The sequence below is a fragment of the Variovorax sp. Root318D1 genome (genome assembly GCF_001424835.1).
Classification (GTDB): Bacteria; Pseudomonadota; Gammaproteobacteria; order Burkholderiales; family Burkholderiaceae_C; genus Variovorax.
Genome location: NZ_LMCQ01000023.1, coordinates 284,727 through 396,820, shown reverse-complemented (window position 1 = coordinate 396,820; position 112,094 = coordinate 284,727). Strand labels below are relative to the sequence as shown.

The following is a 112,094-nucleotide window of genomic DNA, read 5'->3' as shown; positions in this document are numbered from 1 at the left end:
CGCCCCGCAGCGTCTGCCGCGGCCATCCGCGGCGGCGCTTCACCCTCGAAAAGACGGAGACACAACCCATGAAGCCCATCCTCGCCCGCGGCCTGACCGCACTGTTGCTTGCCGGCATCTTCGGCAGCACGCATGCGCAAGAGCCGCCCGCGGCCGGCGCGAGCCCGCGCATCGATGCCATCCGCAAGGCCGGCGAGCTGCGCGTCGGCGTGCTGCAGAACGCGCCTTGGCTGATCGAGAACACCACCGGCAACGGCGAGCCCTGGAGTGGCCCGGCATGGCTACTGGCCAAGGAGTACGCCCGCCTGCTCGGCGTCAAGCTCAGCACGGTGCCGGTGTCGCACGAGACCAAAGTGCCGGTGCTGGCGTCGAACCAGGTCGACATGACCATCAGCCCGCTGGGCGAAACGCCGGAGCGGCTGAAGGTGGTCGACTTCGTCACCTACTCCACCACCAGCGTGTGCATGTTCGGCCGTGCCGACAACGCCAAGCTGGCCAAGGCCACTTCGGTCGACGACCTCAACCGGCCCGAGGTGACCATCGCCTATTTCACGGGCGGCGCCGAGGAAGGCTGGGTCAAGGAGCGCTTCCCCAAGGCCAAGCTGCGCGCCGTCGCCAGCTCCGGCGCCACCGCTCCGGTGGAAGAGATCATGGCGCGCCGCGCCGACGCGGCACCGATCAACCGCGTGCCTTGGGTTGGGCTGCAGCAGAAGGTCAAGGGCCTGGCGGTGCTGCCGAAGGACAACAACTGCCAGGGCAGCACCGAGAAAGCCTCGCCGGTCGGCCTGGCCATCGACAAGAACCAGCCCGCCTACCTTGATTGGCTGCGTCAGGTGGCAAAGGCCCGGAAGGCGCAGCTCGACGCCGACGAGGCCCGCGTCATCGGCGCACTGAAATAAACAAGCCGCACATCAGCCCAAAAAAGCAGGAGACCTTCATGTCACACATCCCCAGCACCTTCTTTGGCCGCAAGCTGGCCAGCGCAGCACTCACCGCTGCTTTGGCCGTCGCTTGCGTGGGCGCGTCGGCCCAGACCCCGCCGGCGCCCGGTGCGAGCCCGCGCGTGGACGCCATTCGCAAGGCCGGCGTGCTGCGCGTGGGCGTGGTCAACAACCCGCCGTGGCTGGCGCAGAACACGGCCGGCGACGGCGAGCCGTGGTCCGGCCCGTCGTGGACGCTGGGCAAGGAATTCGCCAAGCTCTTGGGTGTGAAGGTGGAGCCCGTGGCGGTGAGCCACGAAACCAAGGTGCCCGCGCTCACGGCCAACCAGATGGACATCATGATCGGGCCGCTGAACGAGACCGCCGAGCGCGCCAAGATCATCGACTTCGTCACCTTCTCCAGCACCGGCGTGTGCATGTTCGGCCGCGCCGACAACCCGAAATTCACCGGCGCACGCACGCTGGAAGACTTCAACAAGCCGGAGATCACCATGGCGTATTTCTCGGGCGCGGGCGAGGAGCCGCTGGTGCGCCAGCAGTTCGCCAAGGCCAAGCTGCGCGGCGTCGCCAACTCCGGCTCGGTCGCGCCGATCGAAGAGGTGCTGGCCGGCCGCTCCGACGTGGCGCCACTCAACCGCATGCTGTGGCCCAACATCAGCAAGAAGGTGAAGGGCTTGGCCGTGTTCCCCAAGGAAAACGACTGCCAGGACAGCAAGATCTTCCAGATCCAGACCGGCATGGGTGTGGCAAAGGACCAGCAGGTGTACCTCGACTGGCTGCGCGCCGTGGCCCAGCGCATGCAGCCCGCGCTCAGCGAAGAAGAGCGCCGCATGACACAGAACCTGAAGTAACGCCATGCTGAACTGCGAAATCCACGGCGCACTCGACCTGCGCCTTGCCGAACGCCCGTCGGAAGCGCTGTCGCCCACCCAGGTGCGCGTGGCCGTCAAGGCGGTGGGCATCTGCGGCTCCGACCTGCACTACTACCGCCACGGCCGCGTCGGCGACTTCGTCATCCGCGCGCCGCTGACGCCGGGACACGAGGCCTCCGGGCAAGTCATCGAAGTGGGCGCGCAAGTCAGCTCGGTGAAGCCCGGCGACCGCGTCGCCCTCAACCCGTCGCGCACCTGCGGTGTCTGCCGCTTCTGCCGCGCGGGCGCTTCCAATCACTGCGAGAACGTGCACTTCTTCGGCAGCGCCAGCCGCTGGCCGCACATGCAGGGCGCGATGCGCGAGCAGGTGGTGGTGGAGGCCACGCAGTGCCTCGCCGTGCCCGACACGCTGTCGTTCGAGCTGGCCGCCTTCGGCGAGCCGCTGGCCGTGGCGCTGCATGCGGTGCAGGAGGCCGGCTCGCTGCTCGGCAAGACGGTGATGGTGGTGGGCGCCGGCCCCATCGGCGCGCTGATCCTCATGGCCGCCAAGCTTGCGGGCGCGAGCCAGCTGATCGCGGTGGACATCGTCGACGAGACGCTCGCGGCCTGCACCCGCGTGGGCGCGACGCGCACCATCAATGCGGCCAAGGAGCCTGATGCGCTGCAGGCGCTGGCGGCGGACAAGGGCCAGGTCGATGCGTGCTTCGAGGTCTCGGGGCACTACGACGGCCTGGCCAATTGCATCCGGTCGACGCGCCCGCGCGGCACCATCGTGCAAGTGGGCACGCTCGGCGGCAACAGCGAGAGCTGCCCCTTCAACCAGATCATGGTCAAGAGCCTGCACCTGGTCGGCAGCTTCCGCTTCGTCGACGAATACGCCTGGGCCGTGGACTACCTGAGCCGCGGCGTGCTGGACGTGTCGCCCCTGCTGACCGAGGCGGTCCCGGTGGCGCGCGTGCACGACGCCTTCGCACTGGCGGCGGACCGGCACCGTGCGATGAAGGTGCTCGTCACGTTCTGACGGGATTGCCTGCCGCTGCCCCTCCCGCCCTACTTTCGCGGAGCTTCAATGGAATTCGATTTCTCGCCGATTGCGGACAACTGGCGCTTCTTTGCCAGCGGCCTGGGCGTCACGGTGGCGCTCAGCCTCATCAGTGCCGTCACCAGCATCCTGGCGGGCCTGGTGATCGCGCTGCTGCGGCTGTACGGCCCTGGCTGGCTGCGCCCGGTGCTCGTCTTCTACATCGACTCCATGCGCGCCATTCCCGTGCTGGTGGTGCTGGTGTGGATGTACTTTGCGTTTCCGCTGCTCGTGGGTTTCACGTTCTCGCCGTTCTGGGCGGCCGTGATCGCACTGACGCTGCACATCGCGGCCTATGCCGCCGAGGTGATCCGCGCCGGCATCGAGTCCATCCGGCCGGGCCAAACGCGTGCCGCCCTGGCGCTGGGCATGTCGCGCGCGCAGCTGCTGCGCAAGGTGCTGCTGCCGCAGGCCACCATCCGCATGCTGCCGGCCTTCGGCTCGATCCTCACCATCGCCATCAAGGACACGGCCATTGCCACGGTGATTGCCGTGCCCGAGCTGATGCATCGCGCCGAGACCGTGGCGGGGCAGAGCTACCGGCCGGTGGAAGTTTTCACCGCGGTGATGGTGGCGTATTTCGTGATCCTGTTCCCGGTCACGCGCGGCATCGACAGGCTGTACCACCGCGTCGCTCATCTGGGGCGTTCATGATGAAAAGGACCACCCAATGACTTTCGACTGGTCCGTGATCTGGACGCACCGCCAGGCCTTGCTCGAAGGCGCGGCGCTCACCGTCGGGCTGACGGTGCTGACCATGCTGTTGGCCGTGCCGGGCGGCATCATGCTGGCGCTCATGCGCCTGTCGTCCAACAAGCTGCTGCAGTCCGCCTCGCTCGGCTTCGTGGAGTTCTTCCGCAACCTGCCGTTGATCCTGGTCATCTACTGGGTCTTCTACGTGATGCCGATGGCGGTCGAGTTCCAGCTCTCGCCGCTCGTCACCGCACTGGTGGCCTTGGTGCTCAACATCTCCGCCTACAACGCCGAGACCTTTCGCGCCGGCATCAACTCCATCCGCAAGGGGCAGCTGGAGGCGGCGCTCGCCATGGGCATGTCGCGCCGCCAGGCCATGTTCAAGGTGGTTATCCCGCAGGCGGGGCGCCGCATCCTGCCGGTGATCGCGAGCACCTGGGTCTCGCTCTTCAAGGACACCTCGCTGGTGTCGGTCATTGCCGTGAGCGAGCTGGCCTATTCGGCAATGCAGATCCGCGCGCAGACCTTCCGCGTGCTGGAGATGCTCACCGCCATGGCCGTTCTCTACTGGCTGATGGGCTACCCGCAAGCCAAGCTGGTGGACTGGATCCACCGCAAATATGGAGTCAAGGAATGATGAACGACATCGCCCGCGCCCCCGCGCGCAAGAACGCCGACCAGCCGCCGGTGCTGGTCTATGAGGACGTGCGAAAGCTCTATGGCGACTTCGTGGCGCTCAACGGCGTCTCGCTGCAGGTCCACAAGGGCGAGGTGATGTGCCTGATCGGCCCTTCCGGCTCGGGCAAGTCGACTCTTCTGCGCTGTACCAACGCACTGGAGACGATCAACGGCGGGCGTGTGCTGATCGACGGCGTGCCGCTGCCCGTGCAGGAGTCGGCCGTGCGCAAGGTGCGCCAGCGCATGGGCATGGTGTTCCAGAGCTTCGAGCTGTTCCCGCACAAATCGGCGCTCGACAACGTGGCCATGGGCCCCATCACCGTGCTGGGCATGCGCGAGGCCGAAGCCAAGGCGCGCGCCATGGCACTGCTGGAAAAGGTCGGCCTCTCGGCCAAGGCCGGCAGCTTCCCGGCCAACCTCTCCGGCGGCCAGCAGCAGCGCGTGGCGATTGCCCGCGCGCTGGCCATGGAGCCGGAGGTGATGCTTTTCGACGAGCCCACCTCCGCGCTCGACCCCGAGACCGTGGGCGAAGTGCTCAGCGTGATGCAAAAGCTCGCCCAGGAGGGCATGACCATGATCGTGGTCACGCATGAAATGGGCTTTGCGCGGCGCGTGGCCGACTGGGTGGTGGTGTTCGAGTCCGGCGCCATCATCGAACAGGGCCCGCCGGCGCAGATCTTCGAGCACCCCACCGTGGAGCGCACGCGCGACTTCCTCGGCCATCTCGGCTGGAACGGCTGACGAACGAACGCCGCCGCCATCTTTTCTCGCTTCAACCATGAAAATCACCAACGCCCGCGTCATCGTTTGCAGCCCTGGCCGCAACTTCGTCACCCTCAAGATCGAAACCGACGAAGGCCTGACCGGCATCGGCGATGCCACGCTCAACGGGCGCGAACTCTCCGTGGCCGCCTACCTCACCGAGCATGTCATCCCCTGCCTGATCGGTCGCGATGCGCACCAGATCGAGGACATCTGGCAGTACCTCTACAAGGGCGCCTACTGGCGCCGCGGCCCGGTGACCATGACCTCCATTGCCGCAGTGGACACCGCGCTGTGGGACATCAAGGCCAAGGCCGCGGGCCTGCCGCTGTATCAGCTTCTGGGTGGCAAGAGCCGCACCGGCGTGATGGTCTATGGCCATGCCAACGGCAGCGACATCGAGCACACGGTGGACGAGGTGCTGCGCTATGCGGACGCCGGCTACAAGGCCATCCGCGCGCAGAGCGGCGTGCCGGGGCTGGAAAAAGTCTATGGCGTCGGCAAGGGCACGCTGTTCTACGAACCCGCCGATGCCGACCTGCCCTCCGAGCACGACTGGTCCACCGAAAAGTACCTGCGCCACACGCCCAAGCTGTTCGAGCGCATCCGCGAAAAGCTCGGCTTCGAGCACCACCTGCTGCACGACGTGCACCACCGCCTCACGCCCATCGAGGCGGGACGCCTGGGCAAGTCGCTGGAGCCCTTCAACCTTTTCTGGATGGAGGACGCAACGCCGGCCGAGAACCAGGACGCCTTCCGCCTTATCCGCCAGCACACCACCACGCCGCTGGCGGTGGGCGAGATCTTCAACTCCATCTGGGACTGCAAGGAGCTGATCGAGAACCAGCTGATCGACTACGTCCGCGCCACTGTGGTCCATGCCGGCGGCATCACGCACCTGCGCCGCATCGCCGACCTGGCCTCGCTCTACCAGGTGCGCACGGGCTGCCACGGCGCCACCGATCTGTCGCCGGTGTGCATGGGCGCGGCGCTGCATTTCGACCTGTGGGTGCCCAACTTCGGCATCCAGGAATACATGCGCCACACCGAGGAAACCGATGCGGTGTTCCCGCACGCTTACACCTTCGATCAAGGCATGCTCTACCCCGGCGACGTGCCCGGCCACGGCGTGGAGATCGACGAGGCGCTGGCCGCAAAGTACCCCTACAAGCGCGCCTACCTGCCGGTGAACCGCCAGCAGCACGACGGCACGCTTTGGAACTGGTGAGCGCCATGCAGAGGCTGCACCCCGACACGCTGGCCGCGCTGCCGCCCACGGTGTCACGCCCCGCCTATGACCGAGCCGCGCTCGAGACCGGCATCGTCCATCTTGGCGTCGGCGCGTTCCAGCGCGGGCACCTGGCTGCCGTCAACGAGGCGGCGCTGCATGCGAGCGGCGACCTCAGCTGGGGCATTGCCGGCGTGTCGCTGCGCAGCGCCGAAACGCGTGATGCGCTTGCGCCGCAGGACGGCCTCTACACGCTCTCGCTGCGCGACGTGGACGGGGCCGGCACGCCGCGCGCGTCGTTGCAGGTCATCGGCTGCCTGCTCGGCGTGCAGGTCGCGCCCGAAGACCCGGCCGCGGTACTTGCGCGCATCGCCCACCCCTCGACTCGCATCGTCAGCCTCACCGTCACGGAAAAAGGCTACTGCCACGATCCGGCCACGGGTGCGCTGCGCACCGATCATCCCGACGTGCGGCACGATCTGGCGCGCCCCGATGCGCCGCGCGGCACGCTCGGCTTCCTGGTCTCGGGCCTGCGCCTGCGTCAGCTGCGCGGGCTGGCGCCGGTGACCTTGCTGTCGCTCGACAACCTGCCCTCCAACGGCCACCTGCTGCGCGGCCTGGTGCTGGACTTCGCGCAGCTCGTCGATCCTCAGCTTGCACGCTGGATTGCCGAACATTGCAGTTTTCCGTGTTCGATGGTGGACCGCATCGTGCCGCGCACCACCGCGGCCGATCGCGCTCAGGTGAACGCCGCGCTCGGGCTGGAAGATGCTTGGCCGGTGGTCGGCGAACGCTTTCTCGAATGGGTGGTGGAGGACGATTTCGCAGCCGGCCGTCCGGCCTGGGATGCGGGCGGCGCTCGCTTCGTGTCCGATGCTCGCCCCTTCGAAACGCTGAAGCTGCGCATGGTCAACGGGGCGCATTCCGCCCTCGCGTACCTGGGCGCGATGGCCGGTCTCGATACGGTCGACCGCGCCGTCGGCACACCGGCCCTGCACCGCTACCTCGATCGGCTCATGCGCGAGGAAATCGCGCCCACGCTCCCGGTGCTGCCGGGGCTGGATATCGATGCCTATCGCCAGCGCCTGCTCGAGCGCTTCGCCAACCCGGCGCTGGCCCACCGCACGGCGCAGATCGCGATGGATGGCTCGCAGAAGCTGCCGCAGCGCCTGCTGGGCACCGTGCGCGATCGGCTCGCCGCCGGCGCCCCCATCGACTGCCTTGCGCTCGCCGTCGCGGCCTGGCTGCACTACCTGCGCGGCGTGGACGAACTGGGCCACCGCCACGAGATCCAGGACCCCTTGGCCGATGCGCTGGCCGAACGCTGCGCGGCGGCCGAACGCGCCGCGGGAACGGCCGAACCGGCGCAAGCCGACGAAGCGCGCGTGGCCGCGCTCGCGGCTTTCGCGCCGGTGTTCGGCAACGACCTGGGACGCGATGCGCGTTTCGTCTCCGCCGTGGCCGCGCAACTGCGTGCACTGCGCGAAGTGGGCGTGCTCCAGACGCTGGCGACCCTCGCCTGAGCGGCGGCCTGAGTGGGCGGGCGCGGCCCGCAGTCACAATGCCTTGGCCATGCGCATCTTCACCCGACTCCTGCGCGCCCTTGCCGCGGCGCTGCTCGTGCCCATTCTTCTGTTCGAGGAATGGGGTTGGGAGCCGCTTGCCGCGCTGGTCCGCAGCCTGGCGCGCCTGCCATTGTGGGCACGCGCCGAAGACTGGCTTCGCAAGCTGCCGCCCTGGGGCGCCTTGCTGGCTTTCCTGCTGCCCGTTCTCCTGCTGCTGCCAGTCAAGGTGCTGGCCCTCTTCCTGTTCGGCCGCGGCCATGCGGCCAGCGGCGTGACGGTATTGATCGTTGCCAAGCTGATCGGCACCGCTTTCGTGGCGCGCATCTTTCAGCTGGTCGAAGGCGCGCTCATGCGCATTCCCCTCTTTGCACGCTGGTACCCGCGCTGGAAAGCCTGGAAGGACCGCGTGTTGACGCTGGTTCGCGAAAGCCGCCCCTGGCGCTTGGTGCGCGCGTTCAACCGGCGGATCTACCGCGTTTGGCGCCAGCTGCGCGGCCAAGCACTGCAGTAGTTAATTTTATCCGGGTAGATTGCATTCTTCGTTTTACCCGGATAAAATCAGCCGCATGAACACCTCTACGCTGGCATCAACAACACCAACAGCCTCGGCCTCCTCCACCCTCACCGCTTTTTCCGGCTTCCAGCGCGTCGCCGGCGGCACGCGGGCTGACGTGCTCGCGCAGTTGCGCCAACGCGTCGATGCCGCTTCCGTGCTGCTGTTCGACGATTCGACCGGCGCGCAGGTCGACCTCGACTTGCGCGAAGAGGCTGCGCCCGCGGAACCCGAGGCCCACGACGAAGCGCCGCGTGGCGTCGGGCGTCCCAAGCTCGGCGTGGTGGCGCGCGAGGTCACCCTGCTGCCGCGCCACTGGGACTGGCTCGGACGCCAGCCTGGCGGTGCCTCGGTCGCATTGCGGCGCCTCGTCGACGAAGCGCGCCGCGTCAACGCGGACCGCGACACGGAGCGTGCCGCGCGCGAAGCTGCCTACCGGTTCATGACGGCCATCGCAGGCGACCTGCCCGGCTTCGAGGAAGCCACGCGCGCGCTGTTCGCGGGCGAACGCGAGCGCTTCAATGAGCTGGTCGCATCCTGGCCTGAAGACATCCAGGCGCATCTGCAAAAGCTGTCCGCAGCCGGCTGGAGCGCCGCATGAGCGCGACGCCAGGCTCCGTGACCCAAGCCTCCACCGATGACACCGGCCTGCGCAGCACGCCGGTCGCATCGGCGGGGGTGCCGCGCGCGCTGTGGAAGACCTTCCTGTTCTTTCTCGCGCCGATGCTGCTCAGCAACATCCTGCAGTCGCTCTCCGGCACCATCAACAACATCTACATCGGTCAGATGATCGGCGTTAGTGCGCTGGCGGCCGTGTCGAGCTTCTTCCCGGTGATGTTCTTCTTCATCGCCTTCGTCATCGGGCTGGGTGCCGGCGCTTCAGTGCTCATCGGCCAGGCCTGGGGCGCGCGCGATATCGCCAAGGTCAAGGCCATCGCCGGTACCACGCTGTCGGTCGGCATGCTGCTGGGGCTGGCGGTGGCCGTGTTCGGCGGCGCCTTCACCACGCCGCTGCTCGCCTTCCTGGGCACGCCGCCCGACGTGTTGGCCGACTCCACGCGCTATGCCCGCATCATGCTGATCGCGATGCCGGGGCTGTTCGTGTTCCTGCTGTCCACCGCCATGCTGCGCGGGGTCGGCGACACGGTCACGCCGCTGCTCACGCTGATCTTTTCGACCGCGGCCGGCCTCATCGTCACGCCGGCGCTCATCCGCGGCTGGGGCGGCCTGCCGCAACTGGGCGTTGCGAGCGCCGCCTGGGCCACGGTGGTGGGCTTCGTGGCCTCGACGCTGTGGCTGGGCTGGCGCCTGCGCCGGCGCGGCAGCCCGCTTGCGCCCGACGCGGAATTCATTCGCCACCTGCGCATCGATCCCAAGCTTTTGAAGGCGGTGCTCAAGGTCGGCGTGCCCACCGGCTTGCAGATGATCGTGGTCGCCCTGGCCGAGGTGGTGCTGCTCTCGCTGGTCAACAGCTACGGCTCCAGCGCCACCGCGGCCTATGGTGCGGTGAACCAGGTGGTGGCCTATGTGCAGTTTCCGGCCATCTCGATTGCCATCACGGCGTCGATCCTTGGCGCGCAGGCCATCGGCGCGGGTCGTGCGGACCGGCTGGGCGCCATCGCCAAGACGGCGCTGTTGATGAACCTCGTGCTGACCGGCGGACTGGTGCTGCTGGGCTACCTGTTCTCGCGCCACCTGATGGGGTTTTTCATCACCAGCGCGCCAGTGATCGAGATCGCGCAGACGCTGCTGCACATCATGCTGTGGAGCCTCGTCATCTTCGGCATGGCCTCGGCCATCTCGGGGATCATGCGGGCCAGCGGTTCGGTGCTGGTGCCCACGGCCATCTCGATCCTCTGCCTGATCGGCATCGAGGTGCCCGTGGCCTGGTTCATGAGCCACCGCATCGGGCTCAACGGCATCTGGTATGCGTACCCCGTGACCTTCGGGGCGATGCTGCTGCTGCAGACCGCCTACTACCGCCTGGTGTGGCGCAAGAAGGCGATCCGGCGCATGGTGTAGCGGCCGCGGCGGCGGGTCACTCGCCGTCGAAAGCTTTCTTCACCCCGGCGATGTCGAGCTTGATCATCTTCATCATCGCCTGCATGGCGCGGGCGGCCTTGGCCCGGTCCTTGTCCTGGAACATCCGGATCACGGGCATAGGCACGACCTGCCACGACACGCCGAAGCGATCGGTGAGCCAGCCGCATTGCACCGGCTGGCCGCCGCCTTCGAGCAGCTTGTCCCAGTAGTTGTCGACCTCGGCCTGGGTCTCGCATTTCACGCACATCGAAATGGCCGGCGTGAACTTGTACTGCGGCCCGCCATTGAGCACCATGAACTCCTGCCCTTGAAGCTCGAAGGTCGCGGTGAGCAGCGAGCCCTTCAGGCTGGGGTTCTCATCGCCCCAGAACTGCTTGGCGGTCACGCGCGAGTCAGGGAAGATGGCGGTGTAGAACTTCACCGCGTCTTCACCGTTGCCGTCGAACCAGAGGCAAGAGTAGATCTTCTGCATGGGAATCTCCTGTGTCTTCGATGATGAACCTCAGGGTTCAATATCCAGGCCGTGGGAGGTGCTTGTCAACCCTCGGACACCACCGGCAGCACGACGCGAAAAGCCACACCCTTGTTCGACAGGCCTTCGGTCACTTCGACCCTGCCCTCCATCCGGGCGACGGCCTGCCTGACGATGGAAAGGCCGAGGCCTGAGCCGCTCGCCTCATGGCCCGCCCCGCGATAGAAGCGCTCGAACACCTGCTCGCGCTCGGTGGCCGGTATTCCGGGGCCATCGTCAGCCACGGTGAGCACCATTCCCTCGTCTTCCGCGCGCAGCGTCACGGCCACCTGGCCGCCGTCATGTACATAGCGGATGGCGTTGTTCAGCAGGTTCTCCAGGATCGACTGGAACGCCGGTACGTCGATGGAGGCACCGAGGTTGTCGGCCGCATCGAAGGTCAGCTCGATGCGGCGCGCCAACGCGCGCGGCGCTGCCTGGGCCAGAATTTCCCGCGCGAACTGCGCAACGTCGATGCGCCTTGGCGCGGCCGGCTGGGCCTCGTCGAGCAGCGCCAGGTCGAGCAGTTGCTGTGTCAGGTGCGAGGCCCGCGCGATCGCCTGTTCCAGATGGGCCTGCGCGCGCGCCCGGTCTTCGTCCGTGCCCGCACCCGCCAGCGCGTGCGCCTGGGCTGCGATGACGGCCATCGGCGTTCGCAGCTCATGGGCCGCGTCGTGCACGAAGGCGCGCTCGCGCTGCACCTTGTCGCGCAGCTGCTGCAGCATGCGCTCGAGCGCCGAGGTCAACGGCCTGAGCTCGGCATAGGGCGGGTCCACGCCCAGGGGTGAAAGGTCGGTGGCCTTGCGATGGCCGATACCGTCGGCCAACCGACGCAATGGCCGCAGCCCATGCTTCACCGCGAGCCAGACCGGCAGCAGCACGATCGGAAATGCGAGCAGCAGATAGGGCAGCATGTTGCGCGTGTTGTTGTGCAGCACCTTGGCAAAGGTGCGCTCGGGCTCCGCGAGGCGCAGCGACCAGTGCGGCGTTTCATCCTGGTAGACCCAGTACGGTTCGCCGCCGATGTCTTGGGTGGTCACCTGCCGCAGAGGCCCCGCAAGAAGCTCGCCCTGTATCCCGGGTGACGAATAGACCAGCCTGCCGCCGCGGTCCCAGAGCTGGAACCGCAGCGTTCCCGGCGGATTGCCGCTGATGCGAAGGGTCTTGTAGATCGTCTCCGTCGACACGATGACCGCGCGAACGCTGGCCTCGTCGTCGAGCTGCGAAATTGCTTGCGTGAGCGACCGGCCGAGCTTGCTCAAGCCCTGGTCGACGGCTAGCGACTGCCGGAAGTTGACGTACATGTACGCCTGCAGTGCCAGCAGCACGAAGACGAAGGCCAGCAGCACGGCCAGAAAGACACGCTGCACGAGCGTGGGGCGCCACAGCCTGCCGCTCATCATGAGGCGAGCATGTAGCCCACTCCGCGCACCGTGTGCACCAGCGCGCTGCCGATCTTGCGCCGCAGGTTCGACACATGCACTTCCACCGCGGCAAAGTCCAAGGGCTCGCCCAGCGGCTCCAGCTTTTGCGCAAGCGCACCCTTGGCCACCACGGCGCCCGGCTCGCGCGCGAGTTCGAGCAGAAGCCGGAATTCGCGCGGCGACAGCTCCAGCGGCTCACCGTTCAGCGAGGCCATGTGGCGGCGCGGCTCGATGGCCAGCGCACCCAGGGTCCACACCTCGCTGGCCTGCCGCGCCGAGCGGCGCAGCACAGCGCGGATGCGGGAAATGAGCTCGGCGGTGGCAAAGGGTTTGATGACGAAATCGTCCGCACCGCCATCGAGCCCGGCCAACCGGTCTTCCACCGCCGAACGCGCGGTGATCACGATGACCGGAAGGCTGCTGCCCTCGCGCCGCCAGCGCGCGAGCAGATCCAGGCCGCTGCCGTCGGGCAGCGAGAGATCGAGCAGCACGCAATCGAAAACGGTGGCGTCCAGCGCGCGTGGCGCGTCGGCCGCACGCCGGCGCCATTCGCTGCTGAGACCCTCGACCTTGAGCGCGGCCTGCAAGGCGCGGCCAAGGTCGAGGTCGTCTTCGATCAGCAGGATGTGCACCCGGCCATTGTGCGCGAGCCAACCTTTGGCAAAGCCAAAGGTTGCCACCGGCAGAATCGATGCGCGGACAAGACCGCGCATCAAGACATCCAAGAGGGACGAGGAACATGAGATACAGCAGAAACCCCAGCCGCTGGCGCATCGCTCTTGCGGCCGCCTGCGGCACGCTTGCGCTTCTTTCCGGCTGCGCCACCGGGCCCACGCACCCGTCGCTGATTGCCGCGCGGCAGGACAACACGCTGCCGCCGCTCGTTCCCATGCGTCGCTTCGTCGCCAACATCGACGCGGTCAACGGCCATGTGCTCTCGCCCGACGGACAGCAGCTGGTGTGGGTGCAGACGGTCGGCACCGACGTGGGCCTGGGCGTGCGCAAGACGGCCGACGCCGCCACGGTCAATAGCGCCAGCACCCGCACCTTCGCGACCGGCACGCTGGCGCGGCCCTTCGTGTCCGGGCCTACCTACTCGTGGCTGCCCGACAGCCGCCACCTAGCCTACCTCAAGGACTTCACCGGCGACGAGAACACGCAGATCTTCGTGCTCGACACCGAGGCGCCGGGTGCCAAGCCCTGGGCCGTGACGCCCTGGCCCGGCGTGCGCTCGGCCATGCTGGGCCAGGGCGCGCCCGGCAGCGCCACCTTCTACTTCGCAAACAACCAGCGCGACCGCTCCAGCATGGATCTTTTCGAAGGCGATGCCCGCACGCGCACCGTGCGCGAGATTGCGCGCAGCGAACCCGACAGCCGCGTGATCTCGTGGTTCATCGACACCCGGCGCGAACTCGCGGGCCGCATGCGGCAGCTTGGTAGCGCCGACGGCTCCGACCGGCTGCTGGAACTGCGCCAGCCCGACGGCGGCTGGCGCGCCTTCAGAACGGTGAAGGCCTTCGATTCCTTCTGGCCCCAGCGCATCGACCTTGCCGCTGGGCGGCTCTGGACGTTGACGAATGTCGGCCGCGACAAGCTCGCCATGGTCGAAGTCGACCTGGCCACCGGCGCGGAGCGGCTGCTGGCGGAAGATGCGGCGGTCGATCTCGACTACGGCGTGTTCCCGCCGCAGCAGGGAGCGCCGCTCGCGTACGTCTCGGAACCCGGCCGCCCGCGCATCGCCTATCTCGATGCCGCGCTGGGCAACGAAGTGGCCGGTGCCGTGAAGACGGCCCGGGAGCGCGGCTGGCTGAACGCCGAACCCGTCATCACGCGCCCCGCGGGAATGGCCAACGACCAGCGCCGCATGGTGCTGCGTTCGACCACAGAGAACGAAACCGTGGAACTGCTGCTCGACCGTGCGAACGGGCAACTCACGCGGCTCACGCCGCCGCGCGAGCCAACCGCAGAGCTCTTCTCGCCCTCGGAGCCCTTCTCGTTCAAGGCGTCGGATGGTCTCGTGGTGCACGGCTACCTGGTGCGGCCGCGCGGCGTCAAGGGGCCCGCGCCGCTCGTGGTGAACATTCACGGAGGCCCGTGGGCCCGAGACTCGTGGCAATCCGGTAGTTTTACTCCCACGCAGATGCTGGCGAACCGGGGCTATGCGGTCCTCAAGGTGAACTACCGCGGCTCCGCCGGCTACGGGCGCGCCTTCATGATGGCCGGCGCCCTCGAAACCAGCGGCCGGCTCCAGCGCGACATTGCCGAAGCCGTGCAATGGGCCATCGACCAGGGCGTGGCCGACCCGAAACGCATGGCCGTGCTCGGCGGGAGCTTTGGCGGTTTCTCCGTGCTTGCCCAGCTCATCCAGAAGCCGCACGACTACCGCTGCGGCATCGACGTGGTGGGCGTCGCCAACTGGCCCCGCGTGATCGAGAACTGGCCGCCGTTCTGGCGCAACCGCCACTACTTCGCGGCCTTTTTCGGCGACGTCAACAAGCCGGAGGAGCGCGAACGCATGCTGCGGGATTCGCCCATCTCGCAGATCGACCGCATCACGGCGCCGCTGCTCGTGATTCACGGCGCCAACGACGTGCGCGTGCTGCGGCAGGATTCGGACGACGTGGTGGCCGCGCTCCAGAAGCTTGGCCGGCCGGTCGAGTACATGAGCTTTCCCGACGAAGGCCACAGCGTGCGCAAATGGCGCAACCGGCTCGCGCAATGGCGCAAGATCGAAGACACCCTGGCGGTGTGCCTCGGCGGCCGCAGCAACGGGTTCGACTTCTACGAGCTGATGCCGCGGCAGTAGCTACCGCGCTTTCGCAGGCTTGCCGCCGATCATCAACCACGCGCTCAGCGCACTGAGCACGGCCAGCCCCGCGCTCAGCAGCATTACCCAGCGAAAACCCGCCACGAAGGATTCGGCGACGGCGCGCTTCAAGGCCGCTGCCGTGGCCGCGTCCACGCCCGGCGGCAGCGCGGCGCCGGCCAGCTTGCTGCGTTCGCCTTCCAGAAACGACGACACCTGCGCCGAGGCGCCCATGCCGCGCAGGCTCTCCGTCAAGGCGCCGTCGAAGGCCCAGGCCATGACCGCGCCGAACACAGCGATGGCCAGCACCGCGGCCGCGCGCGACACCGCGTTGTTGACGCCCGAGGCCACGCCCGCCTCCTCGGGCCCCACCGCATTCATCACGGTGGTGGTAAGCGGTGCCACGGTCACGGTCATGCCGAAGCCCAGCACCACCACCGCGGGAAAGAAGCCGCTCCAGTAGCTCGCGCCGACACCGGGCACCGCGAACAGTGCAAAGCCCACGGCGGCAATCGCGGGTCCGATCACCAGCGGCAGCCGCGGGCCGAAGCGGTCGACCAGCTGGCCGGCCCAGCCCGAGAGCGCGAACATGATGAGAATGAACGGCAGCAGCGCGGCGCCGGCCACGGTGGCCGAGTAGCCCTGCACCTGGATCAGGTTGAGCGGGAAGAAATACAAGCCGCCGCCCAGCGCCGCATACAGCAGCAAGGTCAGCAGGTTGGCACCGCTGAAGTTGCCGATGCGCAGCAGCGCCAGCGGCAGCATCGGCGTGCGTGCCTTGCGCTCCGCGGCAATGAACCCCGCGCTGCCTACGATGCCGATGGCCAGTGCCGCCAGCACCGCGGGTGAGTTCCAGTGCTGCGTGGGCGCTTCGATGAACGCGTAGACGATGCCGCCCAGGCCGGCGGTGGCCAGCAGCGCGCCGAGAAAGTCGAGCCCGCCGTTGGCTGACGAGCCATGGCTTTCGGGCACGTGGCGCCACACGATCCACATCACGAGCAGTGCCATCGGCACGTTGATGAGAAAGGCCCATGCCCACGAGAAATGATCGACCAGGAAGCCGCCGAGCACCGGCCCCGCGGCCGCCGTGATGCCGCTGAAGCCCGACCATGTGCCGATGGCCTTGCCGCGTTCCTTCTCGGGAAATGCGGCGCTGATGAGCGCGAGGCTGCCGGGCACCAGCAAGGCGCCGCCGATGCCCTGCGCCGCGCGTGCGGCAATCAGCTGCTGCACATTGGCCGAGAGCCCGCAGGCCACCGAGGCGATGGCGAAGATCCCCACGCCGATCGCGAAGATGCGGCGCCGCCCGAAATGGTCGCCGAGCGCGCCGCCCACCAGCAGCAGCGCCGCCAGCAGCAAGGCATAACTCTCGACCACCCATTGAGCCTGGAACGCCGTAGCGCGCAGGTCGGCCTGGATGGCCGGCAGCGCCACGTTGACGACCGTGCCGTCGATGAAGGCCATGCTCGACCCCACGATGGCTGCGGCCAGCACCCACGGCTTGGAGGCATCGGGACAGGCGCCCTCCTGTGCCTTCGCGCCATGCAGGATCAGCGTTTCGTCGCAGGGCGCCTTTCCGATCTGTGCCATGGTGATCTCCGATCTGTTCGATTCCTGGCTTGCTCCTTCCCCCGCCGTCGTGCCCCCACCCCTGCCCTCCCCCAAAGGGGGAGGGAGAAAGAAATCAGGGCGCGCATGCGGTCGCTGCCGCGTTCGTTCGCGCCGCGCTCACGCTGCGCGCGATGGCCGCCGCCGCGGCCGCGGTCACGTGCTGCGCCCCCTGCGCCACCGCGTCGATGCCGCTCGCAACCGGCTCACCCACGTTCAGCTGGCACACCATCGTGCGGGTCTCGTCGGAGCGACGCAGCGTCCAATTGAAGCCCGCATCCACGCGGCCGCCATCGATCGCATCGAACTGGCGCACCTGCACTGCGATGCGCCACACAGGCTGCGACGTTTGCCGGCCACCCTTGGTGACGTCGAGCGCACCAAGCCGCGCCGCAATGCCGCTGGCGAGCGCGTCCTGCAGTTCGTTCTCGAACGACGCGGCCCAGCGGTGCTGCTCGAGCACGTCGACCTGCACGCCGCCATTCGGTCGGCCCACCACCATCTGCGGCCGTGCGAGCCGTTCGGGCACGGCCACGGGTGCCAGCTCGATGTAGAGGGGCGCGGCGCTGCCGATGGTCGAAGGCGCCACCTCCGCAGCCGGCACCGTGCTTGCCAGCGTGTAGTAGTTGTCGGGCTTGCTCGCGCAGCCTGCCAGAACGATCAGCACTGCTGCTGCAGCAGCAAGCAGGAACGGTTTTTTCTTCTTCATTTCTTGTCGTCCGGTTTGCCGCGCAGAAGCGACTCGGGATGGCGTTCGAGATAGTCCGTCAGAACGCGCACCGAACCCGCGGCACGGGTCAGCTCGCGCAGCGTCTGGCGCATGTCCTGCTGTAGTGGCGAATCGTCGGCCAGCGTGCGCTCGGCGTTGTTGACGGTCTTGCGCACGTCCTTCATGGCGGCGGTGAGCTCGGGCGTCACGTCGGTGTTGATGCGGGTCACGGCCTGCTCGGTGCTGGCCAGCGTCTTGTTGAGCGCGGCGAGCGTCGTGCGCAGGTCGCCCGCGATCTGCTCGTAAGGCACCTTGTTGAGCTTGCTCGCGATCTCCTGCACCTGCGACTGGATCTCGTCGAGGCTGTTGGCCACGGTGGGCAGCTCGATCGGGTTCTTCTCGAGGTTGATCTTCGCCGGCGGCGCCTTCGGGAAGAAGTCGAGCGCGACGTAGACCGAGCCGGTCAGCAGGTTGCCGTTGCGCAGCTGGGCGCGCAGCCCCTTCTCGGTCAGGAACCGCAGGCGCTCCTGTTGCGTGGCGCGCGACTCTTCCCCGGTTTCGCCCGCGCGGCGGCGCAGCCGGTCGGGGTACACCTGCACCAGCACCGGCATGCGGAACTCGCGCTCGGCCCGGTCGAACTCCACGCCGATCGACTTGACCTCGCCGATCACCACGCCGCGGAAGTCGACCGGCGCACCCGGCGAGAGGCCGCGCAGCGACTGGTTGAAGTACATCAGCAGCGTCTGCGGCGGACCATCGGGCTCCTTCATGGCGGTGGTCTCGTCTTCCGCCAGCGTGAAGGCCGTGTTCTCCTTGGCAAGCGGCCCCATCGCATCGTCCGGCGCCTTGAAGGCGATGCCGCCGAGCAGGATGGTGGCAAGCGATTGCGTGCGCAGCGTGAACCCGCTCGCGCTCAGCTGCGCATCGATGCCGCTGGCCTGCCAGAAGCGCGTGTTGACGCCCACGAACTTGTCGTACGGCGCGTTGACGAAAACGCGCAGCGTCACGCCGCGGCCGTCGCCGTCGAGCTGGTAGGCCGCCACCTGGCCGACCTTGATGCGCCGGAAATACACCGGCGATCCCACGTCGAGCGAGCCGATGTCGGTCGCGCGCAGCAAGAACTGCTGGCCCGAGGCATCGCGCGTGACGATGGGCGGCACCTCCAAACCCTTGAACTCGCTCGCGGTCTCCTTCGACACGCCCGCATCGGCGCCAATGTAGGCACCCGACAGCAAGGTGCCCAGGCCGGAAATGCCGGAGGTGTCGAGCCGAGGCCGCACCACCCAGAAGCGCGAGTCTTCGGCGGTGAAGCCCTCGGCTTCCTTGTTGAGCTGCACCTGCACGCGGACGTGCGAGCGATCGCGTGCAAGCCGCAGGCTCTGCACCGTGCCGATCTGCACGTCCTTGTACTTGACGGCCGTCTTGTTGGCCTCCAGCCCCTCCGCGGTCTCGAAGGTCAGCACGATCTCGGGCCCGCGCTCCATCAGGATCTTGGCGATCAGCATCACGCCGACCAGCGCGGCGACGATAGGAATGAGCCAGATCAGCGAGGGCAGCCATTCGCGCCGCCGTACCACGCGCGGCGGAGGGAGGCCCGTCGGGGCCGGTTTGTGATCGGGTCTGGCTTCTTCGTCACTCATGCTGGCTTTTCTTCCCTGTTGTCGAGCAGCGGCTGCTCGCGTTCACGTTCATGTTCGGCTTGCTGCTGCCTGCTGTCCCACGAGAGCCGGGGATCGAAGCTCAGCGAGGCCAGCATGGTCAGCACCACCACCGATCCGAATGCCGCAATGCCCACGCCCGCGTTGATGACCGCAAAACCTTGGATCTGCACCAACCCGGTGAGGAGCGACACCACGAACACGTCGAGCATCGACCAGCGGCCGATGATCTCGATGATGTGATAGAGCTTGGCCCGCTCGGGCCGCCGCCAGCTGCTTGCGCGCTGCGCCAGCAAGGCAAGCAGGATCAATACCGTGAGCTTGAACAGCGGCACCAAAAAGCTTGCGATGAAGATGATGGCCGCGAGCCCGTAGGCGCCCGACACCCAGAAATAGATCACGCCGCTCAGGATGGTGTCGTACTGCGCGCCGAACAGCGTGCGCGTGATCATCACCGGCAGCAGGTTGGCCGGTATGTACATGATGCAGGCCGCGATCAGGAAGGCCCAGGTGCGGTTCAGGCTGTAGGGCTTGCGCGTGTGCAGGCGCGTGCCGCAGCGGCCGCAGGGTTCGCCCTCCTGGGCATCGCGCCAGACGGCATCGCAATGCGGGCAGGCCAGGAGGCCGAGGGAAGCGGCCGTTGCCACGGGCGCTTCGTCTTCATCGTCCTCCACCGGGCGGAAGGGACCGATCACGCCGCCTCCTCCTCGGGCTCGCCGGGCGGGCGAAAGGTCATTTCCCAGAATGCGTTGGGATTGAACGAGAGCACGGCAGTCAGCATGACCGTCAATGCCATGAAGGCCCAGAGCGCCGGCCCGGCCACCACGGTGGCCATGCTCGACAGCTTGACGATGGCCACCAGCACGCCGAGCAGGAACACCTCGATCATTCCCCAGGGCCGCAGCATCTGCATGGCACGCACCAGGATGGCAAAGCCGGCCGGCCGATGCTCGCGCTGGAGCGGAATCAGAAGGTAGGCCAGGATGCACAGCTGCAGCAGCGGAAAAAGGAGCGTCGTCGCCAGCACCAGCAACGCCACGATCGACATGCCCTCCGTGCTCAGCACCACCACCGCACCGGCCAGCGTGGTCTGGCTGCGCAGGCCCTGGAGCTCGATCTCGACGATCGGAAACAGGTTGGCAATGGCGAACATGATCAGGCACGCCACCGTGAGCGGCAGGATGCGGCGGTGCTGGTCGCCCGGATGGCGGTAGAGCTCGGTGCCGCAGCGGGCGCAGCGCGACACCTCGCGCGGCTGCAGCGGCGCACGGCTGAAGACCGCATCGCAGCCCGGGCAAACCACGGTTTCAGGTACTTCCGTCATGGGGCCGTACCCTAACCTATTCAGCCGTGCGGCTCCGTCGTTTTCAGCCGCAGGCTGCTGAAAACCGCCGCCACGCCGGCGCAACAGGCCGCCAGCACCAGGGCCACCACCGGCCCATGGCCGCCGTGCGGGCTCCAGACGCTGAACACGCCGGCCAGCACCACCGCGCCCAGCGTCTGCCCCGTGAGCCGTGCGGTGCCGAGCATGCCGCTGGCCGCGCCGCTGCGGTGCGCCGGCGGCGAGGTCACGATGGTGTGGTTGTTGGGCGACTGGAACAGCCCGAAACCCAGGCCGCACAGCGCCATGCGCCAGGCGATGTCGGCATTGCCCGGTTGCGCCGGCAGCGCGGCCAGCAACCCCAGGCCGACAGCCAGCAGGCCGAGCCCGATGCCGCCCAGCAGCCCGTCCGGGTAGCGTCCGATCAATCGACCCGCAATCGGCGCCATGGCCACGATGGCCAGGGGCCACGCGGTAATGAGCAGCCCGGCCTCGATGTGGCTGCGCCCATACACCTCGAGCAGCAGGAAAGGCAGCGCGATATAGGCCAGCATCTGCGCGCAGAACGCGGCCACCGAGGTGCCCATCGACAGTGCGAACACCGGAATGCGCAGCAGGTCGATCGGAAAGAGCGGAAACGCCAGGCTGCGTTGCCGCCGGATATAGATAAAGCCCACGGCCACGCCGGCCAGCAGGATCGCCCACGCGGACGACGATGGCGCCCCGCCCTCGCGAACGCCGAGCCGGTCGACGCCCAGGAACACCAGCGAGAACATCAGCACGTTCAGCGCCACGTCGAGCGGCGAGAAGCGCAGCCCTGCTGCCGGCGGCACGCGGTTGAACGGCAGCGCCTTCATGCCCAGCGTGAAGACGAGCAACCCGAGCGGCACGTTGATCGCGAAAAGCCACGGCCACGAAGCCACCGAGAGGATGGCTGCAGCCACCGACGGCCCCGCTACCGACGACGTGGCCACCACCATCGAGTTGATCGCCATGCCGCGCCCCAGCAGCGCCGAGGGGAAGGTCAGCCGCACCAGCGCCGCATTCACGCTCATGATGCCCGCCGCACCCAGGCCCTGGAAGGTGCGCGCGACGATCAGGGTGCCGAGCGAATCGGCAAAAGTGGCGCCGACCGACGACACAGTGAACACCGCCATGCCCACCAGGTAGACGCGCCGGTAGCCGACGAGGTCGCCCAGAGACGCCAGCGGCAGCAGCATCACCAGGGTGGCGATCTGGTAGGCGTTGACCACCCAGATCGCATGCGACGGACTGGCCTGCAGTTCGCGCGCAATGCCCGGCAGCGCCAGGTTCACGATGGTGCCATCGAGCACGGCCACCATGATGCCCAGGATGATGACCAGCATCGCACGGTGGCGCGCAGCCGGCTCGAGCCCGTCGACGGGCTGCATCGCAGTGGTGCCTTCGGACGCCGGAGCCTCGGCGCCCGGCAACAGGGCCCCCTTGAAGAACGGAAAAGAACGCATTGAACCGATTGTCGCGAAGGGTGGCACCCGGTGCAGGCGTGGGGTCGCCAGGCGGCGGTTGCTAATTCTGGACAAAGAGTACGACCTTGGTATTCACGCCTTTCGCAGGGACGCCGCCGGAGATCGCAAGCATGCATACGCCCGCTACGCTATCGCCTGTCGCAGACAGTCCGACACAACGAATCACAACTACCGCTTCCACGAGCAGCGCCCCCATGGCCCTCGCCCGAAACCATTCCCAAGCACCATGAAATTCGGAACCAAGACCTTGCGGCCTGTCCACCAACTCGGCGGCCTTCCAAGGCTGTTCATCGCCCTGGCCGTGGCCTACTTCATGACCAGCCTTGGACACTTCAGCCACAACGCGGAGTTCATTTGCGAGTATCCGAACCTGCCGGCCTCACTCACCACTGCAGGGATCTACCTGGCCTGGGCGGCGATCACGTCGGTGGGTGTGCTTGGCTTCCTGCTCATCCGGAAGCAATGGGTCGCCACGGGGCTCTTCGTTGTCGCCGCGTACGCCTTGCTCGGCTTCGATGGGCTAGGCCACTATGCGCTTGCGCCCTTCGAGTGGCATACCCGCACCGCCAACTTCACGATCCTTGCCGAGGTGGTTGCCGCCGCGCTCCTTTTGTCGGCGACGGTGTGGCAGTTGGCGCTGCAAATCAAGCCCGCCGCCTTCAATACAAGGTAGCGCGCTGCCGCGCCGGCAACTCGCGGTCGTAGGCTGCGCCGTCGAAGGCGGCATCGGTCAGCGCCGACAGGATGGCGCCGGCCGTGGGCACTTCGCGCCGCGCATCCACGGGCAGCGGCGCCCAGAGCTGCGAGCGCTGGATCGCGCGGGCGCACTGGAAGTAAACGGTCTCGACGCGGATTTCGATCACGCACTGCGGCGGCTTGCCGTCGACCGCGAAGCGCGCCAGCAGTTCGGGCGCGACCGTGATGCGCGCGGTTCCGTTCACGCGCAAGGTCTCGCCCACGCCGGGAATCAGGAACAGCAGCGCCACGCGCGGATCGGCCACGATGTTGCGCAAGCTGTCGATGCGGTTGTTGCCGCGGCGCTCTGGCAGCAGCAGTGTCTTCTCGTCCTGCACCGCCACGAACCCGGGCGGATCGCCGCGCGGCGACGCGTCGAGCCCGCCAGGGCCGGTGGTGGCAAGCACTGCAAACGGCGAGGCGGCAATCAACGCCTGGTAGCTCGGGTGCAGGTAAGGCACCTCTTTCTTGAGCGAGGCTTCGCCGGCCTGGCCGAACAGCGCTTCGAGTTGATCGATGGTTTCGATGGCATGGGTCATGGGACAGCTCATGGTTCCTTTAGAAAAGCGAAGCCATCCCGTTCGGCCGGGCGCCTTCGATGTCGAGCATGCGCAGTTTCGTCAGCGCGCCGCCGCCGGCCGAAAAGCCGCCGGGCTTGTTGCCCGCGGCCAGCACGCGGTGGCATGGCACCACAGGCGCGAAGGGGTTGTGGCCCATGGCCTGGCCCACCGCGCGCGACAAGCCTTTGTCGCCGAGCTCGGCCGCGATGTCGCCATAGGTGCGCGTCTGGCCGGGCGGAATGCGTCGTGCAATCGCATAGATGCGCTGGTTGAATTCCGACACGCGGCTCATGTCGAGCACGATGTGATTCAGGTTGTCGGACGCGCCGTTCAGCAGGCCCTGGATGGCCGCGATCGCCTGCCGTGCGCTCTCGGGCGGCGCCGACTCGGGCAGGTCTGCGAAGCGGCGCCGCATGCGGGCGCGCGTGGCGGCCTCGCCGTTGTCCTCGGGCAGTTGCACGCCGATGAGCCCGCGCGGACCCCAGGCCAAGGCGCAGGTGCCTATTGCGGTGTCGAACAACGCGAAGCCGGATTTCTCCGTGGTTGCTGCATTCATCGCGCCATTGTGTGCCAGCCGCTAAATCTTTTCGGCCGGCAGGGTTGGCGACACCAGGTGGCGTTCGAGCAGCACGGCCACGTGCACCGCCTCGCGCTGCGCGCCGTCGCCGATCTGGTGGCGGCAGCTGGTGCCGTCGGCCACCACGACGGCATCGGGCCTGGCGCGGATCGCCGGCAGCAGGCTCGCCTCGGCCATCTGCATCGAGACGTCGATGTGGCGCGCCTCGTAGCCAAAGCTGCCCGCCATGCCGCAGCAAGAGCTTTCGATCAGCTCGGGCTCGGCACCCGGAATGAGCCGCAGCACGTCCAGCACCGGGCTGACGGCGCCGAAGGCTTTCTGGTGGCAATGGCCGTGCAGCAGGATCGGCGCGGTGGCGGGCGTGAGCGCGAGCTTGAAGCGGCCGGCTTTCATCTCGCGTGCAATGAACTCCTCGAACAGCAGGGCCTGTTTGGCTACCGTCTCGGCCTTCTTGCCGAAGCCCATCACCAGGGTCTCGTCGCGCAGCGTGAGCAGGCACGAGGGCTCGAGGCCGACGATGGGAACGCCGGCCTCGGCGAGGGGCCTGAGCGCATCGATCAGTGCTTCGGCGCGGCGCTTGGCTTCGCTCACCATGCCGCTGGCCAGGAAGGTGCGGCCGCAGCAGTGGTGGCCTCCGCTCTTCTCGACCGTGTGCAGCGTGTAGCCCGCGGCCTTGAGCACGCGGGCCGCCGCCAGCGCGTTCTCGCTTTCGAAGGTGCCGTTGAAGGTGTCGACGAAAAGCACCGCGGCCTTGCCGCCGCTGGCCTGCACCGACAGCACCCCCTCGCGACTTGCGAACATGCCATGCATGTCGGCCTTGGTACGCCAGAAGGTGTCCGAGCGCCATTCGGGCAGCGACCTGCGCGCCGAAAAACCAAGCAGCTTTTCGCCCAGCCAGGCTGCGCCCGGCACGGTGTTGCGCAGGTTCATGAGCCACGACACGCGGCTCGCACGGTGTGCATAGTCGGGCATGTAGGCCACCAGCTTGTCCTTGAGCGTATGGCCGTGGCGCTTCTTGTAGTGGTCGAGAAACTCGATCTTCATCTTCGCCATGTCGACGCCGGTCGGGCAGTCGCGCTTGCAGCCCTTGCAGCCGACGCACAGGTCCATGGTTTCGTGCATCGCTTCGCTGGTAAAGGCATCGGCGCCGAGCTGGCCCGAGAGCGCGAGCCGCAGCGTGTTGGCGCGCCCGCGCGTCAGGTGCTGCTCGTCCCGCGTCACGCGGTAGCTCGGGCACATGGTGCCGGCGTCGAACTTGCGGCAGTGGCCATTGTTGTTGCACATCTCCACGGCCTTGGCCAGGCCGCCGGTGCTGTCGCCACCTGTGCCCGGGGCGGTGGTCTGCTCCGTGACGGGGTCGGCATTGACGTTCCAGGTCGACCAATCGAGTACGGGCTTGAGCTCGATGCGACGGTAGGGCTTGGGGGCCGTGGGCGGTGCAAAGCGGAACAGCGAAGCGTCGTCCATGCGCGGCGTGTCGACGATCTTGCCGGGGTTGAACAGGTTGGCCGGATCGAGCTTCTGCTTGATGGCGCGAAAGGCCTGGTTGATGGCCGGGCCGAACTGCCACTCGATCCATTCGCCGCGGCACAGGCCGTCGCCATGCTCGCCGCTGAAGGCGCCCTTGTACTTGCGCACCAGCGCGGCGGCCTCTTCCGCAATGGCGCGCATCTTGGTGCCGCCGTCCGCGCGCATGTCGAGAATCGGCCGCACATGCAGCGTGCCGACCGAGGCATGCGCATACCAGGTGCCGCGGCTGCCGTACTTCGCAAACACTTCGGTCAGCGCATCGGTGTACTCGGCCAGGTGCTCGAGCGGCACGGCGCAGTCCTCGATGAAGCTCACCGGCTTGCCGTCGCCCTTCAGGCTCATCATGATGTTGAGGCCGGCCTTGCGGACCTCCCAAAGGTTCTTCTGGCGCGCGTCGTCGGGCATTTCGACCACGCTGCCGGGCAGGCCGAGATCGCCCATCAGCTCGACCAGCTGCTTGAGGCGCGGCAGCAGCGCGGCCTTGTCGGCGCCGGCAAACTCGACCAGCAGTATGGCCGCCGGCTTGTCGATCAACGCCGTTTCCACCGTCGGCTTGAAGGCCGGATTGGCAAGGCTCAGCTCGATCATCGTGCGGTCGACCAGTTCCACCGCCGTGGGGCCGAGCTTCACGATGTGCTGCGCCGCGTCCATGGCCGAATGGAAGGTTGGAAAGTTCACGATGCCCAGCACCTTGGCGCGCGGCAGCGGAGCGAGCTTGAGCGTGAGGCTCCGGGTGTAGGCCAGCGTGCCTTCGGCCCCGACCAGCAGGTGCGCAAGGTTCACGCTGCCGTCGGCGGTATAGGGGCGCTCATTCTGGTTGTCGAAGATGTCGAGGTTGTAGCCGGCCACGCGGCGCAGCACCTTGGGCCAGGTGGCGTGGATCTGCTCGCGGTGCTCCAGCGCGAGCCCGTGCACGAACTTCGCGATGCCGGCCGCGCGAGCATTAAGCGTGGCCTCGGGACCAAAGTTCACCAGTTCGCCACTCGAGAGCCATGCGCTCGCGCCCAGCACGTTGTGCACCATGTTGCCGTAGGCGATGGAGCGCGAGCCGCAGGAGTTGTTGCCCGCCATGCCGCCCAGCGTGGCCTGCGCGCTGGTCGACACGTCGACCGGAAACCAGAGGCCGTGTGGCCTGAGTTGCGCGTTGAGGTGGTCGAGCACCAGGCCGGGCTCGACGGTGGCGGTGCCCTCTTCCACATTCACGTCGAGCACGCGGCGGAAATGCTTGCTGTTGTCGATCACCAGGGCGGCGCCCGTGGTCTGGCCGCACTGGCTGGTGCCGCCGCCGCGCGCGAGCACCGGCACCTTCAGGTCGCGCGCAATGTCGATGGCGGTGGCAATGTCGCTGTCGTTGGTCGGCACGAAGGCGCCCACCGGCGTGATCTGGTAGATCGACGCATCGGTGGCATAGCGGCCGCGCGAGCCGTCGTCGAACAGCACCTCGCCTTGCGTTTCCGCGCGCAGCCGCCGCGCCAGCGCCTCGCAGGTGTCGTTGGGCGGAAGAACGGTTCCGGCGGGCTGGATGTGGCTGGCGGGATCGACGCGCATGGTGTGTGGGGGCTCAGCTCGCCTCGTGGGCTTGGGGATAGATTTCGCCGGCGCGCAGCAGCGCCAGCACGGTGTCCCGCTTGCGGATCAGGTGCGCAACCAGCACCCTGCGCATGGCCGGCGCGTCGCGTGCGGCCAGCGCCTGAATCATCTGTTCGTGCTCCTCGACCGCATGCTTCCACTTGGCCTCGTCCTGGTTGGTGCGAAAACGCAGCGACTGCACGCGCGCGTTGATCGAGCGGTAGGTGTTGGCCAGCACCGGGTTGCCGGCGGCCTCGTTGATGGCGGTGTGGATGCGCGCGTTGAGGCGGTAGTAGCCCGAGAGATCGCGCCGCGTGAAGCAGGCCATCATTTCGTAGTGCATCGCGCGCACCTCGGCCAGCTGTTCGTCGGTGATGCGCTTGGCCGCCAGTTCGCCTGACATGCCTTCGAGCATGGCCAGCACCTCGAAAGTGTCGACCACGTCGTTCTCGGTGAGCTTGACGGCCACCGCTCCGCGGTTGGGCAGCAGGTCGACCAGCCCTTCGGCCGCCAACAGCTTGATGGCCTCGCGCAGCGGCGTGCGCGACACGCGCAACTGAAGGCACAGCTCGCGCTCGTTGAGCTTGGCGCCCGGGGCAATGTGCCCCTCGACCAGCATCGTGCGCAGGCGCGCAGCCACTTGGTCGTGCAGCGCGAGGCGCGAGATTTCGATGATTTCTGCAGTCATGCTGTTTTCCTTGAATGCATTTTGAATGCAAAAAACGGCACCAACAATCCCTATGAATGAGGGTAAACCAGCATGCTTAATTAAGTTTTGAATGCAAAACTGAAAGCGAAAGGACAGTCCATGCTTCAACTCGACATCCATCCCACCGGCCGCCACTTCCTGCAGATTCCCGGCCCGAGCCCGGTGCCCGACCGCATCCTGCGCGCCATGAGCCTGCCGACCATCGACCACCGCGGGCCTGAATTCGGCACGCTGGGCCTCAAGGTGCTCGGCGGCATCAAGCAGATCTTCAAGACCAAGCATCCGGTCGTTATCTACCCCGCCTCCGGCACCGGCGCATGGGAAGCCGCGCTCGCCAACACGCTGAGCCCGGGTGACCACGTGCTGATGTACGAGACCGGCCATTTCGCATCGCTGTGGCAGAAGATGGCCACGCGCCTCGGCCTTTCGACCGAGTTCCTCGCGTGGTCGGGCAAGGATGACCAACTGCCGGCCGCGCCAAGCTGGCGCCGCGGCGTGCAAGCCGACCTCATCGAGGCGCGCCTCCGCAAAGACACCGAAAAGAAGATCAAGGCCGTGTGCGTGGTGCACAACGAAACCTCCACCGGTGTCACCTCCGACATCGCCTCGGTGCGCAAGGCCATCGATGCGGCGGGCCACCCTGCGCTGCTGATGGTCGACAGCATCTCGGGTTTGGCGAGCGCCGATTTCAGGCACGACGAATGGGGTGTGGACGTCACCATCAGCGGTTCGCAGAAGGGCCTGATGCTGCCGCCCGGCATCAGCTTCAACGCGCTCTCGCCGCGCGCAGTCGAAGCCTCGAAGAGCGCGAAGCTGCCGCGCGCGTTCTGGGCCTGGGACGAGATCGTGGAGATGAACAAGGACGGCTACTGGCCGTACACGCCCAACACCAATCTGCTCTACGGCCTGTCGGAGTCGCTCGACATGCTGCTCGGCGAGGGCCTGGATAACGTCTTTGCGCGCCACCAGCGCTGGGCGGCCGGCGTGCGCGCGGCGGTCAATGCCTGGGGCCTGCCGATCCAGTGCGCCGACCCGGCCGTGTATTCCCCCGTGCTTACCGGCGTGATCACGCCGGAAGGCGTCGATGCCGATGCGTTGCGCCGGCTCATCCACCAGCGCTTCGACCTGTCCCTGGGCACGGGCCTTGGCAAGCTCAAGGGCCGCATGTTCCGCATGGGCCACCTGGGCGACAGCAACGACCTGACGCTGGTGGCCATGGTCGCGGGCGTCGAAATGGGCATGAAGCTCACGGGCATCAAGCTGGCGGGCAGCGGCGTGCAGGCCGCAATGGACCATTTCGCGAACCACGCGGCGGCGCCTGCCGGCCTGCAGAAAAAAGCCGCGTAGTCGCCAACACCGGCACGCATCGGACCCACCACCCCATGGAGACAAAGATGATGCAGAGACGTTCGCTGATCCAGGCCGCGGGTGCCGCAGCCGCCACGCTGGGTGTGCCCCGGCTCTTCGCGCAGGAGTGGCCTTCGGGGCCGGTGCGCATCGTGGTGGGCTTTCCGCCGGGCGGTGGCACCGATGCGTTGGCGCGTGTGGTGGCCCAAAAGCTCACGACGATGTGGAACCAGCAGGTCATCGTCGAGAACAAGGGCGGCGTGGCGGGCGTGCTGGCGGCCGAGTATGTGTCGCAGCAGCCCAGCGACGGCAGCACGCTGCTCATGGCGCACATCAACAGCCATGCGCTCGCGCCCAGCCTGCAGCCCAAGCTGCGCTACAGCGTGGAGCGCGACTTCGTGCCGATCGTGCTCGTGGGCGTGACGCCCAACCTGCTGATTGCCAGCCCGGCGCAAAAGGCGGTTACGGTGAACGACATCGTGGCTGCCTGCAAGGCCTCGCCCGGCACGGTGAGCTTCGGCTCCGCGGGTGCGGGCTCGGCGCAGCACCTGGCGCTTGAAATGTTCAAGCTGCAGGCCAAGGTGGATGCGCTGCATGTGCCATACAAGGGCAGCGGCCCGCTCTTGGCCGATCTGATGGGCGGCCAGATTCAATACAGCTTCGAGACCATGACCGCGGCCACGCCGCACGTAAAAAGCGGCCGGGTGCTGGCCGTTGCGCAGACCCGTGGAAAACGGGTCAAGGGCCATCCCGGCGTACCGACGATGCAGGAGCAGGGCTTCGCCGGTTTCGAGGCCACCACCTGGTATGGCCTGGCAGGTCCGGGCAAGCTACCGGCGAGCGTGGCCGAAAAGGTGAATCGCGATGTCAATACCGTGCTCGCGATGCCCGACGTGCAGGAAAAACTCGACACCTACGGCGCAGAAGACGGCGGCGGTACGCAGGACAAGTTCAAGCAGTTCATCGCCACCGAGATCGCCAAGTGGGCCAAGGTGGTGAAGGATGGCAAGGTGCATGTGGATACTTGACCTGCTGCCTGTTCAGGGCGCGCTCCCGCCGACGGGGTACCTTGCTCCGCGAATGTCCCCCGGCCTGCGGCCTCCTCCTTTATTTCGCTGCGCAAGGCACCCCATCGACGTGAGCGTGGTCGATCGCACGGAACAAGCGCAGCGCCCAATGTGCACAGGGCACCGGGTACTCCCCGCAGCGAAATAAAGGAGGAGGCGAAGCCGGGGGACATTCGCGGAGGGGAGTACCCGGTGGCCTTTGCACGCGCCCCGAAAAGCGGCAACTGACAAAATCACAGCAATGAACCCATCCATGAAAGCCCTCGCCGACGCGCTGATCGCCGCGCGCCAATCCAATCGCACACTCGACGCTGCACCCTTGGCCGACACGCTTCAAGATGCAGTGCAAGCCTACGAAGTGCAGGACGCCGTCGCTTCCGCACTCGGTTGGTTCAAAGCCGGCGCCGTGCCGGGCTGCTGGAAGTCCGGCGGCGGCTCGCGCAGCGCAACGCTCACGCATGCGCCGCTGCCTCCGCACGGCGTGCGCACAAGTCCGGCAGACTTCAGTGATCTCGTCTTTCACGCACCCGGCATCGAGGCTGAAATCGCCCTGCGGCTCGGGAAGGACGTCACACCCGCCATGGCCGCGACGCTCGGCCACGAAGACGCGGCTTCACTGATCGATGCAATGGCGGTTTCGGTGGAGATCGTCGATTCGCGTTGGCAAGACCTGCCCGCCACACCTGCATTGCTGCGCCTCGCCGATTCGCAAGTGCACGGCGCGCTCGTGCTCGGCGAATGGCACCCCTATGCGGCTGTCGACTGGGCTTCGCAGCGCTGCGAAACGAAAGTCGGCGATTCGGAAACGGTGGTGCGCGAAGGCACCCATCCGCTGGCCGACCCGACATGGCTGCTGCCCAACTGGCTGCGCCATGTCACGCGCCACGGCCAGACCGCGCCGGCCGGCACCGTCGTGACCACCGGCTCGTGGGTCGGCGTGCTGCCCTGCCGCCGCGGCGATCAGGTGACCGCGGAATTCGCCGGCATCGGCGCCGTGCGCTTGCTCGTGTAGCGCCCTCCTCCCACGCCCGAGCACGCCAGCAGGAAGTCGAGCACCGCGCGCACGCGCGCCGGCAAGGTGCCGGCCTTGCCGATGTACACGGCGTGAATCGGCTCCACCTCGCCGGGGTTGAATTCTTCGAGCAGCGGCACGAGGCGCCCCGCGTCGATGTCGTGCTGGATGTGATACAGCGACAGCCGCGCCACGCCCGCACCCGCAATGGCCAGCTGCCGCAGGGTTTCGCCGTCGCCCGCGCGCACCGGCCCGGCGACGGGCAGCGCGATCATTCGCCCGTCCACGCGCAGCGGCCAGTCGGGCGTATTACGCCGGTAGCTCCAACCCAGGCGGTTGTGGGCTTCCAGTTCCTGCGGCGTATGCGGCGTGCCGTACTTGGCAAGGTAGTCGGGCGAGGCCACGATGGTCTGGCTGGTTTCGCCCAGGCGCCGTGCCACCAGGTCGGACGATGGCAGTTGGCCCCACCGAATGGCGATGTCGGCGCGCTCGTCCATCAAATCGACGACGCGGTCGGTCAGCGCAATGTCGAGCGTGATCTGCGGGTGCAGTTCCAAGAGGCGCGGCACCAGCGGTACCAGCTTGTGATGCCCGAAGGACACGCTCGCATTGATGCTCACGCGCCCGCGCGGCGCTGCGCCCGCGGCAGCGCAACGCTCGGCCTCGTCCATGTCGGCCAGCACGCGCGTGCTGCGCTCGTAGAAATGCAGGCCCTCGGGCGTGAGCTGCAGCTTGCGCGTGGAACGGTGGACCAGCTGGATGCCCAGCCGCAGCTCGAGGCGCGCGACCAGCTTGCTGACCGCCGAAGGCGTCATGTCCAGCAGGCGCGCCGCGGCGGAAAAGCCGCCGGACTCGACCACCTGCACGAAGGCTTCCATCTCGCCGGAGCGGTTGACGTCGATGCGCGGCATGTCGGTTCCTTGTGCCTTTTATTGTGAATTCAACTCACAAGTCCATATCCATGCGGCATTCTAGTCATCATCGGAAAGAACCCGCACAGTAGAGCCATCATGCCAATCGCTCTACTTGCCCTCACCGCCGGTGCCTTCGGAATAGGCACCACCGAATTCGTCATCATGGGCCTGCTGATGCAGGTCTCGATGGATCTCAAGGTCTCCATCACGGCGGCCGGCCTGCTGATCTCGGGCTATGCGCTCGGGGTCGCGGTCGGGGCGCCGCTGCTCACCATCGCCACCCGCAAGCTGCCGCGCAAGACCGTGCTGCTCGCGCTGATGGCGATCTTCACGCTCGGCAACCTGGCCTGTGCACTCGCGCCCAACTATGAGCTGCTGATGGCCGCGCGCGTGATCACCTCGCTCGCGCACGGCACCTTCTTCGGCGTGGGTTCGGTCGTGGCCACGGGCCTCGTGGCACAGGAACGGCGCGCCTCGGCCATCGCGATCATGTTCACCGGGCTCACCGCCGCCACGCTGCTGGGCGTGCCAGCCGGCGCGTGGCTCGGGCTGCAGTACGGCTGGCGTGCCACCTTCTGGGCGGTGACGCTGATCGGCGTGCTGGCTTTTGCGGTGCTCGCGCTGTTCGTGCCGCGCGTCCGGGCCGAGGCCAAGGCCGCACCGCTGCGTGACGAGCTCGCGGTGCTTGCGCGCCCGCAAGTGCTGCTTGGCCTTGCAATGACAGTGCTCGGCTTTGCGGGCGTGTTCGTGGTGTTCACCTACATCCAGCCCCTGCTGACGCAGGTCACCGGCTTGCCGGAGTCAGCCGTGTCGCCGATCCTGCTGGTGTTCGGCGGCGGCCTGGCCGTAGGCAACATTCTTGGCGGCAGGCTGGCCGACAAGTCGACCATGCCCGCGGTGCTCGGCACGCTGGTGGCGCTCGCCGCCGTGCTCGGCGCGATGCAGTTCACCATCGGAACGCCGTTCACCGCCGTGGTGTTCGTCGGCCTGCTCGGCATCGCGTCTTTCGCGACCGTGGCACCCATGCAGCTGCGCGTGCTCGAGAAGGCCTCGGGCGCGGGCCAGAACCTGGCATCGAGCCTCAACATCGCGGCCTTCAACCTCGGCAATGCGCTCGGCGCGTGGGCGGGCGGCGTGGTCATCGACCATGGCCCGGGCCTGCGCGCACTCGGCTGGGTGGCTGCGCTGCTCACGCTCGCGGGGCTGGCCATTGCGCTCTGGAGCCGATCGCTCGATCGGCGCGAAGGCAGCGCCTCGCCGGCCGATTGCGCCTCGGTGCAAGCCTGACGCGCATCACTTTTTTCTACGACAAGGACAACATCATGGAACAACGCTTTCTCGGCCGCTCCGGCTTCAAGGTCCCCGCGCTCGGCTTCGGCGCCGGCACCTTCGGCGGACAGGGGCCGCTCTTCAGCGCCTGGGGCAACACCGACGTCGAAGGCGCGCGCGGCATTGTCGACCTGGCGCTGGATGCCGGCGTGACCCTGTTCGACACGGCCGACGTGTATTCGAACGGCGCTTCGGAATCGATCCTTGGCGCGGCGCTCAAGGGCCGGCGCGACAAGGTCATCATTTCGACCAAGCTGGCGCTGCGCGCCGGCGACGGACCGAATGACGTCGGCGCCTCGCGCCACCACCTGATCGCCGCGACCGACGCCGCGCTGAAGCGCCTGGGCACCGACTACATCGACATCCTGCAGCTGCATGCCTTCGATGCGATGACCCCCGTCGAGATGGTGCTCGACACGCTTGACGACCTGGTGCGCGCCGGCAAGGTGCGGCTCATCGGCGCGTCCAACTTCTCGGGCTGGCAACTGATGAAGTCGCTCGCGGCCTCCGACAGGCTCGGCCTCCAGCGCTTCGTCGCCAACCAGACCTACTACTCGCTGATCGGCCGCGACTATGAATTCGAGCTGATGCCGCTGGGCATGGACCAGGGCGTGGGCGCCATCGTATGGAGCCCGCTGGGCTGGGGCCGCCTGACCGGCAAGGTGCGCCGCGGCCAGCCGCTCCCCGCCGGAAGCCGCCTGCATGAAACCGCCGGCTTCGCACCGCCCGTGGACGACGAGCGCCTGTATCGCGTGGTCGATGCCATGGACGAGGTGGCCGAGGAAACCGGCAAGACGCAGCCGCAGATCGCGCTCAACTGGCTGCTGCAGCGTCCCACCGTGTCGAGCGTGCTGATCGGCGCGCGCAACGAAGAGCAGCTGAAGCAGAACCTGGGCGCGCTCGGCTGGCAGCTCAGCGCGGATCAGATCAAGCGGCTCGATGCAGCCAGCGCCGTGACGCCGCCCTACCCTTACTACCCTTACTGGAACGGGCAGTTTGCGGAGCGCAGCCCGGTGGCGGTGTGAGCGACTGAAGCAGATGAACGCCTAGGCCAGTGCGGCGTCTGGAGAGCGCTCATTCGTCAGCTTCCCGCTGAGCTGATCCACCAGTCGGTCGACTTCCTGCTCGGCCTTTCGAAGCGATTGCGCGAGCTCCTCGCCGCCGAATTCGTCCGACTCCACCGCCGCCTCGTGCACGTCGGTAATGCCGATGTAGCCGAACACGGAGCGCACCGAGCTTTCGGTATGGTTCAGGTGCGCCACGCGTCCGCCTGGCCCGTAGCCGTGATCGCCACGCGCGCCGAGCAGCACCATTCGCTTGCCCGAGTCGGCAAGCATCGGCCAGTAAGGCACCGCGCCGCGTGCGCGATCGAAGCCGAAGGTGCGGCCCACGCGCACGATGTTGTCGATATACGCCTTGAACTGCGCGGGGACGCTGAAGTTGTACATCGGCAAGCCCACCACGATCAGGTCGGCGGCAACAAGCTGGTCGACGAGCCGATCGCTCTCGGCCAATACCTCGGCCATCCAGGGTTCACGCTCGGCGGGAGCGGTGAACGCGGCGTGGATCCATCGGCCGTTGACGTGCGCAGGCGGATGCTGGCCCACGTCGAGATAGTCGACGTGGTCGTTTGGGCGGGCCTTGCGCCAACGCTCGACAAAGCGCGCGGAGAGCCGGCGCGTGTGCGAGCCGTGAGCCTCGATGCCGGAAAGCCCGGGACGGGCACTGGTGTCGATATGGATAAGGTTCATGGTCATCAATGAGTGAGTTGATCTGTTCTGTCTGCTGCATTCAAAATGACTGCACAGGCCTCTAATCTAGAGACGCACGTAGACTGCGACAAACGATAATTTCTCCATCAATGAATGAAATTGGCTCATCTGTTCGGCGACCACGCAGCTTGCCGCCTCTGCTCTCGCTGCGCGCATTCGAAGCGGCTGCCGCGCATCTGAGCTTTCAGCGCGCTGCGCACGAGCTTTCCGTCACGCCGTCGGCCATCAGCCATCAGGTGCGCTCGCTCGAAGACACGCTCGGCCGGCCGCTGTTTCGCCGGCTCACGCGGCAGCTGGCGTTGACACCCGCGGGTCAGCGGCTCTTCGACGACTTGCGCGCGGGCTTCGATGCGCTCGAGGCGGGAATCGAGAGGCTGCGCCAACCTTTCGCATCGCAGGCCGTCACGCTCACCGCCAACACTGCCTTTGCCGCACGATGGTTGCTGCCGCGCATGGCAGGCTTTCGCAAGGCCTGCCCCGGCATCGAACTGCGGCTGCATGCCAGCGACACGCTGGTCGACCTGGCGCGCGGCGATGCCGACATTGCGGTGCGCTCCGGCAGCGGCAACTGGCCCGGGCTGACAGTGAGCGAGCTGATGCCCGAACGCTACGCGCCGCTGTGCAGCCCAATGCTGGGCCTGAAACGGGTGAGCGATTTGCCGAAGCACCAGCTGATCCATTCCGATTGGCAGCCCGCCGCGGTAGCTCCGGCACCGTGGTCGCGGTGGTTCCGCGAAGCGGGCGTTGCGCCGCCCAGGGGCCGGTCGATGAAGGCCGCCGGCCTGTCGTTCTCGGACGAAACCCACGCCATCCTGGCCGCGCTCGCGGGCCACGGCGTGGCACTGCTGAGCCTCACGCTCGCAGCCGAAGAACTGCGCAGCGGCGCGCTGGTGCAGCCTTTCGGGCCTGCTCTCGATACCGGGAGCTACTTTCTCGCGGTGGCGAGCGGTCGGGAAGACGAACCGGCGATCCGGGCCGTTTGGAAGTGGATCGCTACGCAGGCTGGAGCCAAGTGATCAGCGCACAAGAAGCTCAAGCCCCTCGCAACTGCTCCCGCAGCTTTTGCCCGATCTCGGGCCGCTCGAGGAATGGGTCTGCCGGATTCTTGACCGCGACGATGTTCTCCATGCGGCTGCGCACATTGCCCAGCGCCTTGGGGTGGCTGAACACGTAGAACTGGTTCTCGCTGATGGCGTCGAACACCTTGGCGGCGACTTCGGCCGCGGTGATCTTGCCGCTGCTCACGGCCTTGTTGCTCATGGCCTGGCCGATGAGCTGGCTCTTGGTGAGTTCGGCTTCCTTGGGGGCGTTGGGGCGGTTGCGCTCGCTGCTGGTGATACCGGTGGGCACGAAGTACGGGCACAAGAGGCTCGCGCCGATCTGGTCGGTGACGAGGTTCAGGTCCTGGTACAGGGTTTCGGTCAGGCTCACCACCGCGGCCTTGGCGGCGTTGTAGATGCCCATGTTGGGCGGCGTGAGCAGCCCGGCCATGCTGGCGGTGTTGGTGATGTGGCCGCGGTAGCCCGGGTCCTTGGCGGCGGCTTCGAGCATCATGGGCGTGAACAGGCGCACGCCGTGAACCACGCCCCACAGGTCGACGCCGAGCACCCACTCCCAGTCGGCCACGGTGTTCTCCCACACCAGGCCGCCGGCACCCACGCCAGCGTTGTTGAAAACGAAGTGCGGTGCGCCGAAGCGCTCCTTCACCGCAAGGGCCAGGTCCTCCATTTGCGCGGCGTTCGACACGTCGACCTTGCGCGCGAGCACCTGCGCGCCGGCGGCTTCCATCTCGGTCCGGGCCTTGTCGAGCGCGTCCTGCTGCACGTCGACGAGCACGAGGTTCATGCCGCGCGCCGCTCCGATGCGCGCGCACTCGAGGCCGAAGCCCGAACCCGCGCCGGTGAGTACGGCCGTCTTGCCCTTGAAGTCCTGAATCATTTGCCGGTGTCCTTCTGCGTTGAATGTCTGTCTCTGACGTTGGAACCTCTATTGAAATACCAAACGCGCGCCAGCGCAGTCACGAAGGTTCCCGCGTTCCGCACCGCCAAAGACCATCAAGCCTCCGCTTTCTTGAGCACGTAGCCAATGCGCGGAAAGTGCACGTGCACCGTGCCGATGCGCTCGTTGCTGCGCTCCAGCGTGTAGTGCGTGCGCGTGGCGGCCACCAGCGTGCCAGGGGTTTCCTCGAGGCCGAAGCTCTCGGCGCGCACCGTCACGGCGGTGCCGAGCGGAATGCCGTGGTCGTCCTGGAAGGTGCTGTCTGTCAGCAGCGTGTGCGGGGTGGCGGCCTTGGCGATCGCAATGGCTTCTTCCGCGCTGGCTTTTTCGATCGTGCCGTGACCGATGGCGGCCATGCGGTCCATCCAGTCGATGACCGCGGGCGTGAGGTCGAGGATGCCGCGCACCGAGTCGATGCGGCGCGTGTACCAGAGCGGGTGGTAGGCCGAGAAATCGGCGATGCACGGCACTTCGCCCAGCAGGTAGGGCTTGTCGTCGAGCATGTCCGACAGCCGGCGCAGGTATGACTTGTAGGCGCTGGTGGCGTCCGCCGGGCGCAGCCGCGTCATGTTGGCCGCGCTCATCCTGCCGCGGTCTTCGCCGAAGGCCTTGGCCATTTCGGGCGGCGCCTTGGCGAACACCTCGGCTGCACCCCGGGGCTGCAGGCTCCAGGCCATCGCGGCCCAGAAGAGCGTGGTGTCGGCCCACTGCGCGAGGATGCGCGACATGCCCTTTTCGGGCTCGGGGTAGAGCGTGGACTCGGGCTGCAGGTGCTCGAGCACGTCGGCGATGAGCGCGCTGTCGCAATACATGTCGGCGCCGATCTGCAGGAATGGCGTCTTGCGGTAGCCACCGGTGAGCACCTCCACCTCGGGCTTGGGCATGATGGGTGGAATGAGGACCGACTTCCAGGGCAGCTTCTTGGCGCCGAGGATGAGGCGCACCTTTTCCGAGAACGGCGAGGTGTTGTAGTGGTGCAGGATGAGATCGGCCATGTTGTTGTTCCCGTGGAGTGCTTGGATATTGTTGCGTTCAGAGCGGCTGCGCGCGCTCGATGATCGAATCGAAATGGGTGCCCGCACCCAGTGTGCCAAAGGCGTTGCCCCAGTCGCCGCCCAGGCGCGATGCGCAGAAGGCATCGGCCACGGCCGGCGGCGCGGTTTGCGCGAGCAGCGAAGCCTGCACCGCCAGCGCCACGTCCTGCGCCAGGCGGCGCGCCTCGGCTTCGGAGGCCATGGCCTCGATGCGCGCCGGCAGCGCATCGGCCAGCCGGTCGAGCGACGCATGGTGTCCCCGCGCCGGCGCCAGTTCCGCGGCGAGCGCGGCCACCGCATCGCCCTTACGCAGGCCGCGCAGCAGGTCGAGCGCCATGATGTTGCCGGCCCCCTCCCAGATCGAGTTGAGCGGCATCTCGCGGTAGATGCGCGCCATGATGCCTTCGCCGCCCTCCTCGACGTAGCCGTTGCCGCCGAGGCATTCCATGGCCTCCTGGGCAAAGTGACTGCCGCGCTTGCAGATCCAGAACTTGGCGACCGGCGTGAGCAACCGGGCCATGAGCCGCTCGTGCGCGTCGTCGGGGTGGTCGAAGGCGCGCGCGAGGCGGATGGCCAGCGCCGTGGCGGCTTCGCTTTCTAACGCGAGGTCAGTCAGCACGTTCTTCATGAGCGGCTGGTCGATCAACGGCTTTCCGAAGGCGCTGCGCTGACTGGCGTGGTTGAGCGCAATGCTCAATGCCTGCCGCATCAGGCCGCTGGTGCCCAGCGCGCAGTCGAGCCGGGTCATGGTGCCCATCTCGAGGATCTGCGGAATGCCGCGCCCCTCTTCGCCCACGAGCCATGCGCTGGCGCCGTGGAACTCGACCTCGGAGCTGGCGTTGGCCTTGTTGCCGAGCTTGTCCTTCAGGCGCTGGATGTGGATGGCATTGCGGGTGCCGTCGGGCAGCACGCGGGGCAGGAAGAAGCAGCTCAGTCCGGCCGGCGCCTGCGCCAGCACCAGGAAGGCATCGCACATGGGCGCCGAGAAGAACCACTTGTGGCCGGTGATGGCATAGCGCTCGCCCCAGTCGTCGCTGCCGTCGCGCGCGGCCCGCGTGGTGTTGGCCCGCACGTCGGAGCCGCCCTGCTTCTCGGTCATGCCCATGCCGATGGTCACGCCGGGCTTCTCCTTGACGAAGGCAAGCGACGGGTCGTACCAAAGGCTCCCGAGCTTGGGGCCCCAGTCGGCGTATACCGCGGTATTGCCGCGCAGCGCCGGCGTGGCCGCGTAGGTCATCGAGACGGGGCAAAGAATCGACGGCTCCAGCTCGGTGAAGAGCATGAAGCCGGCGGCGCGCTCGACGTGCGGCGAGGCAGAGATGGCGGTCCAGGGCGTGCCGTGCAAGCCAGCACCGACAGCGGCGGCCATCAAGAGGTGATAGCTCGGATGAAACTCGACTTCGTCGATGCGCCGCCCGAAGCGGTCGTGCGTGTGCAACTCCGGCGTGTGGGTGTTGGCGAGCCGCGCATGCGCCTGCATCTCGGCCGAGCCGAGGGTGACACCGAGCTCCTGCAGCTGCGCCACGTGCAACTGAGGTGCGTTGAATTTCAATGCATCGCGAAGGGGCCGGTTGGTTTCGAAGAGGTTGTAGTCCACCAGCGGCTCGGGCTGGTTGAAGACCTCGTGCGTCGAATTCATTCGAATACCTCCGTGCTTCGCACTGCGGTGCACACCTGCTTGGGACGGCTCGGCGCGGGGCGCCTTCTTGCCTACGTTCAGTTCATCAGATCAGCTTGACCAGTTGCTTGCCGAAATTCTTGCCCTTGAGCAAACCCAGGAAGGCCTCAGGGGCGGATTCGATGCCTTGCGCCACCGACTCGCGCGGCTTGAGCTTGCCCGTGCCCACCAGCGTGCCGAGTTCGGTCAGCGCCTCGGGCCACACTTCCATGTGCTCGCTGACGATGAAGCCTTCGATCTTCATGCGGTTGATGAGGATCAGCGCCGGGTTCGCAAGCGGCAGCGGCTGGCCGTCGTATCCCGCAATCATTCCACACAAGGCCACGCGCGAGAAGGCGTTGGCGCGCAGCAGCACGGCGTCGAAAATGTAGCCGCCCACGTTCTCGAAGTAGCCGTCGATGCCGTTCGGGCAGGCTTCCTTGAGCGCGGCGCTCATGCTCTTCACGTCGGGATGCTGGCGGTAGTCGATACAGGCGTCGAAGCCGAGTTCGTCGGTCACGTACTTGCACTTGTCCGGGCCGCCCGCAATGCCCACCACACGGCAGCCGCGCGCCTTGGCCAGCGCGCCAAAGGCGCTGCCGACGGCACCGCTGGCGGCCGTGACCACCAGCGTCTCGCCGGCCTTGGGCGCAATGATCTTCACCAGGCCGTACCAGGCGGTGACGCCCGGCATGCCGACCGCGCCCAGGTAGTGCGACAGCGGCACGTGCGTGGTGTCGACCTTCTTCAACGCGCCGGGCTGCGAGGCATCGACCACGCTGTATTGCTGCCAGCCACCAAAGCCCACCACCTTGTCGCCGGGGGTGAACTTGGGGTGCCTGCTTTCGACCACTTCGCCGGCCGTGCCGCCCTGCATCACCTGGCCGAGCGGCTGCGGCTGCGCGTAGCTCTTCGAATCGTTCATACGGCCGCGCATGTACGGGTCGAGGCTCATGAAGTGGTGGCGCACCAGCACCTGGTTGTCGGCCAGCGCGGGCGTCTCGGCGGCTACGAGCTTGAAGTTGCTCGCAACGGCTTCGCCATCGGGTCGGTTGTCGAGGTGGATCTGTTTGTTGGTAGGCATGAGAGTCTCCGGGGGATTGCAATTAATCGGTGGAAGGCGGACGCATCGCGTTTGCGCTCGCGGGGCCTGTGGGCAGGCGGCGCTTCACGTACTTGAAGGTGCCGGTGGCATGCGCGCACACGCGCTCCAGCTCGTCGTAGATTTTGGCTTCCGTGAAGGCCAGCGTTGCGGTGCGGTGGATGAGCGTGCCGCGTGCGTGCAGCGGGCCGACCGAGGGCTGCATGAAGCTGGTCTTCATCTCGATGGTGACCACGCCCATTTCGGGTGCCACGCTGCGTGCGGCAGCCGCCATGGTGATGTCGAGCAGCGTCATGCAGGCGCCGCCGTGCGTCACGTCGAAAGTGTTCAGGTGCTCGGGCTTGGCCGTGTAGATGATCTCGGACTCGCCGCCTTCGAACTTCGTGAGCTCGAAGCCCAGATGGCGCGCGAACGGGATCTGGCTCGTGTACGAGCGGATGTTGATGTCGGTGGAATCTTCTGCCATTTTTTCAGGCACCGAGGACCACGCTCACGCCGCCGTCTACGGCCAGCCATTGGCCGGTGATGTGCTTGCCGGCATCGCTGGCGTACAGCAGCGTGATGCCCTTCAGGTCTTCCTCGTCGCCCAGGCGGCCGAGCGGCGCATGCGAGGCCATTTTTTCCTCGCCAAGCGACTTGATCAGGCCGGCGGCCATCTTCGTCATGAAGAAGCCCGGGCAGATGGCATTCACATTGATGTTGTAGCGGCCCCATTCGGCGGCGAGCGTGCGCGTGAAGCCGATCACCGCCGTCTTAGAGGTGTTGTAGGCCAGCGTCTGCATCTCGGGCGGATTGCCGTTGAGGCCTGCGATCGAGGCGATGTTGATGATGCGGCCGGTCTTCTTCGGAATCATGTAGCCGTTGGCGACGTGCTGCGACAGGATGAAGTAGCCGCGCACGTTGAGGTTCATCACCTTGTCCCAAGCCTCGACGGGATGGCTCTCGGCCGGCGCGCCCCAGCTGGCGCCCGCGTTGTTGACGAGGATGTCGATCGCGCCCATGCGCTGCAGCGTCTCGTCGGCCAGGCGGCGCGTGTCTTCTTCCTTGGAGCAGTCGGCCGCAATCCAGCGCGCGTCGATGCCGGCGGATTGCAGCTCGGCCGCGGCCTGCTCCAGGTCCTCGGCCTTGCGCGAGCTCAGCATGATCTTCGCGCCGGCTTCTCCCAGCGAATGCGCCATCTGGAGGCCCAGGCCGCGCGAGCCGCCGGTGATGAGGGCGGTCTTGCCGGTGAGGTCGAAAAGTTGCTTGGTGGTGCGGGGTGTCATGTCTGTTGTCTCCGGAACATGTGAAAGAAGGATTCGGGGCCTGCGTGCCGCTGCTACGAGGCGTCGCCCACGGCTTTGACGGCTGCGAGCTTGCCCGACGCCACTGCTTTTTTCAGCTGGCGCCAGTCGGCCTGATTGACGTCGGCATAGGCCTCGGCAAAGTCCGCGAGCGCGGTGTTGAATGTCTTGGAGCGCCCGAGGTAACCGGCAATGGCCCAGGCGTCGCCGCCCTTGGCATGCGCGCGCGCCAGGCTGTAGCCGCAGGCCTCGGCAAACTCGACGAGATCGACCGGCTTGAAGTCTTCGAGCTTGTAGGAAGCTTTCATGTCGCGCAGCTGACGCACATAGAAACCGCGTCCGCCGGATGCTTCGGCCCAGCCGAGGAAAACGTCGCTGGCAGCCTGCGCCAACCGCTGCCCCTGCACCACGCGCTGGCCGGGAGAGTTCGATTCCGGCGCCGGGCCCAGATGGACTTCCAACACCGATTCGCCGGCTTCCTTGCATTGCAGGAACAGGGGGTGGGCCTGGTCGGCCACCAGCAGCAACAGGAAACAGCGCCGGCCCACCGAGCCGACGCCAGGCGTCAGCACCGCGACGTCGTGCAGCTCATAGCGATCGAACAGCCGCTGGCGTTCGGGCGGAAGGCTGGCGCGGTACTGCGCCAGGAACGCCGGCAATCCGGAGCGAAAGCGGTCGATCTCCCGCGCGGTGGCCTTGGCGTCGTGATAGACGAACGGCGGACGGTCGCGCACCATGAGGCGGCCCTTCACCATCTCGGTCGCCTCTTCGGCAAACATGCGCGAAGTGCTGCGCCGGGCCTTCTTGATCACCGCGAGCTCGGTCTCATCCTCGGCACCGAGCTTCAGCAGCGTCTGGGACGTGAGGCGTGCGTACCAAGCATCCAGCGTGTCCATCCGCGCAAAGCGGCGCATGCGGTCGCGGTACGCCTCGGCCATTTGCCGGACCGCGTCGCGCCCGGTGCGCGGCTTGAAGCCCAGATCGCGCGCGGCCACGACAAACGAGGTGGCGAGCCGGCGCACATCCCAGTCGAAGGGACCCTGCAAGGTTTCGTCGAAGTCGTTGATGTCGAAGACCAGCGAGCGCTCGGGGCTGGCGAAGAAGCCGAAGTTCGCGAGGTGCGCATCGCCGCACAGCTGCGTCGCGATGCCGCTGTGCGGCAACCTGGCCAGGTCGTTCGCCATCAGGCTGGCGGCACCACGGTAGAAGGTGAACGGAGTGGCCAGCATGCGGCCATGGCGGACCGGGACCAGTTCGGGCACCCGGCCGCGGTTGGACGCCTTCAGCCAGCCGAGCGGGCTGCGGTCTGCCGCATCTGGCTTGGGCGCCTGTGCCCACTGGTCGAGCGGAAAGTGCGCACGCTGTGCGCGCCCGAACGCCCGCCGATCCGCCGGAGTGGCCTTGGCGTCGGGCGCACGGGGTTCAGACTTCATAGTCCGAACGTTGGTGCGATTTGCGCACTGCGCCGATGTTCCGAACTCAGCATGGTCCCGCCTTCCCTATTTGTCATTGAGGCGCGAACGCACGTAGATGAGCACGAAGCCCACGAGGGCGATCACTCCGCCCGGCACGGCCATCGACCAGCCGATCGCCGGCGCGGTGCGGCCCGTGGCAATGCCGAGGATCACGAGAAACAGGCCGCCGTAGATCAGGATCCAGATCCACTTCTCGAGCCGGGCGTGCGGCTTCGGCGGTTTGACGGGGTTCGGTGTGGTGTTGTCGGCAGGGGCGTTGGCCATTATCAGAAAGCGTCCTCGGGCAATGCTGTACAGGTGGGGTCGCGGCTCTCGACCACATTGAGCCAGGCGCCGATTTTCGGCAGCTCGTAGTGGAAGAAATAGTCCGTGGCGCCAATCTTGCCAGCTGTTACCGCCCTCGCCTTTTCTGCGTCGATTTCCAGCGCACGCCGCGCCACGTCCAGCCAGATCCAGGCCAGCACGGTATGGCCGAATGCCTGCATGTAGGGCACTGCGTTGGCCAGCGCGTCGGCCGGGTCGCCAGTGGACCAGGCGGCCTCGGTGGCAGTGCCGATGCGCCGCAGCGCGGCGCCCAGCGCCTGGGCATGCCCCGCGAGCACGGGCACCTTGGCCGCGCGGCCGATGGTGTCGGTGATGCGGCCGGCCAGCAATTGCAGGCCCCGGCCTTTTTCCATCAGCACCTTGCGGCCCAGCAGGTCGGCGGCCTGAATGCCGTGGGTGCCCTCGTGGATCATGTTCAGGCGGTTGTCGCGCCAATACTGCTCCACCGGAAAGTCGCGCGTATAGCCATAGCCGCCATGCACCTGGATGGCCAGCGAATTGGCTTCCAGGCACCACTCGCTGGGCCAGCTCTTGGCGATGGGCGTGAGCACCTCGAGCAACAGGCGCGCGTCGTCCGCGGTCTCTGCACCGCCGGTCTTCTGCTCGTCGACCAGCCGGGCACAGTACAGCTCCAGCGCCAGTGCGCCTTCGCAGTACGCCTTTTGCGCAAGCAGCATGCGCCGCACGTCGGCGTGCTCGATGATGCGCACCTGCGGGCTGGCCGAGTCCTTCACGACCTGGCTGCCGGCGCCCGCCTCGGGCTTCTTCACGAGCCGGCCCTGCGGGCGGGTCTTTGCATAGTCGAGCGAGGCGTAGTAGCCGGCCATGCCCAGCATGGTGGCGGCCGTGCCGACGCCGATGCGCGCCTCGTTCATCATGTGGAACATGCAGTGCAGGCCCTTGCCAGGCTCGCCGACGAGGTAGCCCACCGCGCCCGCCTTGCCGCCAACCGGGTACTTGCCCTCTCCGAAGTTCAGCAGCGTGTTGGTGGTGCCCCGCCAGCCCAGCTTGTGGTTGAGGCCTGCCAGCGCCACGTCGTTCCTGCTGCCCAGCGTGACCTTCACGCTGCCGACCTCCCCCTCTCCCGCTTGCGGGAGAGGGCCGGGGTGAGGGTTCTCCACGTTCACCAGCCACTTCGGCACGATGAACAGCGAGATGCCGCGCGTGCCGGGCACCAGCTTGCCGCTGGCGTCCGGAATCTTGGCGAGCACGATGTGCACGATGTTCTCGGTCAGCTCATGGTCGCCGGCCGAGATCCACATCTTGTTGCCCGTGAGCCGGTAGCGCGGCCCGAGCGGATCGTTCTGATGGTCGTCGCCATCGGGCACGGCGCGCGTGGCCACATCGCTCAGCGACGAACCGGCCTGCGGCTCGGAGAGGCACATGGTGCCCGCCCAGCGGCCCGAAAACTCGTTCTTGGCGAACACTTCTTTCTGCATCTCGGTGCCGTGCACCATCAGCAGGTTGGCGTTGCCGCTGGTGAGCATGTTCGAGCCGATGCTCACCGAGGCCATCGCGAAGAAGCCGTTGGCCGCGGCTTGCAACGTGTAGGGCAGCTGCATGCCGCCGATGTCGTAGTCCTGAGCCGCGCTCATCATTCCCGATTCGACAAAAGCCTTGTGCGCGTCGTGCGTGGCCTGCGGCAGGACGACCTTCTCGCCATCGAAGTGCGGCTCCTGCGTATCGACGATGCGATTCGCCGGTGCGTACTTTTCGCGTGCGATGCGTTCACAGGTGTCGAGCACCGCATCGAAGGTTTCGCGCGAGTGATCGGCGAATCGCTCGCGCTGGTTGAGCGACTCGGCGTCGAGCCAGTCGTAGAGCAGGAAGTCGAGGGTGGGACGCAAGCTCATGATCGATCTCGGTGTGAATGGATGCGCGGGTTCTGTGCCACGAACACCGCGGAACCGGCTCAGCCGGCCCGCCGGTGTCGCCCCCTGAACGGGGTTGGCGAAGGCGGCGACGCGCTATGCGCCGCCGGGTGGGCGAGAGTTAAAGAACTTCAAACACGCCCGCCGCACCCATGCCGCCGCCGATGCACATCGTGACCAGCACCTTCTTCGCGCCGCGGCGCTTGCCCTCGATGAGCGCATGGCCCGTGAGGCGCTGGCCGCTCACGCCGTAGGGGTGGCCCACGGCAATGGCGCCGCCGTCCACGTTCAGGCGATCGCCCGGGATGCCGAGCTTGTCGCGGCAGTAGATCACCTGCACCGCGAAGGCTTCGTTCAGTTCCCACAGGTCGATGTCGTTGACCGTGAGACCCAGGCGCTTGAGCACCTTCGGGATCGCGAACACGGGGCCGATGCCCATTTCGTCAGGCTCGCAGCCGGCCACGGCAAAACCGAGGAAGCGGCCGAGCGGCTTCAGGCCCTTTTGCTGGGCGTACTTTTCGTCGACGACCACGCAGGCGCCGCCGCCGTCGGAAAACTGGCTGGCATTGCCGGCCGAGATCAGGCCGCCGGGCAGCGCCGGGCGAATGCCGCTGATGCCTTCCTTGGTGGTGCCGGCGCGAATGCCTTCATCATTCTCGACGGTGACTTCCTTGGTGCGCAGGCCCATCACGGGGTCGGCCACGCCGGCCAGCACGGTGATCGGTGCGATCTCGTCCTTGAAGCGGCCGGCTTCGAGCGCGGCGGTGGCCTTCTGCTGGCTGGCGGCGCCGTATTCGTCCATCGCGTCGCGGCCGATGTTGTAGCGCTTGGCGACCTGCTCGGCCGTCTGCAGCATGTTCCAGTAGATCTCGGGCTTGTGCTTCACGAGCCAGGGGTCGGCCAGCATGTGCTTGTTGGCTTCGTTCTGCACGCACGAGATGCTCTCGACGCCGCCGGCCACGTACACGTCGCCTTCGCCGGCGATGATGCGTTGCGCGGCGGTGGCGATGGTCTGCAGGCCCGACGAGCAGAAGCGGTTGATCGTCATGCCCGAGGTGGTGACGGGGCAGCCGGCGCGCAGTGCGACCTGGCGTGCGATGTTGGAGCCGGTGGCACCCTCGGGCGTGGCGCAGCCCATGATCACGTCATCGACTTCGGCGGCTTCGATGCCGGCGCGCGCAATGGCATGCTGAACCGCGTGGCCGCCAAGCGTGGCGCCGTGCGTCATGTTGAAGGCACCCTTCCAGCTCTTCGCGAGCGGCGTGCGGGCGGTGGAAACAATGACGGCGCTGGTCATGGTGAGGTCCTTTGAAGATGGAAGGGAAAGAGGGTTGTCGTCATTGCGCCGGCGCGACGTTGGTGTTGCGCAGGAGCTGGTGATAGAAGCCGATCATCTCGCCGTAGTTGGAGATGGCCAGGCGTTCGTTGTTGCCATGGAAGCGCGCGAGGTCTTCGCTCTTCATTCGGAACGGCGAAAAGCGATAGACCGCGTCGCTCACCAGGCTGAAATGGCGCGAATCGGTGGCGGCGGTCATGAGGCCGGGGGCCACGACGACATCCGGAAACGACTGGCGCACCGCCTGCTGGATGGCACGGTAGCCGGTGCTGTCGGTCGGCGACACGGGCGATGGCTCGGAGTTGCCCGGGTAGCGCTTGATCTTGATCTCGTCGTTGCCCAGCGCCTTGCGCAGGTGCGCCTCCACGCTGTCGATGGTGTCGCCCGGCAGGATGCGGAAGTTGACTGCCGCCTCGGCCCGGCCTGGCAGAACGTTGTCCTTGTTGCCGGCACGTACGATGGTGAGCGCCGTGGTCGTACGCAGCATGGCGTTGCTGCTCGGGCTCTTTTCGAGCTGACCGCGCACCAGCGGCTCGGTGAGCCACAGGTTGGACAGCATCACACGGTTGACGCCGCCCATCTCAGGCGCGAGCGCGCCGAACATCTGGGCGGCCACACCCTGGATGGCGCCGGGCATGGGCGTGGCTTCGAGCCGCGCCAGTGCGGCGCTCATGCTGCCGATGGCACTGCGCTGCGGCGGCATCGACGAATGGCCGGGGGCGGTGTCGAGCGATAGAAAGAAGGTGCCGTAGCCCTTCTCCGCAAGGCCGATGAGCGCCGCGGGCTTCGACAATCCCGGCAGCACGCCGTCCAGGATCAGCAGGCCTTCGTCGAGCACCCAGTCGAGCCGCACGTTGCGCGACTTGAGCAGTTCGGCAATCGGCAGCGCGCCGCGCAGGCCACTCACCTCTTCGTCGTCGCCCATCACGAGGTAGACGGTCTGCCTCGGCTTGAAGCCGCTCGCGATCAGCAGCTCGATGGCTTCCATCTGCGCGAACAGGTTGCCCTTATTGTCGAGCGTACCGCGGCCCCAGACGAAGCCGTCCTTGATCTCGCCCGCGAAGGGGTCGACAGTCCAGGCTTTCTCGGTGCCCGGTGCGATCGGCACCATGTCCTGGTGCGCCATGAGCGCGATGGGCTTGGCCGCAGGATCGGTGCCGGCCCATGTATAGAGCAGCGCCCGCTGGCCGACCACTTCTTTCTTGAGGGTGGCGTGAAGCTTGGGAAACTGCTGCGCGAGATAGGCATGCAGCTTGTCGAATTCGGCCAGGTTCCCGGCTGGATCGTCGAGGCTTGAAACGGTCCGGATCGGAATCGCGCCGGCCAACCGCTTTGCGGCAGCCTGCACGTCGATCTCGATCTTGGGCACTGGCACCACCGCCAGTTGCTGCGACGGCGTGCGCCAGGTCTTGACCGCCACGGCCGCCGCCAGTGCCAAGAGCACCAGCAGCAGCCCGAGGAAGATGCGTTTCAACATAGGCGGCCAGGTCCCGGATCTGCTGTCAGCTGAACTGCTTGCCTTCGGCAGCCAGCTTCTGGATCAGCGGCGCGGGCTGCCAGAACTCGGCGTCGTCGCGCGGGTTCTTGGCAAAGCGCTTCATGGTTTCGGCGACGTTGTACAGGCCGACCTGCGATGCGTAGTGCATCGGGCCGCCGCGCCAGATCGGGAAGCCGTAGCCGGTGAGGTACACCATGTCGATGTCGCCCGACTTCGACGCAATGCCGTCCTCGAGGATGTGCGCGCCTTCGTTCACCAGCGCATACACCAGGCGCTGCACGATTTCCTCGTCGGAAATCTTGCGCGGCGTGATGCCGAGTTCCTTGCGGTGGTCCTCGATCATCTTATTGACGAGCTCCGACGGAATCGCGTCGCGCTTGCCGGCCTGATAGTCGTACCACCCTGCTCCGGTCTTCTGGCCGAAGCGGCCCAGCTCGCACAGCTTGTCGGCCGTGCGGCTGTACTTCATGTCCGGATACTCCACGGCGCGGCGCTTGCGAATCGCCCAGCCGATGTCGTTGCCGGCCAGGTCGCCCATGCGGAAGGGGCCCATGGCAAAGCCGAACTTCTCGACGGCCTTGTCGACCTGCTGCGGCGTGGCGCCTTCGTCCAGCAGGAAGCCTGCCTGGCGCGAGTACTGCTCGATCATGCGATTGCCGATGAAGCCGTCGCACACGCCCGAGACCACGGCCGTCTTCTTGATCTTCTTGCCAATGTCCATGACGGTGGCGAGAACGTCCTTGGCCGTTTCCTTGCCGCGCACCACTTCGAGCAGCTTCATCACGTTGGCGGGGCTGAAGAAGTGCATGCCGACCACGTCCTGCGGACGGTCGGTGAACGAGGCGATCTTGTCGACGTCGAGCGTCGAGGTGTTGGAAGCCAGGATGGCGCCCTTCTTGGCCACGCGGTCGAGTTCCTTGAACACCTTCTCTTTCACGCCGAGTTCCTCGAACACGGCTTCGATGATCAGGTCGGCATCCTTCAGGTCGTCATAGCTCAGCGTGGTGCTCAAGAGAGCCATGCGCTGCTCGTACTTGTCCTGCTTGAGCTTGCCTTTCTTGACCTGCGATTCGTAGTTCTTCTTGATGGTGGCAATGCCGCGGTCGAGGGCTTCCTGCTTCATCTCGAGAATCTTGACGGGGATGCCCGCGTTCAGGAAGTTCATCGAGATGCCGCCGCCCATGGTGCCGGCGCCGATCACGCCGACCGACTTGACTTCGCGCTTGGGCGTGTCGTCGGCCACGTCGGGGATCTTGGAGGCCGCGCGCTCGGCCATGAACAGGTGGCGCAGCGCCAGAGATTCGGGCGTGAACATCAGCGAGGTGAAGATCCGGCGCTCTTCGGCCATGCCGGCGTCGAACTTCATCTTGGTGGCGGCTTGCACGGCCTCCACGCACTGCAGCGGCGCAGGGTAGTTCTTCGACATGCCGCCGACCATGTTCTTGGCGAACTGGAAGTAGGCGTCGCCTTGCGGATGCTTGCACGGCAGGTTGCGCACCAGCGGCAATGCGTCGCCGGTCTTGCCGGCCACGCTCTTGGCGAATGCAATAGCTTCTTCGAACACCGACTCGGGCGAGGCCGCGAGCTTGTCGAACAGCTTCTGCCCCGGCAGGCTGGCCAGCAGTTCGCTCTTGACGGACTCGCCGCTCACGATCATGTTGAGCGCGGTTTCCACGCCCAGCACGCGCGGCAGGCGCTGCGTGCCGCCGGCGCCGGGAATGAGGCCGAGCTTGACTTCAGGCAGCGCGACGCTGGTACCGGGAGCCGCGACGCGGTAATGGCAGCCCAGGGCCAGCTCGAGGCCGCCGCCCATGCACACCGAGTGAATGGCCGCAACGATGGGCTTGGGCGAAGCTTCGAGCGCGAGGATCACGCTCAGCAGGTTGGGCTCCTGCAGCGCCTTGGGCGTGCCGAATTCCTTGATGTCCGCACCGCCCGAGAAGGCCTTGCCTGCGCCCGTGATGACGATGGCCTTGACGGCGTCGTCGGCATTGGCTTTCGACAGCCCATCGGTGATGCCGATGCGGGTCGAAAAACCGAGACCGTTGACCGGCGGGTTGGTCAGTGTGATCACGGCGACATCGCCGAGCACTTTGTATTCAGCCGTCATGCTGCGTTCCTTGGTGTGTGAAGAAAAAGAGGAAAAAGCACGAGTGTTCTTTTTCGAGGATTCTAGGCGTTTCGCGTGGCCTCACAATGGCACGCAGTCGCTGCCGAGACAAGACTCATTAAAGGTTACAGCCCGTTCCAGGAACACCGCGGAACCGGCTCTGCCGGGCCGCTGGTGTTGCCCCCGAGCGGGGGTGGAAAAAGCGCGTGCGCGAAGCCTGGGGGCAAGCCCTAGACTTCGAGCCACTCTTTGCGAGTGGTCGCGTCGGCACGCAGGCTGTCGGGGGTGCCGTCGAACACGATGCTGCCGTGCCCCATGACCAGCGCACGGTCGGAGATCTGCATTGCAATGGTCAGCTTCTGCTCGATCAGCAGCACCGAAATACCCTTGTTCTTGAGCGTCTTCAGGTACTGCCCTACCAGCTCGACGATCTTCGGCGCAAGCCCTTCGGTCGGCTCGTCGATGATGATCAGGTCGGGGTCGCCCATGAGGGTGCGGCACAGCGTGAGCATTTGCTGCTCGCCGCCCGAGAGCACGCCGGCCTCGGTGTGCTGGCGCTCCTTCAGGCGCGGGAACATGCCGTACATGTCGTCGAACGACCAGCGGCTGCCCTTGCCCGAGCCCTTTTGCCCCAGGAGCAGGTTCTGGTGCACCGTGAGCTTGGGAAAGATGTCGCGGTTCTCGGGCACGTAGCCGATGCCCAGGTGGGCGATTTCGTACGCCTTCCTGCGCAGGATGTCCTGGTCTTTCCAGCGCAGCGTGCCCTCGGCATGCACCAGGCCCATGATGGCCTTGGCGGTAGTCGAGCGGCCGGAGCCGTTGCGGCCCAGCAGCGCGACGATCTCGCCCGCCCCGACGTTGAAGGAAACGCCATGCAGCACATGGCTCTTGCCGTAATAGGCGTGGATGTCGTGAAGCTTCAGCATGTCAGTGTCCCTGGCTTTGTGCGTCGGCCACCGAAGAGCCGAGGTAAGCCTCCTGCACCCGCGCATTGGCGCGAACAGCCGCCGGCGTGTCGAAGGCAATCACCTCGCCATACACCACCACCGCGATCTTGTCGGCCAGGCCGAAGACCACGCCCATGTCGTGCTCGACCGTGAGCAGCGTCTTGCCGACCGTGACGTGCTTGATGAGCGAGATGAAGTGCGAGGTCTCGGTCTTGCTCATGCCGGCCGTGGGCTCGTCCAGGAGAATGACGCCGGCGCCGCCGGCGATCGTCACGCCAATTTCGAGTGCACGCTGCTCGGCATAGGTGAGGTTCACCGCGTGCACGTCGCGCTTGCGTTCCAGTCCGATCTGCTTGATGAGCTCTTCGGTGCGCGCATTGGCGTCGTCCAGGTTCGAGAGAAAGCGCAGGAAGGTGTAGCGGTAGCCCAGGCTCCACAGCACCCCGCAGCGCAGGTTCTCGAACACGCTGAGCTTCGGAAAGATGTTGGTGATCTGGAAGCTGCGCGACAGGCCCAGCCGGTTGATCTCGAAGGGCTTCTTGCCGTCGATGCGATCGCCGTTCAGCAGCACTTCGCCGCTGGTGGGGGCCAGCCGTCCGCTGATGAGGTTGAACAGCGTCGACTTGCCCGCTCCGTTCGGGCCGATGATGGCCACGCGTTCCCCGGCGTTCACCGCCAGGTCCACGCCGCGGATGATTTCGGTCTTGCCGAAATTCTTGCGCAGCGCCTTCAGTTCCAGTGCGTGTTGCGCGCTCATTACGCCGCCTCCCGACGTTTGATTTCTACTTCGATTTCTTCCTGTGCCCGGCCCCAGACACGCACGAAGCGGCGGCGCGCCACCTCGAGTGCCCCGAGGCCAACCGCCAGGATGGCCGCCGCGATCAGCCAGCTTGGCATGCCCGACGTATCGAGCGTCAGCCCGAAGAAGTTCAGGTTGGGGCCCATCGCCGCGTTGAGCTGGATGTGATAGATCATCTCGATGAGCGCAGCGGCGCCGACGACGACCGGCACCAGTGCCACCGCGAGCGCGACGTACAGCAGCCAGAAGCGGTCGAACTTGCCGAACTTGGCGACCCGCAGGTTCATCATCACCAGGCTGGCGATGCCGCCGGGCGCGAACATCACCATGAACACGAACACCAGGCCGAAGTAGAGCTGCCAAGCCTTGGAAAGCTCCGACAGCAGGATCGACGCGAACACCAGCAGCACCGCGCCGATGATCGGACCGAAGAAGAACACCGCGCCGCCCAGGAAGGTGAACAGCAGGTAGCCGCCCGAGCGGATGGCGCTCAGGCTGTCGGCCGCGTTCACGATCTCGAAGTTGATCGACGCCAGCCCGCCACCGATGCCGGCGAAGAAGCCCGCGATGATGAATGCGAAGTAGCGCACGCGCTGCGTGTTGTAGCCGATGAACTCCACGCGCTCTGGGTTGTCGCGCACCGCGTTCAGCATGCGGCCGAGCGGCGTGCCGGTGAAGGCATACATGAGCGCGGTGCAGACGAAGCAATAGGCGGCGATCAGGTAGTACACCTGGATCTGCGAACCGAAGTTGAAGCCGAAGAAGGTCGGGCCGTAGACGCGGTCGGTGGTGATGCCGCCCTCGCCGCCGAAGAAGCTCGGGAACATCAGCGCCATGGAAGCCACCAGCTCGCCGATGCCCATGGTGATCATCGCGAAGGTGGTGCCCGACTTCTTGGTGGTGACGAAGCCCAGCAGGATGGCAAAGAACATGCCGGCCAGGCCGCCTACCAGGGGAATGGCCACCAGCGGAATCTGCAGCCCGCCCTTGCCGCCCATGTTCATCGCATGGATGGCAAGGAAGGAGCCAAGACCAACGTACACCGCATGGCCGAAACTCAGCATGCCGCCCTGCCCCAGCAGGATGTTGTAGCTCAGGCAGATGATGATGAGATAGCCCATCTGCGAAAGCATGGTGAGCGCGAGGCTGCTCTTGAACACCAGCGGCGAGATGATCAGCACGACGGCAAACAGCGACCAGATCAGGAAGCGCCCGATGTTCCAGGGCTTGAAGCGGTAGTACTGCGTGGTCGGGGCTGCGGTCGTCGATGTCATTTCGGTTCCACCCTTTCTTGTGCCCTCTGCTGTCGCAAGAGGGTTGGTGCGAGGGTCGGCGGCGATGGTGGGAGACTGTGCTTGTGTCATTCAATCCTCCCGCGTGCCCAACAAGCCCTTGGGCCTGAAGATGAGGATCAGCACAAGAAACAGGTACGGCAGGATCGGCGCGACCTGCGAGATCGTGAGCTTGAGCAGTTCGTAGCCGAATGTCTGGTCTGTCACGGCAACGCCCAGCATCTGCAGGCCACCGGCAAACGACTGGTCCATGGCCACCGCGAAGGTCTGGATGATGCCGATCAGCAGCGACGCGAGGAACGCGCCGGCCAGCGATCCCATGCCGCCGACCACCACCACCACGAAGATGATCGAGCCCACGGACGCGGCCATGGCCGGTTCGGTGACGTAGGTGTTGCCACCCACCACGCCTGCGAGACCCGCGAGCGCGGCACCGCCGCCGAACACCAGCATGAAGACCCGCGGCACGTTGTGCCCCAGCGCCTCGACCATGTCGGGGTGCTTGAGCGCCGCCTGGATGACCAGGCCGATGCGCGTGCGCGTGAGCAGCAGCCACACCGAGATGAGCATCAGCACCGCCACCAGCATGATGAACGAGCGCGACTTGGGAAACTGCGTGCCGTAAAGCGAGAACAGCGGTCCCTGCAACTGCGGCGGCAGGCCGTAGGGCACCGTCGAGCGCCCCCAGGCAAGCTGAACCAGCTCGAGAATCAAGTACGAAAGGCCGAAGGTCACCAGGAGCTCGGGCACGTGGCCGAACTTGTGGACCCGGCGCAGGCTGTAGCGCTCGAAGGCGGCGCCCAGCAGGCCCACCAAGAGCGGCGCGATGAAGAGCGCCGGCCAGAAGCCGATGATGCCCGACAGCGTGTACGCAATGTACGCACCGAGCATGTAGAAGCTGGCGTGCGCGAAATTGAGCACACCCATCATGCTGAAGATCAGCGTAAGGCCAGAGCTCAGCATGAACAGCAACAGCCCGTAGCTGACGCCGTTGAGCAGTGAGATGACGAAGAATTCGACGTTCATCGGTCTTTCGTGTCGGTTGGAAAAGAAAAAGGCCCGAGTGGTGAAGTCGGGCCTCGACCGGTCAGCGCGCGATCAGGCAATCAGGAATTGTTAGGTCGCTTCATCTGGCACGAGGTGGGCGTGCTCGCGACGTACGGCTCGTAGTACTTCACGGGCACGAAGGTGTGACCCGTTCCTTCCGCGTCGATCGGGAATTTGCCCCCTGCCTTCTCCCACTTGGCGACGTACAGGCCCTGCTGCAACTGGTGATCGGCCTTGCGCATTTCGACTTCGCCATTGAAGCTCTTGAACTTCATGCCTTCCAGCGCGGCAGCCACCTTGACGGGATCGGTTGACTTCACCTTGGCGAAGGCCTCGCTCAGCATCAGCAGTGCCGTATAGGCTGACGAGGTGTACAGGTCTTCCTTGAACTTCTTGTTGAACTCGACCGCCAGGCGCTGGATATCGCCACCCATGTTGTAGTGGCCGTAGCTCACTTGGTACACCTTGCCGGCTGACGCTGTGCCCATAGCGGTCGGCGTGCCACTCACGCTGCCGTAGTAGGTGTAGAAGTTGACGTTGTTCAGGCCAGCATCGTTGGCCGACTTGATCAGCAAGGCGAGGTCGGAACCCCAGTTGCCGGTAATGACGGTATCAGCACCCGAAGCCTTGATCTTGGCGATGTAGGGAGCGAAGTCGCGCACCTGGGCCAGCGGGTGGAGATCCTCGCCGACGATCTGCACGTCGGGCCGCTTGCGTGCGAGGTTTTCCTTGGCGAACTTGGCGACCTGAACGCCATGCGCATAGTTCTGGTTGAGCAGGTAGACCTTCTTGACGTCCGGCTGGTCCTTCATGAAGGTGGTCAGCGCTTCCATCTTCATGGAGGTATCGGCATCGAGCCGGAAGTGCCAGTAGCTGCACTTGCTGTTGGTCAGGTCTGGGTCGACTGCGGCGTAGTTGATGTACAGCAGTTCCTTGCCGGGGTTGCGGGCATTGTTCTTCTCGACCGCATCGATGATGGCCAGCGCCGCGCCTGAACCATTCCCCTGGAGCACGTAGCGGGCGCCCTGGTCCTGGGCCGAGCGCAGTGCGCTGGTGGTCTCTTGCGGACTCAGCTTGTTGTCGATGCCGATGATCTCGAACTTGACCCCGGCGGCGTTCTTCTTGTTGAACTCCTCGGCCAGGAACTGGTAAGTCTTGAGCTGGTTGGTACCGACCGCGGCCATCAGGCCGGACAGCGGGTCGAGCCAGGCAATCTTCACGGTTTCACCTTTTTGCGCCAGCGCGCCGGTGGCGGCTGCGGAAAGGATGGCTGCTGTAGCGATTTTCAGAGCGAACTTCACGATCTATATCTCCTGGTCAAACCGTTCAAAAGGCCGCACGAGAGTACAAGTGTTTGCAGCCCCTCCCCTCAGGGAATGCCCGTAAGAGGGCGGCTGCAAGGGCCGTTTCTATCGCGCAGGCGACACTGCATTTCTACGAGGTGCTACCGGTGGTTAGAACGGTGCTACCCATGGGTAGGAAATGCGTTTGCAAAACGCCTTACGGGCGCTTCATCTGGCAGGTGGTGGGCGTGCTGGCCACATACGATTCGTAATACTTCACCGGTGCCATCGTGTAGCCCGTGTTCTCGGCGTCATAAGGGAACTTGCCGCCCGCCTTCTGCCACTTGGTGATCCACAGGCCCTGCTGCAGCTGGTGGTCGGCCTTGCGCATCTCGATCTCGCCGTTGAAGCTCTTGAACTTCATGCCTTCCATGGTGGCCGCCACTTTCACGGGATCGGTGGAGCGGGCCCTGACGAAGGCGGTGTCGAGCATCGCGAAGGCGTGATAGATCGACGTCTGCACCATGTCGTCATTCATCTTCTTCTTGTATTCGCCCATGATCCGCTGGATGTCGCCGCCCATGTTGTAGTGGCCGTAGCCCACCACGAACACACGCCCGTCGGCGCCGGAACCCATGGCGGTCGGCGCCCCGGTGCCGTAGGCGTAGTAGGTGTAGAACTTGACGTTGTTCAGGCCGGCATCGTTGGCCGACTTGATGAGCAGCGCCAGGTCGGAGCCCCAGTTGCCGGTGATGACCGAATCGGCACCCGAAGCCTTGATCTTGGCGATGTAGGGTGCGAAGTCGCGCACCTGAGCCAGGGGATGAAGGTCGTCGCCAACAATCTCGATGTCGGGGCGCTTGTCTTTCAGATTCTGCTTGGCGAACTTGGAGACCTGCTGGCCGTGGGCGTAGTTCTGGTTGAGCAGGTAGACCTTCTTGATTTCAGGCAGGTCCTTCATGAAGGTGGTCAGCGCCTCCATCTTCATGGAGGTGTCGGCATCGAGGCGAAAGTGCCAGTAGCTGCACTTGCTGTTGGTGAGGTCGGGGTCGACCGCCGCATAGTTGATGTAGACCAGCTCCTTGCCCGGGTTGCGCGCGTTGTGCTTTTCGAGCGCATCGATGATGGCCAATGCGGGGCCGGAGCCGTTGCCCTGCATCACGTAGCGCGCACCCTGGTCCATGGCCGAGCGCAGCGCGCTGGTGGTTTCCTGCGGGCTCAACTTGTTGTCGATGGCGATGAGTTCGAACTTCACGCCGGAGGTGTTCTTCTTGTTGAACTCTTCGACCATGAACTGCGTGGTCTTGAGCTGGTTGGTCCCCACCGCCGCCATCAGCCCCGACAGCGGATCGAGCCAGGCGACCTTGACGGTCTCGCCCTTCTGGGCGAAAGAGGCTGTGGCGCTGAGCAGCATTGCACAGAAAGCTACTGACTTGATAGCACGGGGCATGAAGAGTCTCCAGGGTAAGGGGCCGAGATGGCAGCGTACAAGCGCCGGTTTTTTCGCCGCACAGGGAATGCCCGCAAGCAGGGCCGCCAAAGCGGCCTGGCTATCGCCTGCGCGACAGCGCGCGCCTATGCAGCCGGCAACTTGTAGTCTTTCAACAGTTCGCGCAACTTTGTCTTGAGAATCTTTCCGGTGGCGCCGAGCGGAATTGCCTCGACGAAGACCACGTCGTCGGGGATCTGCCACTTGGCTGTCTTGCCTTCGTAGAACTTGAGCAGCTCTTCGCGCGTGACTTCGGCATTGGGCTTCTTCGTCACCACGACGATCGGTCGCTCATCCCACTTGGGGTGCGCCACGCCGATGCATGCGGCCATGGCGATGGCCGGATGCGCGACGGCGATGTTTTCGACCTCGATGGAACTGATCCATTCGCCGCCGGACTTGATCACGTCCTTGCTGCGGTCGGTGATCTGAAGATAGCCGTCGGGATCGATGGTGGCGACGTCGCCTGTGGGGAACCAGCCGCGGCCCTGCTCGTCGGGAACGAGCGGATCGCCGCCCTCGCCCTTGAAGTATTCCTTCACGACCCACGGCCCCTTGACCAGCAGGTCGCCAAAGGCCTTGCCGTCCCAGGGCAGTTCCTTGCCGTTGCCGTCGACGATCTTCATGTCGACGCCGTAAATCGCGCGGCCCTGTTTCAGGCGGATTGCAAGCTGCGCATCGGCCGGCATCGCGAGATGCTTGTTCTTGAGCGTGCACAGCGTGCCCAGGGGGCTCATCTCGGTCATGCCCCAGGCATGCAGCACCTCGACCTTGTAGACATCCTGGAACGCGCGGATCATGGCCGGCGGGCAGGCCGAACCGCCAATGACGGTGCGGTCGAGGGTGGAGAACTTCAGCTCGTTGGCCTGCATGTGGCCGAGCATCATTTGCCACACGGTGGGCACGCCGGCCGCGAAGGTCACGCCTTCGGACTCGATGAGTTCGAACACCGACTTGCCGTCGAGCGCCGGACCGGGGAACACGATCTTCGCACCGACCAGCGCGGCCGAATACGGGATGCCCCAGGCGTTGACGTGGAACATCGGGACCACGGGCAGCACCGAGTCGCGCGCCGAGATGCGCATCACGTCGGGCAGTGCCGCCGCGTAGGCGTGCAGCAGCGTCGAACGGTGGCTGTAGAGGGCGGCCTTGGGGTTGCCCGTGGTGCCGCTCGTGTAGCACATGCTCGACGCCGAGTTCTCGTCGAAGGTCGGCCAGTCGTAATCGGTCGATTGCCCGCTCATCCAGGCCTCGTAGCTCACGAGGTTGGGAATGCCGCTGTCGGCCGGCAGCTTGTCGGCGTCGCAAAGCGCAATCCATTTCCTCACGGTGCTGCACTTGGCATGCACCGCCTGCACCAGCGGCAGGAAGCTCAGGTCGAAGCACAGGATCTGGTCTTCGGCATGGTTGGCGATCCATGCGATCTGGTCGGGGTGCAAGCGCGGATTGATGGTGTGGAGCACGCGGCCGGTGCCACTCACGCCGTAATACAGCTCCAGATGCCGGTAGCCGTTCCAGGCCAGGGTGGCGACGCGGTCGCTGAACAGCAGTTGCTCGCCGTCAAGCGCATTGGCGACCTGCCTTGCGCGCGACGCGATCTTGCTCCAGGTGCTCCGGTGGATATCGCCCTCGACGCGGCGCGAGACGATTTCGGCGTCGCCATGGTGACGCTCGGCGAACTCGATCAGCGACGAGATCAAAAGCGGTTGGTCTTGCATCAAACCCAGCATCTAAAGGCTCCTGTTCTTTTGTGAAATGGCTGCTAAAACTTTGCGGTCAACGGATTCACTCAATCTTCGGTCGTTCGCACAATGACAGAAACCCGCACGCGGAACTCGATGCTGAACGGTCTGCCGGGAGGTACACGAACCCGTGATGTCGACAAAGCGTCCACACCGGGTTAACCGGAATTCCTGCATCGTTGCCCGGTGGCCATACTCCGGCCGGCCGAACCCGCCAGAAAATTCTAGGAACAGACTGCGTTTCTCCCGCTATCGCAAGCGAGCCAATTCAATGACTTCAGGAACCTCCATGCCACATGCCCAGCGCCGACTGCAACGCCGGCCCGGCTGCGCGCAGCAACCAGAGGGCCGGACCAGTTCGGCCGTCTGGCTTGAGGGCGTGCTCTCGATGTTCGAGGCCGAAGGACTGAACGTGCCGTCGCTGCTGCAGGCCGCTGGCTTCGATCCCGATTCGCTGCGCCGCCAGAACGCCCGCATCCCCGTCGACGAAGTCACCCTGCTCTGGCAACTTGCCGTGGCGCGCGCCGGCAGACCGTCGCTCGGCCTGCACCGCGACCTGGCCGCCACGCACAGCAAGCTGGGCACGGTCGGCCATGCCATGGCCTGCAGCCCCGACCTCGGCTCGGCGCTCGCGCGGCTGGCGCGCTACATGGCTGTGATCTCGGACGCGACTGCCTTCTCGCTGCACCCCGATCCGCGCGGTTGCTGGCTGGTGATGGAGCACAGCGGCGGCAGCTTGCCGATTCCGCGCCAGCGCGTCGAATACGCCCTCCTGACCACGCTCGTGCAATGTCAATGGCTCACGCGGCGCGGGCTGCAGCCGCTGGCCATGGAGTTCGTCTACCCTGGGCCGACCAGCGACAGGCTGCATCGCGAGGCTTTCGGCTGCGACGTGCGATTCAACGCCGCAGCCAACCGCATGCTGCTGTCGAGCACCGACCTGGCCATGCCGCTGCCCACCCATCATCCCGTGCTGGGTGAGATGCAGGAGCACCTGCTGGACGACCAGTTGAACCTGCTGGGCCAGACCACGACCAGCACCCTGGTGTGCGCCGAGATCGCGCGCCGGCTGCCGCAGGGCGAACCGCGCCGGCAGGACGTGGCCGCCGGCCTCGGGCTGGCGGAGCGCACGCTCCAGCGTCGGCTGCAGGAAGAGTCGGTGTCGTTCCAGTCGCTGCTCGACCGCACCCGCCGCGAGCTCGCGCGGCAGTACCTGGCGGAAGACCGGCACACGCTCACCGCGGTGGCGGACATGCTGGGCTTTGTCGACAGCAGCAACTTCTTCCGGGCCTGCAAACGCTGGTTCGGCCTGCCGCCCGCCCAATACCGGGCACGGATCTGGGACATGCCGGCACTCGCCCACTGACCCTCATTGACCCTTTGCAAGAGCGCGATGGCCCGCGCCGCAAGGGGTTACGCGCTCTGCCGGACAATGCCGTCATGAGCTTGCTTGCTGAAGACACGGTCGCCGCCGACCTGGGATTGCAATGGAAACCCGGATTCCTGGCGCTGGGACCCGCGTTTCTCACCGAATTGCGGCCGACGCCGCTGCCCGATCCCTACTGGGTGGGGCACAGCGAGGCGATGGCGCGCGAGCTCGGCCTTCCGGCCGGCTGGCGGCAATCGGACAGCACACTGGCCGCCCTGACCGGCAACGTGCCCGTCGCGGGAACGCGGCCCTTTGCTACCGTGTACAGCGGCCACCAGTTCGGCGTCTGGGCCGGCCAGCTCGGCGATGGCCGCGCGATCATGCTGGGCGAGACGGCGGGTGGGCTCGAAGTGCAGCTCAAGGGCGCGGGCCGTACCCCCTACTCGCGCGGCGGCGACGGCCGTGCCGTGCTGCGTTCGAGCATCCGCGAATTTCTCTGCAGCGAGGCCATGCACGGCCTCGGCATCCCGACCACCCGGGCACTGTGCGTGACAGGCTCCGACGCGCCCGTGTACCGCGAAGTACCGGAAACCTCGGCTGTGGTGACCCGCGTGGCGCCCAGCTTCGTGCGATTCGGACATTTCGAGCACTTTGCGGCCAACCAGAGGGATGCCGAACTGCGTGCCCTGGCCAACTACGTGATCGACCGCTACTACCCGGCTTGCCGCACCACGGAGCGCTTCAATGGCAACGCCTACGCCGCCTTTCTCGAAGCGGTGAGTGAGCGTACCGCCGCCCTGCTCGCCCAGTGGCAGGCCGTGGGCTTTTGCCATGGCGTGATGAATACCGACAACATGAGCATCCTCGGGCTCACCATCGACTACGGACCGTTCCAGTTCCTGGACGGGTTCGACCCGCGCCACGTCTGCAACCACAGCGACACCAGCGGGCGCTATGCCTTCAACCAGCAGCCCAACGTGGCCTACTGGAACCTGTTCTGCCTGGCGCAGGCGCTGCTGCCGCTGATCGGCGACCAGGAAATCGCGGTGGCCGCGCTGGAGTCGTACAAGACGGTGTTTCCGAGCGAGTTCGAGAGCCGAATGCGCGCCAAGCTCGGGCTCGCCGGGCCGGCCGAAGGCGATCGCGCGCTGATCGAAGGCGTATTGAAGCTCTTGGCCGCGGAAAAGGTCGACTACACGATCTTCTGGCGCCGCCTTTCGCAGCACATGGCTGGAGGCAGCGCCGAGCCGGTGCGTGATCTGTTCCTGGACCGCGCCGGCTTCGACGCCTGGTTGCTATCGTTTTCAGAGCGCCATGGGCAGGCATCACGTTCGGAAGCCGGCGATCTGATGCTCAAATCGAACCCTAAATACGTGTTGAGGAACCACCTGGGCCAGCAAGCCATCGAAGCGGCTGGCCAAAAGGACTTCTCGGGTGTGGCAACCTTGCTGACACTGCTCGAAACCCCATTTGAAGAACATCCCGGCTCCGACGCCTATGCCGGGTTTCCGCCCGACTGGGCCTCCACGATCGAAATCAGCTGCTCATCATGACCACTCCCGTAGAGAAAACCGACGCCGAATGGAAAGCCCTGCTCGCTGAAAAAGGCGCTGAGCCCGCGGCCTTCGAGGTCACGCGCCATGCGGCCACCGAGCGCCCCTTCACCGGCAAGTACGAGGCGCACTGGGAAGACGGCACGTACCACTGCATCTGCTGCGGCGCCAAGTTGTTCGAGGCGTCGACCAAGTTCGACGCGGGTTGCGGCTGGCCCAGCTTCTCGCAAGAGGCTGTGCCGGGTGCCATCAAGAACATCGTCGACCGCTCGCATGGCATGGTGCGCACCGAGAACGTCTGCGCAAACTGCGGCGCCCACCTGGGCCACGTGTTCCCCGACGGCCCCACCGAAACCGGCCTCCGCTACTGCATGAATTCCGCCTCGCTGGACTTCCAGAAGAAATAACCAACCAGCCCTCTCCAGCGCATGAAACTGATCCTCGACTTCTTTCCGATCCTGCTGTTCTTCGGCGCCTACAAGCTGGGCGACATCTACACCGCCACCGGCGTGCTCATGGCCGCCACCGTGGTGCAGATGGGCATCATCTACGCCATGGAGCGCAAGCTGCAGGCCATGCAGAAGGCCACGCTGGTGCTGATCCTCTTGTTCGGCACGCTCACGCTGGTGCTGCATGACGACCGCTTCATCAAGTGGAAGCCCACGGTGCTCTATGGCGCCATGGCCATCGCCCTGGCCGTCGCGCTCTGGGCGCTGAAAAAGAACTTCCTCAAGATGCTGCTGGGCTCGCAGCTGCAGCTGCCCGACCGCGTGTGGGGCCGCCTCAACGTGGCCTGGATCGGCTACTGCCTCTTCATGGCGATCATCAACGGCTACGTGGCGGCGTACTTCACCACCGAGGCCTGGGTCAACTTCAAGCTCTGGGGCTATGTGTTTCCGGTCGTCTTCCTGGTGGCACAGGGGCTCTACATCTCGCCGCACCTCAAGGGCGACGACAAGCCCGCCGCATGAACGCAGCAGTGAACCACCCCTTGCCGACGGCGCGCGACCTCGAAGCAGCGCTGCGCGAAGCGCTCCAGCCCACCGTGCTGGAAGTGATCGACGAGAGCAGCGCCCATGCAGGCCATGCCGGCGCCAACGCGGAGGGTCGCGGTACGCATTTCCGGGTTCGCGTGGCTTCCCCACTGTTCGAAGGGAAGCCCCGGGTGGCGCGACATCGCCTTGTGTATGATGCCCTCCAAGTTTTTATCGCGCAGGGTCTGCACGCCATTGCCATCGAGGTGCTCTGAGTCGTTCGATCAGTTGCATGCCGCCATCCGCCCACATGGCCGCGGCGGCCCGCCCTCCCTTCTTCTTCGATCCGTCGTCTCATCCGCTTTTTTCCACGCGCTTTTTCCCATACGCGCATTTCCCCCAGCCTGATATTCATTCCATGAAAAAACAAATCTTGCAGGCCGTTGCGGCCGCAGCGCTGCTCGGTGCGATTCCTGTGGCGGCCATGGCGCAGAACGCCGCCATCGTCAACGGCAAGCCCGTGCCCAAGGCGCGCATGGAGGTGCTGGCCCAGCAGTTGGCGGCCGCCGGCCGTCCGGTCACTCCGGAAATGCAGGGCCAACTGCGCGAGGAAGTCGTCGCGCGCGAAGTGTTCATGCAAGAAGCGCAGAAACAGGGACTCGATGCCACTGAAGACTTCAAGAACCAGCTCGAGCTCGCCCGCCAGGCCATCCTGATCCGCGCGCTGTTCGAGAACTACCGCAAGACCAGCCCGGTCTCGGACGCCGACGTGAAGGCCGAGTACGACAAGTTCGTGGCGGCCAACGGCGGCAAGGAATACAAGGCCCGCCACATCCTGGTCGAAACCGAAGACCAGGCCAAGAAGATCATGGCCGACCTGAAGAAGGGCGCCAAGTTCGAGGACATCGCCAAGAAGCAGAGCAAGGACCCGGGATCGGGCGCCAACGGCGGCGACCTCGATTGGGCCAACCCCGCGAGCTTCGTGCCCGAGTTCTCGGAAGCGATGATCAAGCTCAAGAAGGGCGAAACCACCCCTGCGCCAATCAAGACGCAGTTCGGTTATCACATCATTCGCGTCGACGACATCCGCCAGGCGCAGCTTCCCAAGCTGGAAGAAGTGAAGCCGCAGATCACGCAGCAGTTGCAGCAGCAGCGCCTGCAGAAGTACCAGGAAGAACTGCGCGCCAAGGCAAAGGTCGAGTAAGACCGGGAGCCTTGCAGCCCCATGAAAAAAGCGGCCCGCGGGCCGCTTTTTTGTTGCCCGCCGCGTGGCGGGCTTGCGTCGATCAGCCCACCCAGCGGCGCGCATTGCGCCAGATCTGCATCCAGGGGCTCAGTGCACTGCGGTCGCCCGAAGTCCAGCTCATCTGGATGTTGCGGAACACGCGCTCGGGGTGCGGCATGACGGCGGTGAAGCGGCCGTCCGGCGTGGTGACCGACGTCAGGCCGCCCGTGCTGCCGTTCGGATTGAACGGGTATTGCTCGGTGGGCTGGCCGTGGTTGTCCACAAAGCGCATCGCACCAATGGCCTTGGCTGCATCGCCGCGGTGCTTGAAGTTGGCATAGCCCTCGCCATGCGCCACCGCGATGGGCAGGCGGCTGCCGGCCATGCCCGCGAAGAAGATGCTGGGCGATTCGAGTACCTCGACCATCGACAGGCGTGCCTCGAAGCGCTCGCTCTGGTTGGTGGTGAAGCGCGGCCAGGCTTCGGCGCCCGGAATGATGTCGGCCAATTCGGCGAACATCTGGCAGCCGTTGCACACGCCCAGGCCGAAGGTGTCTTCACGGCCGAAGAAGGCCTTGAACTGTTCGGCGAGCTTCGGGTTGAAGGTGATGCTGCGCGCCCAGCCGATGCCGGCGCCCAGCGTATCGCCATAGCTGAAACCACCGCAGGCCACCACGCCCTTGAAGTTGGCGAGGTCCGCCCTGCCTGCCTGCAGGTCAGTCATGTGCACGTCGTAGGCTTCGAAGCCGGCTTCGGTGAAGGCGTAGGCCATCTCGACGTGCGAGTTGACGCCTTGTTCGCGCAGGATGGCGACCTTGGGGCGATGCTGAAGGATTGCGGGGGCGTTGATGCTGCTCTCACCCCTGCCCTCTCCCAGAGGGAGAGGGAGAAAGACGTGCATGCCGGGGTCGCTCGGCTCACCGGCTGCGGCGTGCTCGGCGTCGGCGCATGCGGGGTTGTCGCGCTCGCGGGCGATCTTCCAGCTGACCGAATCCCACACCTGGTGCAGGTCGTGCAGCGTGGCGCTGAACACCGACTTCGCATCGCGCCAGACTTCGAGCTTGCCTTTGCCCGCATCCATGGTCGAGCTGGCGGGCCGGGTCTTGCCGACGAAGTGGCTGTGGGCGCTGAGGCCGTGGGCGCGCAGCACCTGCATCACGTCGTTGCGCTCGGCGGTGCGCACCTGCAGCACCATGCCGAGTTCTTCGTTGAACAGCGCCTTGAGCGTGAGCTCTTCGCGCCGCGCGCTGACCTGTTGCGCCCAGTTCTTGGCGTCGCCGGTTTCCATGCGGCTGTCGGAGATGCCGTCGCCTTCGGTGACCAGCATGTCGACATTGAGTGCCACGCCGACATGGCCGGCAAAGGCCATTTCGCAGGCGGTGGCGAACAGGCCGCCGTCGCTGCGGTCGTGCATGGCGAGGATCTTGCCGTCGGCACGCAGCGCATTTACTGCGTTGACCAGCGCCACGAGCTGCGTGGGGTCGTCGAGATCGGGCACGGTGTCACCGCTCTGTCCGAGCGTCTGCGACAGGATGCTGCCGGCCATGCGGTGCTGGCCGCGGCCCAGATCGATGAGCACCAGAGTCGTGTCGGCCTCTTCGGCATCGAGCTGCGGCGTGAGCGTGCCGCGCACGTCGGCGAGCGTCGCGAATGCGGTGACGATCAGGCTGACGGGCGAAGTAACCTTCTTCGCCTCGCCGCCGTCTTTCCACTGCGTGCGCATCGACAGCGAATCCTTGCCGACCGGAATCGACACGCCCAGCGCCGGGCACAGTTCCAGGCCCACGGCCTTGACGGTTTCGTACAGCGCGGCGTCTTCACCGGGCTCGCCGCAAGCCGCCATCCAGTTGGCCGAGAGCTTGACGCGCGAGAGTTCGATCGGCGCGGCCAGCAGGTTGGTGATGGCCTCGGCCACGGCCATGCGGCCCGAAGCCGGCGCGTCGAGCGCGGCCAGCGGCGTGCGTTCGCCCATGCTCATCGCCTCGCCCGCAAAGCCCTTGTAGTCGGCCAGCGTGACGGCGCAATCGGCCACGGGCACCTGCCACGGGCCGACCATCTGGTCGCGATGGCTCAGGCCGCCCACAGTGCGGTCGCCGATGGTGATCAGGAAGCGCTTGGAGGCCACGGTCGGGTGCGAGAGCACGTCGATGGCAGCCTTCTGCAGATCAACGCCGGTGAGGTCCAGTGGCTTGAAGCTGCGCGCCACGGTCTTGACGTCGCGATGCATCTTGGGCGGCTTGCCCAGGAGCACGTCCATCGGCATGTCGACAGGCTGCACCGCGGCGCCTTCATCGGCTACCAGCAGCTGGCGCTCCTCGGTCGCCACGCCCACCACCGAGAACGGGCAGCGCTCGCGCTCGCAGAAGGCCTTGAACTGATCGAGCGATTCCGGTGCGATGGCCAGCACGTAGCGCTCCTGGCTCTCGTTGCACCAGATTTCCTTCGGCGCCATGCCCGACTCTTCGAGCGGCACGGCGCGCAGGTCGAAGCGCGCGCCGCGGCCGGCGTCGTTGGTCAGCTCGGGGAAGGCATTGCTCAGGCCGCCCGCGCCCACGTCGTGGATCGCGAGGATCGGGTTCGCGGCGCCCTGCTGCCAGCAATGGTTGATGACCTCTTGCGCGCGGCGTTCGATTTCCGGGTTGCCACGCTGCACCGAATCGAAGTCGAGCTCGGCCGCGTTGGCGCCGGTCGCCATCGAGCTGGCGGCGCTGCCGCCCATGCCGATGCGCATGCCGGGGCCGCCGAGCTGGATCAGCAGCGAGCCGGCCGGGAACTGGATCTTCTTGGTCTGCGTGGCGTCGATGCTGCCGAGGCCGCCCGCGATCATGATGGGCTTGTGATAGCCGCGCTGCACGGTGTCAAGGTCGCTGGCCACCGTCTGCTCGTATTCGCGGAAGTAGCCGAGCAGGTTGGGCCGGCCGAATTCATTGTTGAACGCGGCGCCGCCCAGGGGGCCTTCGGTCATGATCTGCAGCGGGCTCGCGATGTGTTCGGGCTTGCCGTAGTGGCCCTCTTCCGGCCAGAGCCTGGACACCGTGAAGCCGGTCAGGCCGGCCTTGGGCTTGGAGCCACGGCCGGTGGCGCCTTCGTCGCGGATCTCGCCGCCTGCGCCCGTCGAGGCGCCGGGGAATGGGGAGATGGCAGTCGGGTGGTTGTGCGTTTCCACCTTCATGAGCACATGGCTCAGAGCGCTATCTTTTTGATAGCTTTGCGAATCCGATCGAGCGACAAAGCGCTCGATGGTCGTGCCTTCCATCACCGACGCGTTGTCCGCATACGCAATGACTGTGTGCTGCGGGTTCTGCTTCTCGGTATGGCGGATCATCGAGAACAGGCTCTGCGGCTGCGCCTTGCCATCGATGGTGAACTGGGCATTGAAAATCTTGTGGCGGCAGTGCTCGCTGTTGGCCTGCGCGAACATCATCAGTTCGACGTCGCTCGGATTGCGGCCGAGCCGGGTGAAGGCTTCGACCAGGTAGTCGATCTCGTCCTCGGCCAACGCAAGACCGAAGCCGGTGTTGGCCGCTACCAGCGCGCTGCGGCCGCCGGCTTGCACGTCGACCAGCGCCATGGGCTGTGCTGGCAACTCGCTGAAGAGGCTCGCGGCCTGTTCCACCGTGGCGAGCACCGATTCGGTCATGCGGTCATGCAGCGGACCGGCCACGGCGGCCAGCAGATCGCCTTCGAGCACGGGCGCCTTGCCGATCAGCGGCGACTTGAGCTTGAGGTGGTATTGCGTGACGCGCTCGACACGGCGGAGCGCCAGCCCGCAGTTGTGGGCAATGTCGGTGGCCTTGGAAGCCCAGGGCGACACGGTGCCCAGGCGCGGGGTGACGACCACGGAGGTGCTGGCCTTGGCCAGCGCCTCGAAAGGTTCGCCATAGGTCAGCAGCGCGGCGAATCGGTCGTGATCGGCGGCGCCCAGGGCGGCATCGGTGACCACAAGGTGCACGAAACGGGCGGCAACGCCTTCGATGCGCGGCTCGATGGCTTGCAGCTTGGGCAGCAGCTGCCGCGCACGGAAATCGCTGAGCGCGCTGCCGCCCTCGAACAGGGTTACGACGGGAAGGGCTTGGGATGCGGGCTGCGTCACGGTCGAAGGGGGCCTTGGGGCCGCGTTGGGAATCAAAGAATCGAGGCGGATGGCCGCTGACTGGGGTCATCCGCGTTAACCCGGAATTTTAGCTTGCTGAATGGGATAATTCCGGGATGAGCATTACCTACAAAGACGCCGCAGGCATCGAAGCCATGCGGGTCGCTTGCCGCCTGGCTTCCGAGGTGCTGGACTACCTCACCCCCCTCATCAAGCCCGGCATCACAACGAACGACGTCGACCGCCTGGCCGCCGAATACATGGTCAAGCAGGGCACGACCTCGGCCACGGTGGGCTACATGGGCGCCAGCAGCGTGCCTTTCCCGAAGTCGCTCTGCACCTCGGTCAACCACGTGGTGTGCCACGGCATTCCGAACGACAAGCCCTTGAAGAAGGGCGACATCATGAACGTCGACGTGACCGTCATCAAGGACGGCTGGTTCGGCGACAACAGCCGCATGTACGTCATCGGCGACGCGTCCATTGCCGCCAAGCGCCTGTGCCACATCACCTTCGAAGCCATGTGGCACGGCATCATGCAGGTGCGCCCGGGCGCGCACCTGGGCGACGTGGGCTACGCGATCCAGAAGTTCGCCGAGGGCCAGGGCTTTTCGGTGGTGCGCGAGTTTTGCGGCCACGGCGTGGGCCAGCGCTTCCATGAAGAGCCGCAGGTGCTGCACTACGGCCGCCCGGGCACGCTCGAAGAACTCAAGCCTGGCATGATCTTTACCATCGAGCCGATGATCAATGCCGGCAAGCGCGAGGTGAAGGAAGACTTCAGGGGCGGCCAGTATGACGGCTGGACCATCGTCACCCGCGACCATTCGCTCTCGGCGCAATGGGAACACACGGTGCTTGTCACCGAAACAGGCTACGAGGTGCTCACGCTGTCCGAAGGCAGCCCACCCCTGCCCTCGTTCGTCACTTCCACGAAAACGTGAGCCGCGCGAGCGGCGCACGGCCCCGGACAAAGCCGTGATCGAACCAGCCAAGACCGACGTTGCCACGCTGCGCGAAGCCTATCGCGCGAAGAAGCTGGCGCTGTTCGACACCCTGCGCTTTGCGCGCGCGCCCACGCGCAGCGTGCACGCCGTGCTGCGCCAGCTGTCGGCCCTGGCCGACCAGACGCTGTGCACGCTCTGGCGCGAAGCCGACTTCGGCGACTCGCTCACGCTGGCGGCCGTGGGCGGCTTCGGCCGCGGCGAGCTGTTTCCGTATTCCGACGTCGACGTGCTGCTGCTGCTGCCGCCCGAGGGCCACGCCAGCGAGATCGATCCGGCCCGCATCGAGACCTTCATCGGCCACTGCTGGGATGCCGGGCTCGAAATCGGCTCCAGCGTGCGCACAGTCGAAGAGTGCCTGGCCGAGGCCGAGAAAGACGTCACGGTCCAGACCTCGCTGCTCGAATCGCGGCTGGTCGCGGGCAACAAGAAGCTGTTCGTCGCGTTCCGCAGGCGCTTTGCACGGGCCATCGATCCGCAGGCGTTCTTCGTCGCCAAGTCGCAGGAAATGCGGCACCGCCACCAGAAGTACGACAGCACGCCCTACGCGCTGGAGCCCAACTGCAAGGAATCGCCCGGCGGCCTGCGCGACCTGCAGACCATTCTCTGGATGACCAAGGCCGCAGGCTTCGGCAACCGCTGGGATGACCTGGCCAAGAACGGCCTGGCAACCTCCTTCGAGGCGCAGCAGATCAAGCGCAACGAGGCCCTGCTCTCGCTGATCCGCGCGCGCCTGCACGTGATTGCCAAGCGGCGCGAAGACCGCCTGGTGTTCGACCTGCAGACAGCGGTGGCCGCGAGCTTCGGCTATGAAGGCGAATCGCAGCGCAAGTCGAGCGAGGCGCTGATGCGGCGCTACTACTGGGCGGCCAAGGCGGTTTCGCAGCTCAACCAGATCCTGCTGCTCAACATCGCGGAGCGGCTGCAGCCCGTGGACGAGCAGCACACGCCGATCAACGAGCGCTTCTTCGAACGCGCCGGCCTGATCGAGATTGCGAGCGACGATCTCTACGAGCGCGAGCCGCACGCCATTCTCGAGACCTTTCTTCTGTATCAGAAGACCATCGGCGTGCAGGGGCTCTCGGCTCGCACGCTGCGCGCGCTCTACAACGCGCGCCATGTGATGGACAGCAAGTTCCGCAACGATCCGGTCAACCACGAGACCTTCATGCGCATCCTGCTGCAGCCCTACGGCATCACGCATGCGTTCAGGCTCATGAACCAGACCTCGGTGCTGGGGCGCTACCTGCGGGTGTTCCGCAGCATCGTGGGTCAGATGCAGCACGACCTGTTCCACGTCTATACGGTGGACCAGCACATCTTGATGGTGCTGCGCAACGTGCGGCGCTTCTTCATTGCCGAGCACGCGCACGAATATCCGTTCTGCTCGCAGCTCGCGGCCGGCTGGGACAAACCGTGGATCCTCTACGTGGCCGCGCTCTTCCACGACATTGCCAAGGGCCGCGGCGGCGACCATTCCACGCTCGGCGCGCGCGATGTGCAGCGCTTCTGCAAGCAGCACGGCATTGCGCGCGAAGATGCGAGACTGATCGAATTCCTCGTTGCCGAACACCTGGTGATGAGCCAGGTGGCGCAGAAGCAGGACCTGAGCGACCCCGAGGTGATCGGCGCCTTCGCCAAGCGCGTGGGCAACGAGCGCTACCTCACGGCGCTCTACCTGCTGACGGTGGCCGACATCCGCGGCACGTCGCCGCGCGTATGGAATGCCTGGAAGGGCAAGCTGCTCGAAGACCTGTACCGCTACACCCTGCGCGCGCTCGGCGGGCGCATGCCCGACCCCGACGCCGAGGTGGAATTGCGCAAGCGCGAAGCGCTGGTGCAGCTGGCGCTGCACGCCCAGCGCTTCGAGGCCCACAAGGCGCTGTGGGACACGCTCGACGTGGGCTATTTCATGCGCCACGACGCCACCGAGATCGCCTGGCATGCCAAGCAGCTATCACGCTTCGTGCCGCCGCCCAACGTGCCCGTCGATCCCAAGGCGGCGCCGGTCGTGCGGGCCCATCTTTCGCCGGTGGGCGAAGGCCTGCAGGTGGTGGTCTATACGCCCGACCAACCCGACCTGTTCGCGCGCATCTGTGGCTATTTCGACCAGTCGTCGTTCAACATTCTTGACGCGAAAGTACACACCACGAGCAACGGCTACGCGCTCGACACCTTCCAGGTGGTAACTACTTTCCAGCCCGATCACTACCGCGACCTCATCAGCATGGTCGAGTCGGGCCTCGCACAGACGCTGACCGAAGCCGGCCCCCTTCCCGCACCCAGCGTGGGACGCGTGTCGCGCCGCGTGCGCAGTTTCCCGATCAAGCCGCGCATCAGCCTCTTGCCCGACGACAAGGCGCAGCGCTGGCTGCTCAACATTTCGGCCAGCGACCGCGCGGGGCTTTTGTATTCGGTGGCGCGCGTGCTCGCACGGCATCACCTGAACCTGCAGCTCGCCAAGATCACGACCCTGGGCGAGCGCGTGGAAGACACCTTCCTGATCAGCGGACCGGAACTGCAGGGCCAGAAGACGCAGCTGGCGATCGAGACCGAGCTGATGGAAGCGCTGGCTTCTTAGGGCGCTTTCCGCTTGTTTCATCCGCAGGCGCATCCTGCGGCATGATGTTGCCGACTTGATTCCACTCGAACGGCAACACTCGACATGAGCCAAAAAACCAATCCCCTCGCAGGCCAGCCCGCACCGCTGGACCTGCTGGTCAACGTTCCGCGCCTTGTCTCGGCCTATTACGCGGGCCGGCCCGATCCCTCGGTCGCCGCGCAGCGCGTGGCCTTTGGAACCTCGGGGCATCGCGGCTCCTCTTTCGACAACGCATTCAACGAATGGCATGTGCTGGCGATGAGCCAGGCGATTGCCGACCATCGGCGCCAGAAGGGGATCGACGGCCCGCTGTTCCTCGGCATCGATACGCATGCGCTCTCCACGCCGGCATTCAACAGCGCGGTGGAAGTGCTCGCGGCCAACGGCATCGAACTGATGCTCTCGAAGGACGACGAGTACACGCCCACGCCGGCTGTCTCTCATGCCATCCTGGTCTACAACCGCGGACGCACGACGGGGCTGGCCGACGGCATCGTGATCACGCCCTCGCACAATCCGCCCGAAAGCGGCGGCTTCAAATACAACCCGCCCAACGGCGGTCCGGCGGGCACCGACATCACCTCCGCGGTCGAGGCAGCCGCCAACAAGATGCTGGCGAGCGGACTCGAAGGAGTGAAGCGCCTGCCGCTCGCACAGGCCTTGCGCGCTTCGACCACGCACCGGCACGACTACCTGAACACCTACATCGAAGACCTCGCGCAGGTGCTCGACATGGACGCGATTCGCGGTGTGGAGATCGATCTGGGCGTCGATCCGCTGGGCGGCGCCGGCGTGCACTACTGGCCCGCCATTGCCGAGCGCTACAAGCTCAAGCGCCTCGAAGTACTGAGCCAGGAGGTCGACCCAACCTTCCGCTTCATGTCGCTCGACTGGGACGGCCGCATCCGCATGGACCCGTCCTCTCCCGACGCAATGCACAAGCTGATTGCGCTGAAAGACCGCTTCGGCATCGCCTTTGCCTGCGACACCGACCACGACCGCCATGGCGTGGTCGCGCGCAGCGCGGGCCTGATGCAGCCGAACAGCTATCTCGCGGTGATGATCGACTACCTCTTCACGCACCGTCCGCAGTGGCCGGCGCAAGCGGCCGTGGGCAAAACGGTGGTGAGCAGCCAGATGATCGACCGCGTCACCGCCCGGCTCGGCCGCAAGCTCCACGAGGTGCCTGTCGGCTTCAAGTGGTTCGTCGATGGGCTGGTGGACGGCTCGCTGGGCTTTGGCGGAGAGGAAAGCGCGGGTGCGACCTTCCTGCGTTTCGACGGATCGGCATGGACCACGGACAAGGACGGCATCGTGCCCGCACTGCTCTCGGCCGAGATTGCCGCGCGCACCGGGCGCGACCCGGGCGAGCGTTACGCCGACCTGACGCAGGCGCTGGGCCAGCCTGTGTCCGACCGCGTCGATGCGGCGGCCACCGTCGAGCAAAAAAAGAAGCTGTCGAATCTGTCGCCGCAGCAAGTCAGCTCGACCGAGTTGGCAGGCGACAAGATCGAGGCCGTGCTGAGCCATGCGCCCGGCAACGGCGCGGCCATCGGCGGTGTGAAGGTCGTCACAGCCAACGGTTGGTTCGCCGCGCGCCCCTCGGGCACCGAGAACATCTACAAGATCTACGGCGAGAGCTTCAAGGGCGCGGAGCACCTGGGGCGCATCCTCGAAGAGGCGCAGCAGTTGGTGGACAAGGCGCTGTCGGCGGGCTGAAGCCGGACTGCACAAACCGCCGACATGCAAGCACATGCGCTGCGCCTGAACCCCGGCGACGACCTGCGCGCCGCGCTCGATGCGGCGCTGAAGCACCACGACACCGAAGCCGCCTTCGTGGTTTCCGGCATCGGCAGCCTCCGTGGCGCGTGCATACGGTACGCCGGAGCGGAAACCGCTTCGGTGCTCCAAGGTGATCTTGAAATACTCACGCTGTCCGGCACGCTCTCGCCGGACGGATCCCATCTGCACATCAGCGTGTCGGACGGTGCGGGCCAGGTCCGGGGTGGCCATGTCACGCCGGGCTGCACGGTGCGCACCACGGCCGAGATACTGATCGCCTGGTTGCCCGAGTGGCGCTTCGCCCGTGAGCAGGATCCAGCAACCGGCTATGCCGAACTGATGCCGCGATCCAGAAAGACCTGAGCCCAAGCGAGCTGGCGACAACCCGCGGGGTTCAGTGCGGCGCCTTGTTGGGTCGCAGCAGGCAGCACGCTTAGGTCGGCGCGCTCGCCAGCCTTCGCTCCAGCCACACGCTGTAGCGCGAGAGTCCGAAGCACAGCACCCAGTACACCGCCGCAATGAAGAGGTAGCCCTCCAGATAGAACGGCCGCCAGACCGGGTCGCCGCCGAGCGCGAGGCCCAGCGCGCCGGTGAGCTCGAACAGGCCGACCACCGTGACCAGCGAAGTGTCCTTCAACGTGCCGACCACGTTGTTGGTCAGCGCGGGCACCACCAGCCGCAACGCCTGCGGCAGAACTATGTCTCGCTGCACGGGCCAACGTCCGAAGCCCAGTGCCATCGCCACCTCGGTCTGCCCGCGCGGCACGGCTTGCAGGCCGCCGCGGATGATCTCGGCCAGGTAGGCCGCCACGAACAGCGCCAGGCCTGCGAGCACGCGCACCAGCACGTCGGGCTGCCAGCCAGCGGGCCACAGCAGCGGCAGCAGGAACGAGGCCATGAACAGCACCGAAATCAGCGGCACGCCGCGCACCAGCTCGATGTAGCTGGCGCTCAGCGTGCGGACCACCGGCCATCCCGAGCGGCGCCCGAGCGCCAGCAGCAGTGCCAGCGGAAAAGCCAGCGCCAGTCCCACCACCGCAAGGCCGATGGTGAGCGGCAGTCCGCCCCAGCGGCTCGTCGGCACGGCGTGGAGGCCGAGCACGCCGCCGCGCATCAGCAGCACGAAGAGCAGCAGCGCCACCGCCCAGAGCGGCAGCAGCCACCAGCGCCAGCTGCGCGGCCAGGCGCTCAGCATCGTGACGGCCGACAGCACGACCACCGCAATGGCCGGGCGCCATTGCTCTTCATAGGGGAAGCGGCCGAACAGCATCGGCCGCCATTTCTCGGCCACCACGCCCCAGCAAGCGCCGTGCTGCACCGCGCGGCAGGCTTCGGCATCGGGCCGGAACACCGCGTGCACCACGCCCCATTCGAAAATGTGGAACCCGACCCACGCGAGCAGCGCGATCAACGCCACGGTGGCCAATGCGCGCAGCGGCGAACCCCAGAGCTCGCTGCGCCAGGCGATGGGCCCTTGCGCGACGTTTCTCATCGCCAGCCTCTGAGGGCGACGCGTGCGTTGTAGCGGTTCATGACGAAGGAAATCAGCAGCGACAGCAGCAGGTAGACAGCCATGATGATCGCGATGCACTCGAAGGCCCGGCCGTTCGAGCCGATGGTGGTGTTGGCCACCGACACCAGTTCCGGATAGCCCACGGCCACCGCGAGCGACGAATTCTTGACGAGGCTCAGCAGCTGGTTGGTGAGCGACGGCACGATCACCCGCAGCGCCTGCGGCAGGATCACGATTCGAAGCTGCTGCACCGACGTCAGGCCCAGCGCCTGCCCGGCCAGCACCTGTCCCTGCGACACCGACAGGATGCCGGCGCGCACGATCTCCGCCACGAAAGCCGCGGAGTAGAAGGACAGCCCTGCGACGATGGTCACGTACTCCGGACTCAGCGCCGCGCCGCCGCTCACGCCGAAGTCGCCCCTCTCGGGCCATTCGAAGTGCGTGGGCCACCAGCCGCCCTCGCCCGACACGGGCCAGGGCACGCTGAGCCCGCCCTTGCTGAGCCACACACCGGGGAGCAGGCGCACGGGCTCGGTCGGGTCGGGCAACAGGTTGGCCATGGCAAAAGCCAGCATCAGCAACTGCACCAGCAACGGCACGTTGCGCAGCAGTTCGACGTATGCGGTGCAGATGCCGCGCAGCAGCACATGCGGCGCGAGCCGGCCAATGCCGATCAAGGTGCCGAGCACGACCGAAAAAATGGCGGCTGGCACCGAGGCGCGCACCGTGTTGATCAGGCCCGCCACGAAGGCGCGCCAGAACGGCTGGCTGGCATCGAAGTCGAGCCAGCCTTCGCTGATCGAGAAGCCCGCGGGCTCGGTCAGAAAGTCGAAGCCCGAACGAACGCCGCGCGCACGCAGCACGTCGAGCGCATGGTGCACCACCCAGAAGGCACCGGCCACCACGGCCAGTACCAGCAGCGCCTGGACGATCCAGGCCAGCCAGGCGCCGCGGCGCGCGGCCCCGCCGCTCATCGAACCGGGGGTGCGTAGATCAGGCCGCCCTTGTTCCAGAGGTTGTTGGAGCCGCGCGGCAGCTTGAGCACCGACTTCGGCCCGACGTTGCGCTCGAACATTTCGCCGTAGTTGCCGACGGCCTTGATGGCACGGAACGACCAGTCCTTGTCGAGGCCCAGCAGCTTGCCCAGGTCTTCACCGGTGCCGACCAGGCGCTGCTGTCCCGGGTCCTTGCTGTTGGCCTTGAGCTCGTCGGCATTGGCCTGCGTGACGCCGAACTCTTCGGCCTCGATGAGCGCGTTGGGCACCCACTTGGCAATGGCAAACCATTCGTCGTCGCCGCGGCGCACCAGCGGCGCGAGTGGCTCTTTCGAAATCAGCTCGGGAAGGATGACGTAATCGTCGGGGTTCGGTGCTTCCTTGTTGCGCAGGCCCGCCAGCGCCGAGGCGTCGGTGGTGAAAGCCTGGCAACGGCCCGAGAAGAAGGCCTTGAACGAAGCCTCGAAGCTTTCGAACACGACGGTCTTGACCGGGATGTTCTGGGCCCGGAAGTAGTCGGACACATTCTTCTCGTTGGTGGTGCCCGACTGCGTGCAGATGGTGGCGTTCTTGAGCTGCTTGGCGCTCGTCACCTTGAGCTTCTTCGGCACCAGGAAGCCCTGGCCGTCGTAGTAGGTGATGGTGGTGAAGTTGAAGCCCAGCGACGCGTCGCGCGTGAGCGTCCAGGTCGTGTTGCGCGCGAGGATGTCGATCTCGCCGGCTTGCAGTGCCGAGAAGCGCTGCTGCGAATTGAGCGGCACGAAGTCGACCTTCTTGGGGTCGCCCAGCACGGCCGCTGCAATCGCACGGCAGGTATCGACGTCCAGCCCGGACCAGTTGCCCTGCGTATCGGGCGCGGAAAAACCGGCCACGCCATTGGTCACGCCGCACTTGACGGTGCCGCGCTGCTTGACGGCATCGAGGGTCTTGCCGGCAAAGGCGGGAGCGGCCGCGGCAAGCGCCACGACGGATGCGACCGCGGCAAGCGCGGGACGAAATCGGCTCTTCATTGGTGTGTTCTCCTCAACTGTAGGCAAAAGGCAGTGTACGGGGCTGCGCGCCACTCCGCCAAAGAACGGACGGTTGGATGCATATGCCGCTAGGCGCTTGCGGCGGGCTTTTCTCGTCCGCTGCATTCACTAACATACGGCCCTTCAATCACTCTCTCAACAAGGAATCCGCTCATGACCAAATCCGACGATACCGGCAAGCTCGTTCTGCGCGTTGCACTCGGCATCCTCATCCTGCTGCATGGCATTGCGAAGGTCGGCAAGGGCGTCGACGGCATTGGCGGCATGCTGGCGTCCCATGGACTGCCCGCGGCCTTGGCCTACTTGATCTACGTCGGAGAGATCATCGCGCCGGTGTTGCTCATCGTGGGCCTGTTCACGCGGCCGGCGGCGCTGATCGTCGCGATCAACATGGTGGTGGCGATCTGGCTGGTGCACCAGAAGGACATTGGCGCGCTCAATAGCCAAGGTGGCTGGGCGCTGGAACTGCAGGGCATGTTCCTGTTTGCCGCACTGGCCATCAGCCTGTTCGGCGGCGGCCGGTTCGGCTTGGGCGGCAAGTACAACTGACCTCATGGGCCGGCGGCGAGCCGGCTTCTTCTTTCAGTCGTCCTCGGCCGCGTCGAGGCCTGGAAACAGGACCTCGGTGTAGCCGAAGTGCGAGAAATCGCGAACCCGCATCGGGTAGAGCTTGCCCAGCAGGTGATCGACTTCATGCTGGACAACGCGCGCATGAAAACCGCTGGCGATGCGGTCGATCGGATCGCCATAAGGATCGAAGCCCGTATAGCGAATGTTCGCAAAGCGCGGCACCACGCCGCGCAGGCCAGGCACCGACAGGCATCCTTCCCAGCCCTCTTCTTCCTCTTCGCCGATCGGGGTGATGACGGGATTCAGAAGCACGGTGCGGGGCACCGGCGGGGCATCAGGGTAGCGGGGATTGACGACATCGGTGCCGAAGATCACGAGCTGCTGGTCGACGCCGATCTGCGGCGCGGCCAGTCCAGCGCCGTTGACCACAAGCATGGTCTCGAACATGTCGCGCACCAGCAGGTGCAGTTCGTCGGTGTCGAAGGCAGCCACCGGCTGCGCAATGCGCAGCAGCCGGGGATCGCCCATTTTTAGGATTTCGCGGATGGCCATGGCGGGATTATCGCGACCGCCAGGGCCGTTCATCGGCCGCCCTTCGAGAATCAGGGTGGGGTTTGACCCTTTGAGTCCGGCGACGAATACAGCTTCTCTGCCCCGCGCGGCGGCTGCGACCGGTATTGCGGCAATGGCGAAACGCCGGGCGGCGCCACGGCGGCACCACCGGAGTGGCGCCCGCCACCCCAGCCCGGACGCGCCGGCACCGGGGCCACAGGCCGCACGGCCGGGTAGCCAGGCCGCACGGCCGGATAGCCCGGCCTGCCGTAGTAGGGCCGCCCGCCGTAGTAGTAAGGACGGCGGCTCTCGTAGTAGCCACCGCCTTCGATGTAGACGGGCGCCGGCTGAACGACCACCGGATTGTCGTAATACGGCTGCGAGTAGCCCCCGCTGTAGTACGGGTCGGCAGGAACGCCCACGCAGCCGCCGAGCAGCGCAAAACCGCCGATGGCGACGCAGGTACCAAGAACACGAATCTTTTGCATAAGGGACTCCTTGTCAGCCTTCTGTTTTATCAACGCCAGCTTGTAGCCCCTGTTGACTGCGCCGGTGTGAAGTCGCGTAACGAGCGGTAAGAACGCCGCGCCGGCGGCCTCTTTTCAACCCGGGACGCCATTGGCGAGTATGTCTAGCATCCCCGCCTCGTCGATCACATTGACGCCAATCTCACGAGCCTTGTCGAGCTTGCTGCCTGCCTCCTCCCCGGCCACCAGGTAGCTTGTCTTCTTGCTGACCGAGCCTGCCACCTTGGCACCGGCGGCTTCCAATTTATCCTTCGCCTCGTCCCTGCTGAGCGTAGGAAGGGTGCCGGTGATCACGAAGGTCAAGCCCGCCAAAGGCTTGGGCGCCCGCGCGGCGGGCTCGCCCTCTTCCCACGTCAAGCCGCAAGCGCGCAGCTGCTCGACCACTTCGCGGTTGTGCGGCTGGTCGAAGAAGGTGCGCAGGCTTTGCGCGACCACCGGGCCGACGTCGTTGACTTCGAGCAACTGCTCCTCGCTCGCGTCCATGATCGCGTCGAGCTTGCCGAAGTGCTTGGCCAGGTCCTTCGCGGTGCTCTCGCCCACATGCCGGATGCCGAGGCCGAACAGGAAGCGCGGCAGCGTGGTCTTCTTGGAGGCCTCGAGCGCATCGACGATGTTCCGGGCCGACTTCTCGGCCATGCGGTCCAGGCCCGCCAATGTCGTGAAGCCGAGCTTGTAGAGGTCGGGCAAGGTGCGGATCAGGTTGGCATCGACCAGTTGCTCGACCAGCTTGTCGCCGAGCCCGTCGATGTCGACCGCGCGCCGCGCCGCGAAGTGCAGGATGGCTTCCTTGCGCTGGGCGCCGCAGAACAGGCCACCGGTGCAGCGGTAGTCGACCTCGCCTTCTTCCCGCAACGCCTCCGAGCCGCACACCGGGCACTGGTGCGGCATGGTGAACAGCGGACCACGCTCAGCGTCGGACCTCGCCAGGCTCTCGGGCACCACGCCGACCACTTCGGGAATCACGTCGCCGGCGCGGCGCACGATGACTTTGTCGCCCACGCGCACGTCCTTGCGGCGTGCTTCGTCCTCGTTGTGCAGCGTCGCGTTGGTCACGGTCACCCCGCCGACGAACACCGGCGCGAGCTTGGCCACGGGCGTGAGCTTGCCGGTGCGGCCTACCTGCACTTCAATGCCGAGCACGTCGGTGATCTGCTCCTGCGCCGGGTACTTGTGCGCCACGGCCCAGCGCGGTTCGCGCGAGACGAAGCCCAGCCGGCGCTGCAGCTCGATGCTGTCGACCTTGTAGACCACGCCATCGATGTCATAGGGCAAGGCATCGCGCTGGCGCCCGATGTTTTCGTGGAACGCGATCAGTTCAATCGCGCCCCTGGCACGCGCAGTCTGCTTCGCCACCGGGAAGCCCCACGCATCAAACTGCTGCAGCCAATCGAACTGCGTCGAAAACTCCGGCCCACCTTCGCTGGCAGGCGTGACTTCGCCAAGGCCATAGGCAAAAAAGCTCAGCGGACGCGCCGCGGCAATGGCCGGATCGAGCTGGCGCACCGCGCCGGCCGCCGCGTTGCGCGGGTTGACGAAGACCTTCTCGTTCTTCTGCCCGGCCGCGATCTTTTCGCGCTGGCGTTCGTTGAGTGCCTCGAAGTCGGCGCGCTTCATGTAGATCTCGCCGCGTACTTCGACCACGGGTGGCGCCTTGCCTTTCAGCCGCAGCGGAATCTCGCGCACGGTGCGGATGTTCTGCGTGACCTCTTCGCCAACCTCGCCATCTCCTCGTGTTGCGGCTTGCACCAGCACGCCGTTCTCGTAGCGCAGGTTCATGGCCAGGCCATCGAACTTGAGCTCGCAGACGTACTCGACCTGCGGGCCGTCTTCGGCCAGCCCGAGTTCCTTGCGCACGCGGGCGTCGAAGGCGCTGGCGCCACCGGGCGTGATGTCGGTCTCGGTGCGAATCGACAGCATGGGCACCCTGTGGCGCACCTTGGTGAAGCCGTCGAGCACCTTGCCGCCCACGCGCTGCGTCGGCGAATCGGGAGTGCGCAGCTCGGGGTACTCGGCTTCCAGGGCCTGCAGCCGCTGGAACAATCTGTCGTACTCGGCGTCGGGCAGTTCGGGCGCGTCGAGCACGTAATAGAGGTGGGCGTGCTTGTGAAGCTGTTCGCTCAGTGCGGCGGCTTCGCGTGCCGCTTCGTCGCGCGTGGTCATGGGTGTCTCCCGAAGAAATCGGATCAGCTGAAGAGGCGTCGCGCCAGCGGAGAACCGGCGGCCAGGTCGCGCGACTCGAGCGTGTCGTAGAGCTGCTCGAGATCGGCGCCGATCGCGTCCATGGTCTCCTCGCGCAGAAGCTGCCCGTCGCTGTCGGTCACCACGCCGTCCATCTCGCGCGCCAGCGTGGCGGCGGCCTCGCGCATGCGGCGGAACGGCTCCTCAGTGCGATCGACCTGCGGCACGTCCAGGCTCAGGCTGAGCTCGCGGATGGCCGATTGCGCGGGATCGTCGGCCAGCGCGGCCTGGGTGTCGAATGACAGTCCGAGTATCGGCGGCAGCCCCGCTTCGCTGGTGGGCAACACCATGCGGCCGGGAATGATGCCCGCCACGAAACCCAACCGGGCCGCGTTCTGCTGCACGTAGCCCGGGCTCCAGGCGGCATGCAGTGCGCGCAGCACGAAGCCCAGCTGGGCATCGTGCGCGCTGGCGAACTGGTCAAGCTCGCGGGCGCGGGCCACTTCGTCGAGCATCTCGGGAAACTCGAGTGCGCCGTTCACGGCATCCGCAAAGGCCTGTGCCTTGACGACAAATTCGGAGTATTCGATCTCGTTGAGCGCACCCGTGCGATTGGCCAGTTGCACGCCCACCTGGAACGCGCTGTAACGCTGGCCCGGCACGGGCGGCTCCCACTGGCCGGTGTGCTCGTTCAGGCCTTCGATGGCCACGGGCTTGCTGCCCGCGCGGCGCGTGGAGGGCATGGCTGCAATCGCCGCGTCACCCGAGGCAAGCCCGTCCAGCGAGACCGGTGCGATCACGTCGATGAGCGGATCGAGCCCGCCACGCCGGTCCGCAGTCGGAACCGGCGTGGCGCCGGGCGCGGGCAGATCGGGATCGAATAGCGGTTCGTGGCGCTCATGGCCCGGCACTTGGTGCGGATCGACGTGCAGCATCGGCTCCACGCCGCCCGTTGATGAAGAAGTCCGCTCGGTGTCGGGCGACAGGTCGAGGTCCATCGCATCGGGTTGCCGCGGCGCATTGCGGCGCGAGGTCACTGTGTTGAAGGCAACGACGGCCGCGAGAACGAGACCGCCGAGGATGGCCAGGGCGAGAGTGAGATTGCTCATGCGTGCTGCTCGGCTTAAGCAGCTTCGACCATCGATGCGGCCGCTTCCATGTCCACCGCGACGATGCGCGAGACGCCCTGCTCCTGCATGGTGACGCCGATCAGCTGCTCGGCCATTTCCATGGCAATCTTGTTGTGGCTGATGAAGAGGAACTGGGTTTCGCGGCTCATGGCGGTCACGAGTTTGGCATAGCGTTCGGTGTTCGCGTCGTCCAGCGGCGCGTCCACTTCGTCGAGCAGGCAGAAAGGCGCCGGGTTGAGCTGGAAGATCGCGAACACGAGCGCGATGGCCGTGAGCGCTTTTTCCCCGCCCGACAGCAGGTGGATGGTCTGGTTCTTCTTGCCGGGCGGCTGTGCCAGCACCTGCACGCCGGCATCCAGGATTTCGTCGCCTGTCATCACCAGCCGCGCATTGCCGCCGCCGAACAACTCGGGGAACATGCGGCTGAAGTGCTCGTTGACGATCTTGAAGGTCCCGCCGAGAAGCTCGCGCGTTTCGCCGTCGATCTTGCGGATGGCATCTTCGAGCGTGCCGATGGCTTCGTTCAGGTCGGCGGACTGTGCATCGAGAAAAGTCTTGCGCTCGCTGGCCACGGCAAGCTCGTCGAGCGCCGCCAGGTTCACCGCACCCAGTGCCACCACTTCGCGGTTCAGGCGGTCGATCTCGCCTTGCAGGCCCACGAGGCGGACCTTGTCGGTTTCGATCGACAGCGCAACGGCTTCGAGGTCGGCGCCGGCATCGTCGAGCAACTGCTGGTACTGCTCGACACCGAGGCGCGCGGCCTGCTCCTTGAGCTGGAATTCGGTGATGCGCTGGCGCAGCGGATCGAGTTCGCGCTCGAGCTGCAGCCGGCGTTCGTCGCTGGCACGCAGCTTCATCGTGAGGTCGTCGTACTGGCTGCGCGCGGCACCCAGGGCGGCTTCGCGCTCGAGCTTGAGGGCCAGTGCGTCCTGCAGGCCGGCCTGGGCCGCCGCATCGGACAGGCGGCCGAGTTCGGCCCTGGCTCGCTCGTCTTCATCAGTAAGCGCAACCACCTGCTGCGATGCGGTCTCGATTGCGCGGTTCAGCTCGCCGCGGCGCGCTTCGAGCGTGCGCTGCGAGAAGGTGGCTTCCTGTGCCTGCCGTTCGAGGCTGCGGTGCTGCTCGCGGCTGGCAGTCAATGCACGGCCGGCTTCGATCACGCGCTCGTCGAGTTCCGCGTGCCTCTCCTGGCTGTCGGCAAGCTGCATGTCGAGCTCTTCGAAGCGGCCTTCGGCGGCCATGCGCTTTTCTTGCAGCTCTTCCAATTGCGCGTCGACTTCGGCAAGGTCTGTAGCCAGTTGCTCGCTGCGTGCGCGGGTCTGTTCGGCCAGCTGCGTCATGCGCAGCGTTTCCACCTGCAGCTCGTGCGCGCGGGACTGCGTTTCTGCCGCTTCACGGCGCGCGGCCACAAGGCGCTGTGCGGCTTCGGCATAGGCGGCTTCGGCGCGGATCAAAGCGGTGCGCGCTTCTTCGCTGATGAGCGTTTGCGCGCGCAGCTGGCGCTCCAGGTTTTCCATTTCCTGCTGGCGCGCCAGCAGGCCGGCCTGTTCGGAATCGGGGGCATACAAGTTCACGCTGTGCGAGAACACGGCGTGGCCGCTCTGCACGTAGATGACTTCGCCCGGCTTCAGCGTGGCGCGCTGCGCAAGCGCCTCTTCGAAGCTCTGCGCCGTGTAGCAGCCATGGAGCCAGTCGGTCATCAGGGCCTGCAGGCCCGCGTCGTTCAGGCGCAGCAGGCTCGACAGGCGCGGCAGCGCGCCGCTGTCTTGCGTCGCGCCGGCCGCCGGCGGGCTGTAGAACGCCAGCTTGGCAGGCGGCGCGTCGTTGCCGAAGGCGCGCACCATGTCGAGCCGGCTGACTTCGAGCGCGCCCAGGCGCTCGCGCAGCGCCGCTTCGAGGGCGTTTTCCCAGCCTTGTTCGATATGGATGCGGCTCCACAGGCCCTGCATGCCTTCGAGCCCGTGCTTGGCCAGCCATGGGGCCAGCTTGCCGTCGGTCTTGACCTTTTCCTGCAGCGCACGCAGCGCCTCGAGCCGCGCCGAAAGTTCGGCATGGCGCGCACCTTCGGTGTTGACGGCCTGCTGCTTCGAGCGACGGTCATCGTCGAGCTGCGGCACCGATTCCTGCAGTTCGTGCAGGCGGGCGTCGGCTTCGCTCGCGGCTTCCTGTGCGGCCGCATGCTCCTCCTGCATCGACTGCAGGCGGGCTTCATCAGGCGCGGCCAGCGCGTTCTGGTCGGCGCGCAGGCGTTCGCTGCGCTGCGTGAGCTGCCGGCTCTGGTCTTCGATGTTGCGCTGGTCGGCGGCCAGCACCTGGATCTGCTGCTGGACCTGGCCGACGGCGGCGCGCTGCGTGTTGGCTTCGTTCTGGGCCCGCTGCACGGCTTCCTCGAGCTCGGGCATGCGCGCGTCGTGCTCTTCGAGCTGCGCGGCCAGCAGTACGGCCTGCTCTTCGGCATCGACGCCCTGGCCGGCCAGCGTTTCGATTTCTGCCTCTGCCTCTTCGCGGCGACGGCCCCATTGGCCCATCTGCTCGCGCAACTGAACGAGCCGCTGCTCCACGCGCTGGCGGCCCTCGACCACGAAGCGGATCTCGCCTTCGAGGCGGCCGACTTCGGCGCTGGCCTCGTAGAGCTTGCCCTGGGCCTGGTTGACCTGGTCGCCGGCGGCGTAGTGGGCCTGGCGCACGGTTTCGAGTTCGGCCTCGATGCGGCGCAGGTCGGCGGTGCGCGATTCGAGGTCGTTGATCGCCTTTTCGGAATCGGCCTTGATCTTGGCCTGGTCGACGTCGCTTTCACTGCGCTTCAGGAACCACAGCTGGTGCTGCTTTTTCGTGGCATCGCCCTGCAGCATGTTGTAGCGCGCGGCCACCTCGGCCTGCTTCTCGAGCTTTTCGAGGTTCGCGTTCAGTTCACGAAGAATGTCTTCGACGCGCGTGAGGTTCTCGCGCGTGTCGCCCAGGCGGCTCTCGGTTTCGCGCCGGCGCTCCTTGTACTTGGAGACGCCCGCCGCCTCTTCGAGGAACAGGCGCAGTTCCTCGGGCTTGGATTCGATGATCCGGCTGATCGTGCCCTGGCCGATGATGGCGTAGGCGCGTGGGCCGAGGCCCGTGCCGAGGAACACGTCCTGCACGTCGCGGCGGCGCACCGGCTGGTTGTTGATGTAATAGCTGCTGGTGCCGTCGCGCGTGAGCACGCGCCGCACGGCAATTTCGCCGAACTGGTTCCACTGGCCGCCCGCGCGGTGGTCGGCGTTGTCGAACACCAGTTCCACGCTCGAACGGCTGGCCTGCTTGCGCGTGGTCGTGCCGTTGAAGATCACGTCCTGCATCGACTCGCCACGCAGCTCCGACGCGCGCGACTCGCCCAGCACCCAGCGCACCGCATCCATGATGTTCGACTTGCCGCAACCGTTGGGTCCGACAACGCCGACCAATTGGCCTGGCAGCAGGAAGTTGGTGGGTTCGGCGAACGACTTGAAGCCCGAAAGCTTGATGGAATTAAGACGCACGACTTGTCGGCCTGCCTTGGCGTAGCGCCAAGGTATTGATTTGTAAGGAAAATTGCACGGGCCCGCCGCTCAAAGCAGGCCGCCGCCCCAGCCGTGGATGATAACGTCAGGGCATGAGCGATTCCCTGGTTTCATCACCCTTCGCCGCGCGCCGCGGCTGCCTGCTGGCCGGCGCGGCCGCCCTGCTGGGCCTTGTCGGTTGCGCGGCGGTGCGCTCCACCGAGCGCGCCGAGCCCTATGGCAATCAGGAATGGCTGCAATCCAGCGCCAACCGAATTGCCAACCTGTCCCTGCGCGACAACCTGCAATCGATCCGGCGCGTGCAGACCACGCTGTACCGGCGCAACCCGCGCGAGTGGCGTAAATCCGCAGCCAGCGTCGAAGCCGCCGCCCAGCGCGCCTGGGACGCGGTACTCACAGGCCCCGCCCTGCCCGAGCTGCGCGGCGCCACCGGCATCGATGCCATCCGCGTGGCATTCGACACCGGGCCGCAGGGTTACCAGGGTGACCGCGTCGCGGCGCTGGTTGTCGGCTGGGCCACCATGCTCAAGCAGGCCAATGGCGACACCTGGGACCAGACCATGCTCGACGGGGTCAATGCCGAGAACAGCTACCGCGCGGCGCGCAACTTCGAGATATCGCTGTGGCTGATCTCGTCCAAAACCGGCCCCGACGGCCAACCCCTGCTGCTGGCCACCGAAATCAGCGAACGCGGCCGCAACCTCGTGGCTGACCGCGAACTGTCCAAAGTGGTGGCGCGGCTCGACCTGATGGCCGCCCAGGCGGACGAGAAATACCGGCGCGCCGCCCTCGATTTCGGGCAGAACTGGATCATGGGCGTGGTCATGCCGTTCTTGACGCTGGTCCCCAGATAGACCCAGGGCCCATCCAGGAAACATATTTCCGAAATTGGCCTTTGCGGTAATATCTTTCTGTGACCAAGCAGGAACTCATCACAGCCCTCGCCGCGCGGCGCGATGCCGCGGGCATGACCCATGCGCAAATTGCGCAGCGCTCCGGCCTGACCGAGCGCTCGGTACGCAATGCGCTGAGTCTGAAGGGCAACCCTCAGCTGTCGTCGCTGCTGGCGCTCGTTGATGCGCTCGGGCTGGAGCTGCAACTGGCTCCCAAGGGCTTTGGCCAGAGTGCAAGCACCGATGCTGATTACCACCCGGTAGTCACCCGCGTGGGCCATGCCGTTGCTCAGGCGCCCTCCCCGCCTTACGTCAACAAGCGCCGCTCGCCGTGAACGTCAAGATCCTGGAAATATCGCTCGGCACGCGGCGCTTCGGCAAGCTCTTCCAGTACGCCGACCTGTGCCGCTTCGTGGCGGAGCCAGAACTGGTTGCCGCGCCCCCGGCAGAGGTGCTTTCGCTGTCGATGGTGGCGAGCGATGCCGCCACGCAGTCGGCGCTTTGGGCCGACGTGAAGAATCCGCTGTTCAACGCGCAAGGCGGCCAGCTGCCGCGCTTCTTCCAGAACCTTCTGCCCGAAGGCGTGCTGCGCAGCCATATCGCGCAATTGCGCGGCTGCCGCGAGAGCGACCATTTCGAACTCCTCGCGGCTTGCGGCGGCGACCTGCCCGGTGCGGTGAGCGCAAAGCCCGTCACGGTCGACCGCCCAACGCTGCAGCGGCTCATCACGCAGGACCAGGACGCGCTCGAGATGTCCGTGGTCGAGTTGCCCATGCCGCAAGGCATCTCGGTATCGGGCGTGCAGCCCAAGCTTGGCCTGCGCCGCCAGGGCGGCCGCTACGTGGCGCGCACCCGGGCCGGTGCGAGCACGCGCGTGATCGCCAAGCTACCCGTCGCTGGCCGTCCCCACATGCCGCAGCTGGAGATGCTGTCCCTTCAGCTCGCGGGTGCGGCCGGTGTCGAGGTCTGCCATGCCGAACTGGCACCGCTCTCGGCCATTGCGGCCGAACACAGCTATGCCCTGCCCGACGAGCCCGACTTCCTGGCCGTGACGCGCTTCGACCGCGAAGGCGCGCGCCGCATTCACTTCGAAGATTTTGCGCAGGTGCTCGCGGTCGACCCGATGCACAAGTACAGCGCCAGCTATCTGGACATGGCGCTTGCGATGCAGGCCTTCCCGTCGCTGGGCGAAGAAGGCGTGCTCGAACTCGTGCGGCGCCTGGCGGTGAACGAACTGCTCGGCAACCCCGACGCGCACCTGAAGAATTTCGGCGTGCTCTATCCGGACGGCATCGCGCCGCGGCTGGCGCCGGCCTACGACATCGTGGCGTATGCCGCGCTCCAGGGCGTCGATGGCCACGCTCTTCCTCTCATGCCCGCAGCGCCCGCCGGTGCCGCCACCAAACGCACGGCCCTGTTCACGCCCGCCAACGTGCGCGCGTTCTGCTTCTCGGCGGGGCTGCACGAGCCGTTGGTCCGGCGCGTCATCGCCGACACGGCACGTCTCGCGCGCAGCCGATGGCCGCAGATGATCGAGGCATCGACGCTGCCTGCCGCATGGAAAAAGCGGCTGCAGCAGCGCTTGCAGGCACATCCCTTGCTGCAAGGCATGGCGAGGCGCGGCAAATAGAAGAAAAAGAAAATGCGGCCCCTAGAATGAATCAGCCCTTCACTCCTCAACCCCTTCGAAGCAGCAGCAACTCATGAGCTCCATCAATTTCATCGGCGGCGAAAAAGGCGGGGTCGGCAAGTCGGTCACCGCGCGCGTGCTGGCACAGTATTTCATCGACCACAGCAAGCCCTTCATCGGCTTCGACACCGACCGCTCGCACAGCTCGTTCACGCGCTTCTACGAAGGCTTTGCGTCGCCCATCGTGGTCGACAGCTTCGAGGGGCTCGACACCGTGGTGAACGGCTTTGAAACCAACCCGCAGCAAAGCGTGATCGTCGACCTTGCGGCCCAGACGCTGGCGCCGCTGTCGCGCTGGATCAAGGAATCCGATCTGTTCGACGTGTTCGACGAACTGGGCGTGGCCGTCAACTTCTGGCATGTGCTGGACGACGGCAAGGACTCCACCGACCTGCTCGGCGCGCTGATCGACACCTTCGGCAACCGGCCCAACTACATCGTGGTGCAGAACTACGGCCGCGGCAGCGACTTCGGCATGCTGCTGGCATCGCAGTCGCTCTCCAAGGCGACGGCGAACGGCGCCCGCGTGATCACGCTGCCGCGCCTGCACGAGGCGAGCATGCGCAAGATCGATGCGCAGAACACGAGTTTCTGGAAGGCCGTGAACGACCGCGAAGGGGCCCATGCCCTCGGCCTGCTGGAGCGCCAGCGCGTGAAGTCCTGGCTGGCGACGGGCTACGCGGCTTTCGACACCCTGCCGCTGTAGCCGGTGCCTGGGGGGCGGTGCCCCCGAGGCCTCGCCGGCTCAGCGAGCCGTGCGACGGCGAAAAAGCAGCACCAGCAGCATCGTCGCGAGAACGGCGAAGGCAACGAAAGACCAGTTCGCCAGCGTCAAGCCGAACAGCGACCAGTCGACCTTCGAGCAATCGCCACCACCGCGAAAGATAAGGGGCAGCGCCCGCTTGAGCGGGAAGGTCTCGATCATTCCGTACAGGTCGCGTCCGCACGAGACGACCTCGGGCGGATTCCACTGGAGCCAGCTCTGCGATGCTGCCGTGTAGGCACCGCCAATGGCCGCCAGCAGCGCCAGCCCGCCGCCCGTGGCCTGCAGGCCACGGCTGCGGAATACGCCGGCCAGGCCGGTGAAGAGCGCCACCAGCACCAGTGCATAGCGCTGCACGATGCACATCGGGCACGGCTCCAGGCCAACCACATGCTGCAGATAAAGCCCAAAGGCCAGCATCAGGACGCAGGCAAGGCAGATCAGCCCGTACGCGCGGCGCGGCGCGCCGAAATACCAATCGATCAAGGGGAAACCCAATCTTCTTCTACGAACACTCTGGCCTTGCGCGGCGTGGCGACGACGGTGTCGCCCTCTTGCAAGCCCAGTTCCCGGAACTGTTGCGCAGGGAGTTGCGCCTCGATGATGGTTCCGGAGCCCGGATTATCTGGATTCGTTTCGGTGGGTTCAAGTTCCAGCCGCGCGATCGGGCCGACCACGATGGCCCGCGACAAGGTGGCGACGATGCCGGTCGCCCCGGCGGTGTAGCGCTCCACGGTAAGGTCGTGCGGGCGCACATAGGCCATGGCCTTGGCGTCGCGCGCACCGCTGTGTTCCGGCGAATCGAGGCGCATGCCGTCCAGCTGCACCGCGCCGTTGTCGGCCCGGCCATGGAACAGGTTCACGTCGCCCAAAAAGCCGTAGACGAACGGGCTGGCGGGCTGGTCCCACACTTCTTGCGGGGAACCGACCTGCTCGATCCGGCCCTTGTTGATTACCACCACGCGGTCGGCCACCTCGAGAGCCTCTTCCTGGTCGTGCGTGACGAAGATGGAGGTGACGTGCAGTTCGTCGTGCAGCCGGCGCAGCCAGCGGCGCAGCTCCTTGCGCACCTTGGCGTCGAGCGCGCCGAAGGGCTCGTCGAGCAGCAGCACCTTGGGCTCCACAGCCAGCGCACGCGCCAGCGCGATGCGCTGCCGCTGGCCGCCGGAGAGCTGCGACGGGTAGCGGTCGGCCAGCCAGTCGAGCTGCACCAGCTTGAGCAGATCGGTCACCTTCTGCTTGATCTGCGCGTCGCTCGGGCGCTCCTTGCGCGGCTTGACGCGCAGCCCGAAGGCCACGTTCTCGAACACCGTCATGTGGCGGAACAGCGCGTAGTGCTGGAAAACGAAACCCACCTGGCGTTCGCGCACGTGGACGTCGGTAGTGTCTTCGCCCGAAAAAAGGATGCTGCCGGTGTCGGCCGTTTCCAGCCCCGCGATGATGCGCAGCAGCGTGGTCTTGCCGCAGCCCGAGGGGCCGAGCAGCGCGACGAGCTCGCCCGACTCGACGTCGAGGTTCACGTTGTTCAACGCCCGGAAGTCGCCGAACTGCTTGCTGATGTTGCGGATTTCGATGCTCATGGAATCTCTTCCTCTGCCTTCTTCTGATTACTCCCTCTCCCCTTGGGGAGAGGGTCGGGGTGAGGGATCTCCCCTCACCGCTGGACTGTTCAAGCCGTCGTCGGCCGCTCGGGCGGCAGCTCGGCAATGGCTTTCATTTCACGTTCGTGGCGCCATTCGATGACCGACTTGATCACCAGCGTGACCAGCGCCAGGATGGCCAGCAGCGATGCCACGGCAAAGGCCGCCACCGACTGGTATTCGTTGTAGAGCACTTCCACATGCAGCGGCATGGTGTTGGTCTGGCCGCGAATGTGGCCCGACACCACCGACACCGCGCCGAACTCGCCCATGGCGCGCGCATTGCAAAGAATCACGCCGTACAGCAGCCCCCACTTGATGTTGGGCAGCGTGACGCGCCAGAAGGTCTGCCAACCAGTTGCGCCCAGCACGATGGCGGCCTGCTCCTCGTCGGTGCCCTGCGCCTGCATCAGCGGAATGAGTTCGCGCGCGATGAACGGGAAGGTCACGAACACGGTGGCCAGCACAATGCCGGGCACGGCGAAGATGATCTTGATGTCGTGCTCGGCAAGCCACGGGCCGAACCAGCCCTGCGCACCAAACACCAACACGTAGATCAGGCCCGCCACCACCGGCGACACCGCGAACGGCAGGTCGACCAGCGTGGTCAGAAAGGCCTTGCCGCGGAACTCGAACTTGGCGATGGCCCAGGCCGCGGCAACGCCGAACACGAGGTTCAGCGGCACCGAAATGGCGGCCGTGATCAGCGTGAGGCGGATCGCGCTCCAGGCGTCGGGCTCCTTCAGCGCTTCGAGGTAGGCGCCGACGCCCTTGCGCAAGGCCTCGGTCGCCACGGCCGCGAGGGGCAGCACCAGAAACAGGAACATGAACGCGAGCGCAATGGCGATCAGCAGCCAGCGCACCCACACCGATTCGGTCGTGCCGGCCTGCGCGCGGCGGATGATTTTGGAAGGGGCACTCATGTCATGCTCCCGCGCGGCGGCGCTGCCAGGCTTGCAGGCCGTTGATGACGAGCAACAGGATGAACGAAATCACCAGCATCACGAGCGCGACTGCGGTGGCGCCGGCAAAGTCGTATTGCTCCAGCTTGCCGATGATGATGAGTGGCGTGATCTCCGAAATCATCGGCATGTTGCCGGCGATGAAGATCACCGAGCCGTACTCGCCAATGGCCCGCGCGAAAGCCATCGCAAAACCCGTGAGCAAGGCCGGCGCGATCGACGGGAAGATCACCTTCGTGAAGGTCTGAAGGCGCGTCGCACCCAGCGAGGTGGCGGCTTCTTCAAGCTCCTTTTCGGCGTCCTCGAGCACCGGCTGCACCGTGCGAACCACGAAGGGCAGCCCGATGAAGATCAGCGCAATCACGATGCCGGCCGGCGTGAACGCCAGCTTGATGCCATGCGGCTCGAGCAGCTGGCCGATCCAGCCGTTGCCCGCGAGCAGCGCGGTCAGCGAGATGCCGGCCACCGCCGTGGGCAGCGCGAACGGCAGGTCGACCAGGGCATCGACGATGCGCTTGCCCGGAAACTTGTAGCGCACCAGAACCCAGGCCACGAGCAGGCCGAATACGGCATTCACCAGCGCCGCGATCAGCGAGGCGCCGAAGGTCAGCCGGTACGAGGCCATCACGCGAGGCGAGGTCACGGCGACCCAGAATTGCTCCCAGCTGAGCGTGAAGGTCTTGAAGACCAGCGCCGACAGAGGGATCAGCACGATCAGGCAGAGATAGAAAATCGAAAAGCCGAGCGTGATGTGAAAGCCCGGCAGCACCCGCCTGGCGCCCCCCGCTCGATTCACACGCGAAAGCGGCGCTCCCGCCGACGGGAGCGCCGAAGAAACAGCGCCGCTCATTTACTTGCCGCCAGGCGTGTAGAGCTTGTCGAACTGGCCGCCGTCGTTGAAGTGCACCTTTTGTGCATCGCCGAGGCTGCCGAAGAGCTCCTGCACCGTGAACAGTTGCAGCGGCTTGAACGTGGCGGCATGCTTTTTGAGCACGGCCGGCGAGCGCGGACGCAGCGCATGCTTGGCCGCGATTTCCTGCGCTTCTTCGGAATAGAGCCAGTCGAGGTACGCCTTGGCAAGTTCGCCCGTGCCCTTCTTCTTGGTCGTACGCTCGACCAAGGCCACGGGGTTCTCGGCCACGATGCTGATTGACGGGTACACGGAGTCCACCTTGCCCGAGCCAAACTCGCGGTCGATCGACACCACTTCAGATTCGAAGGTGATCAGCGCATCGCCGATGTTGCGTTGCAGGAAGGCGGTGGTCGCATCGCGGCCGCCGCGCGCCAGCACCGGCACGTTCTTGAACAGCTTGCCGACGAATTCGGCCGCTTGCGCGTCGGTGCCGCCCTTCTTCTTCACGTAGCCCCAGGCCGCAAGGTAGGCGTAGCGCCCGTTGCCACCGGTCTTGGGATTGACGATCACGACCTGCACGCCCGGCTTGACCAGGTCTTCCCAGTCCTTGATGCCCTTGGGGTTGCCGTTGCGCACCAGGAACAACATGGTCGAGGTGGTCGGCGATGCGTTCTCGGGGAGCTGCTTGTTCCAGTCCTTCGCGACAACGCCCGTGTTGGCCAGAAAGTCGATGTCGGTCGAGGTGTTCATGGTCACCACGTCGGCATCGAGGCCGTCGGCCACGGCACGTGCCTGGGCGCTGGAGCCGCCATGCGACTGATCGATCTTCACGTCCTTGCCGGTGGTCTTCTTGTAATGGGCCACGAACGCTGCGTTGTAGTCCTTGTAGAACTCGCGCGCCACGTCGTACGAGGCGTTCAGCAGCGTGCTGCTCTGTGCGAAAGCGCTGCTGCCTGCGAATGCGGAAGACGCCAACGCGAGCACGGCGACGAAGGTCTTGAGTCTGGAAGTCATGAGGTTGCCAAGGTTTCTGAAAATTCACGGCCCGCCGGCCAGGCGGCGGGCTCGTCGGTCAAGGACTGGAGCAAGGCCAAGCCTAGCGGCCAGTCCCCATGCCCCGAATCGATGTTGATATGGCCCGCATTCTGCATGCGGACAAACTCACTGCCCCAGGCCCGGGAATATGCGCCGGCCAGGCGGACCGGGCAATACGGGTCGTTGCTGCTCGCCACCACGATGCTGCGGTAGGGCAAGGCCGCATACGGCACGGGTGCGAAGTCGGACAACACCGCGCGGCGCTCGGGGTCGGCCGGCGCCACCAGGAGGGCCCCGCGGATGCGTGCGGCAGCCTCTGGCGGCAGGTGGGCCGTGGCAATGCAGCCCAGGCTGTGGGCGGCAATCACCACCGGGCCGGGGCTCTCGAGCACCAGCCGGGCCAGTGTGGGCACCCAGGCCTCGCGCTTGGGCGAAGCCCAGTCGTCCTGCACCACCCGCGCCGCGCCCGGAATGCGCTCTTCCCACAGGCTCTGCCAGTGGCCGGGCCCGGAGTCGCGCCAGCCGGGCACGATGATCACGGAAGTCTGCATTGCGCCGCTGCCCTGCCCGCTTACTTGTTGGGCTGCGGCGTGATGCGCAGATACGGCTTCACGGCCTTGAAGCCCTTGGGGAAGCGCTCGGCGAGTTCGGCCGGGTCCTGGATGCTCGGAATGATGACCACGTCGTCGCCGTCCTTCCAGTTCACCGGCGTGGCGACCTTGTGGCTGTCAGTGAGCTGCAGCGAATCGATCACGCGCAGGATTTCGTCGAAGTTGCGGCCGGTGGATGCCGGGTAGGTGATGGTTGTACGGATCACCTTCTTCGGATCGATGATGAACACGCTGCGCACCGTGGCCGTGGCCGAGGCGTTCGGGTGGATCAGGTCGTACAGGTCGGCCACCTTGCGGTCGTGGTCCGCAATGATCGGGAAGTTCACGGTGGTGTTCTGCGTCTCGTTGATGTCGCCGATCCATTCCTTGTGCTTGGTGGCCGGATCGACGCTCAGCGCGATGGGCTTCACGCCGCGCTTGGCAAATTCGCCCGACAGCGCCGCGGTCTTGCCGAGTTCGGTTGTGCACACGGGCGTGAAATCGGCCGGGTGCGAGAAGAACACGACCCACGAATCGCCGGCCCACTGGTAGAAATCAAGGGGGCCTTCGCTGGAATCCTGGGTGAAATTGGGGGCTGTGTCGCCGAGTCGCAGGGTCGCCATGGTCGCTCCTTGAAATGGATGGGACCTGGGATTGTGCGAAGGGCTGCTTCAATGCCAAACGAATATCTACTTGTTTGGTTATGGCGTTTTTCGCATAAGGACTGCCGCCCCGCATTATTTGGCCGAAGCTAATACATGCCCGATTCGCTTCCGTGCAGGTGCTCGGCCAGGAAATCGATCAAACGCCGCACCGCCGGAACCAAGGCCCGCCGCGCCGGAAAAACCATGTGGGCAATGACCGGCGCCGGCCCCCAGTCGGGCAGCACCCTTGCGAGCCGGCCGGCTTCCACGTCCTGGCGGCACATGTAGCCGGGAAGCAGGGTTGCGCCCGCGCCCTCGAGCGCGGCCAGCTGCAGCGTCGCCAGATCGTCCGCCACGTAGCGCGGCGCGTGCACGTGCACGTGGATCTCGCCGTTGGGACCTTCGAGCCGCCACTCGCTGCGCCCCTCGTTGTTGGCCGACATGGCGGCCGTCTGCAGCCGCGCAAGGTCGGCGGGCGTGTCGACCGGCCCCTGGCGCGCGAGCAAGTCCGGCCTCATCACCAGCACGGCGCGGCTCGTCCCCAGAACCTTGGCAACCAGCGTTGTGCTGTCCTCGATGGTCGGACGCACGCGCAGGGCGATGTCGATTCCCTCTTCGATGAGGTCGACCGGCCTGTTCATGACCCGAAGGTCGACACGAACGGCGGGGTAGCGCTCCATGAACTGGGGCAGCAGCCGGCCCAGTCCGCTGTGCGCAATTGAAATGGGGCAGCTCAGCCGCACGGTGCCGCTGGGCTCCGTCTGCACTTGTGCGACCGCTTCGGCCGCCGCCTGTGCCGCATCGCGCATGGCGGCCGAATGGCGCAGGTAGATCTCGCCGGCGGGCGTGAGCGACAGGCGCCGCGTGCTGCGCTGCATCAGCTGCACGCCGAGCCGCTCCTCCAGATCCGCCACGCGCCGAGAGAGGCGTGATTTGGGAATTCCGAGCGCACGGCTGGCAGCGGCAAAACCGCCACGCTCTGCCACTTCGGCGAAGAAAACCATGTCGTTCAGGTCTTGCATGGCGCCTATTGTCCTGCAAATGGAACGATGAAGCGATATTTTGCCTACTTATCAATCACTCGCATCAAAAATAGAATTCTCACATCGCCGGCCACTTTTGAGCGCCGACCCATCAAACGAAAGTGATTGACCATGAAGCTGCTCCACATCGACTCCAGCATCCTGAATGCCCATTCAACCTCGCGCCTCCTGACGGCAGAGATCGTGGCGGCCTGGAAAGCCGCACATCCCGATACCGCCGTCGAGTACCTCGACCTCGCGACCGACGCCCCGTCGCACTTCGGCCCTGATGCCCTCGGCATCAAAACCGGCGCGCAGGCGGAGCCGACCGAAGCCCAGCAGCGCGAAAACGCCCTCTCCGAAAAGCTCGTGAGCCAGTTCCTCGCCTCCGATGTCATCGTCGTGGGCGCACCGCTGTACAACTTTTCGGTGCCGACCCAGCTCAAGGCCTGGATTGACCGCCTCGCGCAAGTCGGACGCACATTCAAGTACACCGAGAAGGGCCCTGTCGGCCTCGCCGGCGGCAAGACCGTGATCGTGGCATCCACGCGCGGCGGCATCTACTCGACCACCGAAGGTGGCCAGGCCGCGGAACACCAGGAGAGCTACCTGAAGGTGGTGTTCGGCTTCTTCGGCATCACCGACGTGCGCTTCGTGCGCGCCGAAGGCCTCGCCATGGGTGACGCACCCAAGGCCGCCGCGGTGGCCGGGGCGCGTGCCGAGATCCTGGTGGCAACGGCCGAAGCCGCCAACCAGAGGGACGTGGCCCAGGCTGCCTGAGGCTGGGTTTTCGCGCGAATGAAAGCCGCCCTCGGGGCGGCTTTTTCACGTCAGGCAGTGCCGATGGCAGGTTCCGTCAGGCCGCCGAATGGCGTTTGATCCACGCGACGTACTTGTCCATCCATCCTTGCAAAAACTTCTTCGTGCCTTCGTTGCCGATGTGGCCGCGATCGTCGAAAAAGCCTTCCTTGAATTGCAGGAAAATTTCAGGCGAACCCATCGTGGGAACGTCCAGGTAGGACAGCACATTGCGCAGATGCTGCTGCGCCATCGCGGTGCCGGTGGCGCCCACCGAAATGCCCACGACCGCCGCGGGTTTGCCTGCCCAGGCGCTTTGTCCGTAGGGGCGCGAAGCGTGGTCGATGGCGTTCTTCATCAGGCCGGGAATCGAGCGGTTGTATTCGGGCGTGACGAACAACAAACCCTGGGCCGCGGCAATTTCGGTCTTGAGCCGTTTCACCGAGGATGCCTGGTTGCCGTCGTCGTCCTGCTTGTACAGCGGCAGATCGTCGATGCGCAGATGTTCGAATGTGAAGTCCGAAGGCGCCAGGTGTGCCAGCGCGAGGGCCAGCTTCTGGTTGTATGAATCCTTGCGAAGGCTGCCAACGATCACGGCAATTCGGGTCTGGCTCATGAATGAAGCTCCTTGAGTGATTAAGTGAACGACGGGGTGGCGACCGGGGAATCCGCGCCGCCGCCATTGCGGCCGATGTCGTGGTGGCAACGCTGCGCGCATCGCGCTCAGCTTGGGTGGCGTAGGACGTGAGCCGCCCTACTCTGACTTGAGGATCGTCTCGCCCTTCAATGCACCCATGTCGCGGATGTTGAAGCGGTGCCGCTTCCACCCCTCCCACGTGCGGCGCATGTGGGTGATCGAGATGAAGTAGTAAAGAAACTTGAACATGCCGAGCGCGCGCCACATCGGCGTGCCGCGGTAGATGTCGCCCGCGAGCAGCGACATCAAGGCTTCCTTCACGCGGAACGGATTGCCTGGGTGCATGAACATGTCGCGGATCGTCGGGTTGGTCACGCGGTAAATGAACCACGAATATTCTCGCGGTCCCTTGCGCATCATGGCTTCGAAGTTCTCCCGCACGGACGCCAATTCGGCCGGCTTGTCCAGCGCCGTGGCCACCAGCTGGGCGCCGTCGAAGGCGCTGTGCATGGCAAGGTACACGCCCGACGAGAACATCGGGTCGATGAAGGTGAACGCGTCGCCCAGCATCAGGTAGCGGTCGCCCGTCGCATGGGTGCTTGAATACGAGAAGTTGCCCGTGGCGTGCACGGCGTCGTCGACCAGCGTGGCGTTCCTGAGCCTCTCCACCAGCACCGGGCACAGCGCGATGGTGTCGTAGAAAAAGTCTTTGAGCGGTTTGTCGCGCGTCTTCAGGTAATAGGGCCAGCAGACTGCGCCCACGCTGGTGGTGCCGTCGGCCAGCGGAATGAACCAGAACCACCCGTGCGGGAACCAGCAGATGCTGATGTTGCCCTCCTTCTTGCCTTCGAGCCGCTCGGCGTTGGTGAAGTGGCCGAACAGCGCGGTGCTGTTGTGGTCGGGGTTCTTTTCCTTGCAGCGGAATTTGTTGGCCAGCAGCGTGTCGCGCCCCGTGGCATCCACCACGAAGCGGGCGCGCCAGTTGCGCTTGGCGCCGTCGTCCATCTCGCCCTGCACCGTGGCACCGTCGGCATCGAAGGCCACGTCGCGCACCTTGCAGCCCTCGATCGTCTGCGCGCCGCGCGTGGCGGCGTTGCGGAACAGCAGCTCGTCGAGCTCCGAGCGGCGTACCTGCCAGGCGGAGTCGAGCGACTTGTCCCAGCCCTCGGCAAAGTCCACGTAGCTGCGGTGCTCATGCTCCGGCGAGACGAACTCGATGCCGAACTTGGGCATGCCGATCTTCTCGACCTGGTCGCGCACGCCCAGCTTGTCGAAAAGCTCCACGTTGGCCGGCAGCAGCGATTCGCCGATGTGAAAACGCGGGTGGTGCGCTTTTTCGAGCAGCACCACCTTGCGGCCCTGCTGCGCGAGCAGCGCCGAAATCGTGGCACCCGCAGGGCCGCCGCCGATCACGAGCACATCGCAGGACTCGTCGGCGGGCATGGAAGAAGCGGAGGAAGTGGCTTGAGGCAAGGACATGCGGATGCAAGCAACATTGTTAACAATGGTGAAGCATAGCGTGGCCGACGATGCCCCGGCCTTTGGCTCCCCTTATGGCGCGTGGCCCTTCGGTGCGTTCTGCAGGCTGGCTTGCGTCACGCTGGCGCCCGGCTTCACGTCCTCGGTGATCCACACGTTGCCGCCGATGACCGCGCCCTTCCCCAGCGTCACGCGCCCGAGGATGGTGGCGCCTGCGTAGATCACCACGTCGTCCTCCACCACCGGATGCCGCGGCAGACCCTTCTGCAGATTGCCCTCGGCATCGGTGGGAAAGCGCTTGGCGCCCAGCGTCACGGCCTGGTACAGGCGCACGCGCTTGCCGATGACCGCGGTTTCGCCAATCACCACGCCCGTGCCGTGATCCATGAAAAAGCCCGCGTCGATCTGCGCGCCAGGATGGATGTCGATGCCGGTCTGCCCATGCGCCAGCTCGGCCACGATGCGCGCCAAGAGCGGCAGGCCGAGCTCGTAGAGCCGGTGGGCAAAGCGGTGGTGGATCATCGCGAGCACGCCGGGGTAGCACAGCAGCACCTCGTCGACGCTGCGCGCGGCCGGATCCCCTTGGTAGGCCGCAAGCACGTCGCTGTCCAGCAGGCGGCGCAGGCCCGGCAACGCATTTGCGAACTCGCGAACCGCCTCAGTCGCCGCTTGGTCGATCTCGCTCGGAGAACGCGGCTGGTGCCGCGCATTGAAGTTCAGCTCCAGCCGCGCCTGCACCACCAGGGACTCCAAGGCGGTGTTCAGGGTATGCCCGACGTAGAAGTCTTCGCTCTCGTGGTGCAGCTCGGGCGGTCCCAGTCGCATCGGAAAAAGCGCACCCTTGAGCAGTTCCACGATCTGCGCAAGCGCATCGCGCGAAGGAAATTCGCGTGCGCCGGGCTCGCGCGAACGGCGCTGCGAATCGCGCCACTCGTTGCGCGCGTCATGCAGTGCGCGGACGATGTCGTTCACTTCAAAGTTGACCATGGTGTTCTCTCCGGGCGTTGCTACCGACACTGTAGAAGCCCGCGAGCCATGTGCCAAGAACGGAAAACCCGACTGCGAAATCGAAAAAAACCCGGCACCACGACGGTGCCGGGTTGTTCGCGAGGCAGAGGGTCCGTCAGAGCTTCGCGATCGAAACCTCCGTCGACTTGACGAGCGCGACCACATCGGAGCCCACCTTGAGCTGCAGTTCGTCGACCGAACGGGTGGTGATGACCGAGGTCACGATGCCCCAGGCGGTTTCGACATCGACTTCGGAGACGACGTCGCCGCGGATGATCTCGCGGACCTTGCCCTTGAACTGGTTGCGGACGTTGATGGCTTGAATGGACATGATGTTTCTCTTTCGGGTTGAAGGATGGTTCGAATGGAAGTGAAGGGAAATGGAAGCGGCGCAGGTCACCCGGCCGCCGCGGCCAGCGCCTGGTCGAGATCGGCAATCAGGTCGTCGATGTGCTCGATGCCGACCGACAGGCGCACGGTGTCTTCCGTGACACCGGCCCGTGCCAGCTCTTCCGGCGAGAGCTGCCGGTGCGTGGTCGAGGCCGGGTGCGTGGCCAGCGACCGCACGTCGCCAATGTTCACGAGCCGCGTGAAGAGCTTCAGCGCGTCGAGGAACTTCGCCCCGCCTTCGCGGCCGCTCCCGATGCCGAAAGTCAGCACGCCGCTGGACTTGCCGCCGAAGTACTTCTTCGCAAGCGCATGGTCGGGATGGTCTTCGAGCGCCGCATAGTTGACCCAGTTCACGGCCTTGTGCGTCTTCAGGTGCTGTGCCACCGACAGCGCATTGCTGCTGATGCGGTCCATGCGCAGCGCCAGCGTCTCGATGCCCTGCAGGATCAGGAAGGCGTTGAACGGCGAGATGGCCGCACCCGTGTTGCGCAGCGGCACCACGCGCGCACGGCCGATGTAGGCGGCCGGGCCCAGAGCCTCCGTGTAGACCACCCCGTGGTAGCTCACGTCGGGTTCGTTCAGGCGCCTGAAGCGCTCTTTGTGCTCGGCCCACGGAAACTTGCCCGAATCGACGATGGCGCCGCCAATGCTGGTGCCATGGCCGCCCAGGTACTTGGTGAGCGAGTGCACCACGATGTCGGCGCCATGCTCGATGGGCCGGCTCAGGTAGGGCGAAGGCACGGTGTTGTCCACGATCAGCGGCACGCCGTGGCGGTGCGCAATCTCGGCGATGGCCGCGATATCGGTCACGTTGCCGGCCGGGTTGCCAAGCGATTCGACGAACACCGCCTTGGTCTTCTCGTCGAAGAGCTTCTCGAAGCTCCCGGGATCGCGATGGTCCGCAAAGCGCGTGGTAATGCCGAACTGCGGCAGCGTGTGCGCAAACAGGTTGTAGGTGCCGCCATACAGCGCGGTGCTGCTGACGATGTTGTCGCCTGCCTCTGCAATGGTCTGGATCGCATAGGTCACGGCCGCCTGGCCCGAGGCCAGCGCCAGCGCCGCAATGCCGCCCTCGAGCGCGGCCACGCGCTGCTCGAGCACGTCCTGCGTCGGGTTGTTGATCCGGGTGTAGATGTTGCCCGGCACCTTCAGGTCGAACAGGTCGGCGCCGTGCTGGGCGCTGTCGAAGGCATAGGCCACCGTTTGATAGATGGGCGGCGCCACGGCGCGCGTGGTCGGTTCGGGCGAGTAGCCGGCGTGTACCGACAAGGTTTCGAATTTCCAGTTCTGCGACATGCAACTGCCTTTCCGTTTTTGTGGATGAACGCGTTCAGATCGCCCAGCGCAGCGTATGCGCGGACGGTTGCAGCCAGCTTGCATCCGTCTCGGCGGGCTCTGCCTCTCCGGCCTTCTGCAGCACGCGGTCGAGAATGCGTTTCTCGATGGCCGCAAAGGCCGGATCGCCCTGCGAGCGAGGCCTGGCGAGCGCGATGTTTTCGTCGAGCGCAATGCGGCCGTCCTCGATCAGGATCACGCGGTCGGCCAGCGCCACGGCTTCCTGCACGTCGTGCGTCACCAGCAGCGCGGTGAAGCGGTGGCGCAGCCAGAGGTTTTCGATGAGCCGATGCATCTCGATGCGGGTCAGCGCGTCGAGTGCGCCCAGCGGCTCGTCGAGCAGCAGCAGGCGCGGGTGATGCACCAATGCCCGTGCGAGCGACACCCGCTGGCGCTGCCCGCCCGACAGGCGCGCCGGCCATTCGTTCTCGCGGTCGGCCAAGCCCACCTGCGCGAGCACTTCCTTGCCGCGCGCCTTGGCGTCGCCGGGCAAACCGAGCGTCACGTTGTCGAGCACGCGGCGCCAGGGCAAGAGGCGCGCTTCCTGGAACATGATCCGGGTGTCGTCATGCAGGCCGTCGATCGCCTTGCCGTCGGTGTAGAGGCCGCCGGAGGTGGCCTTCTCGAGTCCGGCGATGAGCCGCAGCAGCGTGCTCTTGCCGCAGCCGCTGCGCCCGACGATGGCAATGAACTGCCCCGGCTCGATGCCGAGCTGCGTGTTGCGCAGCACCTCGCGCTCGCCATAGCGCTTGTGCAGCCCGCGGGCTTCGAGGCGAACGCCGCCGGCAATCGCGGGTTGCTGGATGTCTTTCAGAACGGCACTCATGATGATTTAAGGCTCGGTTGGAAAAGCGCCACGTCGAGCGCGTTGATCTTTCTGGGCAACAGTTTTTCCGCGAAGAAGGCATCGGCGATGCGCTGTTGTTCGGCGAGTGCTTCGGCGAGAACCGGGCGTACCGCATAGCTGCGGCGCGCATTGGCCTGTTCGATCGTCGCGGCGTCCAGTCCCCACACTGGCGACAGCAACGCAGCCGCTTCCTTGGGGTTCTGCTTGACCCATCTGCCGGTTTTCTCGAGTTCGCCGTACACCACGCGCAGCACGTCCGGCCGTGCTTTCGCGAACCGGGTGCCGGCAAGGTAGTAGCGCTGGTACGAGGCAATGCCCGTGCCGTCGGCCAGCACGCGCACCTTCGCCTGGCGTTGCGCCGCGGCAAGGAACGGGTCCCACACCACCCAGGCGTCGATGGCGCCGCGCTCGAAGGCGGCGCGGCCGTCGGCCGGTGTCAGGTAGGCAGGCTCGATGTCCTTGAAGGACAAGCCGGATTTCTCCAGCGCGGCAATCAGCAGGTAGTGCGCGCCGGCCGCCTTGGCGAAACCGACCTTCTTTCCCTTCAGGTCGGCAACCGACTTGAGCGGTGAGTCTTCGCGCACGAGGATGGCTTGCGCGGCGGGGGAAGGCGCTTCCTGTGCGACAAAGGTCAGGTCGGCCCCGGCGGCCTGTGCGAATACCGGCACGGTGTCGGCCACGTCGGCGCTGATGTCCAGGTTGTCGAGGTTCAGCGCCTCCAGCAGCGGCAGCCCGCTGGTGAACTCATGCCAGCTCAGCGTGGTGTTGAGCGGGGCCAGCTGCTTCTCGAGCGTGCCCTGCACCTTGAGCACCGCGATCAGCGTCGAGGACTTCTGGTAGCCGAGCCGCACGGTAGCGGGCCGCGCCGTCGCGCCTTGTGCCAGCACCGCTCCGGCACCCAATGCACCCAAGGTTCCGATGGCCGTGCGGCGTGTGATCAAAGAGGTAGTCATGCGCCCTGCCCTCACTTCGGCTTCTTCTGGTAGCCCGGATGCCAACGCAGCCACCACTGCTCCAGCCCGCGCGCAAACAGGTCGGCCAGCTTGCCGAGCAGCGCATACAACAGGATGCCCACCAGCACGATGTCGGTCTGCAGGAACTCGCGGGCGTTCATCGTGAGGTAGCCGATGCCGGCCTGCGCCGAGATGGTTTCGGCCACGATCAGGATCACCCACATCAGCCCGAGCGAGAAGCGCAGGCCCACCAGGATGGACGACAGCGCGCCCGGCAGGATCACCTCGCGGTACAGCTGCCAGCGCGAGAGGCCATAGGTGCGGCCCATCTCGATCAGCTGCGGATCGACGTTGCGGATGCCGTGAAAGGTGTTGAGGTAGATCGGAAAGAACACCGACACCGAGATCAGAAACAGCTTGGCCGACTCGTCGATGCCGAACCACAGGATGACGAGCGGGATGAGCGCCAGCGCGGGAATGTTGCGCACCATCTGGATGGTCGAGTCGAGCAGCGTCTCGAAGAACTTCACCGACCCTGTCAAAAGGCCCAGCACCAGCCCCGTTCCGCCGCCGATGGCGAGGCCCGCGAGCGCACGGCCCGCGCTCACCTTGACGTGCGTCCAGAGCTCGCCCGACAGCGCTAGCCCCCAAGCCGCCTTGACCACGTCGACCGGCGCCGGCAGCACCCGCGTGGAGAGCCAGCCCAGCGATGAGGCGATCTGCCAGAAGACGATCAGCCCCACCGGCACGAGCCACGGCACCAGCCGGCCCGCCACGTTGGCGCCGAAGGCCTGGAGCGCCCGGCCGGCGTTTTGTTCTGAAGGCGCGACCGCCGGCAGTTCTTGCACTTGTTCCGTCATGTGAGTCCTCAGCTTTGGGAAACGAGGCGCGAAGGCGCATCGAGATTGGCGACCACTTCGCCGAACGGTCCGCTGAGCGAGCCGCCTGCGAGCCGTGTCTGCGCCTTGCGCGAGAGCAGCGGAAACACCAGCTCGGCGAATCGGTAGGCCTCTTCGAGATGCGGGTAGCCCGAGAGAATGAATTTGTCGAGGCCGAGCGCCGCGTATTCCTCGATGCGCGCCGCCACGGTCTTGGGGTCGCCCACCAGCGCGGTGCCTGCGCCGCCGCGCACAAGGCCCACGCCGGCCCACAGGTTGGGCGAAATCTCCAGGTCGACACGCGAGCGCTTGGCCCCGCCCGCATGCAGCGCGGCCATGCGGCGCTGTCCTTCGGAGTCCATGCGCGCAAAGGCGGCCTGGGCGCGGATGACGGTGTCGTCATCGACGCGGCTGATCAGTTCTTCGGCGGCCTTCCAGGCAGCGTCTTCGGTCTCGCGAACAATCACGTGCAGCCGAATGCCGAACTCGACCTTGCGGCCTTTGCGCGCCGCGCGGTTGCGCACGTCGGCGATCTTCCGGGCCACCTCGGCAGGCGGCTCTCCCCAAGTGAGGTAGGCATCGACCTGCTCGGCCGCGAGCTCGTGCGCGGCGGCCGACGAGCCGCCGAACCACACCGGCGGATAAGGAGCCTGCACCGGCGGATAGAGCAGCTTGGCGCCCTTGACGCTCAGGTGGCGGCCTTCGTAATCGAAGCCCAGGCCCTCATGGCTGCGCGCAAGAATCTCGCGCCAGATGCGAATGAACTCGGCCGACTGCTCGTAGCGCGCCGCATGGTCCAGGTACACGCCGTCGCCTTCGAGCTCGGCCTGGTCGCCGCCTGTCACCAGATTCACCAGCAGTCGGCCGCCAGAGAGCCTGTCGAAGGTAGCGGCCATGCGCGCAGCCAGGCTGGGCTGGTGCAGCCCCGGCCGCACTGCAACCAGGAACTTGAGCTTCTTGGTTGCGCCAATCAGGCTCGAGGCGATCACCCACGGGTCTTCGCAGGAGCGGCCGGTGGGAATGAGCACGCCTTCGTAGCCGAGGTTGTCAGCCGCGCCTGCGATCTGCTGCAGGTAGGCCAGGTCGACGGGCCGCGCGCCCTCGCTCGTGCCGAGGTAGCGGCTGTCGCCGTGGGTGGGGAGAAACCAAAATATCTGCATGTCGTCTTCCGTCGGTTCGGGCCTACGCCCTTCAGATAGCGAAGAAAAATCCGCGCACGCGGGGCAGCGCAAAGCGCAGGCGGGGAAAGCCGGCACGCGTGCGCCGTTGCTGTCCGGAAATGCCCCAGGCGCGCGTGGTCGTGGCAACCACGCGTGCGGCGCGGTCTTGCAGCGGCGGCATCACGCAGTCCCCGCAGCGGCGGCCTCGAGCACGCTGATCTTTCGGGGGATCAGCTTCAGTTCGAAAAAGGTGTCGGCGATCTTTTGCTGCTCGGCGAGCACGGCCTTGCTGATGGGGCTGGTGCCATAGGCCGCGCGCGCCACGGTCAATTCGGCCACCGGCTGGGGCAGGCCCCACAGCGCGGCAAACTCGGCGGCCAGCTCGTTCTTGTGGGCAGTGCCCCAGACGTCGACCTTGTTGATTTCCTCGATCGCAATGGCCAGCACGTCGGCGTTCTTGGCCACGTAGCCGAGCGACGAGAAGTAATAGCCGCGGTTGCCCACCACGCCGGTCGCATCGGCCAGGATGCGGGCCTCCAGCAACTTCTCGGCGGCGGCAAGGAACGGATCCCAGATCACCCATGCGTCGACCGAGCCCTTCTCGAAAGCGGCACGCGCATCGGCCGGCGGCAGGTAGACGAGGTTCAGGTCGCTGTATGCGAGACCGTGCTTCTCGGCCAGCTTGACGATGAAGTAATGGACGTTCGAGCCCTTGTTGAGGGCGATCTTCTTTCCCTTCAGGTCGGCCACGGTCCTGATGGCGGAGCCCTTGGGCACCAGCACGGCTTCCGACTGTGGCCGCGGCAGCGTGGTTGCCACGTAAGCCAGCGGCGCCCCTGCGGCCTGCGCAAAGATGGGCGGCGCTTCGCCCACGTCGCCGAAGTCGATCGAGCCGACGTTCAGCGCTTCGAGCTGCACCGGGCCGGCCGTGAACTCGGTCCACTTCACCGACACGCCGAGTGGCGCCAAGCGCTTCTCGAGCGTGCCGCGGCCCTTGAGAATGCTGAGTGCCCCCTTCTGGTGGCCGATGCGCAGCTGGCGCCCCTGCGCCTGGGCCAGCGCCGCGAACGAAGGCAGCGCCAGCGCGGCGGCAGTGCCCTGCAACAGGCGGCGGCGCGGAATGGAAATCGAAGTCATGAAGGTGTGTCCTTTCAGGCCGAGATAAAGCCGACGATGAGCGCAATGGCGGTCACCACGATCGTGCTGATGGCAAGGTCTCGCAGCGCGCGCCAGATGGAGCGAGGCGGCGTGTCGAGCGCGGAGTCTTCGGTGGCTACGGGGTTCATGTGTGGATTCCTTTGGGCAAAGCTGTCCCCTTGCCGCGCACGGGCGACTTCAAAAAAAGGGGGACGGAAAATAGGCTGACCGAACGCAGGTTCGGTGAAGACCCGCTAGACGCTACATCGCACCCGGGAAAATGGGACTGGCTCGAAGCCGTGCGTCGCGGGCAGCTTCAGCCCTTCGGTCGCGAGCACCTCGACGGCCTCGTTAAGTCGCTCGGCCAGGTCGGCATGCACCTGGTAGGCGTTCTCGGGCGTCAGCGTGATCTGCGAATCGGTCGCGTAGACGCCCGGCAGGATGTGGCGCGCCGAGAGCGCATGCAGCACCGGCCGCAACGCGTAGTCGAGCGCGAGCATGTGGTGCGGGCTGCCGCCGGTGGCCAGCGGCAGCACCGTCTTGCCCTTCAGCGCGTTCTGCGCCAGCAGGTCGAGAAAAACCTTCAGCACCCCGCTGTAAGCCGCCTTGTAGACCGGCGTGGCCACCACGACGACGCGTGCATGCGCCACCTGCGCAATGGCGCGTTCGATCGACGGATGGTTCCAGTCGGCCAAGAGCAGCGCCTCTGCCGGCAGATCGCGGATCGCGAGCCGCTCGATCTGCGCATTGCGGCCTGCCAGGCGCTCGGCCACGGCCTCGAGCAAGGCAGTGGATCGCGAGGGTGCCGAAGGGCTGCCGGCAATCAAGAGAACGGACACAGATGGCTTTCGTTGTTGTTGGTGGTGATAACGCGAGAAGCTTCGACGCGAGCGGCGGCCTGCCCGCCCCGGCAGGGGCTGGACACAGCAACCTCGAAAGTGCGCGAAGCTTTGGCCGCGCTACTTCGTGTAGATCTGGTCGAACGAGCCGCCGTCCGCGAAGTGCGCTTTGTCGGCCTTCGCCCAGCCACCGAAAGCCTGGTCGATGGTCACCAGCGTCAGCTTGGGAAACTGCTTGTCGTACTTGGCCTTGGCCTTTTCCGATGTCGGGCGGTAGAAGTTGCGGCCCGCAATGTCCTGGCCTTCATCGGAATACAGGTACTTGAGGTATTCCTCGGCCACGGCACGGGTGCCCTTCTTGTCGACCACCTTGTCGACCACCGCCACCGTGGGCTCGGCCAGGATGGAAATGGACGGCACCACGATCTCGAACTTCTCGGCGCCGAATTCCTTCAGGGCCAGGAAGGCTTCGTTCTCCCAGGCCAGCAGCACGTCGCCCACGCCGCGCTGCACGAAGGTGATGGTGGCGCCGCGCGCGCCGGTGTCCAGCACAGGCACGTTCTTGAACAGGCTGCCGATGTATTCCTTGGCCCTGGCGTCGCTGCCGTACTTGCGCTTGGCGAACTCCCAGGCGGCCAGGTAGTTCCAGCGGGCGCCACCCGAGGTCTTGGGGTTGGGCGTGATCACCTGCACGCCGGGCTTGATGAGGTCGTCCCAGTCCTTCAGGCCCTTGGGGTTGCCCTTTTTCACCAGGAACACGATGGTCGAGGTGTACGGCGCAGAGTTCTGCGGCAGGCGCTTCTGCCAATCGGCCTTGACCACGCCGCCGTGCTTGACCAGCGCGTCGATGTCGCCGCCCAGCGCCAGCGTGGCCACGTCGGCATCGATGCCGTCGATGATCGACCGGGCCTGCTTGCCCGAACCGCCGTGCGACTGCTTGATGCTCACGTCCTGGCCGGTCTTGGCCTTCCAGTATTTGGCGAACGCGCGGTTGTAGTCGACGTAGAGCTCCCGCGTCGGGTCGTAAGACACGTTGAGCAGCGTCACGGGGGCGCCGCCCTGCGCAAACGACGGCAATGCCGTCAGGGCCATGGCACCGGCCACGCCGGCCCCCAGGGAAAGCTTGATAAAGTCGCGGCGAAGGCTCATGGTGTCTGGCTCAAAAAGGCATATCGATGAAGCCACGTATTCTGAATACGACATATAGAAACTGGAACAACCGAGTTCTCAGTTCTAAATAGCAAAATCAACTAAGCAACCGCTTTCCCCACCAGAGGCATCAAAAATGGCACGCATGGTTCAGTGCATCAAGCTCGGCAAAGAGGCCGAAGGGCTCGACTTCCCGCCCTATCCCGGGGAACTGGGCAAGCGCCTGTGGGAGAACGTCAGCAAGGAAGCCTGGGCCGCCTGGCTCAAGCAGCAAACGATGTTGGTGAACGAAAACCGGCTGAATCTGGCCGACCTGCGCGCCCGCCAGTATCTGGCCCGCCAGATGGAAAAGCACTTCTTCGGCGAAGGCGCCGACGTTGCCCAGGGCTACGTTCCCCCCTCGAACTGAGCCCGTCTTGGCCGCCGAGCCCGTCGCCTGGCGCGCCGACGGCGTGCCGTACAGCGAGCGCTTCGACGACATCTACCACACCGAAACTGGGGCGCTGGCGCAGTCGCGCCACGTGTTCTTGCGTGGCTGCGGCCTTCCTGAAGCCTGGGCTGGACGACCGCAATGGCGGATTCTCGAAACCGGATTCGGGCTTGGACTCAATTTTCTGACAAGCTGGCAGGCTTGGCGTGCGGACGTCAACCGGCCGAGGCTGCTGCATTTCGTCTCGGTCGAAGCGTATCCGGTCGGTGCCGAAGACCTGCTGCGTGCTGCGGAGGCTTATCCCGAGTTGGCGCCGCTGGCCAAGGAACTGACCGCCCAGTGGCAGGGGCTGCTGCCGGGATTTCACCGGTTGGCCTTCGACCAGGGCCAGGTCTTGCTCACGCTGTGCATCGGCGACGTGCAGGCCATGCTGCGCGCGCAGCGCTTCGAGGCCGACAGCATCTTTCTCGACGGCTTCAGCCCGCAGCAGAACCCCGCCATGTGGTCGCCCGACACGCTCAAGGCCGTGTCGCGCTTTGCACGCCAGGGCACGGGCCTCGCCACATGGACCTATGCACGTCCGGTGCGCGACGTGCTCTCGCAGAACGGTTTCCAGCTTGAAAGGCGCGAGGGCCTGCCGCCCAAACGCGACTGCCTCGCCGGCGTGTTCGCACCCGCTTGGACCGTGCGCCGCCGCGGCCCCGCACCCGAACGCGTCGATGTCGCCGGGCGCTGCGCCGTCATCGGTGCCGGACTGGCCGGCGCCGCCGTGGCTTCGAGCCTGGCCCGGCGCGGCTGGAAGGTGACGGTGCTCGATGCGGCCGATCACCCGGCCGCCGGCGCTTCGGGGTTGCCGGTTGGCGTGATGGCGCCGCATGTTTCGCCGGACGACGCCCTGCTGTCGCGGCTCACGCGCGCCGGCATTCGGGCCACGTGGCTCGAACTGGAACGCCTGCTGGAGCAGGGCCGCGACTGGCGTGCTGGCGGCGTGCTGGAGCGCCGGCCCGAGGGCGACACGCGGGTGCCCGCCGGATGGAGCGACAGCGGCCCCAATGAGTCGTGGCCCGCAAGCACGGCGCAATTGGCGCAGACGGGGCTGCCTGCCAATACGCCCGCGCTCTGGCACGCACGTGCGGGCTGGGTGCGTCCTTCGCGTTTGATCGAGGCGTGGATGCGCGAGCCGGGCGTCGAGTTTCGCGGCAATGCCGCGGTTGCGCGCGTTTCACACCGCGCGGCGGTATGGCAGCTGTTCGGCGAGGACGGCCGGTTGCTGGACGAAGCCGACCGCATCGTCGTTGCGGCTGGCTACCAATCGGGCCGCTTCGCTCCCCTGCTTCCGCTGCAGCCGGTGCGGGGCCAAGTCGCGTGGGGCCGCATGACGGACGACCTTGCAGTGCCCGCTACGCCGCTCAACGGCGACGGCCACCTGATCGCCTACGTGCCCGAAGGCGAAGGCGCCCTGCTCTGGCTCGCCGGCGCCACCTTCGACCGGGACAGCACCGATCTCGAACCGAACGGTGCCGACGCCGCTGCAAACCGCGAGCGCCTGAAGCAGCTGCACCCCGCCGCGGCCGCTGCATTGGCTACGAGTTTCGATCGCGGCGAGGTCAACGCCTGGGTCGGCGTGCGCTGCGCCTCTGGCGACCGCCGTCCGCTGGTCGGTCCGCTGGGCGAGGACGGCCTTTGGGCATGCACCGCCCTGGGCTCGCGCGGCCTCAGCTTCGCGGCCCTGTGCGGGGAGCTCCTGGCGGCGCAATGGCACGGCGAACCGCTGCCGCTGCCAGCCAACCTGGCGAAGGCGCTGGGCACCCAGCGCACAGAGGTTTAAGCGCACATTTCCCGGCAATCGGCGGCATCTGACCGCCCTCAGCAACCGCGGCGCACGCCAACACGTGAGAATGCTCCGCATGGCCATCCAATACGACATCACGCACACCACCGTCTACCGCTACAAGAAACCGGTGACCTTCGGGCTGCACCGCGTCATGTTCCGGCCGCGCGACAGCCATGACCTGCGGGTGCTGGCCACCGACCTGCAGGTGAGCCCGCAGTCGTTCACGCGGCTGATCCAGGACCCGCATTCGAACTCGGTCGCGCTGGTGCAGCCCATGGGCGAAGCCACGGAGCTGCGCATCGTGTGCTCCTTCACCATCGAGCACGTGCCGGCGCAGCAGGACCAGCTCGCGCTCGATCCGGCGGCCGAGTTCCTGCCCTTTGCCTATACGGTGCAAGAGCGCCTCGACCTGGAGCATTACCTGCGGCCGCACCACGACGACGATGCGGGTGGAACCCTGATCCGCTGGGCGCACCAGTTCCTGCACACCGACCAGCCCAACAGCACGCGCGAAGTGCTCGCGCGCATGAACGCGCACATCGGCCAGAGTCTCGAATACAAGGCGCGCGACGAAGAAGGCACGCAGACGCCGCTGCAGACACTGGCGCTCGGCAGCGGGAGCTGCCGCGACTACGCGCTCCTGATGATGGAGGCCGCGCGGCGCCTGGGCATCGCGACGCGGTTCGTCTCGGGCTACCTCTACGACGCCGCACTCGACCGCGCGGCCCAGGCGCCCGGCGAATCGATGACCGGCGCCGGCACCACGCACGCCTGGCTGCAGGCCTATCTTCCAGGCATCGGCTGGCTCGCCTTCGATCCCACCAACAACCTCATGGGCAGCGGGCAGCTGATCCGCGTCGGCGTCACGCGCGACCCGGCGCAGGCCGCTCCCATCTCCGGCAGTTGGTATGGCGATGCCGAGGCCTACGACGGCCTCGACGCGACCGTGGTGGTGACGCGGCGCAAGGAAGGCTGAAACCCTCCCGCGCGGGTGTCGCGCAGGAGATAGCAGCTACGGGAAAGCCCGGACCGGCGCGCCCGGCAACGCCCCTACGCTGCCCCGCCGGTTCAGCGAAATAGCACGGTCGTTCTCTACGGTAGGGCGAGGCTCCGCTGTGCCGGGCTTCTTCCCAA

Annotated in this window: 103 protein-coding genes; 38 read left to right on the top strand and 65 right to left on the bottom strand. The window is 66.1% G+C overall.

What is annotated here, in order from left to right; all coding sequences use genetic code 11:
* Window positions 1–68 precede the first annotated feature (68 nt).
* The 11 genes from ASC78_RS22720 to ASC78_RS22670 are packed head-to-tail and all read left to right on the top strand — an operon-like array spanning window position 69 to window position 10,395.
* On the top strand, window positions 69–899 hold the full coding sequence (locus tag ASC78_RS22720) for a substrate-binding periplasmic protein (protein ID WP_055806633.1): 831 nt from the start codon (window positions 69–71) through the stop codon (window positions 897–899).
* 38 nt (window positions 900–937) lie between these two features.
* Window positions 938–1,792 (top strand): substrate-binding periplasmic protein, encoded by an 855-nt coding sequence (locus ASC78_RS22715; RefSeq protein WP_055806630.1) that lies wholly within the window; start codon window positions 938–940, stop codon window positions 1,790–1,792.
* 4 nt (window positions 1,793–1,796) lie between these two features.
* Window positions 1,797–2,834, top strand: coding sequence for an L-idonate 5-dehydrogenase (locus tag ASC78_RS22710; RefSeq protein ID WP_055806627.1), 1,038 nt, complete (start codon window positions 1,797–1,799; stop codon window positions 2,832–2,834).
* 48 nt (window positions 2,835–2,882) lie between these two features.
* The gene (locus ASC78_RS22705; protein WP_055806624.1) at window positions 2,883–3,548 is read left to right on the top strand and encodes an amino acid ABC transporter permease; all 666 of its coding nucleotides are present in this window, start codon (window positions 2,883–2,885) and stop codon (window positions 3,546–3,548) included.
* 16 nt (window positions 3,549–3,564) lie between these two features.
* Entirely contained in the window at window positions 3,565–4,224 is a 660-nt protein-coding gene (locus ASC78_RS22700) for an amino acid ABC transporter permease (RefSeq protein WP_055806620.1), read from the top strand.
* Entirely contained in the window at window positions 4,221–5,006 is a 786-nt protein-coding gene (locus tag ASC78_RS22695) for an amino acid ABC transporter ATP-binding protein (protein WP_055806617.1), read from the top strand. The genes ASC78_RS22700 and ASC78_RS22695 overlap by 4 nt, the downstream gene beginning before the upstream one ends.
* 37 nt (window positions 5,007–5,043) lie before the next feature.
* The gene (gene manD, locus ASC78_RS22690) at window positions 5,044–6,255 is read left to right on the top strand and encodes a D-mannonate dehydratase ManD (protein WP_055806613.1); all 1,212 of its coding nucleotides are present in this window, start codon (window positions 5,044–5,046) and stop codon (window positions 6,253–6,255) included.
* 5 nt (window positions 6,256–6,260) lie between these two features.
* Window positions 6,261–7,778 carry a mannitol dehydrogenase family protein gene (locus ASC78_RS22685; RefSeq protein WP_055806610.1) on the top strand — a complete coding sequence of 506 codons (1,518 nt, stop codon included), beginning with the start codon at window positions 6,261–6,263 and terminating at the stop codon, window positions 7,776–7,778.
* A 49-nt stretch (window positions 7,779–7,827) separates the two neighbouring features.
* Window positions 7,828–8,331 carry a hypothetical protein gene (locus ASC78_RS22680; protein WP_055806608.1) on the top strand — a complete coding sequence of 168 codons (504 nt, stop codon included), beginning with the start codon at window positions 7,828–7,830 and terminating at the stop codon, window positions 8,329–8,331.
* Window positions 8,332–8,386: 55 nt separating this feature from the next.
* On the top strand, window positions 8,387–8,974 hold the full coding sequence (locus ASC78_RS22675) for a DUF2239 family protein (protein ID WP_082517631.1): 588 nt from the start codon (window positions 8,387–8,389) through the stop codon (window positions 8,972–8,974).
* Window positions 8,971–10,395, top strand: a complete 1,425-nt coding sequence (locus tag ASC78_RS22670; protein WP_055806607.1) for an MATE family efflux transporter — start codon at window positions 8,971–8,973, stop codon at window positions 10,393–10,395. Before ASC78_RS22675 ends, ASC78_RS22670 begins: the two co-directional genes overlap by 4 nt.
* A 16-nt stretch (window positions 10,396–10,411) precedes the next feature.
* On the opposite strand, the gene ASC78_RS22665 is transcribed toward ASC78_RS22670, so the two are convergent.
* From ASC78_RS22665 to ASC78_RS22655, 3 genes are all read right to left on the bottom strand, one after another.
* On the bottom strand, window positions 10,412–10,888 hold the full coding sequence (locus ASC78_RS22665; protein WP_055806605.1) for a VOC family protein: 477 nt from the start codon (window positions 10,886–10,888) through the stop codon (window positions 10,412–10,414).
* Between the two features lie 65 nt (window positions 10,889–10,953).
* Window positions 10,954–12,327, bottom strand: coding sequence for a sensor histidine kinase (locus ASC78_RS22660; protein WP_235505174.1), 1,374 nt, complete (start codon window positions 12,325–12,327; stop codon window positions 10,954–10,956).
* Complete coding sequence (locus tag ASC78_RS22655) at window positions 12,327–12,983, bottom strand: response regulator (RefSeq protein ID WP_055806785.1); 657 nt, start codon at window positions 12,981–12,983, stop codon at window positions 12,327–12,329. The genes ASC78_RS22660 and ASC78_RS22655 overlap by 1 nt, the downstream gene beginning before the upstream one ends.
* Window positions 12,984–13,090: 107 nt before the next feature.
* Here ASC78_RS22655 and ASC78_RS22650 point away from each other — a divergent pair, with 107 nt between their 5' ends.
* Window positions 13,091–15,157 carry a S9 family peptidase gene (locus ASC78_RS22650; protein WP_055806595.1) on the top strand — a complete coding sequence of 689 codons (2,067 nt, stop codon included), beginning with the start codon at window positions 13,091–13,093 and terminating at the stop codon, window positions 15,155–15,157.
* Here the strand turns inward: ASC78_RS22650 and ASC78_RS22645 are convergent, their stop codons facing one another.
* The 6 genes from ASC78_RS22645 to ASC78_RS22620 form a co-directional block, all read right to left on the bottom strand.
* Window positions 15,158–16,747: an MFS transporter gene (locus ASC78_RS22645; RefSeq protein WP_055806590.1), complete on the bottom strand. Its 1,590-nt coding sequence runs from the start codon at window positions 16,745–16,747 to the stop codon at window positions 15,158–15,160.
* Between the two features lie 94 nt (window positions 16,748–16,841).
* Entirely contained in the window at window positions 16,842–17,474 is a 633-nt protein-coding gene (locus tag ASC78_RS22640; protein ID WP_055806584.1) for a PqiC family protein, read from the bottom strand.
* Entirely contained in the window at window positions 17,471–19,114 is a 1,644-nt protein-coding gene (locus tag ASC78_RS22635) for a PqiB family protein (RefSeq protein WP_055806582.1), read from the bottom strand. Before ASC78_RS22635 ends, ASC78_RS22640 begins: the two co-directional genes overlap by 4 nt.
* Entirely contained in the window at window positions 19,111–19,824 is a 714-nt protein-coding gene (locus tag ASC78_RS22630; RefSeq protein ID WP_055806781.1) for a paraquat-inducible protein A, read from the bottom strand. Before ASC78_RS22630 ends, ASC78_RS22635 begins: the two co-directional genes overlap by 4 nt.
* Complete coding sequence (locus ASC78_RS22625) at window positions 19,824–20,456, bottom strand: paraquat-inducible protein A (protein ID WP_055806581.1); 633 nt, start codon at window positions 20,454–20,456, stop codon at window positions 19,824–19,826. The genes ASC78_RS22630 and ASC78_RS22625 overlap by 1 nt, the downstream gene beginning before the upstream one ends.
* Before the next feature lie 20 nt (window positions 20,457–20,476).
* A complete protein-coding gene (locus ASC78_RS22620) occupies window positions 20,477–21,865 on the bottom strand; it encodes an MFS transporter (protein ID WP_157634514.1) in 1,389 nt (462 codons plus the stop codon).
* Between the two features lie 322 nt (window positions 21,866–22,187).
* On the opposite strand from ASC78_RS22620, the gene ASC78_RS28135 reads away from it, so the two are divergent.
* Window positions 22,188–22,634, top strand: a complete 447-nt coding sequence (locus ASC78_RS28135; RefSeq protein ID WP_055806577.1) for a hypothetical protein — start codon at window positions 22,188–22,190, stop codon at window positions 22,632–22,634.
* Here ASC78_RS28135 and ASC78_RS22610 read toward each other — a convergent pair.
* From ASC78_RS22610 to ASC78_RS22595, 4 genes are read right to left on the bottom strand one after another with little or no spacing between them, the layout of a single operon-like run.
* On the bottom strand, window positions 22,621–23,247 hold the full coding sequence (locus tag ASC78_RS22610; RefSeq protein WP_200934351.1) for a pyridoxamine 5'-phosphate oxidase family protein: 627 nt from the start codon (window positions 23,245–23,247) through the stop codon (window positions 22,621–22,623). The two genes, ASC78_RS28135 and ASC78_RS22610, sit on opposite strands and share 14 nt — an antisense overlap.
* 7 nt (window positions 23,248–23,254) lie before the next feature.
* Complete coding sequence (locus ASC78_RS22605) at window positions 23,255–23,812, bottom strand: methylated-DNA--[protein]-cysteine S-methyltransferase (protein ID WP_055806571.1); 558 nt, start codon at window positions 23,810–23,812, stop codon at window positions 23,255–23,257.
* A 21-nt stretch (window positions 23,813–23,833) separates the two neighbouring features.
* Entirely contained in the window at window positions 23,834–26,911 is a 3,078-nt protein-coding gene (locus ASC78_RS22600; RefSeq protein WP_055806568.1) for an FAD-binding and (Fe-S)-binding domain-containing protein, read from the bottom strand.
* 13 nt (window positions 26,912–26,924) lie between these two features.
* Window positions 26,925–27,620, bottom strand: a complete 696-nt coding sequence (locus ASC78_RS22595) for a GntR family transcriptional regulator (protein WP_055806566.1) — start codon at window positions 27,618–27,620, stop codon at window positions 26,925–26,927.
* Window positions 27,621–27,740: 120 nt separating this feature from the next.
* Here ASC78_RS22595 and ASC78_RS22590 point away from each other — a divergent pair, with 120 nt between their 5' ends.
* The 3 genes from ASC78_RS22590 (at window position 27,741) to ASC78_RS22580 (ending at window position 31,067) form a co-directional block, all read left to right on the top strand.
* Window positions 27,741–28,988 carry a pyridoxal-phosphate-dependent aminotransferase family protein gene (locus tag ASC78_RS22590; protein WP_055806564.1) on the top strand — a complete coding sequence of 416 codons (1,248 nt, stop codon included), beginning with the start codon at window positions 27,741–27,743 and terminating at the stop codon, window positions 28,986–28,988.
* A 50-nt stretch (window positions 28,989–29,038) separates the two neighbouring features.
* Entirely contained in the window at window positions 29,039–30,016 is a 978-nt protein-coding gene (locus ASC78_RS22585) for a Bug family tripartite tricarboxylate transporter substrate binding protein (protein WP_055806778.1), read from the top strand.
* A 292-nt stretch (window positions 30,017–30,308) separates the two neighbouring features.
* Complete coding sequence (locus ASC78_RS22580) at window positions 30,309–31,067, top strand: 2-keto-4-pentenoate hydratase (RefSeq protein ID WP_200934350.1); 759 nt, start codon at window positions 30,309–30,311, stop codon at window positions 31,065–31,067.
* Here the strand turns inward: ASC78_RS22580 and ASC78_RS22575 are convergent.
* On the bottom strand, window positions 31,016–31,978 hold the full coding sequence (locus tag ASC78_RS22575; RefSeq protein ID WP_055806558.1) for a LysR substrate-binding domain-containing protein: 963 nt from the start codon (window positions 31,976–31,978) through the stop codon (window positions 31,016–31,018). The two genes, ASC78_RS22580 and ASC78_RS22575, sit on opposite strands and share 52 nt — an antisense overlap.
* Window positions 31,979–32,077: 99 nt before the next feature.
* On the opposite strand from ASC78_RS22575, the gene ASC78_RS22570 reads away from it, so the two are divergent.
* Window positions 32,078–33,268 carry an MFS transporter gene (locus ASC78_RS22570; protein WP_055806556.1) on the top strand — a complete coding sequence of 397 codons (1,191 nt, stop codon included), beginning with the start codon at window positions 32,078–32,080 and terminating at the stop codon, window positions 33,266–33,268.
* Window positions 33,269–33,303: 35 nt separating this feature from the next.
* Complete coding sequence (locus ASC78_RS22565) at window positions 33,304–34,335, top strand: aldo/keto reductase (protein ID WP_055806775.1); 1,032 nt, start codon at window positions 33,304–33,306, stop codon at window positions 34,333–34,335.
* A gap of 21 nt (window positions 34,336–34,356) precedes the next feature.
* Here the strand turns inward: ASC78_RS22565 and ASC78_RS22560 are convergent, their stop codons facing one another.
* On the bottom strand, window positions 34,357–35,067 hold the full coding sequence (locus ASC78_RS22560) for an FMN-dependent NADH-azoreductase (RefSeq protein ID WP_055806554.1): 711 nt from the start codon (window positions 35,065–35,067) through the stop codon (window positions 34,357–34,359).
* A gap of 104 nt (window positions 35,068–35,171) precedes the next feature.
* Here ASC78_RS22560 and ASC78_RS22555 point away from each other — a divergent pair, with 104 nt between their 5' ends.
* A complete protein-coding gene (locus ASC78_RS22555; RefSeq protein ID WP_055806552.1) occupies window positions 35,172–36,098 on the top strand; it encodes a LysR substrate-binding domain-containing protein in 927 nt (308 codons plus the stop codon).
* 16 nt (window positions 36,099–36,114) lie between these two features.
* Here the strand turns inward: ASC78_RS22555 and ASC78_RS22550 are convergent, their stop codons facing one another.
* The 19 genes from ASC78_RS22550 to ASC78_RS22460 form a co-directional block, all read right to left on the bottom strand.
* Complete coding sequence (locus tag ASC78_RS22550; RefSeq protein ID WP_055806549.1) at window positions 36,115–37,020, bottom strand: SDR family oxidoreductase; 906 nt, start codon at window positions 37,018–37,020, stop codon at window positions 36,115–36,117.
* A 116-nt stretch (window positions 37,021–37,136) separates the two neighbouring features.
* On the bottom strand, window positions 37,137–38,075 hold the full coding sequence (locus ASC78_RS22545) for a glutathione S-transferase family protein (protein WP_055806545.1): 939 nt from the start codon (window positions 38,073–38,075) through the stop codon (window positions 37,137–37,139).
* Window positions 38,076–38,112: 37 nt separating this feature from the next.
* Complete coding sequence (locus ASC78_RS22540) at window positions 38,113–39,753, bottom strand: isovaleryl-CoA dehydrogenase (protein WP_055806542.1); 1,641 nt, start codon at window positions 39,751–39,753, stop codon at window positions 38,113–38,115.
* Window positions 39,754–39,838: 85 nt separating this feature from the next.
* Window positions 39,839–40,855 (bottom strand): NADP-dependent oxidoreductase, encoded by a 1,017-nt coding sequence (locus ASC78_RS22535; protein ID WP_055806540.1) that lies wholly within the window; start codon window positions 40,853–40,855, stop codon window positions 39,839–39,841.
* A gap of 22 nt (window positions 40,856–40,877) precedes the next feature.
* Window positions 40,878–41,339: a PaaI family thioesterase gene (locus tag ASC78_RS22530; RefSeq protein WP_082517629.1), complete on the bottom strand. Its 462-nt coding sequence runs from the start codon at window positions 41,337–41,339 to the stop codon at window positions 40,878–40,880.
* 4 nt (window positions 41,340–41,343) lie between these two features.
* On the bottom strand, window positions 41,344–42,138 hold the full coding sequence (locus ASC78_RS22525) for an SDR family oxidoreductase (RefSeq protein ID WP_055806537.1): 795 nt from the start codon (window positions 42,136–42,138) through the stop codon (window positions 41,344–41,346).
* Window positions 42,139–42,191: 53 nt separating this feature from the next.
* A complete protein-coding gene (locus ASC78_RS22520; protein WP_055806534.1) occupies window positions 42,192–43,589 on the bottom strand; it encodes a DUF2252 domain-containing protein in 1,398 nt (465 codons plus the stop codon).
* 66 nt (window positions 43,590–43,655) lie between these two features.
* On the bottom strand, window positions 43,656–43,895 hold the full coding sequence (locus tag ASC78_RS22515; protein WP_055806531.1) for a hypothetical protein: 240 nt from the start codon (window positions 43,893–43,895) through the stop codon (window positions 43,656–43,658).
* A gap of 2 nt (window positions 43,896–43,897) precedes the next feature.
* The gene (locus ASC78_RS22510) at window positions 43,898–45,808 is read right to left on the bottom strand and encodes an acyl-CoA dehydrogenase (RefSeq protein WP_055806529.1); all 1,911 of its coding nucleotides are present in this window, start codon (window positions 45,806–45,808) and stop codon (window positions 43,898–43,900) included.
* Window positions 45,809–45,947: 139 nt separating this feature from the next.
* Window positions 45,948–47,123 carry an acetyl-CoA C-acyltransferase gene (locus ASC78_RS22505; RefSeq protein WP_055806525.1) on the bottom strand — a complete coding sequence of 392 codons (1,176 nt, stop codon included), beginning with the start codon at window positions 47,121–47,123 and terminating at the stop codon, window positions 45,948–45,950.
* A 40-nt stretch (window positions 47,124–47,163) separates the two neighbouring features.
* A complete protein-coding gene (locus ASC78_RS22500; protein ID WP_055806522.1) occupies window positions 47,164–48,639 on the bottom strand; it encodes a M20 family peptidase in 1,476 nt (491 codons plus the stop codon).
* Between the two features lie 25 nt (window positions 48,640–48,664).
* Complete coding sequence (locus ASC78_RS22495) at window positions 48,665–50,770, bottom strand: 3-hydroxyacyl-CoA dehydrogenase NAD-binding domain-containing protein (RefSeq protein WP_055806519.1); 2,106 nt, start codon at window positions 50,768–50,770, stop codon at window positions 48,665–48,667.
* Window positions 50,771–51,000: 230 nt separating this feature from the next.
* Window positions 51,001–51,696, bottom strand: coding sequence for an ABC transporter ATP-binding protein (locus tag ASC78_RS22490; protein ID WP_055806516.1), 696 nt, complete (start codon window positions 51,694–51,696; stop codon window positions 51,001–51,003).
* Window position 51,697: 1 nt separating this feature from the next.
* Entirely contained in the window at window positions 51,698–52,474 is a 777-nt protein-coding gene (locus tag ASC78_RS22485; protein ID WP_055806512.1) for an ABC transporter ATP-binding protein, read from the bottom strand.
* The gene (locus ASC78_RS22480) at window positions 52,474–53,790 is read right to left on the bottom strand and encodes a branched-chain amino acid ABC transporter permease (RefSeq protein ID WP_055806510.1); all 1,317 of its coding nucleotides are present in this window, start codon (window positions 53,788–53,790) and stop codon (window positions 52,474–52,476) included. Before ASC78_RS22480 ends, ASC78_RS22485 begins: the two co-directional genes overlap by 1 nt.
* Before the next feature lie 90 nt (window positions 53,791–53,880).
* Complete coding sequence (locus tag ASC78_RS22475; RefSeq protein WP_055806507.1) at window positions 53,881–54,834, bottom strand: branched-chain amino acid ABC transporter permease; 954 nt, start codon at window positions 54,832–54,834, stop codon at window positions 53,881–53,883.
* An 80-nt stretch (window positions 54,835–54,914) separates the two neighbouring features.
* Window positions 54,915–56,156: a branched-chain amino acid ABC transporter substrate-binding protein gene (locus ASC78_RS22470; protein WP_055806506.1), complete on the bottom strand. Its 1,242-nt coding sequence runs from the start codon at window positions 56,154–56,156 to the stop codon at window positions 54,915–54,917.
* A gap of 199 nt (window positions 56,157–56,355) precedes the next feature.
* Window positions 56,356–57,588, bottom strand: a complete 1,233-nt coding sequence (locus ASC78_RS22465) for a branched-chain amino acid ABC transporter substrate-binding protein (protein WP_055806503.1) — start codon at window positions 57,586–57,588, stop codon at window positions 56,356–56,358.
* Window positions 57,589–57,713: 125 nt separating this feature from the next.
* The gene (locus ASC78_RS22460; RefSeq protein WP_055806500.1) at window positions 57,714–59,357 is read right to left on the bottom strand and encodes a 3-(methylthio)propionyl-CoA ligase; all 1,644 of its coding nucleotides are present in this window, start codon (window positions 59,355–59,357) and stop codon (window positions 57,714–57,716) included.
* A gap of 301 nt (window positions 59,358–59,658) precedes the next feature.
* Here ASC78_RS22460 and ASC78_RS22455 point away from each other — a divergent pair, with 301 nt between their 5' ends.
* The 6 genes from ASC78_RS22455 to ASC78_RS22430 all read left to right on the top strand — a co-directional run bounded on the left by ASC78_RS22455 (window position 59,659) and on the right by ASC78_RS22430 (window position 64,469).
* On the top strand, window positions 59,659–60,735 hold the full coding sequence (locus ASC78_RS22455) for an AraC family transcriptional regulator (RefSeq protein ID WP_055806498.1): 1,077 nt from the start codon (window positions 59,659–59,661) through the stop codon (window positions 60,733–60,735).
* A gap of 74 nt (window positions 60,736–60,809) precedes the next feature.
* On the top strand, window positions 60,810–62,291 hold the full coding sequence (locus ASC78_RS22450) for a protein adenylyltransferase SelO (protein ID WP_055806495.1): 1,482 nt from the start codon (window positions 60,810–60,812) through the stop codon (window positions 62,289–62,291).
* Entirely contained in the window at window positions 62,288–62,698 is a 411-nt protein-coding gene (gene msrB / locus ASC78_RS22445) for a peptide-methionine (R)-S-oxide reductase MsrB (RefSeq protein WP_055806491.1), read from the top strand. Before ASC78_RS22450 ends, msrB begins: the two co-directional genes overlap by 4 nt.
* A gap of 21 nt (window positions 62,699–62,719) precedes the next feature.
* Complete coding sequence (locus ASC78_RS22440; protein ID WP_055806488.1) at window positions 62,720–63,262, top strand: septation protein A; 543 nt, start codon at window positions 62,720–62,722, stop codon at window positions 63,260–63,262.
* On the top strand, window positions 63,259–63,540 hold the full coding sequence (locus ASC78_RS22435; protein ID WP_055806485.1) for a BolA family protein: 282 nt from the start codon (window positions 63,259–63,261) through the stop codon (window positions 63,538–63,540). The genes ASC78_RS22440 and ASC78_RS22435 overlap by 4 nt, the downstream gene beginning before the upstream one ends.
* Before the next feature lie 143 nt (window positions 63,541–63,683).
* Entirely contained in the window at window positions 63,684–64,469 is a 786-nt protein-coding gene (locus ASC78_RS22430) for a peptidylprolyl isomerase (RefSeq protein ID WP_055806483.1), read from the top strand.
* An 82-nt stretch (window positions 64,470–64,551) separates the two neighbouring features.
* Here the strand turns inward: ASC78_RS22430 and purL are convergent, their stop codons facing one another.
* Window positions 64,552–68,583, bottom strand: a complete 4,032-nt coding sequence (gene purL / locus ASC78_RS22425; RefSeq protein ID WP_055806480.1) for a phosphoribosylformylglycinamidine synthase — start codon at window positions 68,581–68,583, stop codon at window positions 64,552–64,554.
* Between the two features lie 116 nt (window positions 68,584–68,699).
* On the opposite strand from purL, the gene map reads away from it, so the two are divergent.
* From map to ASC78_RS22405, 4 genes are all read left to right on the top strand, one after another.
* Window positions 68,700–69,524, top strand: coding sequence for a type I methionyl aminopeptidase (map, locus tag ASC78_RS22420; protein ID WP_055806477.1), 825 nt, complete (start codon window positions 68,700–68,702; stop codon window positions 69,522–69,524).
* A gap of 34 nt (window positions 69,525–69,558) precedes the next feature.
* Complete coding sequence (locus ASC78_RS22415) at window positions 69,559–72,165, top strand: [protein-PII] uridylyltransferase (protein ID WP_055806474.1); 2,607 nt, start codon at window positions 69,559–69,561, stop codon at window positions 72,163–72,165.
* 84 nt (window positions 72,166–72,249) lie between these two features.
* Complete coding sequence (gene pgm, locus ASC78_RS22410; protein WP_055806471.1) at window positions 72,250–73,905, top strand: phosphoglucomutase (alpha-D-glucose-1,6-bisphosphate-dependent); 1,656 nt, start codon at window positions 72,250–72,252, stop codon at window positions 73,903–73,905.
* Window positions 73,906–73,929: 24 nt separating this feature from the next.
* The gene (locus ASC78_RS22405; protein ID WP_055806468.1) at window positions 73,930–74,331 is read left to right on the top strand and encodes a PPC domain-containing DNA-binding protein; all 402 of its coding nucleotides are present in this window, start codon (window positions 73,930–73,932) and stop codon (window positions 74,329–74,331) included.
* 70 nt (window positions 74,332–74,401) lie between these two features.
* Here the strand turns inward: ASC78_RS22405 and ASC78_RS22400 are convergent, their stop codons facing one another.
* Genes ASC78_RS22400 through ASC78_RS22390 form a run of 3 tightly spaced genes read right to left on the bottom strand, consistent with a single transcriptional unit; the run spans window position 74,402 to window position 77,486 of the window.
* Entirely contained in the window at window positions 74,402–75,460 is a 1,059-nt protein-coding gene (locus ASC78_RS22400) for an amino acid ABC transporter permease (protein ID WP_055806465.1), read from the bottom strand.
* Window positions 75,457–76,455 (bottom strand): amino acid ABC transporter permease, encoded by a 999-nt coding sequence (locus ASC78_RS22395; protein ID WP_055806462.1) that lies wholly within the window; start codon window positions 76,453–76,455, stop codon window positions 75,457–75,459. Before ASC78_RS22395 ends, ASC78_RS22400 begins: the two co-directional genes overlap by 4 nt.
* On the bottom strand, window positions 76,452–77,486 hold the full coding sequence (locus ASC78_RS22390; RefSeq protein WP_055806459.1) for an amino acid ABC transporter substrate-binding protein: 1,035 nt from the start codon (window positions 77,484–77,486) through the stop codon (window positions 76,452–76,454). Before ASC78_RS22390 ends, ASC78_RS22395 begins: the two co-directional genes overlap by 4 nt.
* Window positions 77,487–77,660: 174 nt before the next feature.
* Between ASC78_RS22390 and ASC78_RS22385 the strand changes: the two genes are divergently transcribed.
* Entirely contained in the window at window positions 77,661–78,056 is a 396-nt protein-coding gene (locus tag ASC78_RS22385; protein ID WP_055806456.1) for a DoxX family protein, read from the top strand.
* Between the two features lie 33 nt (window positions 78,057–78,089).
* Here ASC78_RS22385 and def read toward each other — a convergent pair whose 3' ends face one another.
* The 5 genes from def to smc form a co-directional block, all read right to left on the bottom strand.
* Window positions 78,090–78,629, bottom strand: coding sequence for a peptide deformylase (gene def / locus ASC78_RS22380; RefSeq protein WP_055806454.1), 540 nt, complete (start codon window positions 78,627–78,629; stop codon window positions 78,090–78,092).
* A 50-nt stretch (window positions 78,630–78,679) separates the two neighbouring features.
* A complete protein-coding gene (locus tag ASC78_RS22375) occupies window positions 78,680–79,117 on the bottom strand; it encodes a hypothetical protein (protein ID WP_055806449.1) in 438 nt (145 codons plus the stop codon).
* Window positions 79,118–79,231: 114 nt separating this feature from the next.
* A complete protein-coding gene (gene ligA / locus ASC78_RS22370) occupies window positions 79,232–81,316 on the bottom strand; it encodes an NAD-dependent DNA ligase LigA (protein WP_055806447.1) in 2,085 nt (694 codons plus the stop codon).
* A 23-nt stretch (window positions 81,317–81,339) separates the two neighbouring features.
* Window positions 81,340–82,443 (bottom strand): cell division protein ZipA C-terminal FtsZ-binding domain-containing protein, encoded by a 1,104-nt coding sequence (locus tag ASC78_RS22365; RefSeq protein ID WP_055806444.1) that lies wholly within the window; start codon window positions 82,441–82,443, stop codon window positions 81,340–81,342.
* A gap of 14 nt (window positions 82,444–82,457) precedes the next feature.
* The gene (smc, locus tag ASC78_RS22360) at window positions 82,458–85,973 is read right to left on the bottom strand and encodes a chromosome segregation protein SMC (RefSeq protein WP_055806441.1); all 3,516 of its coding nucleotides are present in this window, start codon (window positions 85,971–85,973) and stop codon (window positions 82,458–82,460) included.
* Between the two features lie 113 nt (window positions 85,974–86,086).
* Here smc and ASC78_RS22355 point away from each other — a divergent pair, with 113 nt between their 5' ends.
* From ASC78_RS22355 to ASC78_RS22340, 4 genes are all read left to right on the top strand, one after another.
* Window positions 86,087–86,848, top strand: a complete 762-nt coding sequence (locus tag ASC78_RS22355; protein ID WP_055806437.1) for a hypothetical protein — start codon at window positions 86,087–86,089, stop codon at window positions 86,846–86,848.
* 59 nt (window positions 86,849–86,907) lie between these two features.
* Window positions 86,908–87,222 (top strand): helix-turn-helix domain-containing protein, encoded by a 315-nt coding sequence (locus ASC78_RS22350; protein ID WP_055806434.1) that lies wholly within the window; start codon window positions 86,908–86,910, stop codon window positions 87,220–87,222.
* Window positions 87,219–88,517 carry a type II toxin-antitoxin system HipA family toxin gene (locus tag ASC78_RS22345; RefSeq protein ID WP_055806431.1) on the top strand — a complete coding sequence of 433 codons (1,299 nt, stop codon included), beginning with the start codon at window positions 87,219–87,221 and terminating at the stop codon, window positions 88,515–88,517. The genes ASC78_RS22350 and ASC78_RS22345 overlap by 4 nt, the downstream gene beginning before the upstream one ends.
* A 73-nt stretch (window positions 88,518–88,590) precedes the next feature.
* Window positions 88,591–89,283, top strand: coding sequence for a hypothetical protein (locus ASC78_RS22340; RefSeq protein WP_055806429.1), 693 nt, complete (start codon window positions 88,591–88,593; stop codon window positions 89,281–89,283).
* 39 nt (window positions 89,284–89,322) lie between these two features.
* On the opposite strand, the gene ASC78_RS22335 is transcribed toward ASC78_RS22340, so the two are convergent.
* From ASC78_RS22335 to ASC78_RS22300, 8 genes are all read right to left on the bottom strand, one after another.
* Window positions 89,323–89,826: a disulfide bond formation protein B gene (locus tag ASC78_RS22335; protein WP_055806426.1), complete on the bottom strand. Its 504-nt coding sequence runs from the start codon at window positions 89,824–89,826 to the stop codon at window positions 89,323–89,325.
* Window positions 89,823–90,920 (bottom strand): sulfate/molybdate ABC transporter ATP-binding protein, encoded by a 1,098-nt coding sequence (locus tag ASC78_RS22330; protein WP_055806422.1) that lies wholly within the window; start codon window positions 90,918–90,920, stop codon window positions 89,823–89,825. The genes ASC78_RS22335 and ASC78_RS22330 overlap by 4 nt, the downstream gene beginning before the upstream one ends.
* An 89-nt stretch (window positions 90,921–91,009) precedes the next feature.
* Complete coding sequence (gene cysW / locus ASC78_RS22325; protein ID WP_055806419.1) at window positions 91,010–91,903, bottom strand: sulfate ABC transporter permease subunit CysW; 894 nt, start codon at window positions 91,901–91,903, stop codon at window positions 91,010–91,012.
* A 1-nt stretch (window position 91,904) separates the two neighbouring features.
* On the bottom strand, window positions 91,905–92,792 hold the full coding sequence (gene cysT, locus ASC78_RS22320; protein ID WP_055806415.1) for a sulfate ABC transporter permease subunit CysT: 888 nt from the start codon (window positions 92,790–92,792) through the stop codon (window positions 91,905–91,907).
* Complete coding sequence (locus ASC78_RS22315; protein ID WP_055806412.1) at window positions 92,793–93,809, bottom strand: sulfate ABC transporter substrate-binding protein; 1,017 nt, start codon at window positions 93,807–93,809, stop codon at window positions 92,793–92,795. It lies immediately after the preceding gene.
* Window positions 93,806–94,381, bottom strand: a complete 576-nt coding sequence (locus ASC78_RS22310; RefSeq protein WP_055806409.1) for an RBBP9/YdeN family alpha/beta hydrolase — start codon at window positions 94,379–94,381, stop codon at window positions 93,806–93,808. Before ASC78_RS22310 ends, ASC78_RS22315 begins: the two co-directional genes overlap by 4 nt.
* A 20-nt stretch (window positions 94,382–94,401) precedes the next feature.
* A complete protein-coding gene (locus ASC78_RS22305) occupies window positions 94,402–95,043 on the bottom strand; it encodes a peroxiredoxin (protein WP_055806406.1) in 642 nt (213 codons plus the stop codon).
* Between the two features lie 128 nt (window positions 95,044–95,171).
* Window positions 95,172–96,086, bottom strand: a complete 915-nt coding sequence (locus tag ASC78_RS22300; protein ID WP_055806403.1) for a LysR family transcriptional regulator — start codon at window positions 96,084–96,086, stop codon at window positions 95,172–95,174.
* A gap of 132 nt (window positions 96,087–96,218) precedes the next feature.
* Here ASC78_RS22300 and ASC78_RS22295 point away from each other — a divergent pair, with 132 nt between their 5' ends.
* A complete protein-coding gene (locus ASC78_RS22295; protein WP_055806401.1) occupies window positions 96,219–96,866 on the top strand; it encodes an FMN-dependent NADH-azoreductase in 648 nt (215 codons plus the stop codon).
* Window positions 96,867–96,942: 76 nt separating this feature from the next.
* Here ASC78_RS22295 and ASC78_RS22290 read toward each other — a convergent pair whose 3' ends face one another.
* From ASC78_RS22290 to ASC78_RS22235, 14 genes are all read right to left on the bottom strand, one after another.
* Entirely contained in the window at window positions 96,943–97,500 is a 558-nt protein-coding gene (locus tag ASC78_RS22290) for an NADPH-dependent FMN reductase (RefSeq protein WP_055806397.1), read from the bottom strand.
* 138 nt (window positions 97,501–97,638) lie between these two features.
* Window positions 97,639–99,000 carry an NAD(P)/FAD-dependent oxidoreductase gene (locus tag ASC78_RS22285; protein ID WP_055806394.1) on the bottom strand — a complete coding sequence of 454 codons (1,362 nt, stop codon included), beginning with the start codon at window positions 98,998–99,000 and terminating at the stop codon, window positions 97,639–97,641.
* 72 nt (window positions 99,001–99,072) lie between these two features.
* Window positions 99,073–99,987: a serine O-acetyltransferase EpsC gene (gene epsC, locus ASC78_RS22280; protein WP_055806391.1), complete on the bottom strand. Its 915-nt coding sequence runs from the start codon at window positions 99,985–99,987 to the stop codon at window positions 99,073–99,075.
* 136 nt (window positions 99,988–100,123) lie between these two features.
* The gene (locus ASC78_RS22275; RefSeq protein ID WP_007829250.1) at window positions 100,124–100,339 is read right to left on the bottom strand and encodes a TOBE domain-containing protein; all 216 of its coding nucleotides are present in this window, start codon (window positions 100,337–100,339) and stop codon (window positions 100,124–100,126) included.
* A gap of 65 nt (window positions 100,340–100,404) precedes the next feature.
* On the bottom strand, window positions 100,405–101,694 hold the full coding sequence (locus tag ASC78_RS22270) for an O-acetylhomoserine aminocarboxypropyltransferase/cysteine synthase family protein (RefSeq protein WP_055806390.1): 1,290 nt from the start codon (window positions 101,692–101,694) through the stop codon (window positions 100,405–100,407).
* Between the two features lie 34 nt (window positions 101,695–101,728).
* Window positions 101,729–102,559: an ATP-binding cassette domain-containing protein gene (locus tag ASC78_RS22265; protein ID WP_055806387.1), complete on the bottom strand. Its 831-nt coding sequence runs from the start codon at window positions 102,557–102,559 to the stop codon at window positions 101,729–101,731.
* Window positions 102,556–103,533, bottom strand: a complete 978-nt coding sequence (locus ASC78_RS22260) for an aliphatic sulfonate ABC transporter substrate-binding protein (protein WP_055806385.1) — start codon at window positions 103,531–103,533, stop codon at window positions 102,556–102,558. The genes ASC78_RS22265 and ASC78_RS22260 overlap by 4 nt, the downstream gene beginning before the upstream one ends.
* An 11-nt stretch (window positions 103,534–103,544) precedes the next feature.
* Window positions 103,545–104,393, bottom strand: a complete 849-nt coding sequence (gene ssuC, locus ASC78_RS22255) for an aliphatic sulfonate ABC transporter permease SsuC (protein ID WP_055806381.1) — start codon at window positions 104,391–104,393, stop codon at window positions 103,545–103,547.
* An 8-nt stretch (window positions 104,394–104,401) separates the two neighbouring features.
* Complete coding sequence (gene ssuD / locus ASC78_RS22250; protein ID WP_055806378.1) at window positions 104,402–105,571, bottom strand: FMNH2-dependent alkanesulfonate monooxygenase; 1,170 nt, start codon at window positions 105,569–105,571, stop codon at window positions 104,402–104,404.
* A 31-nt stretch (window positions 105,572–105,602) separates the two neighbouring features.
* Window positions 105,603–105,752, bottom strand: coding sequence for a hypothetical protein (locus ASC78_RS27770; protein ID WP_200934349.1), 150 nt, complete (start codon window positions 105,750–105,752; stop codon window positions 105,603–105,605).
* The gene (locus tag ASC78_RS22245) at window positions 105,752–106,708 is read right to left on the bottom strand and encodes a sulfonate ABC transporter substrate-binding protein (protein ID WP_055806374.1); all 957 of its coding nucleotides are present in this window, start codon (window positions 106,706–106,708) and stop codon (window positions 105,752–105,754) included. Before ASC78_RS22245 ends, ASC78_RS27770 begins: the two co-directional genes overlap by 1 nt.
* A gap of 14 nt (window positions 106,709–106,722) precedes the next feature.
* A complete protein-coding gene (locus ASC78_RS28250; protein WP_268810396.1) occupies window positions 106,723–106,857 on the bottom strand; it encodes a hypothetical protein in 135 nt (44 codons plus the stop codon).
* A 105-nt stretch (window positions 106,858–106,962) separates the two neighbouring features.
* Window positions 106,963–107,547, bottom strand: a complete 585-nt coding sequence (gene ssuE, locus ASC78_RS22240; protein ID WP_055806371.1) for an NADPH-dependent FMN reductase — start codon at window positions 107,545–107,547, stop codon at window positions 106,963–106,965.
* Window positions 107,548–107,667: 120 nt separating this feature from the next.
* A complete protein-coding gene (locus ASC78_RS22235; protein WP_055806368.1) occupies window positions 107,668–108,696 on the bottom strand; it encodes a sulfate ABC transporter substrate-binding protein in 1,029 nt (342 codons plus the stop codon).
* Window positions 108,697–108,832: 136 nt separating this feature from the next.
* Between ASC78_RS22235 and ASC78_RS22230 the strand changes: the two genes are divergently transcribed.
* The 3 genes from ASC78_RS22230 to ASC78_RS22220 all read left to right on the top strand — a co-directional run bounded on the left by ASC78_RS22230 (window position 108,833) and on the right by ASC78_RS22220 (window position 111,936).
* Window positions 108,833–109,105 (top strand): oxidative damage protection protein, encoded by a 273-nt coding sequence (locus ASC78_RS22230; RefSeq protein WP_012748083.1) that lies wholly within the window; start codon window positions 108,833–108,835, stop codon window positions 109,103–109,105.
* A gap of 7 nt (window positions 109,106–109,112) precedes the next feature.
* Window positions 109,113–110,954: an FAD-dependent 5-carboxymethylaminomethyl-2-thiouridine(34) oxidoreductase MnmC gene (gene mnmC, locus ASC78_RS22225; protein WP_055806365.1), complete on the top strand. Its 1,842-nt coding sequence runs from the start codon at window positions 109,113–109,115 to the stop codon at window positions 110,952–110,954.
* A 79-nt stretch (window positions 110,955–111,033) separates the two neighbouring features.
* Window positions 111,034–111,936 carry a transglutaminase-like domain-containing protein gene (locus tag ASC78_RS22220; protein ID WP_235505173.1) on the top strand — a complete coding sequence of 301 codons (903 nt, stop codon included), beginning with the start codon at window positions 111,034–111,036 and terminating at the stop codon, window positions 111,934–111,936.
* The last annotated feature ends 158 nt before the right edge of the window (window positions 111,937–112,094 follow it).

What these genes read in the sequence shown, in the direction of transcription:
- ASC78_RS22455 (WP_055806498.1), top strand. Translation starts at nt 59,659, where the DNA reads ATGCCACATGCCCAGCGCCGACTGCAACGCCGGCCCGGCTGCGCGCAG.
- ASC78_RS22550 (WP_055806549.1), bottom strand. Translation starts at nt 37,020, where the DNA reads ATGATTCAGGACTTCAAGGGCAAGACGGCCGTACTCACCGGCGCGGGT.
- ASC78_RS22290 (WP_055806397.1), bottom strand. Translation starts at nt 97,500, where the DNA reads ATGAGCCAGACCCGAATTGCCGTGATCGTTGGCAGCCTTCGCAAGGAT.
- ASC78_RS28250 (WP_268810396.1), bottom strand. Translation starts at nt 106,857, where the DNA reads ATGAACCCCGTAGCCACCGAAGACTCCGCGCTCGACACGCCGCCTCGC.
- ASC78_RS28135 (WP_055806577.1), top strand. Translation starts at nt 22,188, where the DNA reads ATGAAATTCGGAACCAAGACCTTGCGGCCTGTCCACCAACTCGGCGGC.
- ASC78_RS22365 (WP_055806444.1), bottom strand. Translation starts at nt 82,443, where the DNA reads ATGAGCAATCTCACTCTCGCCCTGGCCATCCTCGGCGGTCTCGTTCTC.
- ASC78_RS22695 (WP_055806617.1), top strand. Translation starts at nt 4,221, where the DNA reads ATGATGAACGACATCGCCCGCGCCCCCGCGCGCAAGAACGCCGACCAG.
- ASC78_RS22475 (WP_055806507.1), bottom strand. Translation starts at nt 54,834, where the DNA reads ATGAACGTCGAATTCTTCGTCATCTCACTGCTCAACGGCGTCAGCTAC.
- ASC78_RS22405 (WP_055806468.1), top strand. Translation starts at nt 73,930, where the DNA reads ATGCAAGCACATGCGCTGCGCCTGAACCCCGGCGACGACCTGCGCGCC.
- ASC78_RS22585 (WP_055806778.1), top strand. Translation starts at nt 29,039, where the DNA reads ATGCAGAGACGTTCGCTGATCCAGGCCGCGGGTGCCGCAGCCGCCACG.
- ASC78_RS22600 (WP_055806568.1), bottom strand. Translation starts at nt 26,911, where the DNA reads ATGCGCGTCGATCCCGCCAGCCACATCCAGCCCGCCGGAACCGTTCTT.
- ASC78_RS22560 (WP_055806554.1), bottom strand. Translation starts at nt 35,067, where the DNA reads ATGACCATGAACCTTATCCATATCGACACCAGTGCCCGTCCCGGGCTT.
- ASC78_RS22295 (WP_055806401.1), top strand. Translation starts at nt 96,219, where the DNA reads ATGAAGCTGCTCCACATCGACTCCAGCATCCTGAATGCCCATTCAACC.
- epsC (WP_055806391.1), bottom strand. Translation starts at nt 99,987, where the DNA reads ATGGTCAACTTTGAAGTGAACGACATCGTCCGCGCACTGCATGACGCG.
- ASC78_RS22700 (WP_055806620.1), top strand. Translation starts at nt 3,565, where the DNA reads ATGACTTTCGACTGGTCCGTGATCTGGACGCACCGCCAGGCCTTGCTC.
- ASC78_RS22220 (WP_235505173.1), top strand. Translation starts at nt 111,034, where the DNA reads ATGGCCATCCAATACGACATCACGCACACCACCGTCTACCGCTACAAG.
- ASC78_RS22665 (WP_055806605.1), bottom strand. Translation starts at nt 10,888, where the DNA reads ATGCAGAAGATCTACTCTTGCCTCTGGTTCGACGGCAACGGTGAAGAC.
- ASC78_RS22545 (WP_055806545.1), bottom strand. Translation starts at nt 38,075, where the DNA reads ATGGCCGATCTCATCCTGCACCACTACAACACCTCGCCGTTCTCGGAA.
- ASC78_RS22520 (WP_055806534.1), bottom strand. Translation starts at nt 43,589, where the DNA reads ATGAAGTCTGAACCCCGTGCGCCCGACGCCAAGGCCACTCCGGCGGAT.
- ASC78_RS22565 (WP_055806775.1), top strand. Translation starts at nt 33,304, where the DNA reads ATGGAACAACGCTTTCTCGGCCGCTCCGGCTTCAAGGTCCCCGCGCTC.
- ligA (WP_055806447.1), bottom strand. Translation starts at nt 81,316, where the DNA reads ATGACCACGCGCGACGAAGCGGCACGCGAAGCCGCCGCACTGAGCGAA.
- manD (WP_055806613.1), top strand. Translation starts at nt 5,044, where the DNA reads ATGAAAATCACCAACGCCCGCGTCATCGTTTGCAGCCCTGGCCGCAAC.
- pgm (WP_055806471.1), top strand. Translation starts at nt 72,250, where the DNA reads ATGAGCCAAAAAACCAATCCCCTCGCAGGCCAGCCCGCACCGCTGGAC.
- ASC78_RS22590 (WP_055806564.1), top strand. Translation starts at nt 27,741, where the DNA reads ATGCTTCAACTCGACATCCATCCCACCGGCCGCCACTTCCTGCAGATT.
- ASC78_RS22480 (WP_055806510.1), bottom strand. Translation starts at nt 53,790, where the DNA reads ATGACATCGACGACCGCAGCCCCGACCACGCAGTACTACCGCTTCAAG.
- ASC78_RS22485 (WP_055806512.1), bottom strand. Translation starts at nt 52,474, where the DNA reads ATGAGCGCGCAACACGCACTGGAACTGAAGGCGCTGCGCAAGAATTTC.
- ASC78_RS22435 (WP_055806485.1), top strand. Translation starts at nt 63,259, where the DNA reads ATGAACGCAGCAGTGAACCACCCCTTGCCGACGGCGCGCGACCTCGAA.
- ASC78_RS22315 (WP_055806412.1), bottom strand. Translation starts at nt 93,809, where the DNA reads ATGACTTCCAGACTCAAGACCTTCGTCGCCGTGCTCGCGTTGGCGTCT.
- ASC78_RS22715 (WP_055806630.1), top strand. Translation starts at nt 938, where the DNA reads ATGTCACACATCCCCAGCACCTTCTTTGGCCGCAAGCTGGCCAGCGCA.
- ASC78_RS22230 (WP_012748083.1), top strand. Translation starts at nt 108,833, where the DNA reads ATGGCACGCATGGTTCAGTGCATCAAGCTCGGCAAAGAGGCCGAAGGG.
- ASC78_RS22720 (WP_055806633.1), top strand. Translation starts at nt 69, where the DNA reads ATGAAGCCCATCCTCGCCCGCGGCCTGACCGCACTGTTGCTTGCCGGC.
- ASC78_RS22670 (WP_055806607.1), top strand. Translation starts at nt 8,971, where the DNA reads ATGAGCGCGACGCCAGGCTCCGTGACCCAAGCCTCCACCGATGACACC.
- ASC78_RS22575 (WP_055806558.1), bottom strand. Translation starts at nt 31,978, where the DNA reads ATGCCGCGCATCGACGTCAACCGCTCCGGCGAGATGGAAGCCTTCGTG.
- ASC78_RS22540 (WP_055806542.1), bottom strand. Translation starts at nt 39,753, where the DNA reads ATGAATTCGACGCACGAGGTCTTCAACCAGCCCGAGCCGCTGGTGGAC.
- ASC78_RS22460 (WP_055806500.1), bottom strand. Translation starts at nt 59,357, where the DNA reads ATGCTGGGTTTGATGCAAGACCAACCGCTTTTGATCTCGTCGCTGATC.
- ASC78_RS22610 (WP_200934351.1), bottom strand. Translation starts at nt 23,247, where the DNA reads ATGAGCTGTCCCATGACCCATGCCATCGAAACCATCGATCAACTCGAA.
- ASC78_RS22355 (WP_055806437.1), top strand. Translation starts at nt 86,087, where the DNA reads ATGAGCGATTCCCTGGTTTCATCACCCTTCGCCGCGCGCCGCGGCTGC.
- ASC78_RS22685 (WP_055806610.1), top strand. Translation starts at nt 6,261, where the DNA reads ATGCAGAGGCTGCACCCCGACACGCTGGCCGCGCTGCCGCCCACGGTG.
- ASC78_RS22375 (WP_055806449.1), bottom strand. Translation starts at nt 79,117, where the DNA reads ATGCAAAAGATTCGTGTTCTTGGTACCTGCGTCGCCATCGGCGGTTTT.
- ASC78_RS22285 (WP_055806394.1), bottom strand. Translation starts at nt 99,000, where the DNA reads ATGTCCTTGCCTCAAGCCACTTCCTCCGCTTCTTCCATGCCCGCCGAC.
- ASC78_RS22705 (WP_055806624.1), top strand. Translation starts at nt 2,883, where the DNA reads ATGGAATTCGATTTCTCGCCGATTGCGGACAACTGGCGCTTCTTTGCC.
- ASC78_RS22235 (WP_055806368.1), bottom strand. Translation starts at nt 108,696, where the DNA reads ATGAGCCTTCGCCGCGACTTTATCAAGCTTTCCCTGGGGGCCGGCGTG.
- ssuC (WP_055806381.1), bottom strand. Translation starts at nt 104,393, where the DNA reads ATGACGGAACAAGTGCAAGAACTGCCGGCGGTCGCGCCTTCAGAACAA.
- ASC78_RS22490 (WP_055806516.1), bottom strand. Translation starts at nt 51,696, where the DNA reads ATGCTGAAGCTTCACGACATCCACGCCTATTACGGCAAGAGCCATGTG.
- cysW (WP_055806419.1), bottom strand. Translation starts at nt 91,903, where the DNA reads ATGAGTGCCCCTTCCAAAATCATCCGCCGCGCGCAGGCCGGCACGACC.
- msrB (WP_055806491.1), top strand. Translation starts at nt 62,288, where the DNA reads ATGACCACTCCCGTAGAGAAAACCGACGCCGAATGGAAAGCCCTGCTC.
- ASC78_RS22675 (WP_082517631.1), top strand. Translation starts at nt 8,387, where the DNA reads ATGAACACCTCTACGCTGGCATCAACAACACCAACAGCCTCGGCCTCC.
- ASC78_RS22580 (WP_200934350.1), top strand. Translation starts at nt 30,309, where the DNA reads ATGAAAGCCCTCGCCGACGCGCTGATCGCCGCGCGCCAATCCAATCGC.
- ssuD (WP_055806378.1), bottom strand. Translation starts at nt 105,571, where the DNA reads ATGCAGATATTTTGGTTTCTCCCCACCCACGGCGACAGCCGCTACCTC.
- ASC78_RS22535 (WP_055806540.1), bottom strand. Translation starts at nt 40,855, where the DNA reads ATGCCTACCAACAAACAGATCCACCTCGACAACCGACCCGATGGCGAA.
- ASC78_RS22680 (WP_055806608.1), top strand. Translation starts at nt 7,828, where the DNA reads ATGCGCATCTTCACCCGACTCCTGCGCGCCCTTGCCGCGGCGCTGCTC.
- ASC78_RS22305 (WP_055806406.1), bottom strand. Translation starts at nt 95,043, where the DNA reads ATGGCGACCCTGCGACTCGGCGACACAGCCCCCAATTTCACCCAGGAT.
- ASC78_RS22595 (WP_055806566.1), bottom strand. Translation starts at nt 27,620, where the DNA reads ATGACTGCAGAAATCATCGAAATCTCGCGCCTCGCGCTGCACGACCAA.
- cysT (WP_055806415.1), bottom strand. Translation starts at nt 92,792, where the DNA reads ATGAGCGGCGCTGTTTCTTCGGCGCTCCCGTCGGCGGGAGCGCCGCTT.
- ASC78_RS22395 (WP_055806462.1), bottom strand. Translation starts at nt 76,455, where the DNA reads ATGAGCGGCGGGGCCGCGCGCCGCGGCGCCTGGCTGGCCTGGATCGTC.
- ASC78_RS22275 (WP_007829250.1), bottom strand. Translation starts at nt 100,339, where the DNA reads ATGTCCATTCAAGCCATCAACGTCCGCAACCAGTTCAAGGGCAAGGTC.
- ASC78_RS22515 (WP_055806531.1), bottom strand. Translation starts at nt 43,895, where the DNA reads ATGGCCAACGCCCCTGCCGACAACACCACACCGAACCCCGTCAAACCG.
- ASC78_RS22660 (WP_235505174.1), bottom strand. Translation starts at nt 12,327, where the DNA reads ATGAGCGGCAGGCTGTGGCGCCCCACGCTCGTGCAGCGTGTCTTTCTG.
- ASC78_RS22570 (WP_055806556.1), top strand. Translation starts at nt 32,078, where the DNA reads ATGCCAATCGCTCTACTTGCCCTCACCGCCGGTGCCTTCGGAATAGGC.
- ASC78_RS22330 (WP_055806422.1), bottom strand. Translation starts at nt 90,920, where the DNA reads ATGAGCATCGAAATCCGCAACATCAGCAAGCAGTTCGGCGACTTCCGG.
- def (WP_055806454.1), bottom strand. Translation starts at nt 78,629, where the DNA reads ATGGCCATCCGCGAAATCCTAAAAATGGGCGATCCCCGGCTGCTGCGC.
- ASC78_RS22310 (WP_055806409.1), bottom strand. Translation starts at nt 94,381, where the DNA reads ATGCAGACTTCCGTGATCATCGTGCCCGGCTGGCGCGACTCCGGGCCC.
- ASC78_RS22495 (WP_055806519.1), bottom strand. Translation starts at nt 50,770, where the DNA reads ATGACGGCTGAATACAAAGTGCTCGGCGATGTCGCCGTGATCACACTG.
- ASC78_RS22605 (WP_055806571.1), bottom strand. Translation starts at nt 23,812, where the DNA reads ATGAATGCAGCAACCACGGAGAAATCCGGCTTCGCGTTGTTCGACACC.
- ASC78_RS22505 (WP_055806525.1), bottom strand. Translation starts at nt 47,123, where the DNA reads ATGACCAGCGCCGTCATTGTTTCCACCGCCCGCACGCCGCTCGCGAAG.
- ASC78_RS22450 (WP_055806495.1), top strand. Translation starts at nt 60,810, where the DNA reads ATGAGCTTGCTTGCTGAAGACACGGTCGCCGCCGACCTGGGATTGCAA.
- map (WP_055806477.1), top strand. Translation starts at nt 68,700, where the DNA reads ATGAGCATTACCTACAAAGACGCCGCAGGCATCGAAGCCATGCGGGTC.
- ASC78_RS22620 (WP_157634514.1), bottom strand. Translation starts at nt 21,865, where the DNA reads ATGCAGCCCGTCGACGGGCTCGAGCCGGCTGCGCGCCACCGTGCGATG.
- ASC78_RS27770 (WP_200934349.1), bottom strand. Translation starts at nt 105,752, where the DNA reads ATGCCGCCGCTGCAAGACCGCGCCGCACGCGTGGTTGCCACGACCACG.
- ASC78_RS22340 (WP_055806429.1), top strand. Translation starts at nt 88,591, where the DNA reads ATGAGCTCCATCAATTTCATCGGCGGCGAAAAAGGCGGGGTCGGCAAG.
- ASC78_RS22555 (WP_055806552.1), top strand. Translation starts at nt 35,172, where the DNA reads ATGAATGAAATTGGCTCATCTGTTCGGCGACCACGCAGCTTGCCGCCT.
- ASC78_RS22300 (WP_055806403.1), bottom strand. Translation starts at nt 96,086, where the DNA reads ATGCAAGACCTGAACGACATGGTTTTCTTCGCCGAAGTGGCAGAGCGT.
- ASC78_RS22635 (WP_055806582.1), bottom strand. Translation starts at nt 19,114, where the DNA reads ATGAGTGACGAAGAAGCCAGACCCGATCACAAACCGGCCCCGACGGGC.
- ASC78_RS22645 (WP_055806590.1), bottom strand. Translation starts at nt 16,747, where the DNA reads ATGGCACAGATCGGAAAGGCGCCCTGCGACGAAACGCTGATCCTGCAT.
- ASC78_RS22510 (WP_055806529.1), bottom strand. Translation starts at nt 45,808, where the DNA reads ATGAGCTTGCGTCCCACCCTCGACTTCCTGCTCTACGACTGGCTCGAC.
- ASC78_RS22385 (WP_055806456.1), top strand. Translation starts at nt 77,661, where the DNA reads ATGACCAAATCCGACGATACCGGCAAGCTCGTTCTGCGCGTTGCACTC.
- ASC78_RS22260 (WP_055806385.1), bottom strand. Translation starts at nt 103,533, where the DNA reads ATGACTACCTCTTTGATCACACGCCGCACGGCCATCGGAACCTTGGGT.
- ASC78_RS22625 (WP_055806581.1), bottom strand. Translation starts at nt 20,456, where the DNA reads ATGACGGAAGTACCTGAAACCGTGGTTTGCCCGGGCTGCGATGCGGTC.
- ASC78_RS22270 (WP_055806390.1), bottom strand. Translation starts at nt 101,694, where the DNA reads ATGTCGCAGAACTGGAAATTCGAAACCTTGTCGGTACACGCCGGCTAC.
- ASC78_RS22525 (WP_055806537.1), bottom strand. Translation starts at nt 42,138, where the DNA reads ATGACACCCCGCACCACCAAGCAACTTTTCGACCTCACCGGCAAGACC.
- ASC78_RS22465 (WP_055806503.1), bottom strand. Translation starts at nt 57,588, where the DNA reads ATGCCCCGTGCTATCAAGTCAGTAGCTTTCTGTGCAATGCTGCTCAGC.
- ASC78_RS22390 (WP_055806459.1), bottom strand. Translation starts at nt 77,486, where the DNA reads ATGAAGAGCCGATTTCGTCCCGCGCTTGCCGCGGTCGCATCCGTCGTG.
- ASC78_RS22265 (WP_055806387.1), bottom strand. Translation starts at nt 102,559, where the DNA reads ATGAGTGCCGTTCTGAAAGACATCCAGCAACCCGCGATTGCCGGCGGC.
- ASC78_RS22650 (WP_055806595.1), top strand. Translation starts at nt 13,091, where the DNA reads ATGAGATACAGCAGAAACCCCAGCCGCTGGCGCATCGCTCTTGCGGCC.
- ASC78_RS22530 (WP_082517629.1), bottom strand. Translation starts at nt 41,339, where the DNA reads ATGGCAGAAGATTCCACCGACATCAACATCCGCTCGTACACGAGCCAG.
- ASC78_RS22440 (WP_055806488.1), top strand. Translation starts at nt 62,720, where the DNA reads ATGAAACTGATCCTCGACTTCTTTCCGATCCTGCTGTTCTTCGGCGCC.
- ASC78_RS22710 (WP_055806627.1), top strand. Translation starts at nt 1,797, where the DNA reads ATGCTGAACTGCGAAATCCACGGCGCACTCGACCTGCGCCTTGCCGAA.
- ASC78_RS22430 (WP_055806483.1), top strand. Translation starts at nt 63,684, where the DNA reads ATGAAAAAACAAATCTTGCAGGCCGTTGCGGCCGCAGCGCTGCTCGGT.
- ASC78_RS22400 (WP_055806465.1), bottom strand. Translation starts at nt 75,460, where the DNA reads ATGAGAAACGTCGCGCAAGGGCCCATCGCCTGGCGCAGCGAGCTCTGG.
- ASC78_RS22500 (WP_055806522.1), bottom strand. Translation starts at nt 48,639, where the DNA reads ATGTTGAAACGCATCTTCCTCGGGCTGCTGCTGGTGCTCTTGGCACTG.
- ASC78_RS22640 (WP_055806584.1), bottom strand. Translation starts at nt 17,474, where the DNA reads ATGAAGAAGAAAAAACCGTTCCTGCTTGCTGCTGCAGCAGCAGTGCTG.
- ASC78_RS22245 (WP_055806374.1), bottom strand. Translation starts at nt 106,708, where the DNA reads ATGACTTCGATTTCCATTCCGCGCCGCCGCCTGTTGCAGGGCACTGCC.